Genomic DNA, 114,621 nt, shown 5'->3' with positions numbered 1-114,621 from the left:
TTAAGTGCAAGAAAACCTTTTTATTTTATAGGTGTTGTTGGTAAGAAGGATTACTTGTATTCTGAAATGATTAGGACAAAGAAAGTATTAAATAGATTAAAGTTTCCAAACCAGCTTATATTTCATGAAAAAGGTAGAGAATGGCCTCCTTTGGAAACAATTAAAAAGGCATTGGTGTATTTTGATTTAGCTGCTATGGCAAAAAACACGGAAAAAATAGATATTTCATATGTTCAAAAAAATTATAAAGATGGCATGGTTAAAGCGGCTAGTTTGTTAACTGAAAATAAACCCTTGTATTCAGAAAATGTATTAAGCCAAATGCTTGTAGCCTATAAACCCTTAATGACTATAGATTCTATAAAATATAATTTAAAAAGTTTAAAAAGGAGTAAGCTGTATAGGTCTAGTTATAATGAGGAAAGTGCCTTATTATTAAAAGAAGATTTTATAAAAGGGGAGTACAATTATTATTTAGAAGAAGATGTGCTTACATATAATTATAATAATTTAGGGTGGTGGAAATATCAAACAGAAGAGATTTCTAAATTTTTAAATAGCCCCAAAGCAGTTCACAAGCAGTTAGGGGTAAGGTTGCAATGCTATTTAGAAGCTCTGATAGAAGATAATATAGATATTGTGAATGCATCAACAGTAGTAGATGAGGAGGCACTTAACTTTTTGTATATGTTAAAGACAATTACATCTCCTTCTAAATATGAAAATTATTTAAAAGTTATTTCTTATAGTTCTAAAATTGAAGATTATGGCACAGCGTTGTTTTATTTAGAAGAGCTTCTTGCCGCAGGCTATACTAACAAAGAAGAATTATATAAATTAGAACATACTGCATTATTTAGGATTAGTCCAGAGTTTAATGAAACTGTTGCAAAGTACCTAAAAGAAGCACGTTACGATGTTATAGAAGAATAACTAGAATTATAGGTCTCTAGTTATTACTTCTATATTATAATATTGGTGTTAAAAGTTGGCATTATTTTTAGATGTTTTTTTAAGTAGGTGTGTAAGTAGTAAAATACCTAAAAGGCATATAAAAACAATTGCATACCATGTTTTTTCGTATCCAAAAGCGGCAATAGAATGCATTCCAGAGTTGTGTCCAAATATATGGGCAATAGAAAAAGACATACTGTAAAGAGCCATATATTCCCCTTGTTTTCCGCGTTTAGCTCTTTCCATTGCTATTGCGTTAGAAAATGGAAAAGCAATCATTTCTCCAAAAGTCATAAGTAGCATTCCAATAACTAAAATGCCTGTCCAATTAATAATGTTTAGAACTAAAAAACTAAGCATAATTAGTAGTAATCCTATTATAACATAGGTTGATTTATAATTCTTTTTGTTTTCTAAATATTTTATAAGAGGCATTTCTAAGGCGAATATAGCAAAGCCATTACATGCTAATATAATTCCTATTTGTGATTCATTTAATTTATAAGCTTCACTATAGTATATAGGTATTGTAGAAAAATATTGAACAAAAGCAAAAGCTAATAAAACCATTGCGGCTATAAAAGTAAGGTAGTAGAAATCCTTGTAAGCAGAAATAGGCGATTTGTTATAAATATTATTTAAAACTTTTGCTTTTTTAGGATTTAAGACAGCGACTAATAGCATACCTGCTAGTATGCAAGTGCTACCATCTACCCAAAATAATTTGTCATACCCAAGTGTGGCAATAATTAATCCGCCTAAAGCTGGTCCAGCAGAAAAACCTAAATTAATAGCAAGTCTAATTAATGTTACGCTTCTAGTTTTATTTTCGGGTTTGCTATATGCACTTAGAGCAACAAAAGCTGCAGGTCTAAAAGTGTCTGCAATAATCATTAGTATAAAAATCCCTATACATATTGGCCAAAAGGTATTTAGTTCTTGTAGTGCTATAAAAGATACACCTGTTAATAGTAAACTAGCAAACATAACTTTATAGTACCCAAAAATATCGGTTAGTTTTCCTCCTAACCAATTACCAGCTAGGGAGCCAATTCCAAAAGCTGTCATAATACTACCAACATTTTCTAAAGAAAATCCCAAGCTTTTTGTTAAATACAAAGAAAGAAAAGGAATTACCATAGTGCCAGCTCTATTTATTAAGGTGATAAAAGCTAACCACCAAACTTCTTTAGAGAGTCCTTTAAAAGATTCTATGTAATTTACTGCTAGTTGTTTCATTTTTATTTTTTTTGGAATAAAAAAAGCCTGACATTTTTGTCAGGCTTTTAGGTATATAAATATCTTTTGATTTTTAAATATAGCAGCGCCTGTTCAGTTTTACTGAATATGATTTTACTAGTTTATAAATCGTTAAAAATTTCATTCTTATTGAATTTGAATACTAAATTAATAAAAATAGGTATATGTTGTATTTTTACATAGCTAGATTAAAATTTATTTTTATATGAAGTATGTATTAGTGGTGTTATCTATTTTGGTGTTGTCTTGCAAACAAGAGAAAAAGTATCATGATATTACGCAAGAAAAAAAAGAAAAAGTAAAGGATACTTTATTAGCGGGTATTATAGAATGGCAAAAAGAGTTAAATGAAGAATATGAGGATCCAGAAACATCTCCGTTACCAGATAGATATAGGAAAGATTTTAAAACCTTAGACTTTTTTGAACCAGACACTACTTTTGTGGTTATTGCGGATTTTGAAAGAACACCAGAAGCTATTCCTTTTCTAATGCCAACTACTACAGATAGACAATCAGAAGAAGTTGTTTATGGTATTGCAACTTTTATTTTAAAAGGTAAAAAGCATAAATTAGAAATTTATCAGAATAGAAAATTAATGTTACAAGAAGAATATAAGGACTATTTGTTTTTGCCTTTTATAGATAAAACAAATGGAAAACAAACCTATGGCGGTGGGCGTTATATAGATTTGTCTATTCCGGAAGGGAATACCATTGTAATTAATTTTAATAAAGCATATAATCCGTATTGTGCTTATAATAAAAAATATTCTTGCCCAATAGTTCCTGGTATTAATAGTCTAGATATAGAAGTTTTGGCAGGTGTTAAAGCTTTTAAACCCACTAAAAAATAAAAAGCCCTGCATTTCTGCAAGGCTTTTAAATATTATAAATGTTGCTTTTTTTCTTCTCTTAGAAAGAGTAGATTGCAGCTAAAGCAAAAGTTGCTAAGCTATCAGAAGCAGCACCATCACTATCAGTAAAACCATCTTTTATGCTATCTAATCTAAATTCTGGCTTTAAGATTAAGTTGTCAACAGAATAGCTACCTGTAAGGGTAATAGCAGTTACATCGTCATAGTTGTCACCACCATCTATAGTAGAAGCGAAATATTCACCTCTTAAACCAATAGAGAAAGCATCAGATGTAGCTATTTGAGGGTAAAGAGCAACACCGTAGAAACCTGTATCTGCAGCATCATTAGTATCGTATGCTGCGTTTATTCCTAAGAAGAAAGCATCAGAGATATCAAATCCACCTGTGAAATCAATCTCAGTTCCTAAACCACCATTTTTACCACTATCATAGTAGAAGTTTAAATATTGACCGTAGAAACCTAACTGAGCTCCAAAAGAATACTCTCCAGTTCCTGAGATATCATTTGTGTCCCATGGGTTCATTACTCCAACCATTAAGCTAAAATCATCAGATAAAGCAAAATCAGCTTTAAGACCCATATGAGAAAAAGGTCCATTAGAGAATAAATAAGAAGTACTATAGTTAAAGTTTGCTTGTGGAGCAATTACTTCATATCCTAAGAACGTGTTAAAACGACCCATTGTTAAGGTAGTTTTATCAGAAACATTCCAGTAAACATATGCTTGGTTTACAATACCATCAACTATATCTGTATTAAAAGTTGCACCAGCACCTCTTGGTCCTACAACAATATCAAGTACGGCACCAACTTTACCAGCATCATAACTAGCAATTAAGTTACCCATACCTAAAGCAAAACCAGTTTGGTTTGCAAATGCAGTTCCTGGATCAGTAGAAGCTACGCCTGCATCATTAAAAGCAGTTCTATAGTATGCGTCAACACTACCGCTTATTTCTAATTTTGGTGCTTCTTCGGCTGCTTCTTCATCCTGAGCAAAAGTACTTGTTGTTGCAACTAACATTAATGCAGATGCAAATATATTTTTTACGTACTTTGTGTTTGTAATCTTTTTCATAATTCAAATAATTTGTTTGTCCGTGTTTGACTAATTTGGACGTTATAAATTTAGTTTCAGTTGTTTTGTGATATGATTATGTAACGGAGTGTTCTGCAAAACACTCCGTTTGTTTTTTTAGTGTTGGTTCATTCTAAAGTCAGAATAAGCATCCATTCCATGTTCGTGAATGTCTAACCCTTCTAATTCTTCTTCTTTAGAAACTCTTAATCCTAAAGTAGCTTTAAGTGCTCCAAGAATAATACCTGAAGTAACAATACAAAAACCACCAACTATAAGAACTCCGTAAAGTTGTGTTAAGAATTGGTCAAAACCAGCCATGCTTCCAAAAATACCTACAGCTAATGTTCCCCAGATACCACATATAAGGTGTACTGCAATAGCACCTACAGGATCATCTAATTTTAATTTATCTACTAAGGCAACTCCAAGTACAATTATGATACCTGCTAAGAAACCAATAACAACAGCTTCGTTAGGAGACATTAAATCTGCTCCAGCAGTAATACCTACTAGTCCACCTAGAATACCGTTTAAGAACATAGTTAAATCTAAGTTTTTGTATAATATTGTTGATGTAATGAATGCTCCAAAGCCACCAGCTGCTGCTGCTAAACTTGTAGTAACTAATACAAGAGATGTTAATTCAGGGTCTGCAGAAAGAACAGATCCACCGTTAAATCCAAACCATCCTAACCATAATATAAGAACACCAGCAGTTGCAAGTGGAATATTGTGACCTGGTATTGCTTTTGGTTTTCCGTCGCTTCCGAATTTTCCAATTCTAGAACCTAATAGTGCTACAGCAACTAAAGCTGCCCAACCACCTACAGAGTGTACTAATGTAGATCCAGCAAAATCATAGAATCCCCATGCATCTAAGAATCCTCCACCCCATTTCCAAGCTCCTACAATAGGGTAAACAAGACCTACGTATATAACTGTGAAAATCATGAAAGAACCAATTTTTATTCTCTCTGCAACAGCACCAGATACTATAGTTGCTGCTGTAGCTGCGAACATTCCTTGGAATAAGAAATCTGTCCACCATGTGTATCCTCCATCTGCATAAGCTGCTGTCATTCCTCCTTCAGGAGCTCCAATTCCAAAACCTGCAAATTTTAAAATTCCCATATCTCCATCTTCAAAACCTGGGTACATTAAGTTAAATCCCCATGCATAATAAAGAAGAAGACCCCCTGTGATAATAAATATATTTTTAAATAAAATGTTTATTGTATTTTTTTGTCTTGTTAAGCCAATTTCTAAAAAGGCAAAACCTGTATGCATAAAGAATACTAGCGCTGTTGCTAGCATCATCCATACGTTATTGGCTGTAAATAATCCTGCGTCCATATTTAATAAATTTTAGTTGTTTGGTTTTTTTTAGTTGATTCCTGCGTGACCGCTTTCTTTGGTTCTAATTCTGTATGCCTCTACTACGTCGGATACAAATATTTTACCATCACCTACATTACCTGAGTAAGCAGCTTCTAATAATGTTTCAACCGTTTTAGTTAAAAAATCATCAGATACTACTATAGATAAGTGTCTTCTTTGAATGTCTGTGGTGCTATAAGAAATTCCACGATAAACGTGTCCTTGTTTTTCGTTACCTACACCGGTTACGTCCCAGTAACTAAAAAAGTTTACCTCTATTTGATGTAATGCTTCTTTAACATCATCAAACTTTGATTTTCTGATAATTGCTTCGATTTTTTTCATAATTCGTTTGTTGTTTACGTTGCCAAATATATGTTAAAATGAACTACCCCCTAAAAAAATAGGGGGTAGTTTTATCATTTTTATGTTTATGATAATTATATCCCTATTATTTTGTGGGTATGATATTTATTATGTGTAAATATCTGAGATATAGTATTTGGTGTTTATGAAAAAGCGGATTTACGACAGTAATGATAGCTTTTTGTTAGTATTGTTGTCATATTCGTAATATAACAAGCTGTTAATCTATAATTAGTAACTTACTTAGTTATGTGTAATATACGTGAAGTACCGTATTTATAGTTTAGTTAACCATAAACCAAGAGCAATTGCCAATAAGCCAATTGCAAAACTTAATAAGGTGTATAAGGTAAAAAAGAGAAAGTCTCCACTTTTTATAATAGAATGACTTTCAAATGCAAATGTAGAAAAGGTTGTGAATCCGCCACAAAAACCAGTAGTTAATAATAAGGTATGATTTTGTGAAAGTAAATTGTTTTTAAAAGAAATTCCTAATACAATACCTATAAGTAAGCATCCTATTATATTAACTAAGAAAGTTCCTAAAAAAAAGTTTTGAAAATACGAGTTGAAAATTTTAGAGATAAAATATCTAAGAACACTGCCTATTCCACCTCCTAAAAATACAAGTAGCATATTATTCATACCGTAAAGGTATAAATTCTAGATTGCTTTTTTGTAATTTGAATTTGCTAAATCTATTGGATAAATTTTAGTTTTGGAAATGTCAGATATTTCCTTCCCTATAGATTTAGGTTTTTGGTTAATATTCTTAAGGCTAAAAAGCATTATTATTGCATTTAGTCCTACTAGTAATAAAAGAATTGTAAAAAATGTCATCACTTATTTTTTTGCCCCTGTTAAATGAATAACGCAAAATTACGTTGTTTGTTGTATTTTACGGGTTAAAATGCAAAAATGTTGTAAATAATGAGATTTTTGTGGTGTACGTAATGTTAGAGTTAAAATTTAAGCATAAACTTAATACAGAAAAGTATTACTAAGAATATGGCAAAGGTTATGGCTACCCATTTAACACCTTTGTAGTTTTTGGCGTGTAATTTTTTGTCTTTTATGTAGGAAAAAGCAATTATAGCAATAAAAGAGACTGCAAAAAGAGCTGCAAAAACAAGTTGCCCTGTACTAAACATATTTTTATATTTTTACACAAATCTAAGGGAAAACTATAATATAAGAATATGAAAAATAAAATAGCTGCAGTAGAATTATTTCACAAGTCTTTTGGTTTGGGTGTACTACATGAAAATAAGGCAGACCTAGGAGAGGCAAAAAATTTACTTCGTTTTAATTTAATGGATGAGGAAAATAAAGAATATTTAGAAGCCGCTAGTAATAATGATATGGTAGAAGTGGCTGACGCTTTAGGAGATATGCTATATATATTATGTGGTACTATTTTAGAGCATGGTATGCAATATAAGATTGAAGAGGTTTTTGAAGAAATTCAAAGAAGTAATATGAGTAAACTTGGTGCGGATGGTAAACCTATATATAGAGAAGATGGTAAAGTGCTTAAGGGGCCAAACTATTTTAAGCCTAATATTAAAGAAATTCTTGAAAATTAAAAAAGGGAGCTTAATAGCTCCCTTTTTATATATTATAGGTAATACTTACACTTTATAACGCCATCCAAAAGTATCTTCAGTTTTGTTGTATTGTATGTCTGTAATACGTTTTTTTAATTTAGTTGCCATGCTATCTTCATTTTCTGGCAAATCATAATCTACATCTCTATAACCAAAAGTGGCAATAGGAGAAATTACTGCAGCAGTACCAGCTCCAAACATTTCTTTAAGGGAGCCATCTTTGGCGGCAGCAATAACTTCTGCAACAGTTATTTTTCTAACTTCGGTAGTAATGCCTTCATCTTTTGCTATTTCTAGAATACTTTTTCTAGTAATACCATCCAAGATTCTATCACTTGTTGGTCCAGTAATAAGAGTATCATTAATACGAACAAAAATATTCATGGCACCAGCTTCTTCAATATACTCATGCGTGTTATCATCTGTCCAAATTACTTGATTGTAACCTTTGGCAACTGCTAATTGTGTTGGGTAAAATTGACCAGCGTAATTACCACCGGCTTTAGCATAACCAACACCTCCATTTGCAGATCTAGAATATTTTTCTTCAATAAGTACTTTCACTTTTCCAGAAAAATAAGCGCCAGAAGGAGCACAAGAAATAATAAACTTATATTCATCTGCAGGAGAAGCATGAAAACCTTGCCCTGTTGCAAAAATAAAAGGTCTAATATATAAGGAACTTCCTTCATTTTTAGGAATCCATTGTTCGTCTACTTTTAAAAGCGTTTTTAAGCCTTCCATAAAATAGTCTTCAGGTATTTCTGGGATAGCCATACGCTTGGCAGAAACATTAAGTCTTTTTTGGTTTTCTAAAGGTCTAAATAGCCAAGTATCGTTATTTACATCTTTATAAGCCTTCATACCTTCAAAAATAGATTGTCCATAATGGAATATTTTTGAAGAAGGGTCAAGAACAATAGGTTGGTAAGGAACTACCTTAGGAGCTTCCCATTTTCCGTCTTTGTAATCACAGACCAACATATGATCAGCGAATACACTCCCAAAGGATAAATTATCAAAATCTACTTGATTAATTTTGGATTGCTTTACTTTCTCAATCGAAATTTTTTGTTCTGTAATGTTCATTGGAATAAGAATTAAATAATAAAAATAGAAAATTTTACCATTTAGACTTCCTTTTTTATTTAAAATTAGTCAGTTTTGTAATATTAAAATTATATTTTAATAAATATGAAGAGAATTAACATATTGTTTGTCTTATTCTTAGTGTTTTTTTCTGCAACAGCACAAAAAGCAATTATAGATAAAAATAACACTAATGATTATGAATTTTTTGGGGATAAGATAAATTTTGAGAAAGTAGTATCAAGTTCTTATGCCTTAAAAGAATTTCAGAAAATGAATAATAAAGATACTTTAGAGCTAAAGTTTTCTGGCGTAGTTGCAGATGTTTGTAAAGCAAAAGGATGTTGGATGAAATTAGACCTTGGTAATAACAAAGAAGCTATGGTTCGTTTTAAAGAGTATAGCTTTTTTGTACCTAAAGATATTACAGGTAAAGAAGTAATTGTGAGTGGCGTAGCTTTTGTTAAGGAAACGAGTGTTAAAGAGCAACAGCATTATGCTTTAGATGCAGGGGCATCTAAAGAAGAAATTGCTAAAATTACTAAACCTAAAAAAATATATAGCCTTACTGCAGACGGAGTATTGTTAAAAAAATAGTTTGAAAAGAGAAATAATTATTACTGCAGACGGCTCTAAAACCATTCATATTCCGGATTGGAATGAGCAATACCATTCTAAACATGGTGCAATACAAGAGGCATATCATGTTTTTATTAAAAATGGTTTGTCTTTATTTTCTGAAAATGAAATAAGTATCTTGGAAATTGGTTTTGGTACAGGTCTAAATGCTTTAATTACGAGTATTGAATCTAAAAAAACGAATTTAAAAGTTAATTATACTGGGATAGAGGCGTATCCAGTTTCTTTAGAAGAACTTAATTCTTTAAATTACTTAGAAGAATTAAATGCAGAAAATCAAAAGCATATTTTTAATAAGATGCATTCTTCGGAATGGGGTGTTACAAATCAAATTTCTGATGATTTTAGTTTGTTAAAAGAACAAAAGAATTTTTTAGACATAAAAAATAAAGAAGATTTTAATTTAATTTATTTTGATGCCTTTGGTGCACGTGTGCAACCAGAGTTATGGACTGAAGAAATTTTTAAAATTATGTATGATTCTCTAAAAGAAGATGGGTATTTAGTAACCTATTCTGCTAAAGGAAGTGTTAGGAGGGCAATGCAATCTGTAGGCTTTGTGGTAGAAAGATTGCCTGGTCCGCCCGGAAAAAGAGAAATGTTAAGAGCGCAAAAGAAGCTTTAGAAACATTTTTTTCTTAATACTCTTTTATTTAGTGTTAAAACCTAATTAAAATTAACTGTGCAATCATTAAAACTAAATATCTTTGAGGTATGAAAGTTTTAATTACTGGAGCGACAGGATTAGTAGGTAGGGAGATTGTTAAGCAATGCCTCACAAATTCTATTGCGGTAAACTATCTAACAACTTCAAAACAAAAAATAGTTGCTAAAGAAGGCTATAATGGCTTTTACTGGAATCCGTCTCATAATGAAATAGATATTTCCTGTTTTAATGGAGTTACGGTAATTATAAATTTAGCGGGTAGTTCTATTGTAAAAAGATGGACAAGCAATAATAAAAAGGAAATTCTAGATAGTAGAATAAATTCTCTGAAAACGTTGCATTTAGGTTTAAGTAAAGTAGATACTAGTTTAATAACATCTTTTGTATCTGCATCTGCAATAGGTATTTACCCAAATTCTATAACAAATTATTACACAGAAAAAGAAAAAGCTATAGATGAAAGTTTTTTAGGTAAAGTTGTTGATCTATGGGAAAAAGAAGTAGATACATTTAAAGGGTATAATTTTAGTGTTGCTAAAGTTAGAATAGGTCTAGTAATGGCTAAAAATGGCGGAGCATTACCAATGTTAATTAAGCCAGTAAAGTATTATGTAGGTTCTGCATTGGGTACAGGTAAGCAATGGCAATCTTGGATTCATATTACCGATTTGGCAAGAATTTTTCTTTTTATTAGCAATAATAAATTAGAGGGAGTGTATAATGGGGTAGGGCCTAATCCTATTTCAAATGCTAAATTGGTACGTAAAATAGCAAGTGTATTAAAAAAACCAGTTTTTTTTCCAAATGTCCCAAAATTTATTATGTATTTGGTGCTAGGGAAAATGGCGTATTTGTTATTTGTTAGTCAGCGTGTTAGTAGTAAAAAAATAGAAAAAGAAGGTTTTGTTTTTAAATACTCTAATGTAGGTTTGGCATTAGAAAAAATCACTTCATAGAAATTTAAAACTTATAGGACATAACTTCTTGTTTTGGTATTCAATTATATATTTAGATAAAGTTGCGTGACATTTTGACATTTTTAAAGAATTGGCAGTACTTTTGCATTTTTAAAATCGGTATATAAAAAGTGACTTAAAATGAGTAACAAAAATAAAGAAGAAGAATTAGAGAATTCTGTTTCTGAAGCACAAGAAAATACAGTAGAACAGGAAGAGCAAGAAGTGGCGCAAGAAGAAATATCTGAAGAGGAGCAATTAAGAGAAGATTTAGCAAAGGAAAAAGATAAATTTTTACGTCTTTTTGCAGAGTTTGAAAACTATAAGAAAAGAACCTCTAAAGAACGTATGGATTTGTTTAAAACAGCTGGACAAGAAGTACTAGTTTCTTTATTGCCTGTTTTAGATGATTTTGATAGAGCTTTAAATGAGCTTTCTAAGTCTGACGATAAAGAAACTTTTAAAGGAGTAGAGCTAATTAGCGGAAAATTAAAAGAAACTTTAAAATCTAAAGGCTTAAATGCAATGGAGGTTAAAAAAGGCGATGCTTTTGATGCAGAAATGCACGAAGCAATTACCCAAATACCAGCTCCAGAGAAAAAGCTAAAAGGAAAAATTATTGATGTTATTGAAAAAGGGTTTACCCTTGGAGATAAAATTATACGTCACCCAAAAGTGGTTGTTGGTAACTAAATAAGGTATGAAAGAAGATTATTACGACATATTAGGGGTGAGTAAAAATGCTACTGCGGCAGAAATTAAAAAAGCCTACCGTAAAAAAGCAATACAGCATCACCCAGATAAAAATCCTGGTGACGCAAAGGCAGAGGAATTATTTAAGAAATCTGCAGAGGCTTATGAGGTATTAAGCGATGCAGATAAGAAAGCGAGATACGATCAATTTGGTCATGCTGCTTTTGAAGGTGGTGCCGGAGGCGGTGGCGGCTTCGGAGGAGGCATGAATATGGATGATATCTTTAGTCAATTTGGAGATATTTTTGGCGGCGGAGGCTTTGGTGGTTTTGGCGGTTTTGGCGGTGGTGGTGGCCAGCGTAGAGTTAAAGGTAGTAACTTAAGAATCCGTGTAAAACTTACTTTAGAAGAAGTTGCTAATGGTGTAGAGAAAAAAGTTAAAGTTCGTAGAAAAAAACAAGCAGAAGGGGTTACCTATAAAACTTGCGAAACTTGCGGAGGACGCGGACAAGTAACTAAAATTCAAAATACCATTTTAGGAAGAATGCAAACTTCTGCAGCTTGTAGTAGTTGTGGAGGTAGCGGACAAATAATAGATAAAAAACCAAACGGAGCAGATGCACAAGGTTTAATAGTAGAAGAGGAAACAGTTTCTATTGCTATTCCTGCAGGAGTAGAAGAAGGTATGCAGTTAAAAGTTACAGGAAAAGGAAATGATGCACCAGGAAATGGTGTGCCAGGAGACTTATTAGTAGCTATAGAAACTATAGACCATGATACTTTAAAAAGAGAAGGAGATAATTTGCATTATGATTTGTATATAAGTTTATCTGATGCTGTATTAGGAACCTCTAAAGAAATTGATGCTGTTGGTGGTCAAGTGCGTATTAAATTAGAACCAGGAATACAATCTGGTAAAATTTTACGCTTACGTGGTAAAGGTATATCTAGTATTAATGGGTATGGTAGTGGAGATTTGTTAGTGCATGTAAATGTATGGACTCCAAAAGAGTTAAATAAAGAACAGAAAGAGTTTTTTGAGCGCATGAGAAACAATGATAATTTTGAGCCTAAGCCAGAAAAATCGGATAAATCTTTTTTTGAAAAAGTAAAAGATATGTTCTCATAACTGCGTTTTATTACCTTAATTAAAAAAACGTATATTTGAGATATATTGATTTTATCAATATAAATTTTCTTTTTCATAGCAATTTTTTTCCCATCCTTGAATTTATTTTAAGGGTGGGTTTCTTTTTTTAACAAAAACTCTAAAACTTTTAACAAAAAATCATAAAAAAGAATACGGTTTAAAGCAATTATATATCTTTGGTAAAAAGGCTTACATGAATAATATTTTGGTTACTAAAGAGGTTACCAAACATTTTGGAAAACATATTGCTTTACATAATGTTTCCTTAGAAATTCCTAGAAATAGTATTTACGGACTTCTTGGTCCAAACGGAGCAGGAAAAACAACTCTTATTCGTATTGTAAATCAAATTACACACCCAGATAAAGGGAGTGTTTTTTTTGATGGTGAAAAACTAAAAGCAGAACATATTGCTCAAATAGGATATTTACCAGAAGAAAGAGGTTTGTATAAAAGCATGAAAGTTGGGGAGCAAGCATTGTACTTAGCACAATTAAAAGGCTTGTCTAAAGCAGAGGCTAAAAAGAAACTTAAATTCTGGTTTGAACGTTTAGAAATAGGGGATTGGTGGGATAAAAAAATACAAGAACTATCTAAAGGAATGGCACAAAAAATACAGTTTATTGTAACTGTACTGCATGCGCCAAAACTACTTATTTTTGATGAACCTTTTAGTGGATTTGATCCTATAAACGCCAACATCATAAAAGATGAAATTTTAAAGTTAAAAGAAAAAGGTACTTCTATTATTTTTTCTACACATAGAATGGAGTCTGTAGAGGAGTTGTGTGAATATATTGCCCTAATTCATAAATCACAGAAAATATTAGACGGCAAACTATCCGAAATTAAAAAAGCATATAAGAATAACATTTATAAAATAGGAATGCAGGTTCCTAAAGGAGAAGCTTTATTGGGAGAATTATCTGGTAAATTTAAAATTAGTACATCAGACTATAATATTGTTGAACAACAGTTAGATTTTACAATGCAGTTTCCAGGGAAAGAGACTGGAGAAATATTATCTTATTTATCCTCAAAAGGAAATATAAACAGTTTTGTAGAAACAATACCTTCTGCAAATGAAATTTTTATAAAAACTGTTCAAAGTAAAAATAATAATGAATAAATTATTTTTAATAATTAAGAGAGAATATATAGCAAAAGTGCGTAATAAATCTTTTGTTGTTATGACGTTTTTAAGCCCTGTACTCATGGTAGGAATGGGTGTTTTAATAGCCTATTTAACAAAGATTAATGATAATGAAAAAAGTATTGTAGCGCTATTAAATGAAAGTGATTATTTTTCTAATGAGTTTTTAACTACTGAAGGAACTTCTTTTATTCATTTTAACGAAATAAATTTAGAGACAGCTAAGGACTCTACTTTAAAAATGGGATATTCAGGTTTGTTGTATATACCTAAAGAATCTAATTTAGAGCAAGTAGTTGCTAGGTCTTTTTTTTATAGTAAAAAATCTCCAAATACAAGTTTAATTAGTCGTTTAGAGCTTGTTTTTCAAGATAGGTTAAGAGAAAAAAGATTGCAAAATTTGGGAGTATCTGCAAAAGATTTTTCTGCTTTAAAGGTAAATTATGCTATTAATACAGCTACTTTTAATGGTAAGCAAAATGTAAAAGGAATTAATGAGATTAAGGCTGTAATAGGTGGTGCTTTTGGGTACCTTATAATGATGTTTATTATAATCTATGGTGGTTTTGTAATGCGAAGTGTTATTGAAGAGAAAACAAGCAGGATAATAGAAATTATTATTTCATCTGTAAAGCCTTTTCAATTAATGCTAGGTAAAATTCTTGGAACATCTTTAGCAGGAATAACACAATTCCTAATATGGATACTGTTAGGGTCTCTGTTAATGGTAATAGCTTTTTCTTTTTTAGATATAGAACTCTCTGCTTTACAAAACGGAGCAGAGTTAACTGCAAGTATAAACACTACCATACCAACTATGGATCAAACTATGCAGGTGTATGCACAGGAACTTATAGATATTCCTTGGTTTACATTAATTTCGTTTTTTATAATTTATTTTCTTTTAGGATACCTAATTTACAGTTCTATTTATGCAGCTATTGGTGCTGCGGTAGATAATGAGACAGATACTCAGCAATTTATATTTCCAACTATTTTACCTTTAATGTTGGCTATTTATGTTGGTTTTTTCTCAGTATTTAGTAATCCTCACGGTCCTATTGCTGTTGGTTTTTCAATTTTTCCATTAACATCTCCAATAGTTATGCTAATGAGACTGCCAAGCGGTATTGGAGAAGGAGGTGTGCCGTTGTGGCAACTATTAACTTCAATACTATTGTTAGTAGTTACATTTATTGGGATTGTATGGCTGGCATCTAAAATATACAGAGTTGGTATTTTAATGTACGGTAAAAAACCTACCTACAAAGAAATATTTAAATGGTTAAAATATTAGAATGGATAAGTTAGTAGATTTTTTTAGCGTAATAAAAGATTTTTTGGCATTAGAAATTTATTCTAGTGATAGTGGGCACATTACAATAAGTACGTTATTAACTATTGTAATTGCAATAATTATTGTTACCTATTTGCTTAAATTAATTCACAAGTTAGTAACGGTAAAACTTCCAGAAGAAGATCAAAATAAGTTTCAGAGTATTTTTGGGTTCTTAAAGTATCTTTTTTATATAATGACTGTTCTTACCATATTACACTCTTCTGGTATTAACTTAACAGTATTATTAACGGCCTCTGCAGCACTTTTTGTTGGGTTGGGTTTTGCTTTGCAATATCTTTTCCAAGATATAATTTCTGGAATTTTAATCATTTTGGATCAATCTTTGCATGTAGGAGATATAATAGAAGTAGAAAATAAAGTTGGGCGGGTTTTTGAAATACGATTGCGTACAACAAGAGCCTTAACGCGAGATGATAAAGTAATTGTAATTCCCAATCATAAATTTTTAACAGATAGTATTTATAATTATACACAAAATCATAAAACTACTCGAGAAATGGTGAAAGTTGGAGTAGCTTATGGTAGTGATGTGGATTTGGTTACAAAACTTTTATTAGAAGTAGTAACAGAAGAAAAATCTTTATTAAACAGTCCTAAGCCTTTTGTACAATTTGAAGATTTTGGGGATAGTGCATTATTATTTTCTGTCCATTTTTACATTAAAGATAGTTTTAACGCACCAGGCTTAAAAAGTAAGGTTAGGTATGGAATAAATACTAAATTTAATGAGAATAATATAAGTATTCCTTTTCCGCAAAGAGATGTACATATTATAACAAAGAAATAGCGAAGCATAAAGAAGTTTAGTAGTATATGGGTAAAGTTTTTTTTTATTGTTTGTTTTTTATTTATTGCTTTTTTGGTTATTCGCAAACTCCAGATGTTTTTAGAGCAGAGTATATGCTTTTACCTAAGACTGATGTTGGTAATAGAACATCTAGAATTAAATTAGTTGCTAATGTTCCTATTAAAGTATTTAAAAAAGATGTGCTAGTTGTAGGGGCAGAATATAATCAATACGATTATGAAATTCCATCCACATTAACTGTAGAAGCTCAAGAAGCTTTAGCAAAATTTTATGTGGTAGACTTAAATTTCGGATACGTTCTTAAATGGAATGATGATTGGAGGTTTATAGGTCTAATAACCCCTAGATGGGCTTCAAATTTCTCCATAGAGTTTGATAAAAAGGATTTTAAAATAAACGCAACAGTAGGAGCTTTTAAAGAAAAAAAAGATGTGGAAAAACCTTTTAGATTAGTGTTGGGTTTGTCTTATAACAATACATCGTCAATACGAGTGCCGTTACCCTTTGTATATTATGAGAAAAGATTTCATAAAAACTGGTCGTACACATTAGGGGTCCCAAAAACGGGTTTAAAATATTTTCTAAAGAAGGATCATTTTTTTCAAACTGAATTAATTTTAGACGGGTATTATGTAAATATTCAGAATGATATTTTGTTAGATGATAATAGTACTTCAACTGATGTTTCGTCTACCTCTTTTTTAGCAACTATTGGGTATCAACATAAAATTACTAAAGATATTTCAGTATATCTTATGGGTGGGCATAGTATAATACAAAATGGAACGTTAAGAGATACAGATAGGAATAGTGTGTTTATTTTAAATAATAAACCAGGGTTTTATTTTAGAACAGGAATAAGAATAGGAATTTAAACAAAGCATATGTCAAGAATATTAGTTATTGAAGACGAGTCGTCTATAAGAAGAGTTCTAGTTAAGATATTATCAGAGGAAAATGATCAGTATGTAGTAGAAGAGGCAGAAGACGGTTTAAGAGGCATAGAGATTCTTAAAAATAAAGATTATGACCTTGTGCTTTGTGATATAAAAATGCCAAAAATGGATGGTGTTGAGGTTTTAGAGGCCGCAAAAAAGATAAAACCAGAAATTCCTTTTATCATGATATCTGGTCATGGAGATTTAGATACAGCAGTTAATACAATGCGTTTAGGGGCTTTTGATTATATTTCTAAACCACCAGATTTAAATAGGTTATTAACTACTGTTCGCAATGCTTTAGATCGTAAAGAATTAGTGGTAGAAAATAAAAAACTGAAGAAAAAAGTTAGTAAAAACTACCAAATGATTGGAGATAGTGATGAAATATCTGCAATAAAAGATATGATAGAAAAAGTGGCTCCTACAGATGCAAGAGTCTTAATCACCGGGTCTAATGGTACAGGTAAGGAGTTAGTTGCACATTGGTTACACGAAAAAAGCCCTAGGAGCGCTTCTCCTTTTATAGAAGTTAACTGTGCAGCAATACCATCAGAACTAATAGAAAGTGAGTTGTTTGGTCATGTAAAAGGCGCTTTTACTTCTGCAGTAAAAGATAGAGCAGGTAAATTTGAAGCAGCAAATAAGGGAACTATTTTTCTAGACGAAATAGGAGATATGAGCTTGTCTGCGCAGGCAAAAGTATTACGAGCTTTACAGGAAAATAAAATTTCTAGAGTTGGTACAGATAAAGATGTTAAAGTAGATGTAAGAGTATTAGCAGCTACAAATAAGGATTTAAAAAAAGAAATAGCTGAAGGTAATTTTAGAGAAGATTTATACCATAGATTGGCAGTAATTCTTATAAAAGTTCCTGCTTTAAATAATCGTAGGGAAGATATTCCATTATTAATAACTCATTTTGTAAAAAAAATAACTTCGGAACAAGGTATTGCAACCAAGACCTTTTCTGATAAAGCTATTAAATTATTGAAAAGTTACGATTGGACAGGGAATATTAGAGAGCTACGTAATGTTGTAGAACGTTTAATTATTCTTGGAGGAGCTGAGGTTACTGAAGAAGATGTAAAATTATTTGCTAGTAAATAAGCTTTGTTAATTACAATTATTTAATTGTTCAATAGCGTTTGCAGTAATTTCTTTAGTGCGTAAATTATAGTATTTTTTACCTTCAGATAAATTAGGTTTAAGTAATTGTTGTTCGCAATGTTCAAAAATTTGAGTTGCATAATGTAATGCTTTTTTACAGTCTACAGTTTCCACTATTTTTTGTAAAGATTTTTCGTAGGCAAATAAAGTAGAGTCAATTTTTTTCTCTAATAAAATGCCTTTAGGAGCAGCCAAAGACTTATTTTTTTTGCTAACACCTATGGTATTTACTGCTAAAACATCACTAGCATAATCACTATTATGTAATTCGTGTTTTTCTAATGCTTCTAGGCTTCCTATTGTTTTTTCTAAAGAACGGTTTAGTAATATTTTTGTACTTCTTAGTGTAGTTGCTCTAGTAGCTAAAACTAAATCTTTAAAGCTATCTTCTATACTAGTGGCAGCATAATCACAACCACAGTTATTTAATTGATCTTTTGTTTTTTCAATAGCTTTTATTGCTTTGTAGGCATGATAGCGTGCAACGTTAATATCATTTTTCTTAATTGCTTTTTGTGTTTCGGTTTTTACAAAACCTATATTAGAACCTGCATATTCACATGGTTTACTAGGCTTAAAAGAAGAAAATAAGCAAAGTATTATAGTAAGTAAAATAAAGTAAGAATACTTCATAGTAAAATTAGGTTAAATGTAAAATTTGGGTTATTACAATGTAAAAATACATATTGTTATCTCATTAGTAATAGATTTTCGATGATATACAAATTAATACCGATGAGCCTGCTAAAAGGAAAGTATTAACGGATAAAAGGATATTTATAACAACATTTTTTACCTTTAAAGAAAATAACAATTTACATTTTTAGAATATGCGCACTATAAATTCAGAAACCTATTTAGCAAAGAAGACCACTGTAATTAAGAATTTAAATACAAAAGAGGATTTTAAAGTTACAGACAAAGAGTTAAAAAAGGACTTAAGGTCTATTCGAAAAGATTTAGGAGATTTGCAAGATGTTTTTTATGCGCACGATAAGTATAGCGTATTAATTTGCCTGCAAGGAATGGATACTTCTGGTAAGGATAGTCTAATTAGAGAAGTATTTAAAGATTTTAATGTTAGTGGGGTAAAAGTACATAGTTTTAAGGTTCCTACAGATTTAGAACGAAGTCATAATTATTTATGGAGGCATTATATAGCATTACCAGCAAAAGGAACTTTTGGTGTGTTTAATAGAACGCATTATGAAAATGTGTTAGTAACAAGAGTGCACCCAGAGTATATTATGGGAGAACATATACCAGGAATACATAGCGTAGAGGATATAAATCAAGAGTTTTGGGATAGAAGATTTAGGCAGATTAATGATTTTGAGAAAAACTTAGCAGAAAATGGCACTATTATGTTTAAATTTTTTCTAAACCTTTCAAAAGAAGAGCAAAGACAAAGACTACTACGAAGATTAGCAATAAAAGAAAAGCATTGGAAGTTTTCGCCAGGAGACTTAAAAGAACGTAAATTATGGGAAAGCTACCAAGCTTGTTATGAAGAAGCAATTCTTAAAACAAGTAAAGAACATGCTCCATGGTACATAATACCTGCGGATAATAAAAAAGGTGCACGGGTAATTGTAGCAAGTATCTTATTACAAGAGTTAAAAAAATACAAAGATGTGGTAGAGCCGGCTTTAGATAGTAAAATAATGGCTAATTTAGAGGATTACGAAAACCAATTAAATAATGAAAAATAACATTCTTATACTTATACTATTTTCTGTATTTGTTATTAATGCGCAAACTGCAGATGAAAAACAATTAAAAAGTATTTATAACGCCTCATTAGTAAAGGGACAGGGTTATGATTGGCTTAATTATCTTTCTAACCAAATAGGAGGAAGGCTATCTGGATCTATACAAGCACAAAAAGCAGTAGAGTATACAAAAAAAGAATTAGACTCTTTAGGGTTAGATAGGGTATGGTTACAACCAGTAATGGTTCCAAAATGGGTGCGAGGCACACCTGAGTTTGCTTATTTTGAAACATCACCTGGAGAAACTACAAACATTCCAATATGTGCATTAGGAGGTTCTGTAGCAACACCACAAAAAGGTGTAAAAGCAAATATAATTGAAGTTAAAGGTATTGAAGATTTAAAAGCTTTAGGAAGAAAAAATATAGAAGGGAAAATAGTTTTTTATAATAGGCCAATGGAGCCAACTTTAATAAGTACATTTCATTCTTATTCTGGTTGTGTTGATCAGCGTTATTCAGGAGCAGAGGAAGCTGGGAAATACGGAGCTGTCGGGGTAATTGTAAGGTCGGTTAATTTACGTTTAGACGATTTTCCACATACTGGTTCCATGAGTTATGGGGAGACTCCTGTTGCAAATAGAGTGCCTGCAGCAGCAATAAGTACCAATGGAGCGGAATTGTTGAGTACAACTTTAAAACTTAATCCAGATATAAAATTCTATTTTAAACAAAATTGCAAGCAGTATAAAGATGTAGAATCTTTTAATGTTATAGGGGAAATAAAAGGTACCACTTATCCAAATGAAATTATGATAGTAGGCGGGCATTTAGATTCTTGGGATTTAGGGGATGGCTCTCATGATGATGGAGCTGGAGTGGTGCAAAGTATGGAGGTATTACGTTTACTAAAGGAAACAGGATACAAACCAAAACGTACTATAAGAGTAGTTTTATTTATGAATGAAGAAAACGGTTTACGTGGTGGTAATAAATATGCTGAGGTAGCAAAAAGTAAAAAGGAAAATCATGTTTTTGCATTAGAGAGTGATGCAGGCGGATTTACGCCAAGAGGTTTTTCTTTTGATTGTTCTGATGCAAATTTTAAACAAGTAGAAAGCTGGAAAAAACTATTTGAACCTTATTTAATTCACATGTTTGTAAGAGGAGGTAGTGGAGCAGATGTAGGTCCTTTAAAAAATGAAAACATAGTATTAGCAGGACTAAGACCAGATTCTCAAAGGTATTTTGACCACCATCATGCAGAGAATGATACTTTTGAACACGTAAATAAAAGAGAATTACAACTTGGAGCAGCAACAATGGCAAGCTTAGTGTATCTTTTTGATACTTACGGAGTAAAGTTACCTCCAAAAATTAAAGGGTAATATTATTAACTAAAATTTAGGAGATGATTCTAAGGTAAATGCTGTAATAGCGTGGTGAAAACTTTTAAAAATTAGTATCTTTGCCGCTCATATAAAAATAGCATTATGCAAGACGGCATTTACGCAAAATTCAATACAACTAAAGGTGAGATATTAGTAAAACTCACACATGATAAAACCCCAGGAACTGTAGGTAACTTTGTTGCTTTAGCAGAGGGTAAAATGGAAAATTCGGCAAAAGCAGCAGGAGAAGCTTATTATGATGGATTAAGTTTTCATAGAGTAATCCCAGATTTTATGATTCAAGGTGGTTGCCCACAAGGAACAGGAACAGGAGACGCCGGTTATAAATTTGATGATGAGTTTCATCCAGATTTAAATCATAGTGAACCAGGAGTTTTATCTATGGCAAATGCTGGTCCTGGTACTAATGGTAGTCAATTTTTTATAACGCATGTACCAACGCCATGGTTAGATAATAAACATACAGTATTTGGAAATGTAACATCTGGACAAGAAGTTGTTGATGCTGTAGCACAAGGAGATAAAATTGATAGTTTAGAGATTGTACGTGTTGGTGAGGAAGCTAACGCTTGGGATGCGTTACAAGCATTTAAAACTTTTGCAAGTTCTGGAGAAGAAAGAAAAGCAGCAGAAAAAGCAAGACAAGCAGCAGAATTAGATAAAGTAGCAGCTGGTTTTGACCAAACAGAAAGCGGTTTACGTTATAAAATGATTCAAAATGGTTCTGGAGCGCAAGCAGAAAGTGGAAAGAAAGTATCTGTACACTATGAAGGCTCTTTATTAAGTGGTCAAGTTTTTGATTCTTCTTATAAGCGTAATGAACCAATAGATTTTCAATTAGGAATAGGGCAAGTAATTCCAGGATGGGATGAAGGTATTGCTTTATTAAAAGTAGGAGATAAAGCCCGTTTTGTAATACCATCTAATTTAGCGTATGGTAGTGCAGGAGCAGGTGGCGTTATACCACCAGATGCTACTCTAATTTTTGATGTAGAATTAATGGGTGTAGGATAAATTACTTACTCTATAATACATAAAAGCCCTTTTCTGTAATAGAAATGGGCTTTTTTTTATATAATTTTTTTAGGTTTTTTCTGATTTTTAAAACTCAAAATAAAAAAAATACAGTTCAAAATTAAAAGGGAAAATACAATACTAAAGAAAGTTGCCATAAGTAAAATATTAAGAATACTAGATTTGTAGTTGTTTGTTTATAAAACAACAGGACTAGTAAATACCCTACCTGTAATAGTTATTTTTTAGCTTTTCCTAAGCTAAAAAAAAGTAATACAGCATTAATAAAAAGTAATACAAATAAAATTGAAAAAAAAGTTGTCATAAATATATGTTTAGTTCTTTGGGGAACTTAATACGTTTTACTATTTAGATAAAGAATTTATAAAAGGTTGCGTAATTATATTAATAAAACGCAAAAGTAGTTAATTTCTTACATTTTAAATATTAAAAAAGAAAAACCCAAACATATATGTTTGGGTTTTTACTATAAAAAAGTTAAAATCGTTACCTAGTCAACTACTTTCACATTAACGGCGTTTAATCCTTTTTTACCTTGTTGTAATTCAAATTCTACAACATCACCTTCACGAACTTCATCGATCAAGCCAGAAATGTGTACAAAGTGATCTTCGTTTGAACCATCTTCAGTGATGAAACCATAACCTTTGGAATCGTTGAAGAATTTTACTGTTCCTTTACTCATAATACAAATATTAAATAATTATTAAAGCGCAAATATACTGTTAAATTATTAAATGTAAGATTTTTAGTAAGTTATCTTTAGGTTATGAGCTTTTTATGTTATAATTATTTACATTTTTTTATTTAACAGTAACAAATTTAGTTAAATATCACTTTGTAAGATTCTTTTAGCTTTTTTTAAGTGCTGTAAATAACTTATGTTATACTAAATTTTTAGTAAGATTAAAGAATTAACCATTATTATTAAGTTGTTCTTCTATGAGTTGTTTACTATTTGTAGGATTTGTTCTGTTTATTTTTATAGAATCGCAATTATTAAAATCTTTAAATTTTTTGAGCTCTTTTGTAAGAGTTTTAGAAAATTCATCAATTTTTTTAAGCGAAGGTTCTAAAACTAAATTGTTTACGTGTAATATTTTATCTTTTCTATATGCTTTACAATCCATTCGCGCAGCAAATTTACCATCCCATAAAATTGGCAATGAAAAGTAACCATATTTTCGTTTAGCTTCAGGGACATAACATTCTATTAAGTAATCAAAATTAAATAAATCTTGCATTCGTTTACGCTGAATTAATAAATTATCAAAAGGAGATAATATTTTTAATTTACTACGGTATAGAGGTTTATTAAGTAAGTTTATAGTTTCAGGTAGTATGTAATATATTTTATTATTTACATTGCATTTTAGGACTTCATTACTTAGAAGCATTTCTTCTAAAGCTTTACTAATATTAGGTTTTATATTTTTTAGTAAATATGCTATTTCATTGCTTTGAGCAAGTCCGTTTGCATTTAAATATTTTTTAATTAAAAAGCGGGCATGCTCTTCTGGAGAAGGTAAACTGGTATTTGTATTTTCTGGTATAACCCTTTCTGTAATATCATAAACTTTATGAAAATTTTTACGAGAAGAAATCATTAATTCTCCTTGCATAAATAAATACTCTAAGGCTTGTTTGGTTGGTTTTGTAGTCCAATCCCCTTTCATTTTTCCAGTATTTTCAAAATCTTTAGCCATTAAAGGGCCTTCTTTTGTAATACGCTCTAGAACCTGTTGCATTAGTTTTTTATTGGGATTATACCAGTGCTTTTGGGTTCCAAGTACTAAATCATTTTTTCTAGGAAGGCTATATCTATACTCTTTTATTGGTAAGTAAGCAGCTGCATGAGACCAATATTCAAATACTTTTTTTTCTTTAATTAATTCTGATAAATGCGTGGTTTGGTAACGAGGGTTTCTAGTCCATAAGGTATGATGATGTGCACGTTGAACAACAGAAATAGTGTCAATTTGTATATACCCAAGATGTTCAATAGTATTTAATGTAGCAGATAAAGCACTTCCAGTAATTTTTGCAGTTAGTACTTTTTGAGATAGCAATATAATTTTTTGGGCTTCTTTACTAGAGAGTATTTCTACTTTTTTAGTCATTTTGTTTTATAGTATAAAAAGTTAAGATGTTTTAGCCCGCAAAATACTAAGGTACTATTTGTATATGTCTATTTATTATAAATAGACATAAGAAAAGGGTTAGCTAAAGACTTAGCTAACCCTTTAAATAAAGCTTTTATGTAACATTATTTGGTAGGGTCTGGCGTCATTCTTAAATAAGGTTTTATTTCGTTAACCCCTTTACTAAAAATTTCTTTTGCTTGTGGCGTAGGTATAGCCGGACTTACTACAACATCTTCTCCGTTTTTCCAATTTGCAGGTGTTGCAACTTTATGGTTTGCTGTAAGTTGTAAAGAATCTACAACTCTTAATAATTCATAAAAATTACGACCTGTGGATGCTGGGTACGTTAAAGTAAGTTTTACAGTTTTATCTGGAGCTATAATAAATACAGAACGTACTGTAAATGTACTGTTAACTCTAGGATGAATCATATCATATAAATGGGATACTTTTTTATCCTCATCCGCTATAATAGGGAAGTTTACTGTTGTTTCTTGTACTTCATTAATATCTTTTATCCATTCTCTATGAGAATCTGCACCATCTACACTTAGTGCTAACATTTTTACATTACGCTTGTCAAATTCTCCTTTAAAGTTTGAAGCTGTTCCTAATTCTGTAGTACATACAGGAGTGAAATCTGCAGGGTGCGAAAATAAAATTCCCCAAGAGTCTCCTAAGTATTCATATAAATTTATAGTTCCCATAGAACTATCTGCTGTAAAATCCGGGGCTGTATCACCTAATCTTAATGTTGCCATATGTTCTTTTTTTTTTAATTAAAAAATTATCCTACAAAATTACTAGATTAATAATTATAACCGTAAAAATGAAGTTAAAACTGTATTAAAGTTTGTGTTATTTTCTAATTTAACAATAATGAGGAAACTATTTTTCTTAATCACAGAACTTAGTATCTTTAAGGTATGGAGCAAAACATAGAGAAGTTAAAGTACCCAATAGGGAATATGAAATTTCCAGAAATAGTTTCTAAAGAATTATTAGAAGAATGGATTTTAGATTTAGAAAATTTACCAACTAATTTAATAGAGTTGGTAAAAGATTTATCTGCAGAACAGTTAGAGGAGCCTTACCGTCCTGGTGGTTGGACTGTTAGGCAATTAATACATCATATTGCAGATAGTCATCATCATAGTTATACGAGATTTAAATGGGCTTTGTCTGAAAACAAACCATTAATAAAAGCATATGAAGAAAAAGATTGGAGCGAACTTTTTGATGCTAAAACTGCACCTATTAATTTATCTCTAAATTATTTAAGTGCATTACATGCAAAGTTGGTATATCTTTTACGTGGATTATCTTCAGATGATTTAAAGAAAAGTTATATGCATCCAGAAGGTAATATAGAAGTTACCGTTTTAGAAAATATTTATAAATATGCATGGCATAGTAATCACCATTACGCACATATAAAAGGATTGTTAGATAGAAAAGGTTGGTAATTGTATTTTAGTTTTTCCATTTAATATTACAGCCTATACTTGGTTTTTGAGTAGAATTTATTTCTTTATTTTCTAATAGGTTGTCTATTGCAATTCTTAAGTCGATGCCAGAAATTGGTATGCCATTTCCAGGTCTAGAATCATCTAATTGGCCTCTATATACTAATTCTAGATTAGCATTAAATAAGAAAAAGTCAGGAGTGCAAGCGGCATCATAAGCCTTAGCTGTTTCTTGTGTTTCATCATATAAATATGGGAAGCTATATTTTTCTTTTAGGGCAACTTTTTTCATTAATTCAGGAGAATCTTGCGGGTAATTAATAACGTCATTACTAGAAATAGCAATAAATTGAATGCCTTTTTTCTGGTAGTTTTCTGCCATTTTTACAATTTCTGGGTTTACATGAATAACAAATGGGCAATGATTGCAAATAAACAGTATTAAAGTTCCTTTTTCTCCTTTCCATTGTGTAAGAGTTTCTTCTTTTAATGAAACAGTATTTAATAAATTAAAACCTGGAGCTATTGTACCTAAGGGTAACATGTTACTTGGTGTTCTTGCCATGACATTTTTTTATTTTAAATATAAAAGTATTTAAGGTAATCTTTGCAATATAAAAGGGCATTTTTTAACTTCAAAAAAATATTTAGTAAGACATGAAGGATTTAATTAGTTGGGAAGATTTTTCTAAAATAGATATTAGAGTAGGTACTATTATAGCTATTAATGATTTTCCTGAAGTGCGTAACCCTGCTTTTAAGCTAGAGGTAGATTTTGGTGAAGAAATAGGAATAAAAAAAACATCAGCACAAATAACAAAATTATATACTAAAGAAGATTTGCTAGGCAAACAGGTTACAGCAGTAGTAAATTTTCCTAAAAAACAAATAGCTAATTTTATGAGCGAATGTCTTATTTTAGGAGCTGTAGATGGGAAGAGTGTTACAATATTGCAACCTACTGCTATAGTTTCTAACGGACTTAAAATTTCATAATTACATGCAAATAGCCTCTTTAGATGCTCTTAAAATAAATTTTGATGCGCAAGCTTTATGGACTCTAAATTTTGCTTTGGCATGGATAATGTTTGGTATTGCATTAGAAATTTCTTTGTCAGATTTTAAAGAACTTTTAAAGAAACCAAAACCCATTTTGGTTGGCGTTTGTAGTCAATTTATTTTTTTACCAATTGTAACATTTTTATTAGTTTATATTGTAAAGCCAACCCCAAGTATTGCTTTAGGAATGTTTATGGTAGCGGCTTGTCCTGGTGGGAATGTATCAAATTTTATTACCCATTTAGCAAAGGGAAACTCTGCATTATCTGTAAGTTTAACAGCATTAGCAACGTTACTTGCAATTGTAATGACACCTTTGAATTTAAAGTTTTGGGGTAGTTTGTATTTGCCAACGGCAACGCTATTAGAAGAAATTGCAATTTCTCCATTAAAAATGATACAGCTTGTAGCTTTATTACTTGGAGTTCCATTAATTTTAGGGATGTTGGTAAAGTATAAGTTTCCTATTATAGCCCAAAAGGCTGCAAAAGTTCTTAAAATAGTTTCTTTACTATTTTTTATAGTATTAATTTTTATTGCACTTTTTAATAATCGAGATATATTTTTAGAGTATATTTTTTATGTTTTAGGAATTACAATTTTTCATAATCTATTAGCATTTTTTACTGGATTTTCATTTGCGAGTATTTTTCAATTATCTGCTAGGGATAAAAGGGCAGTAACTATAGAAACTGGAATACAAAATTCTGGTTTAGGACTGCTTTTAATTTTTACTTTTTTTGAAGGTTTAGGAGGTATGGCATTATTAGCGGCTTTCTGGGGAGTGTGGCATTTAGTTTCGGGTTTAATTTTGGCTACTTATTGGAATAAAAAACAAATAAAAAAATAGTTTTCATTGAATAATATAGGATATCAGCTAATTAGAAGTTGGGTAAAGTTTAGTTTACATTTTTACTTTAAAAAAATAAAAATTCATGGGGTAGAAAATGTACCCAAAAATAAAGCTGTTTTATTTTTGCCAAACCACCAAAATGCTCTTATAGATGCGCTTTTAATAGCAGTAAGTACTGGTAGGAAACCATATTTTTTAGTTAGGTCAGATGTTTTTGCAAAACCTTTTCTAAAAAAAATATTTAGCTTTCTAAGAATGCTTCCCATATATAGAATTAGAGATGGTAGAAGTTCTTTAAAAAATAACGAAGCAATCTTTAATACCTGTGCTAGTTTACTTTGTAATAAGGAAGATGTTCTGGCTTTTCCTGAAGCCAGTCATAGTCTTATAAGAAAGGTGAGACCTTTAAGTAAAGGGTTTACTAGAATACTATTTGCAGCATTGCATAAGAATCCTAATTTAGATATAGTAATTATTCCTGTAGGGGTTAATTATAAAGAGGCTGTTAGTTTTCCTGATAAGGCAGCACTTTTCTTTGGAAACCCTATTAAAATAACAGATTGGTATAACAGTGAAAATTTAAATGAATCTGTTACAAAAATTAAAGATTTAGTATCTAATCAGCTAAAAAAAATAACCACACATATTAAGGATGATGAGAATTATAATAATATTATTAAAAAAATAGAGGTAGATAATTTAAACTATTTAAATCCTGAAAAAGTAAATATAGCAATTAAAGCATATGATTTAAAAGAAGATATGGAGTTAATATCTACAAAAAATATAAGAAGGAAAGGTTTTTTTTATTATTTGTTTGTTCTTTTAAATTTTCCAATTGTTTTTTTGTGGAAAAAAGTACTAGTTTCAAAATTACCAGAAAAAGAGTTTACAGCAACTTTTAGGTTTGCTTTAGCTTTATTTATGTACCCAGTATTTTTTACACTACTATCTTTAGTACTCGGTTTTTCTTTTAGTTGGTCTTTAGGTTTTATAGTGGTAAGTGTTATAATTATGTATGATTACTTATATGTAAAGTTTGGATAAAAAAAATGCTCCTTAACAATAAAGAGCATTTTGGAAAAGTATATTTTATAGATTAAATATCATCAAAACTTACATCGGTAAAGTTTTCTGTAGAAGAGCTTGGTTCTTCTTCTTTCTTAACTTCTTCCTCTTTTTTAAAGTCTTTTTGGTGTCTTTCTGAAATAACTTCGGAACCTTTTTCGTCAATGATAAAATCCATCATCTCTTCTACATTTTCTTTAAAAGCAGTAAAATCTTCTTTATATAAATATATTTTATGCTTCTTGTAGTGGAAAGTACCATCATCATGTGTAAACTTTTTACTTTCAGTAATAGTTAAATAGTAATCTCCTGCTTTTGTGCTTCTAACATCAAAAAAATAAGTTCTTCTTCCTGCTCTTAATACTTTGGAGTGTATTTCTTCCTGATCCATTAAATCTCTATCGCTCATTTTAATCTAGTTTCTAAATTATTTAATATGATATTATTCTATCAAAAATGAAAAAAAAAAGCGTATCGAGCAACAATTTTTTAATTTTCTTTCTCTAAAAGCTGATTCTTGTACAATTCTTTGTAGTATCCATTTACGCTATTTAGTTGTTTATGAGTACCTTCTTGTATTAATTTTCCGTCTTCTAAAACTAGAATTTTTGAAGCGTTTTTAGCAGAAGAAACTCTATGACTTACAATAAGCGTAGTTCTGTTTTTTGATGCTGTTTTTAAATTATTTAAGATTTCTTCTTCGGTTTCTGTATCTACCGCAGAAAGGCAATCATCAAACAAATATATATTTGGGTTTTTTAAAAGAGCTCTAGCAATAGAAACTCGCTGCTTTTGTCCGCCACTAAGCGTAATTCCTCTTTCTCCTAAAACAGTATCATATCCTCCAGCAAAATCCGAAATATTTTTATGAACTACAGCCTTTTTAGCTACCGTAATAACTTCATCATCTGTAGCGTTCTCTTTTCCAAATTTAATATTGTTTTTAATAGAGTCCGAAAATAAAAATGCATCTTGTGGTACCGCTCCAATGCCTTCTCTTAAGTTAATTAAATTTAGGTGGTTTATAGGTTTATTGTCTATTAAAATTTCTCCAGAAGAAACATCATAAAGCCTAGAAATTAAATCTAAAATGGTAGATTTTCCAGAGCCAGTTTTGCCTATTATAGCAACAGTTTCTCCGTTTTCTATTGTAAAAGATATATTTTTTAAAGCTGTAATATTTGTGTCTTCATAAGTAAAGCTAACATTCTTAAATTCTATTTTTCCAAAAATTGGTGTTCTTTCTTCAACAGTATTTTTTATAGAGGGTTGTTCTTTTAAAAAAGCATTAATTCTTTTTTGAGACGCTTCTGCTCTTTGTATAATAGAAGTTAACCAACCAACAATTGCAACAGGCCAAGTAAGCATATTTACATAAAGAACAAATTCTGCAATTAAGCCAACTCCTATTTCTCCATTTATATATTGTTTGCCACCAATATATATTACAAATAAATTACTAATACCAATAAGTAAAATCATAAGAGGAAAAAACCAAGCATTTACCTTAGCTAGGTTCATACTCTTTTCTTTTCCTTCTAGAGCTAAAACACCTATATCTGTATTGGTTTGTGGTTCTAATGAATATGCTTTAATTACAGAAACACCAGAAAAAACTTCTTGGGTAAATGTAGATAGAGAGGATAAATATTCTTGTACAACAGTACTTCTTTTGTGTATTACTTTACTTATTTGATATATTAAAACCGATAAAATAGGTAACGGTAATAAAGTATACATTGCTAGGGTAGGAGCTTTAATAAACATTAAAGGAATAAGACATACAAAAAGAGTTAAGGTTTGCATACCATACATAATGGCGGGACCAGAATATAAACGTACTTGGTTTATATCTTCACTAATACGGTTCATTAAATCGCCAGTACGGTTTTGCTTATAAAAACTTAAACTAAGACGTTGGTAATGGTCAAAAACTTCATTTTTTAAATCAAACTCAATATGTCTAGATACATTTATTATAGTTTGACGCATTAAAAAAGTAAAAAAACCAGAAAGTAAAGCTGCAGCAATAATTATTAAAATATATTGTAATAATAAATCTTCTCCTTCTCCTTTTGTTAAAGTAGAACCAATAGTATTTTCTAAAACTGAAATAGATTTATTAACATAAGTAGGCAAGACTAACTGAAAAACACGTGCAATTATGGTTATAAGAATACCAATTACTAGTTTTTTCCAATATTTTTTAAAGTATTTATTTAGATGTTTTAATTCCTTCATGTGTTATAATAAGGGGAATATTGTGGTTTTATAGAACAATGTGGCAAAGATAACTTTTTGATGTTTAACCAAATGTTATAAAATACATAAGATAATTAGAAATGTTGTGTCTAGTTTTTAAAATAGATGCTTACTTTTACAGCCTCAAAGTTTAACCTATTTTTTTATTTTTAAGTTCTTAAAAACATGCTTACAAGAAGACACATTAGGGTAAAAGTAATGCAAAGCATTTATGCCTTGATACAATCTAAAGATGATTCTTTAGAAAAACAGAAAAAATTTTTAGATGTAAGTATAGAAAATATGTACAGCCTGTACCTATTGTTACTTAGCTTATTGATAGAGGTACACCAAATGGCCGATAATCAATTAAAATTATCTTCAAAAAAGTATATAGCTAGTACAGGAGACGACTTACCTTTTAAAGAAAAGTTTGTTGCTAATAAATTACTATTACAATTAGTAAACAATGAACAACTTAAAGAAGAGTTAGAGATACGTAAGTTAGATAACTGGTATTTAAATGAAGAATACGTAAAATTAATTTATAAAAGTATTCTAGAGAGCGATAGGTATTTAAAATATATGCATACCAAAGACATTTCTTACGACAAAGATAAAGAGTTGATTATAGATTTGTTTAAAGAAATAATTGCTCCAAATGAAAAGATTTACGATTATTTTGAAGACGATAAACTTACTTGGGTAGATGATATTCCTATTGTAAACACCTATTTACTAAAACATTTAAAGAAAGTAAAGGAAAACTCAAGAGATGCTTTCTTTTTGCCAAGTCTTATAAAAGATGAGGAAGATATGCAATATGCACAAAAATTATTATCTAAAACATTATTAACTAATAGTGAGTTAGAAAAAGAAATTGAAGGAAAAACTCCTAATTGGGATAAAGACCGTATTGCAGGTATAGATGCTATTTTAATGAAAATGGCAATTTGTGAATTGTTAAACTTCCCATCTATTCCAGAAAAAGTTACAATAAATGAATATTTAGAAATAGCAAAAGAGTATTCTACTCCAAAAAGTAGCATATTTATTAACGGTATTTTGGATAAATTGGTAAAAGAATATAAAAAAGAAGGAAAGCTTAACAAAATAGGTAGGGGGCTCTTATAAAAATATTTTTTAATTTTGTAATAAATAAAAAAACAACAATAATGAAAAGAATTCTTTTAATGACCGCTTTATTTTCTGCATTTACATTTGTGTCTTGCAAAGAAAAAGCATCTAGTAAAATAAAAACAGAAAATGTAGCTGTTGCTGCAGAAAGAGACGAAGCTTCAAAAGCTTTACCTGTAATGTCTTTTGATAAATCTGAACATGATTTTGGGACTATTACACAAGGAACACCGCAAGAGACAGTATTTACTTTTACAAATACAGGAACAGGGCCATTAATTTTAACAGATGCTAAAAGTAGTTGTGGTTGTACTATTCCAGAATACCCGAAGAATACGCCAATAGCTCCAGGAGAAACAGGAGAGTTATTAGTTAAATTTAATGGGTCAGGGCAAAACCAAATAACAAAAACAATTACGGTAACTGCTAACACGGCAAAAAAGTCTGAAACTTTACGTATTAAAGCATTTGTAAACCCTAAAGGAGCAACTCCTGTTGGACCAACAGCTAACTAAATAATTAATTTTAAATAAATAACATGGGTGATATTGGACAGTTTTTGCCAATGATTTTAATTTTTGTTGTCGCATATTTTTTTATGATACGACCACAAATGAAAAGGCAAAAAGATGAACGCAAATTTGGAGAAGAATTAAAAAGAGGGGATCGTATTGTTACTAAAAGTGGTTTGCACGGTAAAGTAATAGATTTAAATGATAAGGATGCTTCTTGCGTTATTGAAACCATGGCAGGAAAATTAAAATTTGACCGTTCTGCAATTTCAATGGAAATGAGCAAAAAGTTAAATGCTCCAGCTTCAGAGAAAAAGTAAGATTTTAGTTTTTATATAATTTAAAAGATCAGCATTATTGCTGGTCTTTTTTGTTTATAAAATATCTTTAGGTAGTATTTTACGTGTCCAAGTTTTTAAACGTTTGTAGTTGCTAACTTCACTATCCGGATTGTAATCTAATGTAATATGCCAAGAGTTTTCTGGTTTAAACTCTTCCTCCATGCCTTCTAAGACAAATTTTGTTATTTCTTTAGAGTTTATTATAGTTATACATTCTGTATTTAAGTTGGCACTCCTAGGGTCTAAATTAAAAGTGCCAATAATTGTTGTTTTGCCATCTATGACCATAGATTTTGCATGTAGTCCAAAAGTAGGCTTATAATCCAATTCCTCTTGGAGAGCACCTGTCATTATTTTGGTTTGCTCTGCAGCATCTGGTTTAAACTCATATATTTTTACTCCTGTTTCTAATAACGCTTCACGGTCTGTTTGGTAACTACTAAAGGCTTCTACATTATCTGTAGATGCTAAACTGTTAGTTAGGATTCTAACTTTAACACCGCGTTCTACAACTTCTTTAAAAAGATTTTTACCAAGCTCAGAAGTAATTAAATAAGGGGTTTGTATTTCTATACTTTTTTTTGCGCTTTTTACCAGTTTTAAAAGTTTACTGGTTGTAATGCCACCACCTCCTAAGCCGCTTTCGCCGTCATTTTTTCCTGGAAAATCAGAAACAAAAGAAACAGAATCTGTCCAAACTAGCTTATCCGATTCTTTTAAAGATTTAAATACCTGAGGTAAGTTTTGAATTTTTTCGCGTACTTGTGGCCAAAAATTTTCAGGATTACACGCATATTCATGTAATTTAGAAAATCGGTCTTTATCATTAAGTTCCTCGGGTAATGTATCCGTTAATTCTATAGCAGGCACACTTAAATCACTATCCCAAAATTGTTGAAAAGACGTATTTATCTGTTTTGTTTCTTTTCCTAATAATAAAACATCACGGTCTCTAAAATTATATTCATGGTCATAATCAAAATATTCATCAGCAATATTACGTCCGCCAGTAATAACAACCTGCTTGTCTACAACAAAAGTTTTGTTATGCATGCGTTGGTTGGCAGACCTAAAGTCTGTTGCAAATTTTCCTATTTTTTGAAAAATATTTTTACCAAGATTTACTCCAGGGTTATAAATTCTAATTTCTATATTTTCATGTGCATTAAGAGAAAGAATATCCTTAAAACCACCATCTACCATAATATCGTCTATTAATAAACGAACTTTTACACCTCTGTCTGCTGCACGTACAAGATAATCGCTAGCTATTAATCCTATATTGTCTGTAGAAAATATAAAGTACTGTATGTCAATGCTTTTTTCGGCATATTCGCACAGCCAAGCTCTAGTAACCATTGCAGTGCCACCATCTTCTAATACATAAACCCCTGTTTTATCTTGCATTAAAGGTTTAACTTCTTTTAAGGCAGCAGAAAGAGAAATGGTAGTATCTCTTTTTATATTTTGGCAATTAGTAGAGGTCTTTGTCATTATTTTTTCTTCTTTACAGCAGAGAATTAATAATAGTATTAAAAGTGAAAAAAAGGTTTTTTTTATCATAGTTATTTTTGAAAAAAACTTAATAGTTAGCAATTACGGTATTTATCGTTTAAGCCAATACCTTTTTCTATTAAAGGAATGATTTTTTGTAACCTTGAAATTTTTGTTTTTTCTTGTTTAGCTAAAACTATGTATTCTGTATATTCTTTTTGCTTATAAGCAGGTAGTTTCTTGAAGGCTTTTTTTGCGATACTATTTTCTTTCAAAACTTTAGATAATATGGATGGAATTTTTAAGGTACTAACTTTCTTTTTAACTGTAGAAATTTTTAAGCCCTTTCTTTCATTTTCTATGGCTTCGTTACAATATTCTAGTACTCTCTTGGTGTTTATTTTATCTTCAGCCGTAAACTTCCATTGGCGCATTGCTTTAGTTTTACCTTCTTGAGCATTTTTTAAAACCTTGATTGGGTCCGTTAAAAACACCCCATTAAAAAACCAGATGCCATAGTGGTTTTTAAATTTACCAAGCGATAAAACGTTTTTATTATTAATGGTATAGGTAGGTACACTCCATTTAAAATTTTCTGCTAAATCCGTAGATAAGAGAAGTTTTCGGAGTATTTCTATTTCTATTTTAAAAGTGTGTTCTTCAGAAAAATACTTTTCTAGCTTTTCAGAAGTTTCCATAATATTACGCTTTAGCAGCAGTAATTTCGGCAATTTTTACGATAACTCCAACTGCTTGTACCATGCTTTCTGCAGGAACATATTCATATTTACCATGAAAATTATGCCCGCCAGCAAAAATATTAGGACAAGGGAGTCCCATATAACTAAGTTGAGAACCATCTGTTCCTCCTCTAATAGGTTTTATAATAGGTTTAATTCCTATAGATTCCATTGCTCTTTTAGCAATTTCTACCACATACATTACGGGTTCAATTTTTTCGCGCATATTATAATATTGATCTTTAATATCTATAGTTATGCAATTTCCATGAATAGAATTTAATTTTTCGGTTATTTTTAAGAGTAGTTGTTTGCGTTCTTCAAACTTTTCTCGGTCGTGATCTCTAATAATTAATTCAAAAGTAGCTTGTTCTATTTCTCCTTGCATATGGTGAACATGAAAAAAACCTTCTCTGTCAGTGGTATGCTCTGGAGTTTCTTCCATAGGTAAAATAGACATAAATTCATTGGCAATGTTTATAGCATTTACCATTTTTCCTTTTGCGTAGCCAGGATGCACACTTTTACCGGCAACTGTTATTTTTGCTCCAGCGGCATTAAAATTTTCGTACTCTAACTCACCAATTTGACTACCGTCCATGGTGTAAGCCCATTTTGCTCCAAATTTTTCAACATCAAACTTATGAGCACCTCTACCTATCTCTTCGTCTGGTGTAAATGCAATTCTAATTTTGCCGTGTTTAATTTCTGGGTGTTTAATAAGATATTCCATAGCAGTTACAATTTCTGCAATTCCGGCTTTATCATCTGCTCCTAGAAGTGTAGTTCCATCGGTAGTAATTAATGTTTGTCCTTTGTATAAGAGCAAATCTTCAAAATAATTTGGAGATAGAATTATATTTTTTTCAGCATTTAATACAATGTCTTTCCCATCATAATTTTTTATAATTTGTGGGTTAACATTTGTCCCAGAAAAATCTGGGGTTGTGTCAAAATGAGAAATAAAACCAATAGTGGGTACTTCTTTGTCTATATTACTAGGCAAGGTTGCCATAATATACGCATGGTTGTCTATAGTAACATCTTCTAGACCAATGCTTTTTAGCTCATTTACTAATTCTAGAGCTAAGTTCCATTGTTTCTCAGTGCTAGGAGTGGTTTTAGATTCAGGATTGCTTTGGGTGTCAATTTTTACGTAACTTAAAAACCGATTAATAAGATGCTGCATTACTATAATTTTTATTCAAAAATAGGGTTTCTAATGTATAAATTATAATATTGTAGTGTGTTAAAAGTAAGTTTATTATCACTTTTGTTGGTACAGTTAAAAAAGTGCTTTTATTGTAAATTTTAATTACTTATTAGGAGAAGGTTTTAGTAAAAATGTAAATAAATGGAGTGTATTAAATATAGTAGTATTATAGTATTTGTTTTTTCTTGTTTTGTTAGTTTTTCGCAAGATTGTACTTTAAATGTAGGGGGTGGTAATGTAGAAACTATTGTTTCTGTTTTTCAGTTAAATACAAACCAGAAAAATAAACTGGAAGATTTAAAAGCTGCTTATGGTTTAGAGGCAAAAACTATAGAGGATGAAATAGAAAAGTTATTAGAAGAACACCCACAGAGTACGCCACAGGAACTAGAACTTTTGGGGAATAAATATTTAGTGCTTAAAAACAAATTAGCCGATAAAGCTGAAGAAACAGACCTTAAGTTGTTAGAAAGTTTTAACGAAAAACAATATAATCGTTATATAGAACTTTGTAAAGAAGCGTATAGAAAACCCTTTGTAATAACACCAGTAGTTTACAAAGATAGTATTGCTCCAAAATAATTTGAAAGTTCTTTTAAAAAACAGAGCTAGAAGAAGAAATTACTCAGGTTGAGTTTGTACTTTTGCCAAAATTTTCCCTTGAACCATGTATAAGATTTTAATACGTCCATTATTTTTTTTATTAGACCCAGAAAGAGTGCATCATATTAGTTTTAAACTAATAAAGTTTTCCTCTAAAATTGGGATGTCTGGACTATTTAGGTCTCTTTTTGTAGTAAAAGATAAACGATTAGAGCGAGAAGTGTTTGGGTTAAAGTTTGATAACCCGGTTGGACTTGCAGCTGGTTTTGATAAGAATGCTGTTTTGTATAATGAGCTAGCAAACTTTGGTTTTGGGTTTGTAGAAATAGGAACATTAACACCAAAACCTCAAGATGGCAATCCTAAAAAAAGACTTTTTAGATTAAAGGCAGATAAGGCTATTATTAACCGTATGGGGTTTAATAATAATGGTGTTTTTGAAGCTGTAGAAAAATTAAAAAAGAAGCATAATGTACTTATTGGTGGTAATATTGGAAAGAACAAAGTAACGCCAAACGAAGATGCAATTAAAGATTATTTAGTTTGTTTTGATGCACTTTTTGATCATGTAGATTATTTTGTAGTAAATGTAAGCTCCCCTAACACCCCTGGTTTAAGAGAGTTGCAAGACAAAGAACCACTTACTGCGTTGTTAAAAGAGTTAAAAGTGCAGAACCAGAAGTATACAGTAAAAAGGGATGGTGTTAATAAGCCTATTCTTTTAAAAATTGCCCCAGACCTTACAGATGCACAGTTGTTAGATATTATAGATATTGTAGCAGAAACTAAAATTGATGGGATAATAGCGACCAATACTACTATAGAAAGAAAAAACTTAAAATCTAGCTTAGTAGAAACCGAAGAAAAAGGAGGTTTAAGCGGGAAACCTCTTAAAGATAGAAGTACAGAGGTAATTCGATTTTTATCCGAAAAGAGTAATAAAGCTTTTCCTATAATTGGTGTTGGTGGTATAAACTCTGAAGATGATGCAATAGAAAAGCTGGAAGCTGGAGCGGATTTAATTCAAATTTGGACAGGTTTTGTTTATGAAGGTCCAGCTTTAGTTAAGAAAATTAATAAGGCTATTTTAGAGAGAAATATCTAATATTCCAGTGTTTTTTACATAAAATCCCTCAGAGGTTTCATGTACAATAGTGTTTTCTCTTATATACTTAAAAAAGTATAAACTCTAATATATCAAAAATTGAATGTAGAAATTTTGTTTGCTTTTGTGGCAGCAACTTCTGTTTTGGCTATTTCTCCAGGGCCAGATAATATTTATGTCCTAATGCAGAGTGTTACAAATGGAAGAAAATACGGTATGGCTACAGTTATGGGGCTTATTTCTGGCTGTATAATACATACTACACTACTAGCTTTTGGAGTGTCCGCAATTATTAAAAATAACGAGATTATTTTTTTTATCATAAAACTATGTGGAGCTAGTTATTTAATCTATTTAGCATACAAGGTATATACTAGTAAAGATGCAATTAATTTGTCTGGAGAAGAGGTGGTAAAGAGGAGTACTTGGCAACTGTTTAAACAAGGCTTTATAATGAATGTGTTAAACCCTAAAGTCACCATTTTTTTTCTAGCTTTTTTTCCAGGATTCTTGTTTAGTAAAGAGCTAAATACTGTAGCTCAGTTCTATGTTCTAGGGTTATTGTTTATGTTTGTCTCTTTTATTATTTTTAGCATAATCGTAATTTTATCTAGTTATATTTCTGATTATTTCAGAAAAAATGAAAGAATAGGAGTTTTTTTTAAATGGTTGCAAATTATTGTGTTTGTAGCAATTGGAATATTTCTATTTTTTTCGGATAAATAACAGTAAATTTATAGTCCTTAAATGTAAGAATGTCTACATCTGTTAAAATTATAGAATGCCCTAGAGATGCTATGCAGGGTATTAAAACTTTTATCCCAACGGAAAAAAAAGTAAAATATATACAATCTTTATTGGGTTGTGGTTTTGATACGCTAGATTTTGGAAGCTTTGTATCTCCAAGAGCAATACCTCAAATGATTGATACTGCTGAGGTGTTAGCTAATTTAGATTTATCCAAAACAAAAAGTAAATTATTATCTATTGTAGCAAATGTTCGTGGAGCACAAGATGCATCTAAGCATAAAGAAATACAGTATTTAGGGTATCCTTTTTCAATTTCAGAGAATTTTCAAATGCGTAATACGCATAAAACAATTTCACAGTCTGTAGAAATACTGCAAGAAATATTAAATATAGCAGATGCTTCTAACAAAGAAGTAGTAACCTATATATCTATGGGTTTTGGAAACCCTTATGGTGATCCTTGGAATGTAGATATAGTAGGGGAATGGACAGAGAAGCTAGCTAAAATGGGAGTTAAAATCTTATCGCTTTCAGATACGGTAGGAACCTCTAATGCAGAAACCATAGATTATTTATTTTCTAATCTAATTCCTAAATATCCAAAAATAGAATTTGGTGCACATTTACATACAACTCCTACTAAATGGCATGAGAAAGTTAATGCAGCTTACAAAGCAGGTTGCCGTAGGTTTGATGGTGCAATACAAGGTTTTGGAGGTTGCCCAATGGCAAAAGATGAACTTACCGGGAATATGCCTACAGAAAAAGTACTTTCTTATTTTACTTCAGAGAAAGTTGACTCTAATGTAAATTGGATGGTTTTTGAAGCGGCTTATAATAAAGCTTCAGAACTTTTTTCAGTTTATCATTAGATTTATGGTATTGATAATTAAGTTGTTAATTCCTGTTTTTAAATTTAACACTAAGTTTATTTAGATTTATTACAAATAAAGTTTGCGTATTCCATTTTTGGGATTATTTTTGCATCTCAAATTGCAGTCTATTTATAACAAGTCTAAATAAATATTAATAATGAGAAAAATTTTAATTGCCCTTACAGCATTTACAAGTGTATGTTTCACATCTTGTAGTTCCGATGATAATGGAGATGACATGAAACAAATTGTAATTGATAACCCTGCTAGTTACTCTTTTGAGAGAGATGGGAGTTCTACAGTGAGTTATAGTGGACAGACAACAAGAATACTAATGGGGCAAGAATTTTTAGATGCTTTAAAGGAAACTTCTAATACAAAGGCAGATTTAGAAAGTATGTTTGCACATGTAGAAGGGGGGGCAGATTTTAGTGATGCAGATTTAAATACTTCTAGTAAAAGTATACGTAGTAAAACTGCTGCTTCCACAGATTTTTTCTCAGCAAATACTACTGATGCAAATGCTATTAAAGTAGATTTTGATGGTTGGATTGCTGCACAAGTAGAGGAGGTTTTTCCTAATTGGGATACAGATGCAACTGCTGGTGTAGCAGGAAAAATACAAGAAGCTGGTGGAGGTTCTACTAGATATGTAAATGGTAATGGTTTAGAATATAACCAGGCAATTAATAAGGCTTTAATAGGTGCTTTAATGGCGGATCAAGCTTTAAATAATTATTTGAGTCCTGCAGTTTTAGATGCTGGAGATAATATTACAAATAATGATGCTGATGTTGCAGATAAAGATGGTGTAACCTATACAACAATGGAACATAAGTGGGATGAAGCTTATGGCTATGTATATGGTTTAAATGTTGATGAAGCAAACCCGAACGACGATTTAGGAGCAGATAACTTTTTAAATAAATATATAGGAAGAGTTGAAGGAGATGCTGATTTTGCAGGTATTGCAGATGAAATTTTCCAGGCTTTTAAATTAGGAAGAGCAGCAATTGTAGCTAAAGATTACACGGTAAGAGATGAGCAAGCTCAAATAATCAGAGAAAAAATATCTGAAGTTATAGCAATAAGAGCAGTATATTATTTGCAACAGGCTAAAGCTAATTTAGGTGCAGATTATGCTTCTGCTTTTCATGATTTATCGGAAGGTTTTGGTTTTGTTTATAGTTTACAGTTTACAAGAAAACCTAATACAGAGGAGCCATATTTTACTAAATCACAAGTAGATTCTTTTATAGCAACTTTATTAGAAGGTAATGGATTTTGGGATATTACAGAAGATACTTTAGATACAATGTCTGATACTATTTCTGCAGCATATAATTTTACTACAGCTGAGGCAGCAAATTAATTGCCTTCTACTGTAAAACAGTATAGTGTTTAACTACTTGTTACTAGAATTTAAGTAACAAGTAGTTTTACTATTTTTGCAAATTATTATAATTAGTAAGTTTTTTTATTATGATTAAGAAGTTTTTTTTGATAGCAGTTGTTTTTTTAGTGTACACCTGTTCAAGTTCCTCCGATGATTCTCCTGAACAAGAGAAAAAGGATAGTTTTGATAGAGAAGCTGTTCTTGTAAATATAGCCGACAATATTATTATACCTTCATTGGAAGATTTATCACAAAAATTAGTTTCTTTAAAAGTAGATAAAGATGCCTTTGTTGCAACGCCAGATCAAACAAATTTAGATGCTCTAAGAAATTCTTGGTTAAGCGCATATAAGGTATGGCAATATGTAGAAATGTTTAATATAGGTAAAGCAGAAGAAATTTTGTATTCTTTTCAGATGAATATTTATCCTGTATCTGTGGATGATGTTGAGGCTAATATAGATTCTGGTTCTTATGATTTAACACATGTTAATAATAATGATGCCGTTGGTTTCCCAACAGTAGATTATTTATTATATGGTATTGCTGCAGATGATGCAGCTATTTTAGTTAAATACGAAGATGTTAAATATTTAAACTATTTATCAGACGTTATAAATCAAATGGATTCTTTGACGGATGAGGTCTTAAACGATTGGAATACTTCTTATAGAGCTACTTTTATCAGCAGTACTTCTAATACAGCATCTAGCGCTTATAATAAGTTGGTAAATGATTTTATATTCTATTACGAAAAAGGTTTAAGAGCAAATAAAATAGGTACGCCAGCAGGTAATTTTTCAGCAGATCCGCTACCAGACAGGGTAGAGGCATTTTATAATAATGAGGTTTCTAAAACTTTAACTTTAGAGGCACTAACTGCAGCAGAGGACTTCTTTAACGGAAAGGCTTATGCTAGTTCTTCTACAGGGGAAAGTTATGCAACACATTTAAAAAGTTTGGATAACTCTGCTTTACAAGCCCTAATAAATAATCAGTTTAGTGGTGCGCGTCAAAAAATAAATGAGTTAGAAAATAGTTTTTCCAATCAAATAAATACGGACAACACAAAAATGACGCAAGCGTATGACGCTTTGCAGTTAAATGTAGTTTCTTTAAAAGTAGATATGTTACAAGCATTTAATGTAAGTGTAGATTATGTTGATGCAGATGGCGACTAGTTAAAAAAATAGTTAAAAATTTAAGGTTGTCTGGTTCAGATAACCTTTTTTGTTTTTTCGCAGAAAATATGAAATCATATTACAGCAAATATTTAGAAAAAAAGGCATCTAGTGCCTCTTTAGCTGTTTTTCGTATTGGTTTTGGTGTAATGATGTTTATAAGTATTATTCGTTTTTGGAGTAAAGGATGGATAGATACACTTTATGTTGCACCTACATTTCATTTTAAATATTTTGGTTTTTCATGGGTTACAGCGCTCGGAGAGTATACTTATGTTTTATTTTTTATTTGTGGGGTTTCTGCATTTTTAGTAGCGTTAGGTTATAAATATAGGATAGCAATTATTGTTTTTTTTCTGAGTTTTACCTATATAGAGTTACTAGATAAAGCTACATATTTAAACCATTACTATTTTGTTAGTATCGCCAGTTTTTTATTAATCTTTTTGCCAGCAAATGCATATTTTTCTTTAGATGCTGTAAAAAGAAAAAGAGAATATTTGTTTGTTCCTAAATGGACAGTGGATGCTATAAAATTGTTGTTAGGTATTGTATATTTTTATGCAGGTTTGGCTAAAATTAATTCTGATTGGCTTTTTAAAGCAATGCCCTTAAAAATATGGTTACCTTCTAAGTATGATATACCAGTTTTAGGAACCACTTTAATGCAAGAAAATTGGTTCCATTATGCCATGAGTTGGTCTGGCATGTTGTATGATTTGTGTATACCATTTTTATTACTCTATAAAAAAACAAGGAACGTAGCTTTTGTATTGGTTGTAGTTTTTCATCTTTTCACAAGAATATTATTTCCTATAGGAATGTTCCCTTATATAATGATAATAGGGTCTATTATATTTTTTGATGCTTCTTCGCATCAAAAATTAATTGACTTTGTATCTAAAACTTTTAATCCTTTTAAAGGAAAATGGGACTTAGTTGCAAGCAAACAAACGAGAGTAAAACCTGTTAATAAATTAGCTCTTTATGTCGTAGTTTCATTTTTTGCCTTTCAACTTGTATTTCCTTGGCGTTATTTGGTATATCCAGGAGAGTTATTTTGGACAGAGGAAGGGTATCGGTTTTCTTGGAGAGTTATGCTGATGGAGAAAATGGGGGTAGCAAATTTTAAAATTGTAGATGCTAAAACAAAGAAGTTTTTTTATGTAGATAATTCTGATTTTTTAACACCCTTGCAAGAAAAACAAATGAGTTTTCAGCCAGATTTTATTTTAGAATACGCACATTTTTTAGGAAATCATTTTACAAAAAAAGGACACAAAAATGTACAAGTTTTTGTGGATAGTTATGTTGCATTAAACGGAAGACTAAGTCAGCCATTTATAGATAAAAGCGTAGATTTGTATCAAGAAAAAGAATCTTTCAAACATAAAAAGTGGATAGTGCCATTCAATGATGAAATTAAGGGATTGTAAAGTATTAATTATATTTTTTATGTTGAGTGCATCTTTAACTGCACAATATAAAATATCAGGTATTGTATCAAATTCAGATAATACATCTGCCATAAACGAGGTAGAAGTGTATGATAAAGCAATTGGTAAACTTACTACTACAGATGAAAAAGGTTATTTTGAATTTACAACAGAAAAAGAAAGCATTACACTTGTCTTTTTTTCATTCAATTTTAAAGTAAAAGAAGCAGCAGTTTCTGTTGTTAAAAATGTTGTATTAAATGTTTCTCTTAATCCATTAGGAGAACAATTGTCAGAAGTAGAAGTAACTGCAAGAAAGGCTCAAGTTTTTGAGTTAAAACGATTAAAAGATGTAGAGGAAACGTCTATTTACGCTGGAAAAAAAACAGAGGTTGTTTTGGTAGAACAATCTATGGCAAATTTAGCATCTAATAATGCGAGACAAATTTACAGTCAGGTTGCAGGTTTAAATATATATCAGAATGATGATGCAGGGTTGCAACTTAATATAGGGGGTAGAGGATTAGATCCTAATAGAACAGCAAACTTTAACACCAGGCAAAATGGGTACGATATTAGCGCAGACGTTTTAGGATACCCGGAAAGTTATTATACACCTGCGGCAGAGGCTTTGCAAGAAGTGCAAATAATTAGAGGAGCTGCTTCTTTACAATATGGGACGCAATTTGGAGGCTTGGTTAATTTTGTAATGAAAAAACCAAACCCAGTAAAACCTTTTGAATTGGTTACTAGAAATACCATTGGTAGTAATGGTTTGTATACTAACTTTACAAGTATAGGTGGTACTAAAAATAAATTTAGTTACTACACTTTTTTTAACTACAAAAAAGGCGATGGATTTAGGGAAAATTCAGAATTTGAATCTAAAAACGCCTATCTTCATTTAGGGTATGAATTTACAGAAAAAACAAAGTTAGAAGGCGAGGTAACGTACCTAAATTATTTAACGCAACAAGCAGGAGGATTAAATGACCAAATGTTTGCAGAGGATCCGTACCAGAGCAATAGAGCTCGTAATTGGTTTCAGATAGATTGGCTTTTGTATAACCTTAAATTATCACATCAATTTTCAGAAAAGACAAACTTTACTTTTAACTTATTTGGTTTAAATGCTTCTAGAGATGCTTTGGGCTTTAGAACAAATAGAGTGGATCAGCTAGACCCAGGTACGGAAAGAGATTTAATTAAAGGGGATTTTAATAATTTTGGTTTTGAAGCTCGTTTGTTAAATGAGTATTCTCTTTTTAATAAAAAGGCTACGTTTTTAATTGGAACTAAGTTTTATAAAGCAGATAATACAGCATTACAAGGTCCAGGTTCTAATAGTAGTGATGCTAATTTTGATATGCAATTAGAAGATTATCCTAATTACCCTAACCAATCGGAATACGCCTACCCAAATTTAAATATGGCTCTTTTTGGAGAAAATATTGTTTACTTAAATGATAAATTGTCTATAACGCCAGGTTTTAGATTAGAACATATAAAAACAGAAAGTGATGGTTTTTTTAAAAGAATTAATACAGATGCTGCTGGAAATGTAATTTTAAATGAAACCATAGAAGATGCCGAAGAAAGAAAACGTTCTTTTGTTCTTTTAGGTTTAGGGGTTGGTTATAAACCAAATAAGGTATCAGAAGTTTACGGTAATATTTCTCAAAACTATAGGTCGGTCACCTTCACAGATATTAGTATTGTAAACCCAGCTTTTGTAATAAGCCCAGATATATCAGACGAAAAAGGATTTACTGTTGATATTGGTATCCGAGGAAATTATAGAAACATAGTATCCTATGATGCTGGTTTTTTTAGTTTATTTTATAAAGACAGAATTGGGTTTGTGCAAAAAGCTTTTTCAGATGGCAGTGTAAAAAGTGAACGTAATAATGTAGGAGATGCAGTAATGTATGGTATAGAATCGTTAATCGATGTTAATATAAATAAACTATTTATTAAGAATACAAACTATAGTTTTAATTACTTTATAAATACTTCTTTAATAGATTCAGAATACACAAGGTCTGGCCAGAATGGTATTAAAGGGAATAAGGTAGAATTTATTCCTAATTTAAATTTAAAAACAGGAATTAGATTTGGTTATAAAAATTTACTTTCCAATATTCAGTATACTTACTTATCTTCCCAATTTACTGATGCATCTAATGCTGTGGAAGGTAATTTAAGCGGTGTTATTGGAGAAATACCAGCTTATAATGTGTTAGATGTCTCGCTATCCTATAGTTATAAAAATTTTAAATTAGAAGCAGGAATAAATAATATTTTAGACGAAGCATATTTTACTAGAAGGGCAACAGGATATCCTGGGCCAGGAATAATCCCATCTGCTCCAAGAAATTTTTATACAACTTTACAATATAAATTATAATCTTTAAAAAACGGAATCATGAAAAAAGTAGTCAAAATAATTTTAGTTTGTTTAGTGATAGTATTAATTATTTTACAATTTTTTAGTGTAGACCAGAACAATGCAGAAATTAGAGACGTTACTGATTTTGAGGCAGAAACAAAACCATCTAAAGAAGTGGCTGCGATATTGGAAAAGCAATGTTATGATTGCCACACGAATAAGACAGTATATCCTTGGTATGGAAAAATAGCTCCAGTTTCAATGTGGATGGCAGATCATATTGAGGAAGGAAATGAGCATTTTAACCTTACAGAATGGAACAAGTATAACGATAAGAAAAAAGATCATAAATTAGATGAGTTAATTGAAGAGGTTGAAGAAAATAAAATGCCTTTAAAGGAGTATACATGGACACATGGTAATATTACTGAGGAAGAAAAGGAATCTTTAATTAAATGGGCAAAAGAAGCTCGCGCTAAATACAAGGTGCATTAAGTTTAATAGTAGTACTAAGCTTGTTGCTATCCTCTAATAAAGTCTATTGGTAAATTAAGAATAGATAATAATAAAAACTGTATATTTGCCTGCAATTAAATCTATAATTGCTATGCAAGCACACCTCAATAAAATTGTTGGAGAAGGTCTTACTTATGATGACGTACTCTTAGTTCCTGCTTATTCTGAAGTTCTTCCAAGGGAAGTAAGCATTAAAACAAAACTTACAAGAAATATAACTATTAATGTTCCTATTATTTCTGCGGCTATGGATACGGTTACAGAATCTAGAATGGCAATAGCAATGGCTCAAGAAGGGGGTATAGGTGTTTTGCATAAAAACATGACAATAGAGCAGCAAGCCATGAAAGTACGTAAAGTTAAGCGTGCAGAAAGCGGAATGATTATAGATCCAGTAACGCTACCATTAAATTCTTTTGTGAGTGATGCAAAAGCAAATATGAAAGAACATAGTATTGGTGGTATTCCAATAGTGGATGATGAAGGAAAATTAATTGGGATAGTTACCAATAGAGACTTAAGATTCGAAAAAAATAATGACAGACCAATAGCAGAGGTAATGACATCTACTAATTTGGTTACTGTTGCAGAAGGTACTTCTTTAGAGCAAGCAGAAGGTATTTTACAAGAGAAAAAAATTGAAAAGTTACCTGTAGTAGATAAAAATAATAAACTGGTAGGTTTAATTACTTTTAGAGATATAACTAAGTTAACCCAGAAGCCAATTGCTAATAAAGATAAATTTGGTAGACTAAGAGTAGCAGCGGCTTTGGGAGTAACAGCAGATGCTGTAGATAGGGCCGAAGCTCTGGTAAATGCGGGGGTAGATGCAGTTGTAATAGATACTGCTCATGGCCATACAAAAGGAGTGGTAGCTGTTTTAAAAGAAGTTAAAAATAAGTTTCCAGAGTTAGAAGTTATTGTTGGTAATATTGCTACGGCAGAAGCGGCAAAGTATTTAGCAGAAGCTGGTGCAGATGCTGTTAAAGTTGGTATTGGCCCTGGTTCTATATGTACAACAAGAGTGGTTGCTGGTGTTGGTTTCCCTCAATTTTCAGCAGTATTAGAAGTTGCTGCAGCATTAAAAGGTTCTGGAGTTCCAGTAATTGCAGATGGTGGTATTCGGTATACAGGAGACATTCCAAAAGCAATTGCAGCAGGAGCAGATACCGTAATGTTAGGTTCTCTTTTGGCAGGTACAAAAGAATCTCCTGGAGAGACTATAATATATGAAGGGCGTAAGTTTAAGTCTTACCGAGGAATGGGTTCTGTAGAAGCTATGAAACAAGGTTCTAAAGACCGTTATTTCCAAGATGTGGAAGATGATATTAAAAAATTAGTTCCAGAAGGTATAGTTGGCCGTGTACCATATAAAGGAGAATTGTATGAAAGTATACACCAGTTTGTTGGAGGTTTAAAAGCTGGTATGGGATATTGTGGTGCAAAGGATATAGAAACTCTTAAAGAGACTGGAAGATTTGTGAAAATAACTGCTAGCGGTATTAATGAGAGTCACCCGCATGATGTGACAATAACAAAAGAGTCTCCTAATTATAGTAGGTAAAACTAATTATTGGTATAAAAAAAGAGCTGTAATTTAACAGCTCTTTTTTTATGAAACTAAATTTCGATTTTATTTTCCTTCTTCCTCGTAGGCTTTCCAGTCTTTCTCTTTATGCGTGTCCTCTCCAAAATATTTAGCAATCTTTAAAAATGGTTCTGGTTTTTGATATCCAGGAACAGGAGAAAGCATATTCATTTTTTCATCTAAGAATATGGTAGTAGGGTAACTCATTTTTCCTTGCATTAGAGCTGCAGCAAATTCATGATAACCATTTCTTCCACTTGGAACAAATTTAAAAGTTTTCCCTTTAAACTCTATTGGTTCTTTACCTTCGCCATCTAATTTTACCATATAATAATTTTCGGTCATGTATGCAGCAACCTCGGCATTTTGGAAAGTATCTTTATCCATTTTTTTGCACCAGCCGCACCAATCTGTATAAATGTCAACAAATATTTTTTTAGGTTCTTTTTCTGTTTTAGCTAATTTAGCAGCCTCATTCCAAGTTAGCCATGTAACTTCTTGTGCAGAAAGTGTTGCGCTAAAAAGGGTGATAAAGGCAATAAGTATATACTTTAAGGGACTTTTTGTATTCATAATAGTTTTTATCTATTTGTCTTAATAATTGTGTAAAACTAACGAAATTCTATGTTTAATATTTTATTTTTCGTTTTTATGCCCCTATATATAACAGTTTTTAACATTTTAAGGATGTGTTAAAATAAAAAGGAGAGCAAATGGCTCTCCTTCTTAACTTTGGTTATGGTTGGGTGGTTAATTTCTTATCTTCTTTAGCGCTTGGAAATAAATCTGATGCGTCTACTTGGTTGCGTATTAAATCATCAAAAGTTTCTCTTTCTCTAATTAATATGGCTTTTCCTTTGTGCCATAATACTTCTGGTGGTCTAAATCTAGAATTATAATTACTCGCCATTGTAAAACAATAAGCGCCAGCATTCTTAAATTGCAAAATATCGCCTTCAGCAATTTCATTTATCCTTCTATTGCTAGCAAAAGTATCTGTTTCGCAAATGTACCCTACAACAGAATAGTAGCGTTCTCTTCCTTCTGGATTAGAAATGTTCTGTATTTTATGGTAAGAGCCATAAAGCATAGGGCGTATTAAATGGTTAAAACCAGAATCTATACTAGCAAAAACAGTAGAAGTTGTTTGTTTAACAACATTTACTTTAGCTAAAAAGGAACCTGCCTCACTCACTAAAAATTTACCAGGTTCAAAAGCAAGAGTTAATTCTTTGCCATATTCTTTACAAAACTCATTAAAGCGTGTGCTTAATTTTTTACCAAGCTCTTCAATATTAGTTTCAATATCTGCTTCTTTATAAGGCACTTTAAAACCACTACCAAAATCTATAAAGTCTAAATTCTTAAAGTTTTTAGCAGTTTCAAAAAGTATTTCAGAAGCGTAAAGAAAAACATCAATATCTAGAATATCACTTCCAGTGTGCATGTGTATACCATTAATATTCATTTTGGTAAGTTCTACAATACGCAATAAATGAGGTATTTGGTGAATGCTTATTCCAAATTTAGAATCTATATGGCCTACAGAGATATTAGAATTTCCGCCAGCCATAACATGTGGGTTTATACGAATACAAACGGGAATACTGGGGTGTTTACTTCCAAACTGTTCTAATATAGATAGATTGTCTATATTAATACGTACTCCTAGTTTTGCAGCCTCTTCAATCTCTTCTAAAGAAACGCCGTTAGGGGTAAATATAATAGACTCTGGTTTAAAACCAGCTAATAAACCTAATTGTACTTCTTGGATAGAAACCGTATCTAAACCACTACCTAAACTATTCATAAGTCTTAGGATTGTAATATTAGAAAGCGCCTTGGCAGCGTAGTTTAATTTTAGTTTCTTTACACTTTTAAAAGCGTTTGTTAATCTCTGAAATTGAGAAATTATCTTTTCAGAATCATAAACATATACAGGGTCGCCAAATTTTTCAGCGATTTTAAGCAAATCAGAATGCTTCATAATTAGTCATAATTTTAAACAAATTTAGAACACTAATTCTGCACTCACAAAAAAAGTAGTGTCTAATTTTAGAAATGCAACAATTTGTGATATTTGTAACATGATTTACATCTGTTAAATTTGTAAACAGCTTATTTTGGTCTTATCTTTAATTAAAAATGCACTATGATTTTACCTATGTTTCCTTTACAATCCATCTTTTTTCCTGGAGAAACCGTTCCTCTTCATGTGTTTGAGGATCGTTACAAAGAGCTAATACATGATTGTAGGAATGAAGCAATAACATTTGGTATTCCTGTTTTTTTTGATGGTCAAATTAATTATGGTATAGAAGCGCAATTGGTAGAGGTTGTTACTAGTTATGAGGGAGGTGAAATGGATGTTGCTTGTATTGCTAGGCAAGTTTTTGTAATAAAAGAATTTAATAGACAAACAAAAGGAAAGCTGTATCCTAGTGGTAAAGTTACTTTTTTAGAGATAGATTATGTTGCAGAGGAGAAGCTAAAAAAAGAAGTTTTGGAGGGAATAGAGGAGTTGTATTCTTTAATGGGGGCGGTATTTACGCCAATAGCAGTATCTAAGTTTAATAGTTATATGTTAGCGCATAAAATTGGTTTGTCATTTAAGCAGGAATATACCCTTTTGCAAATAATAAAAGAACAGGATAGATTACTCTTTCTTAAAAAGCATTTGTTGCAAACAATAACAGTTTTAGAAGAGGTGAATAGGACTAAGAAAACAATTGAATTAAATGGTCATTTTAGAAATTTTGATCCATTAGATTTTGATGGTTTTGAGGATTAATGGTTTAGTATGCTTTTTTCATTAGGGTAAATGCGTTTGGTTTATTATTTTTGCTTAGAAACATTAAGAAACTAGATACATGAATCTTCACGAATATCAAGGAAAAGAAATATTAGCAAGTTTTGGCGTACGCATACAAAGAGGTGTTGTTGCGCATAATGCAAAAGAAGCTGTAGATGCTGCCAAGCAGTTAACTGCGGAGACAGGTACTGGATGGCATGTTATTAAAGCTCAGGTCCATGCTGGTGGTCGTGGAAAAGGTGGCGGTGTTAAACTTGCTAAAAATTTAAAAGAAGTAGAAGAAATTGCAGGGAATATAATAGGAATGAACCTTATTACTCCACAAACCTCTGCAGAAGGAAAAAAAGTGCATCAGGTTTTAGTTGCCGAAGATGTGTATTATCCTGGAGATAGTGAAACAAGTGAATTTTATATGTCTGTTCTTTTAAATAGAGGAACAGGTAGAAACATGATTATGTATTCTACAGAAGGAGGAATGGATATTGAAGAGGTTGCAGAAAGTACGCCTCATTTAATATTTACAGAAGAAATTGACCCAGCAGCGGGATTGTTGCCATTCCAAGCAAGAAAAATAGCTTTTAATTTAGGGTTATCTGGTACGGCATTTAAAGAAATGACAAAGTTTGTAGCCTCTTTATATAAAGCGTATGTAGAGAGTGATTCTAGTATGTTTGAGATTAACCCAGTGTTAAAAACATCGGATGATAAAATTATGGCTGTAGATGCTAAAGTATCTATAGATGATAATGCTTTATATAGAAGAAAGCAATATGCAGAAATGCGTGATTTACGTGAAGAAAATGCTATTGAGGTAGAGGCAGGTGCTTTAGGACTTAACTATGTAGATTTAGATGGTAATGTTGGCTGTATGGTTAATGGTGCTGGTTTAGCAATGGCTACAATGGATTTAATTAAAATGGCAGGTGGGGAGCCAGCTAACTTCTTAGATGTTGGTGGTACTGCAGATGCAAAAAGAGTAGAGGAGGCTTTTAGAATTATTTTAAAAGACCCTGAAGTTAAAGCTATTTTAATTAATATTTTTGGCGGTATTGTGCGTTGTGATAGAGTAGCGCAAGGTATTGTTGATGCGTATACGAATATGGGAAATATTAAAGTTCCAATTATTGTTCGTTTACAAGGAACTAATGCAGAATTAGCTAAAGAAATTATTGATAATTCTGGTTTGGATGTGCAATCTGCGGTTCAATTTCAAGAGGCAGCAGATAAAGTAAAAGCGGTATTAAGCTAAAAACGTATATTTTTTATAGTAAAGGGGCAATGTTTTTAAACGTTGCCCCTTTTTTTGATTCATAAAATGAAAATATAGGTTATCTGGTTATTGGGTCAATTAATTTTCTGTTAATCATAGTGATTATAGAGGCTTAGCTCATATTTAAGTTTTCTTTTTAATGTGGTAAAACGTTTAAAAAGAATTAAAAAAATGTTAAAAATTAATTCTAGTGTAACATTTTGTAATCATTCGTCGTCTTTTAAGCATATCATCAATCATCAATCATTTAATAAAAACAAAAAGTCATGAGAAAAATTAGTTTAGTAGTAGTAGCTGCAATGTTACTTTCAGCGGGCAATCTTTTAGCAAACAACACTAATGATGAAGACAAGCCAAGTAAAACTTTGATAACGCAAATTTCAAAACTTTTATCCAAGAATACATTAACAGAGAGTGAAGTAGATGCTAAGGCTTATGTACGCTTTACTGTAAATGCAGAGAATGAAATTGTAGTATTATCTGTAAAAACTGAAAATGCTGTTGTAGAGAGCTTTGTAAAAGCTGGTTTAAATTATCAAAAAGTAGATGTAACTAAAATGATAGCGGGTAAAGTATATGTAATGCCTGTTAGGATTAAAGGTTAGGCTCTATTAAGAACAAAAAAATCCTGATATAATCAGGATTTTTTTTTGTTCTTATATTTAACTGGACTTAAATCATTATTCATTTTTTTTCGTTGTTGTGTCTTAAAGTCGGGTCTTTTGCTTTTTGGTGCGGGAGTTGTAGGTTTTGGTTTAAAGTTGCTAGCAAGGGCTTCTGCAGGAGTTGTTGGGTTTTCTTTAGTTCCTCTTAAATGTATTACTAATCCGTTTAAGAAGTTTCGTAATACTTGATCTCCGCATTCCATATATTTAGGATGGTCTTCATTTCTAAAAAAGGCGCCTAGCTCGCTCTTAGAGATATTAAAATCTACTAATTGTAGTATTTCCACAATATTATCATCACGTAGCATTAGGGCAACTCTAAGCTTTTTAAAAATATCATTATTTGTCATTTGCGTAGTCTTATTTTTTTTGCAAGGTATTATAAAATGTTTAATAACTACTTTTTGCTGTTTTTAATTTTTTGATGTTTTTGTCTAACTATGTAAAATTATTACTCAGACAAAATGTCATTAATTAAAATCAAACATAAGACAAAATGTCATCATTATTTAATTGGTATATATTTTGACTATTTAGAAAGTATAAATAAAAATTAATATTAAAAGATAATAGTTATGAGTATAGCAAGAAAAAACGAAGTGTTTTTACCTTCTTTATTAGATGAAATTTTTAAGCCAGATTGGTTTGGTGGAATTGAAAATCATGGAGCAAAAATACCTCCTGTTAATATCTTGGAAAGTGATGAATTTTTTGAAATAGAGTTGCTGATTCCGGGTAGAAAAAAAGAAGAATTTGTAATAGATATTGATAAGAATATTTTGTCCGTTTCTGTTTCTAATGAAGAAAAAAAGGAAGTGGAAAAAGAACAATCTAATCGTAAATATACTAAAAGAGAATTTAGAAAATTAGCTTTTAAAAGGGCTTTTAATTTACCAGATAGTATAGCAGAGGAGAAGGTAAGTGCTGCTTATGAAGATGGAATTTTAAAGTTTGTTTTACCTAAAAAAGAAGAAGCTTTGCCAAAAGAAAAAAGGCAGATAAGCTTGTAATAATTTTTCATTTATTTTTTTGAATTGTTTTTTAATTCAAATATTTAAATGATTTTTTTGGTTGGTTGATTTGTGAGCGTTTCAAGAAATTGAAACGCTCTTTTTTTATCTGAAATTGTTTTTTGTACGAATTTAGTCTTGTCTAAAAATAGTAATTAATGTATTTTAAACCAGAGCTTTATGTTTGTTTATGTGAAGTTTTTGTTTTCTTTTTTGTATTTTTCGAAGAATACCACCTTTTGGAGTTGAAATATACACTTATTTTTGTTCTTGGAGTACTTTTATTTCATCTCTTAGTTTTGCGGCTTGCATAAAATCTAATTCTTTTGCGGCAGTTTCCATTTGCTTTCTTTTGTTTTTTATAAGCTTTTCAATTTGCTCTTTTGTTAGATAGTCCATGTCTGGTTCCGCTGCTCTTAATTCTTCTTTTTGGAAGTGATATGTAGATACCGAATTTTTTGCAAGAGCACTATCTAAACTTTTATTTAATGCTTTTGGAGTCACATTGTTTTTTACATTATATGCAATTTGTTTTTCTCTTCGGTAAGTAGTTTCATCCATAGTTTTTTGCATGCTCTTTGTTATTTTATCTGCATACATAATTGCAAGTCCATTTAGATTTCTTGCGGCTCTTCCAATGGTCTGCGTAAGGGATCTGTGACTGCGTAAAAAACCCTCTTTATCTGCATCTAAAATTGCAACTAAAGATACCTCTGGAAGATCTAAACCTTCACGCAAAAGATTCACACCAATTAACACATCAAAAATACCTTTTCTAAGGTCTTGCATAATTTCAACTCTTTCCAATGTATCTACATCACTATGTATGTATCTACACCTAACATTTATCCGTGTAAGGTATTTTGCTAACTCTTCAGCCATTCTTTTGGTTAGAGTAGTAACTAATGTACGTTCATCTTTTTCTACTCTTTGTTGTATTTCTTCAATTAAATCATCTATTTGATTTTCACTTGGGCGTACTTCAATAATAGGGTCTAATAAACCTGTAGGTCTAATTACTTGTTCCACAACCACTCCTTGACTTAGTTCTAGTTCATAATCTGCAGGAGTAGCGCTTACATATAATACTTGTTTTTGGAGTATTTCAAATTCTTCAAACTTTAAGGGTCTATTATCCATGGCTGCGGGTAATCTAAAACCGTACTCTACTAAATTCTCTTTTCTAGAACGGTCTCCTCCGTACATAGCATGTACTTGAGGAATAGTAACGTGACTTTCATCTACCACCATTAAAAAATCATCTGGAAAATAGTCTAATAAACAGAAAGGGCGTGTTCCCGGGTTTCTTCCATCTAAATATCTAGAATAGTTTTCTATTCCTGAGCAATACCCAAGTTCACGTATCATTTCTAAATCAAACGTTGTACGTTCTTCTAAGCGTTTTGCTTCTAAGTGTTTTCCTATTTCTTTAAAGTAGACCACTTGCTTCACCATATCCTCTTGAATTTGATGAATAGCATTCTGCAACACATCTTGTGAGGTTACAAACATGTTAGCAGGGTAAATATTAAGATTTTCGTATAACTCTATTACATTGTTATTAAAAGGGTCAAATGCCTCTATTTCTTCAATCTCATCCCCAAAAAAATGAATTCTAAAGGCATGATCAGCATAGCTAGGAAAAACGTCTATAACATCTCCTTTTACCCTAAAATTACCATTTTTAAAATCTGTAGTAGTACGAGAATATAGACTTTGTACTAGTTGGTGCATGAACTTTGTTCTGGCAATAACTTGGTCTTTTTTTATAGAAATGACGTTTTTCTGAAACTCAATAGGGTTTCCAATACCATAAAGACAGGATACAGATGCAATTACGATAACATCTCTACGGCCAGATAATAAGGATGATGTGGTGCTTAGTCTTAATTTTTCAATGTCTTCATTAATAGAAAGGTCTTTTTCTATATAGGTTCCGCTTGTGGGAATATATGCTTCAGGTTGGTAATAATCATAATAAGATACAAAATATTCTACGGCATTTTCTGGGAAAAACTGCTTAAATTCCGAGTATAGTTGTGCTGCTAGGGTTTTATTGTGAGCAAGAATTAAGGTAGGTTTTTGAACTGTTTCTATAACATTTGCAACGGTAAATGTTTTTCCAGACCCTGTTACTCCTAAAAGGGTTTGGTATTGCTCTTTCTCATTAATACCATTTACTAGCTGTTTAATTGCTTGCGGTTGATCCCCTGTTGGTTTAAACTCTGATACTACCTTAAATTTCATGGTTTAAAAATACAAAAAGACTATAGATAAATAGTTTTGGTTTTTATTATCTTTTTAAAGCAAAATGACCTTTGTAGGTTCTGCCATCTTCTAAATTTACTTTAAACCAATAATCTGAAGCTGGCATTGGTTTTCCATTAAGAGTGCCGTCCCAACCATTTGAGTCTGGTGTTATTTGAATTAGTAATTGGCCATACCTATTAAATATATAAATTAAAGAGTTTGGTTGAAACTGGCTATTTATTCCTTTTATATTCCAAAATTCATTAAATCCATCCCCGTTCGGAGTAAAGAATTTTTGATGACCAACTACGGATATTTTTAGGTCTACGGTGCCACATCCATTTTTGTCTCTCAGGTATAATTTATAAATACCAGGAAAAACATCTTCAAAAATTGGAGAATCTTGATAGATGTAAAAATCTGAATTTTGTAAGGTAGATGTTTCTTCTTCTAAAGCATATTCATAAATACCAAGACCAAGGTTATTATTTTCATCGTTAATAGTTATGCTATTGACATTTGTGGCATCTTTGATTATAACATCTTCAGTGGTAATAGTTGCTATTTCGGAAGCATTAACAAAAACATCTCTGGTTCTAGAACAAACAGTGCCATCTGTTTTTATTAGTGTAACATGATAGGTTCCGGGTGTAGAAACGGTTAGTGTTGGCGTTGTTTCTGGTAATATTTCTTGTGTTACTAAACCATCTAAACTTGTCCATGCCCATTGGTAATTAAAATTTTCATTAGGATTATTTTCTAGAGGATCTAGTAGTACTGTAAAATTAGGGTCAGAGGTACATACAATGAAGGTGCTTTCTATAGAAAATTCTGGTAATGGATTTACAGTTAACACTATTGTAGTATTATCTAAACAGGTATTGTTTTCTGGATTTACAACTGTAACTTCTATAGTTTGTGAACTACTTAGTAATGGATTTGGTAAAGTATTACTATTATTTATAATGTTTCCTAGTTCATCTACATAGCTGTAAAGAATATTCATTCCTTGCTGAGTGCCTAAAATAGTAGTAGTAAATGTAGAGGTGTCTAAAGGGATTAGTCCATCATTATCTATGTCTCCAAAGTCACCATCACAATATATTTGGGGAGGAATAGGGTTTGCAATTGGAAGGCTATCTACAGTAAAATCTATGGTAGTTTCGTCGTAGCAGGCACCATTTGGGTCTAAAGTTACATTGTTTGTTACCCTTACGGTTATGGTTTGACTAGTTGTTAAAAAAGGATTTGGTAATGGGCTTGGTAAAACTGTGTTGTTTTCATCAAAATAGGTTATAGTAACATCTGCTAAACTTTGCCCATTAAGGATACTTGCTTGTATGGTGGAGGTGTCAAACGGAAAGAGCCCGTCTTGGTCATCATCACACTGTCGCATAATAGTAGTATTGTTAGCTATTGGTAGAGGTTCTACAGTTAAAGTGATATGAGAGCCTAATCCTAAACAATCATTAGAAAGACTGTTATCTATTCGGATATAAATTTCCTGACTATTAGGATATCCAATATTTCTATAATTGGTAGTATCTGTTATTTCGTTAATTTCAGCTAAGGCATCAGCTTCATTTCTATAGTAAAAAACAGATAAATTTGGTCTTGTTAAAACAGGAAAAAGATTAATTACATCATTGGTTACACTACTAAAATTAAAAGAAGAAATGCCATCTCTGTCATCGTTATTGGTAGTATTATTTCCATCAACATCTAAAAAATCATCACATACATTAAACATGCGTTGAAATGTAGCAGGTATTTGAGTGGCAGATACATTTAATTGTATTTCAGAAATAGAGGAGCACCCTAAAGAGGATGCAATATTGGCCCAAACTACGTCTGTAATTACTGTTGTATTTATATATGTAGTTGGATTGTTAATATAATTGGGACTTGTTGTATCTCCAATAGTAGCTGCAGCTTGGGAAGTGTAATATGTAAAAGTTTCGTTAGCAACATTGTTTGAAATTTTTGCGTTTACTTCGGTTAAATTAAAAGGGCTAAAGCCATCAATATCATCATCGCATTGTGTTAAAATAACATTTGCGTTTACAACAGGTAAAGGGTTTACGGTAAGTGTAATTTCATCTGAATAGGTTCCGCAGATGTAATCTACTCTGTTTAAAAAAGCCCGGTATAGATAATTGTTATAAGTTAATGGGGTAGTTGTAATAGTTAAGATATTAGTATCTACACCTGAGTATATTGCATCGTTTAGTATGTTATTCCAGTTAGTGCCATTATCTGTACTTACTTGCCATTGTATAGTACTTGTTGGGTTGTGCGCTAAAGTTAGTTGAGTGGTACCATTCTCGCATACTTCTGTATCTATAGGTTGCGTTGTAATTGCAATTGTGCCATCTGTTACATAATTAATACTTGGAGTTGTATAGCCATCTGTATAACCAGTTACAACACCTGTTGTAGTAGTTGTACCTGTTCCTTGTAAATGTCCTGGTGTTGTGGTACTTTCAGAGAAACCTGCTTCAATTACATCACTACAATTATCGCCGTCACTTTCTAAATCTATATAATTATAAATTCCATCTGAATCTAAATCCCCTATGGTATATCCTAAAGTATTGTCATCGGCATTGGTTTCTGCGTTGTTATCCCATCCATTATTTCCAATAGAAGTATTTACGTTATCAATAACACCATTAAAATCTGTATCTGGCAAACCACTGTTAGATTCTAGGACGTCATAAATACCATCGTTATCACTATCTAAATCTAAATAATCAGGAACACCATCGGTATCATTATCAATAGGAAGCATATTAATATCATATACATCATCTAAACCATTTTGGTCTGCATCTATATTAGATAGTGTAGGATTGTTTGGAGCAAAGGATTCTATAAAATCAGGAATACCATCATTATCGCTATCATAATCTATTTCATCTTTAATACCATCCGCGTCTGAATCTTTTTTATAACAACTTAGAGAAATATTAGCTGTATATGTTGATGAGCTTACTGTGTTAGCTAGTGTATGTGTTAAAGAAAAACCATTTACTTGGTTGGCATGAAAAGAATAAGGGCTATTGCCATTTGGAGACGGATTTATCTTAAAATGTATTTCGGAACCAGATATTTGTGTTACGCCAGTTTCAAAAGCGCCATCAAAATTAGAATCTACAAGTAAACGGTTATCTGGGTCTACAAGTGTTATGTTTTTGTTCGATGGTAAAATTTTAGCAATAAAAAACTCACCATCTGTTATATTGTGGCTTATTGTTGGGTCTTCTGTTAGTAAAACATTAATAGATTCAGAAAATACAATACTATAATCATTTTCTGCATTAGTATCTGGTTGTACTGTGCTGGTAAAGTTTCCGTTACTATCTCCTGAAAAAATATTTGTAGTATTCCCAGAGCTATTGTTTTGAGTGAATGTAGCAGAGTTAGCTAAAGTTGTATTGGTAGTGTTGTCTTGAAAAATAAATTGTGGTGTATTTATGTTAGATAAATCTACAGTTACATTTCCAAGAGATTCTGTGCAATTTTGGATACCATCGTTGTCATTATCAATATCTAAATTATCTATAATGCCATCGTTATCTATATCGTCTGGACAGATACTCACAGGTACTTCAGAAGATTCTAGTCTTTCTAAAGTACAAGTTATAATGCCTATTAATTTATATTTCCCCGGAATTGTTGGAGTTATAGATGTGTTGCTGTTATTTAAATTTATAAAACCAGAACCATCGTCAAACCACCATTCAAAACTATCAAAACTTTGTGTGTTAGCTGCGGAGAGTGTAACATTAGGAATACAGTTTCCTAATGTAGTAAATTGTGCATCAAAATTAATTTCGGGAGCAGACGGAAAACCAGAATAAAAACTCCCAGAGGTAGCAGCACCATTGTAATTAAAGTAAGCGCAATATAATTCATCGGAACTTTCTACAGATATATTCCCAGAAAGACCAGTTACTTTATAGGTTACATAATCTGTTTTTCCTATTACTGGTGAAGGGCCTATTGTAGAAAAGTTGGAAATTGGAGTGCCATTAATAGTTACTGTTGCGCCAGCTTTTGTAACCACGGATACTCCTCCAGTGTAAGAAGTATTACCTATATCTCCAATATTAGCAATATTATCTAGATTACCACGAGCTTCACAACTTAAGGGAGGAACAAAAAACATACCTTGATTAGCTTCGCTATTTGTTGCACCAACACCTTGGTATACAAAAACTGGTTCTGAAGTTTCTATATACATATTACCGCTGGCATTAAATTGATTGCCCTCTATTAGATAGTAATTACCTGCATTAATTGTAATTGCTGACGGATTACCATTAATGCTTATAGTAGTGTTGTTGCTATGTGCAACTACTAAAATATTTTCCCATTCATTACTGCCATCTCCTTTTACAAGAATATATTCTGAGCCAATTTTTGATAAACCGGCTATTTGGTCAATACCATAATCTCTACCACCTCCATTACTAAAGCTACCATTAGTAGAGCCGCAATTTACTACAATAGGTTTATCTGAGGTGACAAGGGAACCTATAAGTCCGTCTCTATTAATGGTACTGTCAAAACTATTTGTTGCAATAGTGTAGCTTTCCCCTTCATTTAAGTTTATGGTTACTGGGGTTGTGCCAGTATAATTTTTTATGATTAAACCAGTAGGGAGGTCATCAAAAATAACTTGCGTATTGTTTTCTGTAGCCATTACAGAAACAAAGTTTAAGTAATTGTCTTGTGGGTTTTGATTGGTGTAACTACCTATTCTAAATACATTTCCTAATGCAGATAAACCCTTGCTAACTAATGCTCCAGCTTGAGCACCGCCACCTGCATTCATTCTTACCGATACATAAACAGGGGCATCTGCTTCTATAATATAGCCTTTGTCATTGGTTATGGTACTTGTAGAGTTAGATGGCATGAAGAGTTGTCCGTTTCCATATCCAATAGTGACTTCATCTGGATTAGCATTTGAAACAGTTCCTGTAATATGGTTTGCTGTTGGTTGCCCAACAGGAATAATTGTGTACGTAATATCTAATCCACTAGGGGTAGAAATGTAAATATACTGGTCTTCAGGGTTAGCATTACCAAAGGCAGCATTAGTTAATGGTGGTATAAAGTGCTTTTTACTTAATTGAGAATGCCCAATTGTAGAGATAATAAGAAGGATTACAAATAGATAATTTTTCATACGGCAGTCTCAATTGCTAATACTATAAAAAGCATAAAAATGTAAAGTATACGCTTTTTACAGATATGCTAATATAGCATATCTGTAAAATTAGACTACCTAAAGTATGAAAAGTTTAATTTTTTATGATTTATAATAAAAAATAAATTATGTATATATCTTTTAGATGTATTTGTAATAATTATATAGGTTAGCTATTATTACAAATCTCTTTTTTTAAGTAAAATATAAGAAGAGTATATAAATATAGCTGTCCAAGCAAGAACAATAAGTATTTCATACCAATGAGTGTGGTAATTTACAGTTAATTTTTCGCCTACTTGGTTTGCTACTGTTTGTACAGCATCTAGTCGTGTAAAAGGTTCTTTTATTAGATTAAACATAGATTGTAAAGGAAAAAAACCCATTACTATTTCTGTTGTTTCCGCATCAAATAATTTCCAACGAATTAGACCTCTGAATATACCTTCAATAATTTGCCATAGAATTAAAAAACCTAAAGCAAATGCAGAACGCTTAATTAATATACCTAGAAAAAGGCAAAAGGAAAAGAAGCCTACTAGTTTTACAAAAAAGGCTAAAACAAATATTAAATCAGAAAAAATTATTGAGAATTCATTATAATTTGAATATGCCAATCCTAAAATTAAAGAAACTGAAAAAACAAAAATAGTAGAAATTATGGCAAAAGATAATACAGTTAAAAATTTGGATAGTACAAATTCCTTTTTAGATAAACCATCTATTAAATTTTGCTTTATAGTTTTATTACTAAACTCATTTGCCATCATAGACACAATTACTATAGCCAGGAATAATTTAAAGAAACCAGTAATAAAGGTATTGAAGTGCCATATATATGGGAAGTTAAAAATTCCAATATCTGCTAAATGAAATTTTATAGGACCAATATCAAACTTTATAGCAGCAATTAAAGCTATAGAGGTTAAAAGAAAAAAATAGGATAGTATAAGTACTTTACTAGCTCTATTGTTCCAAAGCTTTATGAATTCTATTTGTAGTAATCGGATCATTTGGATAGGTTGTTTTAGTAAAAAATTAATTGGATTGATTTTTTGTTAGAGTTAAAAATTGCTCTTCTAAACTTTCTTTTCTTTTAACTAAATGAGAAAGGGTTATTCCTTTATCAAAAATTAATTTATTTAGAAACTCAGCACTTAATTCTTCTTTTAAAAAAGCAGTAATTAATCCGTTTACTAGTTTTACCTCTCCAACACTAGAGTGGTTTTCTAAAATTTGTATAAGTTTTTCTGGTTCTTTAGATTTTAACTCAAAAAATCCATGACTAGCTAACATACCATCTACACTACCCGAATATAGTTTTTCTCCTTTTCTTAAAATTACAACATGACTGCAAACCTTTTCTACTTCATCTAATAAATGAGAAGCTAAAAGGATGGTTGTTCCTTGTGCAGCTATTTTTTTTATAATTTCTCTTATCTGGTGAATACCTTGAGGGTCTAATCCGTTTGTGGGTTCGTCTAGAATTAAAATTTCCGGATCATTTAATAGGGCAGAGGCTATTGCTAAACGTTGCTTCATACCTAAAGAATAGGTTCTGAATTTGCTATGTTTTCTATCTAATAAACCTACTAATTCTAATTTTTCTTCTATTTTATTTTCTGGAACATCTTTTATTTTACAGACGAGCTTTAAATTTTGTAATGCTGTCATGTATGGATAAAAATTAGGTCTTTCTATAATTGCGCCTACTTTTTTTAGAGCTTCGTGGGTAGATGTTGTTCCATTAAACCACGAAAATTCTCCTTTCGTTTTGTTTACGACATTTAGAACAATACCAAGGGTTGTAGATTTTCCGCTCCCATTGGGCCCAAGAATACCATAAACATTACCTTTTTCAATGGTAAAAGAAAGGTTTTTGACAGCTAAAAGGGAGCCGTATTTTTTTGAGAGATTGGTAACTGTTAAAATATTTTCCAATTTGATTACGATTTAGTTGGATTATGATAACAAGACGATTAAAGTGAAAATTTGTTACATTTTTAGGGAAAAACATAGGATAAAGGAAAAAGTAATAAAATATTAAAACTTTTTATTTATGTAAACTTATGTTTAACTTGGAGTTTCAGGTATATTAAAACAGAGAAACATGTCCGAGGAGAAATTAATGTCGAAAAAAAAACCAGCCTATCCAGTAAATGATAGGTTAGATGCTTATTTAGAAAACTATAACCGAAAAATAGAGATTCCAATTTTTTATGAGGATTTATTGCGTTTTTCTGGTTCTGTTACTGTGTATGATGTTAATGATGAAGATACCTTATGGATTAGAGTTTATTATTCTGAATTTGAAAGACAGGAGATAGATTTAAGTTTAAAAAAAGTATATTCTATTTTACATTCAGATGGTAGTGATTCTATTATTCAATATCTAAATATAGATGCGGTAGACTACTGTACATTCGGTAATTCTAAACCTTTTAGAATAAAAGTTAGGAATATTCTTAATGATAACTTTACTTATTTTTATGTGAAAAAGACAGATGCTTCTAGAGTCTATGGCTTGGAGTTAGAGCATATGTTATCTCCATATAATTTAAATTTTTTAGTATACAAAGACACGTTAATAGAAGAGCATATTGCAGGAATACCTGGAGATTTTTTTATAAAAGAAATGTTACCAAAATGTACCGAATCTGAGAAATCCCAACTTGCAAAAGAGTTTGTGAAGTTTAATGAACGTTGCATGATTCGTTTATTAGGAGATATGCGTTCTTATAACTATGTAATTGTACCAACACATGATTTTGATCATGTGGTGTATAAGATTAGAGCTATAGATTTTGACCAACAATGTTTTGAAGGAAAATTAAAAGTGTATCGTCCTCAATTTTTTAAGGAAAATTATTTAATGGTGGAGTTGGTTAGGAAAAAACTACAAAAAAAATCTGTAGATCAATATAAAGTAGAGGAGAGGTCTATAGTAGCTAAAAGAATAAAAAGTTCAGGAAATAGAATTAAAAAATTAATTGAAATTTGTAGGGAGGATGAAATTTCTACTCCAGAAAATATAGAAATGCTTAAAGAGCAAATTTATGAGTTAATTCTAGATATGGATTTTAGAAAGAGTAAAACCATGGGAGAGGTTTTAGATTTAGGGTTAGATTTTGTAAAAAGAAACTACGAAGATGTTAGCATGAAACAAATTATAGAAAGTAGATATTAAAAAAAAACGCTTTGTAGACATACAAAGCGTTTTTTAATATAAATTACCTCGGAGCATATAAAACCTCGATTATCTAGTAAAGTTTGTTATTTAGTTTTTCTCTTCCTTATTAAAGTATACTAAATAATAATACATTTGTTTTTCTTCGTCCCATCCTTTTTCTACAAATTTCTCTGCAGATTCTGGATTAATAAAATCCATTTTAATTTGAATGTGCGTGTCTAAATTAATAACATTTTTAATTTTCTTTCTAGCATCAGAAACTGCTTTGTTGGCAATATCAAAAGTAGAAACATCTTCAACACTATATTTAGGGCCTTTTTCTACTTTGTAGTTTTTAAACTCAGGTATTAATTCTGGGTTTTCCATAACTTCATTTAAGAAGTTGGTTTCTTCAAATTCGTCATTCTTAGCAAAATGGTTTACCGCTCTGTTCATAAAAAGAACTTCTTGTTGTTTGTCTTCTGCAGGTAATACAACGTCTTTTGCAAAGTCTTGGCATAATTTAATGTAATTCTTAGTGTAGAAATTTTCATCAGCAAGGGCTTCTACTCCTAAGAAATTTTCCAACCAATATTTAGTATCATATCTATTACTGTCTACAGATAAGACTTTAAACCCTTCTTCTTTAGCGGTATTAAATATTAAACAACCTTTATCTAGTTTATTAATGTTTATACCTTGTTGCACTAGAATATTTAAATTATCATCAGTCTCCTCAAACTGAAGAAAATCATGTTTAAGCTCACTCTTAAATATACCAACCGCTTCTACTTTTACATTATCTAGCATAATGTTAGATAAGTGTGCAACATAAACCTCTCCACTTTTAATATGGGGATGGTTAGATTGTTCAAATAAATGCGATGCAATTCTTTTAGAATTAGAATGTAGGCTAGAAGGGTTTATGAATATATCTGAAACTATTTTATAAATTTCATTAAACTCTACATCTACTTCATTAGAAAGTTTAAAGTAATTCTCTTCTTTTTCTCTAAAAGGTTTAAAAAAATATTCTTTTAATAATCCGGTTGTTTCATCATTTAAACCAAAAGCATCTGAAGAAAGGAAAAGACCTTCACCTTTATTTTTGTTTCCAACGCGGTGCAATGAAATACTTTCTATTTGAGTTGGGTATAAGTTAATCATACGTAATGGTAGTGTTCTTTGTTAGTTAGTGTAAAGCGTATTTTGTAATGTAATTTTAGTTTAGATTGGTGTTAGTTCCAATTTTCATCAAAATCTAAATCATCGTAATTGTCAATAGAATCGTCAAAATCAATTCCATCTTTATCTTTTTCTGCTTCAAATTTCTTTTCTGGTGGAGATTCTGGTAATTCGCCAAAACTAAAAAGAACATTAGGGTAAGCTCTCCCATCTTCTTTTTCAACAATGTCCGCCAGTTCAATAAGAAAAGTCCACATGCTTAAAAAATCATAAACATAAATAAGTTTAGGATTATTTTTGGTAATAATATCTTCTAAAAATGTTTCATTCATTAAACGAACGTCAGATCCACTTTCACTAAGATCAAAAAGAGCAATTTCTTCATCTTGGTTCCATTCCTGGTCACAAGTATAAAAGGAAGCCATTTCGTTACCTAAAAATCCAAAAGCTTGCGTAATTGCATTATGAAAGTCTTCCAAAGAAGTATGAGATTCAATTTCTAAATCTCTAAATATGTCTTCGGAGGCGTCTAAAATTATTCTAACCTTGTAAATCATCTACTGAAAATTTGTGAGTGGGCAAAGTTACAATAAATACTTATTATTTAGAGAATCTATGTAAAGTAAAGGTCATTGCACCTAGTAATAAAAATGCAACAATCTGATGTGCAATTCCCAACCATAACGGTACAGCTAAAACTAAAGTTAAAACTCCTAATCCAAATTGTAATATAACAAAACTCACTAAAATTTGAACTCCCTTTTTTTGTAAAGCCGAAGTTTTTATTTTTCTAGATTTATAACCAATGTAAATTATTATAGCTACAACAATATATGCTAGATACCTATGAATAAATTGAACACCGCTTTTTCCTTCTATAAAGTTTTTTGTAAAAGGAGTTTGTTCTATGTAAACAGTTTCATGAATTAACTTTCCTTCACTCATTAAAGGCCAGTGATTATGAATAAAACCAGCATCTAAACCTGCAACAAAAGCACCCCAAATTATTTGAGTAATTAATAAGAATAATGAAATTTGTAAAACTTTTTTTAGTTCAGGGACTGCAGGTTTTTTTTCTGGAAAAATTAAATCTAAAGCCACCCAAAAACTATATGCGCAAGTTATAAAAGCTGTAGTAAGGTGTGCCGCTAATCTAAAATGCGAAACATCGGGCCTGTTTATTAACCCACTTTTAACCATATACCAACCAAGAAAACCTTGAAAAGCTCCTAAGCCTAGTAAAATAAAACATTTTTTTAAAGTTGATTTATTTAATTTTTTTTTGATTAAAAAGTAGATAAATGGAATAATGAAAACCAGACCAATAAACCTACCAATAACACGATGTAACCACTCCCAAAAAAAGATAGATTTAAAATCTTCTATTGTAAAATGAGAGTTTAATTTTTGATACTCAGGATATTGCTTATACAAGTCAAAAGCTTCTTGCCACTCTTTTGCATTTAAAGGAGGTAAAGTGCCAGAAATAAGTTTGTAGTTGGAAATAGAAAGTCCCGAGTGTGTAAGTCTAGTAATACCACCAACAAGAACCATTATAAAAATTAAAATACATCCCGTAAGTAGCCAGTATATAACCGATTTATTATTTTTCATAGATGTATTTTGATATAAAAAAATATGAGTATAAAATTACTATTCTTTCCTTAAATTAAAAAGTATCTGCTCTTTGCTTTTTTAATCCTAAATAGTTAGTTATAAAATTGAAGAAAGCCCTAGTGTTTTTCCTTTTTGAAGCATAAATACTTTAGCTTCTTCATAACTATTAGCAATTTTTCCTTCTAAAATAGCTTCTTTAATAGCTTCTTTTATTATTCCTATTTCTTTAGAAGGTTGTAGTCCAAAAGTTGTCATTATTTCCTCACCGGAGATTGGCGGTTGAAAGTTTCTTATATGGTCTCTTTCTTCTACTTCAACAATTTTTTGTCGTACAATTTTAAAGTTGTTCTTGTACTTTTTTTGTTTTTTGGCATTTTTGGTAGTAATATCTGCCTCACACAAAGTCATTAAATCTTCTATATGATCACCGGCATCAAAAATTAACCTTCTAACAGCTGAATCGGTTACAAAGTCCTCAGAAATGACAATTGGACGAGAGCTCATAAGTACAATTTTTTGTACAAATTTCATCTTATCATTTAATGGCATTCGTAATCTTTTAAAAAGTTTGTAGACCATTTTAGAGCCAACAAATTCATGCCCATGAAACGTCCATCCAATCTTTTTATGAAATTTTTTGGTTGGGGCTTTACCTATATCATGTAACAATGCAGCCCAACGTAGCCATAAATTATCTGTGGTTTCGGCAATATTATCTACAACTTCTAAGGTATGCCAAAAGTTGTCTTTATGTTTTTGTCCTTCAATTTCTTCAATTCCTTGCAAGGCTACAAGTTCTGGTAAAATATAGGGTAAAAGTCCAGTCTTATGCAATAAAGCTAAGCCAATAGAAGGCTTACTACTCGCAAGTATTTTATGAAGTTCATCTACAATACGTTCTTTAGAAATAATTTTAATTCTTTCTTTATGACTTGTAATTGCGTCTAATGATTCTTTTTCAATTTTAAAATTTAATTGCGTTGCAAAGCGTATGGCTCGCATCATTCTTAAGGGGTCATCGGAATAGGTAATGCCTGGTTCTAATGGTGTTTGTATTCTATTTTCTTCTAGATGTTTAACGCCATTGAAAGGATCTACTAAATTTCCGAAAGATTTTTTATTTAAAGAAAGCGCTAGTGCATTTATAGTAAAATCTCTTCTTTTTTGGTCGTCTTCTAATGTTCCGTCTTCAACAACAGGTTTTCTACTATCTCTATGGTAACTTTCTTTTCTAGCACCTACAAACTCTAACTCTAAGTTTTTGTACTTAATCATGGCAGTGCCAAAATTCTTGAATATAGAAACTTGTGGGGTATTAGGAAGTAAAGTAGCCACTTTTTTTGCTAGTTCTATACCACTACCAACCGCAACAACATCAATATCTTTAGGAGTTCCTCTTTGTAATAGAAAGTCGCGTACAAAACCACCTATAACATAAACTTCTAGAGATAAAGACTCTGCTGCTTCCATTAATGTTTTAAAAATAGGATCTTGTAAAGCCTTAGTGTAGTTCTGCTGCATTTTTATTCACGAATCACTTTCACTTTTCCGTCATTACTTAATTTAATAATAGAAGAGGCTGATTCAAAATTTTGTTCTGGCTGCAAATTTACAATATAGTCTACACCTTTTAAAATAACAGTACTAATTTCGTTCTTGTTTCTTGGAGTTGGTTGTCCAGAAATATTGGCAGAAGTAGAAACAATAGGTTTTTTAAATTTATTTATTAAATATTGACAAAACTTATCGGAAGCAATTCTTACTGCAAGTGTGTTATCTTCCGCGATTAAATTTTTAGCAACACCTTTTGGGTTATCGTAGATTATGGTTGTTGGTTTAGTTGTTAAATCTATAATATCATAAGCTAAATCTGGTACTTTTTCTATATGACGTTCCAGCATAGCATCATTACCAACCAAACAAATTAGAGCTTTATTATCTTCTCTTTGCTTAAGCGTATATACTTTTTTTACTGCTTCTTCATTAGTAGCATCACATCCTATACCCCAAACAGTATCTGTAGGGTAAAGGATGAGACCACCGTTTTGTAATACATCAACAGCTTTTTTAAGTTCTTGACTAAAATCTTGTGACATTTTACTTTTTGTATTTCATTTTTTTTTATCTGCAAAAATATATACTTCATCAGGATTTGTAGAATTATTTGTACTAAAACCTATGTAAACACAAACTACTTATTTTTCTATGATAGAAAAAAATTTATGTGCCGTTTTGTTAATCTTTATTTACGTTGCCTGTCATTTGTTTTATTAATTCCTTAGTACCTCTGGCTGTAAATTTATCTAAATAATCTTTACCTAGAAAGAAACACTCTTTAACAATTTCTAAATTAGCAAGTGCAGTTGAAAAAAGAGTATACCCTTGTTTAAAATGAAACCCCTCTTTAAGTCCTAAAATTTCAATTGGAAAAAGTGCAGGAAGTATGGTGATGTCCGGAAAATATTTTTCATACTGTGTAGTTTCTCTAGGATGTATTTTTAGTACGATATTTAAATTAGGAGGTACTTTAGATATTACATCTTTATAAATTTCAATTTTAGTTTCTTCGTTTTTAATTACTTGGTCTTCAGAAATTGGCTGCGTAAGAATTAGTGCGTTATTATTCTTATTTAATTTAAAAGAAGTTTTTGGAAGAAAAAGATTAAAAAGTTCATCTTTTATATCTTGATTTAATTTTGCGACTTCCTTTTTAATATTTAATTCAATTGCTTTATTACGCAACCCTTTAGGTAATTTTTTAGGAAATTGAGCATATACTTTTTTGGTTTCTTTATCAAACCCACCACCAATTAAAGTTTTTGTTATATATGTTTTTGCAAATAACTCAAATTTGGTGCGCCTTTGCCTATACGTATTTGCTCCATCTTCAATCATAGAAATTTCTTTAGATCCATATGTGTATAAGAAATAACTTTTGGAGGAATCAACATCGCATAAGAATAGATTCGATATTTTAATGAAATCTTTTTCTTTAACTAATTCAGGATGTTTTTTCTCTAAATAAGGTACTAGTTTTTCTTTTCGTTTAAAGGTATAATTAAATTTTCCTAATTCATTTACATGCTCTTTTCTTTCAGAAATTATATAAACCTCTCTAAAAAATCTTTTTTTTAGACTAGGTATTAGCCTCTCTATGTTAGGAGTACTTTCAATTAGAAAAAGAATATTATCACCTGTGTTATTTATATTATATTCAGAGCTTCTAATAATATGTAAAATAGCGAGATAAATATGATAAATAGTAGAACCTACATAGGTATGCTTCATATAAAGAATGAAATTTTTGTTGGAAATGAACATCAAAAAAGTACATTTGTAAAAGTAGTAAAATTTAATTGTTTTTATGAGTGCTGTTAGTGTTATCGTGAGTACATATAATCAACCGGATTGGTTAGAAAAAGTTCTTTGGGGATTTAATTGTCAGACGTACAAGGACTTTCAAATAGTTATTGCTGATGACGGTTCTAAGAAGGAAACAAAAGAATTGATTGAAAAAATAAAAGAAGAAGTTGATTATGAAATTATTCACGTTTGGCAGGAAGACAACGGTTTCCAAAAATGTGAAATTCTTAATAAGGCTATAGTCGCAAGCACGTCGGATTATATAATTATGACAGATGGAGATTGTATTCCTAGAGAAGATTTTGTTCATGTGCACTATTTAAATAAAGAAGATGGTACTTTTATTTCTGGAGGATATTATATGCTACCAATGAATATTTCTAAAGCTATAACTAAAGAAGATATAACAAAACAGAATTGTTTTAATATTAATTGGTTAAAAGAGAAGGGATTACCAAAAACTTTTAAGAATAACAAGTTGACTGCTAAAGGGTTTATTTCTAGGCTTTTAAATACTTTTACGCCAACAAATGCAAGTTGGAATGGTCATAATTCCTCTGGTTGGAAAAAGGATATTTTAAACGTTAACGGTTTTGATGAACGTATGCAATACGGAGGTGAAGACCGAGAGTTTGGAGAGCGTTTATTTAATTTTGGATTAAAATCTAAACAGTTACGTTATAGTGCTGTTTGTGTGCATTTAGATCATAAGAGAGGGTATAAAACTCCTGAAGCAATAGCCAAAAATATGGTAATAAGAAAAGAGGTTAAGCAAAAAAAGAGTGTTTGGACACACTATGGCATTACTAAATAGTACGCCAATTCGTTCTTTTTTTCTAAACGTTTAAGTTCTTTACAATATTCTAAAACTCCTAGAGCGTTTAAATAACAAATAGTGATTCCTTTTTTGCCATCTAAAAAACCTAAACGTAAAAAATAGTGATTAAAAAATTTCCAAGAGGGTTTAAGCAAAAGTGCTAAATACGTAAATTTCTTTTCTCGATAAAAAGCTTCTTTGGCTTTTAGTTTGCCATATTTAAGCATTTTACCTTTGTAGTCCTTATAGTCTTTATAACAGTAATGTGTTAGTTTTTCTTTTAAAATCTCAGATGAACCATTAACTTCTAGGGTTTCATGTACAATCTTTTTGTCCGAAAATTGTGCTTTACTTTTTCTAAAAAGGCGGTAATTTTTATCGGTTTGCCAACCACTAAAGTTTAAAGGTTTATTTTGAAACATAAACTTTCTGTAAAACCAATACGCTTCTTTGGTGTTGTCTGAATTAATAGTAGATGTAATTTCTGTTTCTAATTTTTTAGAAACCACTTCATCTGCATCTAAAAATAAAACCCAGTCATTAGTTGCTTGTTTAAGTGTAAATGCTTTTTGAGAAGTAAAGTTAGAAAATGGGTGTTGAATTACCTTTACCTTAGGATGCTCAACTAAAAACTCGTAAGTGCCATCTGTACTGTAAGAATCTACCACAATAATCTCATCTGCAAAAGAAACAGATTCTATACATTTCTGTATATATCCTATCTCATTATAGGTGATTATTAAAGCGGATAGTTTTTCTATATTGTTAGGCATTATTCTTACAACGTATATTTATATTTTAGATTCAAACTTTTTAAAAGGTTGCGCTAAACTATTATTTAATTATTGTTATAACGAGAATCTTTTGTAAAAAGTGTGTTTGTAATTAAAAAAGAAAAAACTTACATTTTTAGTAAGCTTAAAATCTAAGTGCTTTTTATTTAAAAACAACTTTAATTAAAAAAACCCTACTTTTTAAAGTAGAGTTTTTTGCTTTTTTTTAGTTAAAAAGTTTTCTAAACAGCTACATCATACTCTCTCAATGCATCATTTAAAGAAGTCTTTTTGTTGGTACTTTCTTTACGTTTCCCTATAATCAGTGCACAAGGAACATTGTACTCACCAGCAGCAAACTTTTTAGTGTAACTTCCGGGTATTACTACAGAACGTGCAGGAACAACACCTTTAGTCTCTACAGGTTTGTCGCCAGTTACATCTATAATTTTTGTACTCATTGTTAAAACAACATTAGCTCCTAAAACTGCTTCTTTCTCTACTCGTACTCCTTCTACAACAATACAACGAGAGCCAACAAACACACCATCTTCAATAATTACTGGTGCAGCTTGTAGCGGTTCTAAAACACCACCAATACCAACACCACCACTTAGGTGAACATTTTTGCCAATTTGTGCGCAACTACCTACAGTTGCCCAAGTATCTACCATAGTACCTTCATCTACATAAGCACCTATGTTTACGTAACTAGGCATTAAAATAGTACCAGCAGAAAGGTAAGCACCTTGGCGAGCAGAAGCTCCAGGAACTACACGAACACCTTTTTCAGCGTAATCTGTTTTCAAAGGCATTTTATCGTGGTATTCAAAAATACCTGCTTCTAAAGTTTCCATTTTTTGTATAGGGAAATAAAGGACCACACCTTTTTTAACCCATTCATTAACCTGCCAACCATTAGCAGTAGGTTCTGCAACACGTAACTCTCCTTTGTCTAATAAATCGATAGCTTTTCTTATCGCATCTTGCGTAGCGTTTTCTTTTAATAGGTCTCTATTATCCCACGCCTTTTCTATAATATTTTGTAATTCTGTCATTTTGTGTCTAAAGTTTCAACAAATATAAGAGGAAGTAAGGGAATTCATCTTTCAAATTTATAGTTATAACAATTTATACTTTATTTTTGCCAAAAATTAATTTGGGAAGAGTTATAGCAATAGATTTTGGTAGAAAAAGAACTGGAATTGCAGTTACCGATGAATTACGGATAATCGCTTCTGGACTTACAACTGTGGCTACACATGATTTAGTTCCTTTTTTGCAAAAGTATGTAGCAGAAGAAAAGGTAGATGTTATCATTGTTGGTGAACCTAAACAAATGGATAATACACCATCAGAATCAGAAGCATATATAATTCCTTTTTTAAATAGATTAGCTAAAATTTTCCCTAATATGCCTGTTGAAAGACAGGATGAAAGATTTACCTCTAAAATGGCTTTCCAAACCATGATAGATAGCGGATTAAAAAAAAATCAAAGAAAAAATAAAGCTTTAGTAGACGAAATTAGTGCTACTATAATTTTACAAGCATATTTAAACAGAAAGTAATGATATTACCAATTATAGCCTACGGAGACCCAGTCTTAAGAAAAGTTGGAAAAGAAATAGATAAAGATTATCCTAATCTAGATACGTTGTTAGAAAATATGTGGGAAACCATGTATAATGCACATGGAGTAGGTTTGGCAGCACCGCAAATAGGTCTTCCTATTCGTTTGTTTTTAGTAGATGCATCTCCTTTTGCAGAAGATGATGATATGTCTGCCGAAGAAAAAAAACAATTAGCAGGCTTTAAAAAAGCATTTATTAATCCAAAAATTATTGAAGAAACAGGAGAGGAGTGGAGTTTTAATGAAGGGTGTCTAAGTATACCAGATGTTAGGGAAGATGTTTCTAGAAAAGATACTATACAAATATCTTATTTAGACGAGAATTTTAAAGAACATAAAGAATCTTACAATGGATTGTTAGCTAGAGTTATTCAGCATGAATATGATCATATAGAAGGTGTGCTTTTTACAGATAAGATATCTAGCTTAAAAAAACGTTTACTCAAAGGAAGATTAAGTAACATTTCTAAAGGAAAAATAAAGGCAGATTATAGAATGCGTTTTCCCGAAATGAAAAAACGTCGTTAAATAGCTTAATTAATTAAAGTAAAAGTAGCATATTTGCGGTCTTAAAATTTAATAGTAGTATGGGGTTAGATAAAATTTTATCCATTTCTGGTAAACCAGGATTATATAAGTTGTTAACACAAACAAGAACAGGTTTTGTAGCAGAGTCTTTATTAGACGGAAAAAAGATAAGCGTTAGTTTGCGTAGCAATGTAAGTGTATTATCTGAAATTGCCATTTATACGTTAGACGAAGAATTGCCTTTAAGAGAAGTTTTCTTAAAAATACAAGTAAAAGAAAAAGGCGGTAAAACTAGTGTTACTCATAAAGCAGATAAAATAAAATTAGAAGAATACTTTTTTGAAGTTTTACCTAATTATGATGAAGATAGAGTATATGCTAGTGATATTAAAAAAGTAGTACAATGGTATAATTTATTGCATGACCAAGGTATTACAGATTTTGATGAAAAAAAAGAGGGTGACGCTTCTGAGGAAGAATAAATCTATTTTATAAAAATAAAAAGCCTTCATTATAGTATAATGAAGGCTTTTTTTATGGAAAAGAAATTTTGTCCTTTTTCAATAATGTCATAGGAGTGTTTACTCGATAATCGAGATTTAAATTCTCCTAGGCTTGCCTCGATATCAAATTTAGTTTCCTAATAAATGCCTTTTGGGATTGTCCCGAGGTAGTTTGCCTTTCTTCCAATCTATTAATTTAGAAGGGTAGTATTTTACATCCATTTGGTCTAAGAATGGGGCTTGGTTTCCTAGGCGTACTTTATAATCTTTCCAATCTCTATTTTCTTTGGTACTCCAACCTAATTCAGAATATCCTATAATTCTTGGAAATGCCAAATATTCTAATTCATCTATGTTACTAATAGTCTCGGACCATAGAGGGGCTTCAATGCCTAAAATATTTTCTTTAGGAATGTCTCCAAAACTTTCAGGAGTCCAAGTATATGCAGTATCTACAGGTATATATGCAGCCCAGTGTAACCCATGCTTAGAAAGCGTGTCATATTCCATATCTAAATACGCTTTTTCTGCAGGAGACATAATTACTTTCATACCTTTTTTTATTGCTTTTTTTGCGTTTTTGGAGTGTTTCCAATATTGAGATATAGAAGTAGAGTCTAAATTAGCGTTTACAATTTCTTCCCATCCAATCATCCTTTTTCCATGTTTTTGGACAATTTTTTCTACTCTATTTATAAAATAGATATAATCTTTTTTCTTAGTTACATGGCTTTCGTCTCCTCCAATATGAAAATATGGCCCTGGAGTAATAGCTGAAATTTCTTTAACTACATCATTAATAAAGCTATATACAGTATCTTTTCTTGTGTTAAATGTGCTAAAACCAACACGCATACCTTCATAAAGTTTAAGCACTTTCCCATTACCATTTAAAATAGGGTAGGAGACAGACGCTGCATTAGTGTGACCGGGCATATCTATTTCAGGGATTATAGTAATGTATCTTTCTGCTGCGTAAGCAACAATCTCTTTGTAATCTTCTTGAGTATAGAACCCTCCAGATTCTCCGCCAACTTCTGTACTACCTCCAATTGTAGTAAGCTTGGGCCATGCTTTTATTTCTATACGCCAGCCTTGATCATCTGATAAATGAAGGTGTAAAGTGTTTATTTTATAGTAAGCTAAAATGTCAATATATTTTTTAACATCCTTTACTTTAAAAAAATGTCTAGCAACATCTAGCATAGAGGCTCTATATTCAAAATTTGGCGCATCTATTATTTTTCCAGAGGCAACAGGCCAAATTCTATGTTCCGCTAGAGTGTCGTTACTTACTTCAGGAATAATTTGTCTTAAGGTTTGTATACCTCTAAAAGCGCCTTCTGCAGTATTGGAATTTAGAATAATAGAATCTTTGTTGATATATAATTGATAAGCTTCTGGAGCATCTAACTCTAAACTGTCTGATTTGTTAATGTAAATAACGCGTTCTATAGTGTTTACTCCTTCAGAATTTACAGGAATTTCTAGATTAATTTTTGTCTTAATTTTTTTTGCTAAAAAAACACCAATGTTTTCAAAATCTGCAGCACCTTTTGTAGTATATATAGCTGTGTGTTTGTCTAAGCCAAAAGCATTATTTGTAGCGATTATTTTTAATGGTTTGGGAATTAGATTTTCCTTAGATAAATCTGTTGGCGGAAATTTAATTCTTATTTTTTGCTGTTTTTTACATCCTAATACTATTATTGTTAAGACTGCCATTACAGTTAGTTGGCAAAAGTTTTTGAACTTCATTTTTTTTACTTTACGTGTTTTTTAATAGCGGTATACCAAATGTTGTAACCTTCTTTATTCATATGTAAACCATCTGGGCCAAATAAAGATTTCTTTAATTTTTTGCCATTTAACATTGGTTTCCAAACATCAACAAAATGTATTAGGGGGTCTTTTTTAGTAATTCTATTTAGTTTTCTGTTTAGTTTTTTATATTTTTTTTTTAAATGCCATCTACTAATACTTGGCTTTGTAGATATAAGAACAATATAGGTGTCTGTTTTTTTTGATTTTATGTTTTTTATTATTGATTTTATGTTTTCTATTACTTCCTTAGGAGATTTATCATAAGCAATATCATTATCACCTTCATAAATAAATACTTTAGTTGGGTTATAGTTTGTAATTAGTTTATCTGAAAAGTGTAATAAATCTCCAGATAAAGAAGCTCCAAAGCCAGTGTTTATTATTTGCTTATTAGGGAAAAGGGAGTCTAAATTTTTCCATAGCCTAATACTAGAACTACCAGTAAAAAGAGTAGTTTCTTTGTTAGGGTTCCATTTTGTTTTATATTTTTTTTGAAGGTTTGCAACTTCATTATCAAATCTATTTTGTGCTTCTAAAAGGAAAATATTAAAAGCTAGAAAAAGAAGAATTACTAATTGTTTTAGCATCTATTTTTTAGGATTAAGAAGAATGTATTTTTTTTTGTTCCTTTTATAAAAATACAAACTAAATAGGTTTTTAAGAATTATTATTTTTTTAGAAAAAAGGATTTCGCTTTTTATGTGTTTTTTCCCTAATTTAATGCATCATAAATATTAACATAAAACCAATTTTATTATGAGTGAATTAGCAGAAAAATTAGCAAAATTAAAAGCAACAGCAGTTAGTCAATTAAATGACTGTGGTGTTACAAGTATTGACCATGATAAGCTAGATGGATATGTAAATAGCTTAAAATCTATGGTAAACAATAAAGATGCTACACTTGTTTCTGGACAAGATGCTTCTGAACTAGAAACAGTACGTAGAAATTTTGTTGAAAAGAAATTAGGTGTTGAAGATAAAGATAAAGCTATGGCGGCAATACAGAGTGTTGCTTCTAAAATGTCTAGTATTAGAATGAAAAGTAGACCTGCTTTTTATTATTTAGTACAAGAAGAATTAAGTTAAGAATTTAGTGCAACCAATTAGATTAAAAGCATAAGCCATTCATTAGAGTGGCTTTTTTTAGAATCTTACTCCTTTTACGTTCATTTTTATGGTGTAAATACTATTCATGGCTGTAATAAAAAGGATGTCTTTTTCTATACCTCCAAAGGTTACATTAGCTGTCCAATTTTGTTCAATATCTATATGATGAATTTTTTCTCCTTTTTTATTAAATATAGAAACTCCTTTTCCTGTTAAATAAACATTCCCTTTATTGTCAATAGTCATACCGTCTGAGCCCATATTAGTAAAAAGGGTTTTATTAGTTAAAGTGCCATCTTTGTTTATAGAGTAACTATAGGTTTTTTTATCTCCAATGTCAGCAATATAAAGAGTTTTTCCATCTGGTGTTCCAATAATACCATTTGGTTGCACTAAATCATTAGCAACTATATGTACTGTGTTATTTTCAGGATTAATAAAATAAACCTGTTCTTTTTCTATTTCTTTTTTTGTTCTTGTCCAATAGGGTCTTTGGTAATAAGGGTCTGTAAAATATATACCGCCACTTGGAGTAACCCATAAATCATTAGGGCCATTAAGTTTTAGATTTTCAAAATTAGAAACCAGTACGGTTTTGTTTTTTAAGGAGTCTATTTTCCATAGCTCAAAATTCTCATCGGCACAAGCCAATAAGTCACCATCATTATTAATATATAACCCATTAGAACGTCCTGCATTATCTAGAAATGTACTAATTGTATTATCTTTTGCAGACCATAAATGAATACGATTATTGGGCTGGTCTGTAAAGTAAATATCCCCTTTTTTATTTACAGCAGGACCTTCTGTAAATTTGAAAACATCAGATACTAATTCTAATTTTGCATTTTTAGCAACAATATTTTGTGCAGAAGTTTTAGCTGCTAAAATTATTAAAATACAGGGTATTATCTTTTTAATTATATTCATGTAAATACTAATTACTCTAAGATTAAATTAGGAAGTAAAAGTGATATTTCAGGAAATAAAGTAACTAAGATTAAAACTAATATACTTACCGCTAAAAATGGCAAACTAGCTTTACTTACTTTGCTTATAGAAACTTTACCAATACTAGATGCTACAAAAAGGCATATGCCTAATGGAGGGGTAGTTAACCCAATCATTAAATTTAAGAGCGCAATAATTGCAAAATGTATTGGGTCTACATCTACAGCTACAGCAACTTTTAGTAGAATAGGAAATAGAATAAGTAGCGCAGCAATAGTTTCCATAAAAGTGCCAATAAATATTAACAAAAGATTTATTAGTAATAACACTACATATTTGTTTGTAGAGAATCCTAAAATTTCTGTAGATATAATTTGCGGTAGTTGCTCTGTAATTAGTATCCATCCAAAAAGGTTGGCAAAACCAATAAGCACCATTAAAGACGCTGAGGTTTTCATAGAATCTAAAGTAATTACAGCTAAATTTTTAAGTGTAATTTTTTTATAAACAAAAGCACCTATACATAGCGCATAAATTACGGCCACTATTGAAGCTTCTGTTGGGGTAAAGACACCACCAATAATTCCAAATAATATTATAAAGGTCATCAGAAGTGACCAAAAAGTATCAACAAATCCTTTTGCAATTTGTTTTAAATTACTTTTTGGGTGTTTGGGATATTTTCTTTTACGAGCTAAATAGTAGGTTAGTATCATTAGACCTACTCCTAGTAAAAGACCTGGTATTGCTCCAGCCAAAAATAATTTACCAACAGATAGACCACTTAGTGTTGCAGCAATAATCATAGGTACACTTGGAGGTATAATAGGACCTACAGTAGAAGATGCAGCGGTTACAGCACAAGAGAAATCGGCGTCGTAACCTTCTTTTTTCATAGCAGGTATCATTACAGCTCCAATACTTGCAGTATCAGAAACTGCTGTTCCAGATATTCCTGCAAATAACATAGAAGCACCAATGTTTGCTAACGCTAAGCCACCACGGATATGACCTAGTAGATGATTGCAAAACCCAATGATTTTAGCAGTTAACCCTCCTTGATTCATTAAATTTCCGGCTAGTATAAAACCAGGGATGCTTAGTAATACAAAAACATCTATCCCGGAATATAATTTCATGGGAATTAATATTAGAGGTATTTTTTTTATTAATAAATACACTAAACAAGAAATACCTAAAGAAAAAGCGATAGGAAACCTTAGCACAAGGCAAATAGCAAATATTAAAATAACAATCCAAATCATTTTTTTCTATTAAGAAGTTTTAATAAATCTAAAAAAGCGTAATAACTAATACTAATCCCCATAACTAATATGCTGCTAAAAGCTACAGCCATTGGAAGGCCTATGCTTGGGGAGTTTTCTGGTATTCCTAGTAATAAAAAATGAACACTATAAAAGGCTATTATAATAAAAAGAATTAACGTTATAATGTTACTTACTATCTCTATTTTATGCTTAATAGCAGAATTTAATTTATTAAAGAGCCCATCAAAAAAAACATAACTTTTATCTTTCATTGCGAGCCCTGCTGCAAAACTAGTTGCGTAAATAAAGAAAAACCTAGAAGCTTCTTCTGTCCAAGAAGGTGGTTTTTCTATAAAAAAGCGCCCATAAATTTGAAAGATTGTAGTTATAACAAAACCTATAGTTCCTATAAGTGTGCCATATTTAAGGAGTCTAGTAATGTTCTTTTTCATAAGGTTAGTTTCTATCGGCTAATATTTGATGGTATACCTTTTGCATTTCTGGAGATAAACTATTGTATATGGCATCTTTACATTTTTCATTAAAAGCGTCTTTATCAACAGTAACAAAAGTCATCCCTTTGTCTTTAAGTTCTTGTTGTACTTTTTTCTCATTTTCAATAAATAACTCGTGCTCGTAAATTTGCATGTCTGCAGCACATTCTAAAAATATCTTTTTTAAATCATCAGGAAATTTTTGAAATTGTTTCTCTCCAATAACAGGATACGTCCAGCTTACAACATGAGAAGTTACATTAAGGTATTCTTGGACTTCAGAAAAACCTGCTGCTTTTATTAGTGCATATGGGTTTTCTTGCGCTTCTATAGTGCCCTGTTGTAAGGATGTAAAAACTTCTGAAAAAGCCATTGGCGTTGGTTTTGCACCTAGAGCACTCCAAGCTGTTACAAAAGAAGGCACATTTGGTACACGAACTATTAACCCTTTTAAGTCATCAGGATGTTTTATAGGTCTATTTGCTGTTAAATGTCTTGGTCCACGTTGAAAATAACCTAGTGTTCTTAATCCAGTTGTGTTTAGCATTTCAGCTTCCATACGTTTGCCAATGGGGCCATTAATAAGGTTTTTCATGTCTACAGAATCTCTAAGAAGAAAGGGTAGTTCACAAAAGGCCATTACATCTATCCAGTTATTTAAGATAGAACCAGTAACTGTCATGTCTATAACTTCAGTCTGAATCATTCGAATAGCTTCAATTTCTTTAGCTATTTGCTCAGAGGAGTAGTTTTCTAAAATTATCCTTCCTTTAGAGCGTTCTTCTAAAATTTCTGAAAAATATTCAAACGCTTTAAACCATGTATGTTGATCATTTACGAGATGGCTAGACCGTAATAAGAATTCAGGTTCCTTTTTAGAACTACATTGAGTTAGTAATAAACATAAGAGAGTATATTTAAAAATGTTAAAAAAGTAAAGGATAATTTTTTTCAAAACGTTTTTTTAAAGTGAATGCTAATAATTTGGTTAAAAATGTAAAGAATACACTTAATTGCTAAAAATAATAGATTTTTCTTGACATAGCAAGAAAATAGGACTTTGTATCTTAGCAAAATGAAAATGAACTCTAGAGAAACACAATTAAAAGCATTTGATAGGTTGTTAACTATAATGGACGAGCTTAGAGAGCAATGCCCATGGGATAAAAAACAAACTATGGAGACTCTAAGGCATCTTACTATAGAAGAAACTTATGAATTGGGAGATGCTATTCTAGAGAATAATTTAGTTGATGTAAAAAAAGAGCTTGGAGATTTACTTTTACATATAGTTTTTTATGCAAAGATTGGTTCTGAAACGAATACTTTTGACATTGGTGATGTAGCAAATGAGATTTGTGAAAAACTAATCCATAGGCACCCACATATTTATGGAGACGTAAAAGTGGAGAATGAAGAAGAAGTGAAACAAAACTGGGAGAAGTTAAAACTTAAAGAAGGTAAAAAAAGTGTTCTAGAAGGTGTTCCTAAAGGATTACCTGCATTAGTAAAAGCAAGTAGAATACAAGATAAAGTTGCGGGAGTTGGTTTTGATTGGGAAGAGCCACAACAGGTATTTGAAAAGGTTAAAGAAGAATTAGCAGAGTTGCAGGAAGAAATAGAGGCAGGCGATACAGATAAAATAGAAGCTGAGTTTGGAGATGTTTTGTTTTCTATGATTAACTATGCACGTTTTTTAAAAGTTAACCCAGAAAATGCATTAGAGAGAACCAATAAAAAGTTTATAGGACGCTTTCAGTATTTAGAGAAAAAGGCCAAAGTATTAGGGAAGTCTTTAGAAGATATGACTCTTGCCGAAATGGATATTTTTTGGGAAGAGGCAAAAGGGCTATAATTTTTAATTTAAAGGCATTTAACCCTATAGTAAATCTTATCTTTACAGCTTTAAATTAGTAAAGTTTTGTTTAAAGAGTACACCAAAGAATTCCGTTACAATATTAAGCTTTCTGTACCTGTAATTATGGGTATGTTGGGGCATACATTTGTACAATTAGCAGATAATATAATGGTAGGGCAATTAGGTACTGCAGAACTTGCAGCAGTGTCTTTAGGAAATAGTTTTGTTTTTATTGCAATGTCTCTTGGAATTGGTTTTTCTACAGCAATTACACCACTTGTTGCCGAAGCAGATGGGGCAGGAGAGAAGAAAAATGCTAAAAGTGCGCTTAAACACGGTTTGTTCTTATGCACAATTTTAGGAATTACTCTATTTGGAGTAGTTTTTTTGGCGAAACCTCTAATGTACTCCATGAAACAATCAGATGAGGTAGTAGCACTTGCTATGCCATATTTAAACTTGGTTGCTTTTTCTTTAATTCCGTTAGTTATTTTTCAGGCATTTAAACAGTTTTCCGACGGTTTGTCGCAAACAAAATACCCAATGTACGCAACTATAATTGGGAATGTTATTAATATTATTCTTAATTACCTTCTTATTTTTGGAACTTTTGGTTTTCCTAAAATGGGAATAGTAGGAGCGGCAATAGGAACTTTAGTTTCTAGAGTTATTATGATTGTTTATATATGGTTTTTACTAAAAAGTAAAGAAAAGTTTAGAGGATACGTTACGAACTTTAATTTTAGGGTTATAGAAAAGAAAGTTATTAAAAAAATGATATCTCTTGGCTTTCCTTCTGCGTTACAAATGTTTTTTGAAGTTGCCATATTTACAGCTGCAATATGGTTAAGTGGCGTTTTGGGTAAAAATGCACAAGCAGCTAACCAAATAGCATTAAATTTAAGTAGTATGACTTTTATGTTTGGAATGGGGTTAGGGGTTGCAGCAATGATACGTGTAGGAAATCAAAAAGGATTGCAAAATTTTAAAGAATTAAGAAGAATTGGGCAATCTATATTCTTTCTTACATTATTATTGGAAATTGTATTTGCTATTTTGTTTTTGGTATGCAGAAATTGGTTTCCAACTTTATATTTAGATTTAGATGATGCTTTTAATTTAGCGGATAATACAGAAGTTGTTGCTCTGGCGGCAAAACTATTATTAGTAGCAGCTTTTTTTCAAATATCAGACGGCGTACAAGTTGTAGTTTTAGGTGCCTTAAGAGGGTTGCAAGATGTAAAAATTCCAACCTTAATTACCTTTGTTGCTTATTGGATTATTGGTTTTCCTGTATCATTTTATCTAGGGTTATACACAAGCTTTAAAAGTACTGGAATATGGATAGGGTTACTTACAGGTTTAACTGCTTCTGGTATTATGTTGTATATTAGATTTAATTATTTAACCAAAAAATTAATAAGCACTTCAGAGGCTTAGAAAAGAATCAATTTTTATAAAATAGTTACCAATGGAGTTTCCAAAATTTTTATTAGGAGATAATACAGATTATCCTACAGCAATTTTTGTTGTGCATACAGAGTACCCTAGATTCATTATTAATTTAGAGGATGATGAGGTAGAATGGTTAGAAGAGTTTACACAAGAAGACCAAAAAGAACTGGAAGCAGAAGCTGAGTCTTTAATTGAGGAAGCTTCCAAGTTTTATGATAGAGAAGTTTCTAGATACGAAGAATAATAACTATGCTAGAGGAACTAGTACAATTAGATAAAACACTTTTTTTGCAACTAAATAATTTAGGAACTCCTATTTGGGATTCTTTTTGGCTATTTATTACTAATAAAGTTAATTCTATTCCTCTATATGTAATATTACTTTTTGTGTCTTATAAACAATTAGGACTTAAAAAAACACTTCTTTTATTAGTTACAGTAGGTATTATGATTGGTGTAACGGATCAGCTAGCCAATTTTTTTAAATATGGTGTGCAGCGCTTAAGACCTTGTCATGATACAGAAGTTAATTCACTTATGAGACTTGTAAAGAGTTATTGTGGCGGTAAATATGGTTACTTTTCTGCCCATGCTGCTAATTCATTTGCCGTAGCTATTTTTTTTACTAATTTATTGAGGTCTAAGATTAAGTATATAGCTGTTTTTCTTCTAATTTGGGCTGCTATGGTAGCTTATAGTAGAGTTTATATTGGAGTACATTTTCCATTAGATATACTAACAGGTACTGGTATAGGTTTATTTTTAGGTTGGTTATTTACAAAGTTATATATATTTGCACTTCAGAAATTTCCTATATGATATCTAACAAAAGATATTGGTTTTTTATGCTTCTAATTATTCTAGTATATGTTACTGGAATGTTTGTTACTCTCTTTGAGAACGATTCTGCTCAATTTGCTGTTATGGCAATGCGAATGGTGCAAGAGAACGATTTTCTTAACTTGTTTAAAGGCCCCAATGAGTATTTAGATAAACCTCATATGCACTATTGGTTAGCTGCTTTATCCTTTAAAATATTTGGTTTGCACGATTGGGCCTATAGAATTCCAGGAATACTTTCTTCTTTACTAGGAGCTTACAGTTGTTATGGTTTAGGAAAACTATTATATAATAAGTCTACAGGGAAATTGGCAGCATTAATTTTTATGACGGCGCAAACAATTTTCTTGTCTAATATAGATGTTAGGACTGATGCTGTTTTAACTGGGTTTACCATTTTTGCTATTTGGAAACTCACAGAATATATTGAAACAAAATCTATTTTGGCAATTTGTCTGGGATCAGTTGGAGCAGCTATTGCTTTTTCAACTAAGGGGCAAATAGCTATTTTGGTTTTAGGCTTACCGTTAGTATGCCATATGGCGTATTCTAAAAATTTTAAAGCACTTTTAAACTGGAGAGTGCTTATAGCCTTAGTTGTTTTTGGGATATGTATAGCACCAATGTTATATGCTTATTACCATCAGTTTGATTTGCATCCAGAAAAAGTAATTCGAGGTAAAGACCATAGAAGCGGTATCTTTTTTATTTTTTGGGAGCAAAGTTTTGAACGTTTAAGTGGCGATGGAATTGGAAAAAATAGTAGTGATTATTTTTTCTTTTTTCATACATTCTTATGGGTGTTTTTGCCTTGGACAGTTATAGGACTAGTTGCGTATTGGAATAAGGTAAAAGAGTTTGTTCGGAATAAATTTAATAGACAACCAAATCAGGAGTTTTTAACCTTAGGAGGAATTACTATAATCTTTTTAATTATAAGTTTTGCGCAATTTAAACTACCACATTATTTAAACGTAACCATGCCTTTATTTGCAGTTCTTACAGCTGCATATCTGGTGAATTTAAATAAATTGAAAAAAGCTAAGGCCATAAAAATAATTTTAGGAGTACAGTATTTTATATTAGGAATTGTTTTTATAGCATCTAGTTTATTTTGCTTTTTTGTTTTTAAAGATAAACCAATTTATGTGTGTATTGGATTACTAATTATAGCTGGTATTATTTTATACTATTGTTTAAAAAGAGAGGCGTATTATTATAGAATAATTAGTATTGCAGTTGGTAGTGCTTTGCTATTAAATTTTGTATTAAACACCCATTTTTATCCAAGCCTATTAGAATATCAAGGAGGTTCTTCTATGGCTCAAAAAATAGAAAAGCATAATATTCCTACGGATAATATTTATAAAATATCCTCTAAGTTTTCTTGGTCTTTAGATTTTTATAATCAAAAACCTGTAAACATAACGACAATTAAGGAATTAAAAAACAAGCATAATTATTGGGTGTATTGTACTGATGCTGATTTGATAAAAATAAAAGAATCTGGGTTAAGTTGGGGTAAGCAGTTAACAGTAGATCAATTTAGAATAACTAGACTTCAAGCTAAGTTTTTAAACCCTGCAACTCGTAAAAAAGTGCTTAATAAAATGCATCTAATTCATGTGTATTAATCTTTTTTTTCTAAGATTGGTTTTTTAAAATGATAAAATATTCCAAAAAGAGAAACAAAAGCGGTAACTAAGAAAAAGAGCATACTTACACTAATAGATACAGTTTCGTTTAAATTTAAAAGAGTTGCGCCGTAAAAAAAAGTAACCTCTCTACTTCCAATCCCGCCAATAGTAAGAGGAATAACTGAGACTATAGAAGAGATTAAAAAAATTAATAAATACCCTAGAATATCTGTATTAATACCTAGAGCTTTTAATAAAAGTAATATACTTGCTAGTTGCGCTATTTGTACCAATGCAGAAAACATAAAAGAGGTCCAGAAAATTGGTAAAGTATACCTAAAGAACTTTTTATTTAAAAACCAAAAGGTAATAATACTTAAAAAGATTGCTAAAATAAAAAGTAGTTTAAAATCCTGAAGCCAATCTATTTGTACAAAAAGGGCAAGTATACATGCGTAGATAAACAAAAGTAATAAACCACTTAAACGGTCTAATACTAAAACAGATACAACTTTTTTGGTTGCGACCTTAAACTTTTTCTTAATTACATAGCCTTTGTATGCATCGCCACCAATTCCTCCCGGTAAAAATAAATTATAAAACATGCCTAGTAGGTATAATTTTAAATTACTTTTTTCGGATAAACTTATATTTATTTGATGAAAATAAAGGTTAAGCCTAATAGAAGCTATTACTTTAGATAAAACAAATAAAAGCACAGCAACAGCAACATATAAAAGGTTTACTTTCTTTAATACAGTACCTATTTCTTTGCTATCTATTTTTGTGAAAATAAAATAGATTAGAATGGCACTTATACTAATTTTAAGCGCAGTAAGTAAGTGTTTAGGAGGCTTTGTCACCTACAAATATTTTTTTAATCCTATAAGGGCGTTTATTTTGAGATTCGTAATAGGTACGAATAAGAAGCTCCATAACAATACCAATAGTAAATAATTGTATACCAGCAAAAATAAACATCATACCAGCTGTTAGTAAAGGTCTACTACCAATATCTTCTCCAAGCCCAAATTTCACTATAAGTAAATAGGCGTTAATTCCTAATCCTGCAAATATTAAAAGAGCACCTATAATACCAAATAAGTGAATAGGTCTTTGAAAGTATTTACGTATAAAAAGTAGTAAAGCCATATCTGCAACCACCTTAAAAACACGTTCTAAACCATATTTAGAAACTCCAGCATTTCTGGCATGGTGTTTTACAGGAACTTGTTTTATTTGTGCACCTTCTAGGTAAGCTAATAAGGTAATAAATCGGTGCATTTCGCCGTATAAATTAAGTTCCTTAGCAATATCTTTGCTAAATACTTTTAGAGCACAACCATTATCCTTTATATCTAATTTGGTAACTCGTCTAACTAAAAAGTTAGCAATTTTAGAAGGTATTTTTTTTACTAAAGAATCTTTTCTTTTTTGTCTTATACCAGTAATAAGGTCAAACTCTCCAGAAACTGCATAACCTAACATTTGTGGAATATCGCTAGGATCATTTTGTAAATCGCCATCCATAGTAATAATAAATTCCCCTTCTGCATAATCTAAACCAGCTGCAAGTGCTAAACTTTGACCGTAATTCTTTTTTAATTCTATAAAATGAATCGTGTCATCTTGCATGTCTTTTACAACCTTTCTTGTTTTATCTGTAGAAAAATCATCTACATAAATAATTTGGTAGGTATAACCAACCAAGCTTTCATGTATTTTTTGAGTTAATAAAACAACATTATCTTCCTCATTATATAAGGGGACAACAATAGATAATAAAGAAGAAGTTACAGGCTCCATTTATTTAATTTAAAATCGGGGCAAAGTTATGTTTTTTATTGCAAGTGAGCTTAACAATTTTGTAATGAAAATTTAGTGTTAATTAATAGGAATATTTACTCTAGTAGTGTCCCAAGCAAGAAATAAGGCAAGTTCATTAGAATCATCAAAATCTATAGTAAATTTTTCAATTACTTTTGTAAGCTTTTCGGTGGGTACAGTTATGTTTACCACATCATTTTCTGGGTTTCGGGTGGTTTCTTTTCCGCCACTTAAAATGGTAACACCCCATTCTGGAACTTCACTATTAAAGATTATATTCCATTGTTCTTTATTTGGTATAGTCCATAAAGAATAAATACCAGCGGGTAAGTTTTTGTCTACAATTTTAATGTCTGTTTCTGTTATAAAAGAAGTTGGTTCATTTGCACCGGTACGCCATACGTGGTTATAAGGAATTAATTCTCCAAATAATATTCTTCCTTTTTTGGACGGACTTGAATATATGACTTTTAAGTCTTTATTATTTTTATGATAGTTGGCAGTCTGTTCTGGACTATGTTTTTTTGTTTGCTTTTGCATGTATGGCATTGCAACAAATTTCATAAGTAATATAATACCAATAAATACTATTAAAATCCATTTTAACTTTTTCATAATCAATATTTTAAAAGGTGTTCTAAAGTACTAAATCAAACTTAAAGATAGCAATGTTATGGTATTTTTCTCCTGGTTTTAAAACACTACTTGGGAAATGTTTTTGGTTTGGTGCATCAGGATAGTTTTGCGTTTCAAAACAAATAGCAGGAAAACCACCTGGTGTGTACACTACTACTGCTGGCTGGTTAGTGTATACTTTCATACCAATTCCTGTTTTTTTAGAGCTTACCTCTGCTGCTTTATCACTACTTAAATCTATCGCAAAAGGAGTATCTAACCTTGTGCTTCCAATTCTACGTTGTTTAACAAAATCATACTCACTTCCTCGAACAGATTTAGAAGCACCTGTTGGAATTAACTGCTCTGTAGTTTCTAGCATTTCAGGACAATTAAGTTGTAGTTCATAATCATCTATAAACGTTTCATTATCTAACCTAAAATAAGAATGATTAGTTAAGTTTACTACAGTTGTACGGTCTGTAGTTGCCTCATGAATAACATGTAATGCATTACCTACTAGTTTGTATGTTACTGTAGCTGTTAGGTTTCCTGGATAACCTTCTTCTAAATGTTTGCTATGGTATTGTAGTTTAACAAATGGGTCTTCTTTATAATTAACTTCAGTAATTTTCCAATGTTGTTTACTAAAATTATTTTTTCCCCCATGTAAGTGAACACCGTTATTAGAATGTAAATGAAATTGTTCTCTGTCTAACTCAAACCCTCCATTAGAAATTCTTCCAGCATATCTGCCAACACAAGCTCCAAGAAAAAACTCATCTTTTAAGTATTTACTAGGATAATCATAACCAACAACAACATTTGTAGACTCTCCATTTTTATCTTTTACTAATATTTTTTGTATAACTGCGCCATAGTCTAATACAATTAATGTGATAAAACTATTATTAATGGTAACTTGTTTCAAAAGGACAAAATTTTAAAAATCGATATAAAAATAATCGTTTTCTGCAACATCGATATAATTCTTTCGTCCTTAGTTTAACAATGCAACCAAAAAAGACAGAAACTGGCCAATGTTTCAAATAGATGTAGTAGAACAGTGTAAGCAGAATAACCGTAAAGCTCAGGTAAAATTGTATAGGCAATATTGCGATGGCATGTATTGTGTTGCTATGCGTTTTGTGAAAAATGAAGATGATGCAGAAGATGTTTTACAAGAATCGTTTATTAAAGCTTTTCAAAAAATAGAGCAATTTAAGGGAGAAGTAACGTTTGGTGCATGGTTAAAGAGAATAGTAATAAATAAGAGTATAGATTTTTTAAAAAAGAAACAAGAAAAATTAGTTGCTCTAGACGAAAGCTATATGCATATTGTAGAAGATGAAGATTGGAGTGTTGCTCCAGAATATACAATTAATGATGTATGCAAAGCAATAGATCAGTTGCCAGAAAATTATAAATATGTTGTAATGATGTTTTTGATAGAAGGTTATGATCATCTAGAAATATCAGAAGTTTTAAATATTACGCATAGTACCTGTAGAACAAGGTTGTTACGAGGGAAAGGATATTTAAAAGAAATTTTAAAAGGAAAAGATTATGAAACAGGATCTTAGAGAATTATTTAAAAAAGAACAACAAGCACATAAGCCCAAATTAAAAGATGGTCATGAAGAACGTTTTTTAAAGCGGTTAGATAATGACGTTTTTAAAGAGAAAAAGAAAAGTTATAGCCTGCTAAAAATTGCAGCTACAATTTTAATACTTATAACTGCAGGTGTTTTTGGGTATAAAGAATATAACCAACAGGAAACAATAGAGACAATTGTAGTTACTAAACCCCGAGTTAATAAAGAGCCAATTTCTTTGGGAGACCTTTCTCCGGATTTAAAAAAGGTTGAAGATTATTATACAGCAACAATAAACGTATCACTATCTAATTTACCTGTTTCTGATAAAAATAAAATACTTGTAGATAGTTATATGGAGCAGCTTACAAAGTTAAATTCTGAATATGAAATTTTAACTAAAGAATTAAATGAATCTGGACCTAATGACCATACTATTACTGCATTAATTAAAAATTTGCAACTAAGATTGCAGTTGTTGCAAAAGCTTAAAAAGAAATTAGATCAATTAAAAACGGAAGAAAATGACCAAATTATATAAAACAAAATTTTTATTATTCATTGTAGTATTGTTTGTATTTGTATGCAGTGGACAAAATAATAGTAAGGTGTATAAAGAGACATTTAAAGTTGCAGATAGTGCTATTTTAGAGATAAATACAAGTTATGCAGATATAGAGTTTGATACATGGGACAAGAATGAAGTTTCTATAGAAGCAACAGTTATTTTGGAAGGAGCTACAGAGGAAGATGCAGCTATCTATTTCAAGAATGATCCTATACAAATACTAGGAAGTAGTAAAAGAATAGTAATAACATCTAATAACAAAGGCCCTTCCACATTTAGTAATGGCCATTTTAATGTAGACGATTTTAGTTTTAATATGCCAGAGGTTAATGCTATGGAGCATATTGTTGTTGAGATCCCTGAACTACCCGAAATGCCCGAATTGCCAGAGCTTCCAGAGATGCCACCATTGCCTTCTGTTTCTGCGTTTAAATTTGATTACAAAGCATATGAAGAAGAAGGAGAAGCTTATTTAAAAAAATGGCAGAAAGATTTTGATAAAAATTTTGACAAGGATTATCAAAAAAAAATAGAAGCTTGGAGTGAAAAAATGGAAGCTAAGATGCAAAAAGCAGAAATTAAGAGAGAACAAGCGCACCAAGAAATGGAAATGGCACATAAGGAAAAAGAGCGTGCTCATAAACAAAGAGAATATGCAGAAATTGAAGCTCATAAGGTAGAAGAGGAACATAAAAATAACAGAGTTAAAAAAAGAACTGTATTTATATCTAGAGGTGGTAAGACAAAAAACTTTACAATTAAGAAGAAACTCAAGATTATGTTACCAAAATCTACTAAAATGAACCTAAATATTAGGCATGGTGAGGTTAAACTTGCCCAACAAACATTTAATTTAAAAGCAACTTTATCGCATTCTAATTTATCTGGGAACATTATAGAGGGAAATAATACAATGGTAAATGCATCATACTCTCCAGTGGCTATTCAAAAATGGAATTATGGAAGTTTAAAGGCAGATTATTCTGATTATATAACCTTAGACGAAGTGTTGTTTTTAAATCTTAACACAACTTCCTCAGATGTAACAATAAATAAAATATTAAAAAAAGTAGTTATTAATAATAAGTTTGGGCCGCTTAAAATTAATTATGTAGATAATGGTTTTAAAGATATAAGTATAACTATGCAAAATGCAGAGCTGGAGTGTAATTTACCAAATTCGGCATGTAATGTAGACGGTCTTATGTACGCTTCGGAACTTACTTATCCAGAAAGTGTACATGTAAAAAAAGACTGTAGTTCTAATACTACGATGATAACTGGCTATCATAAAAACAACTCCTCTAAAAAAAATATTTCTATAGATACTAAATTTAGCGAAGTTGTTTTAAAATAGTTTTAGCTTATTTTAGAAGGCCATTTTACAATACTTTCTGTATGCATAGCTTCTAATCCCATTTGTACTGCAATAGCGGTATTGGCTCCAGTAGTTATATTAGATATAGGAGAAGAGTTTAGGGTTATACTATCTTTAAAATCTTGTAAAGCTTGTTTGCTAGGATTTTGGTGTTCTACTTTTATTGGGTAGCCTTTGTTTTTATCAAAAGTTACTGTAGCTCCTGCAACACCATCTACCGTTCCAATTTTTTTATTTTTTGTCCCTTCAGGATAAAACCAAGCATTTCTAGTTCCCATTATAATGGTGCCTTTGTCACCTTTTACTATTATCTGGTAACCATCTTTGGCATTACTTGTTAAGCAAGTAAATTTGGCTTTTATGCCATTAGGATACTCGTACATTAAATTTACATTATCATAGGTTTCTCTACCATCTTTCCAATAGTCTATACCGCCAATACCCATTACTTTATTTGGAGTAGCATCTAATACCCAATTCACAAAATCTATTTGATGTGAGCATAATTCTGCAACTAAGCCACCAGAAAACTCTCTGTACATTCTCCAGTTTATAACTTTTTCTAGCTCAGGTTTTGGCACAGGTCTTCTCCAATTTCCGTTTCTATTCCATTGGCAATCAAAAGAAGTGATTTTCCCTACTTTACCATTTTTAATTAAATCTACAACATGTGTATAAAGTCTAGAACTGTGGTATTGGTGTCCTGTTTGAAAAATTTTATTAGAGTTTTTTGTTTTTTGTATTAGATGTTGAATACCATCTAAGCCTTTTGCCATAGTTTTTTCACAATACACATGTTTGCCTGCATCTAAAGCGTCTAAAGCAATTTTAGAGTGCGTGTTAAATGGGGTAGAAATTAAAACAGCATCAATATCTGGGTTGTCTAATAATTTTCTATAGTCAGCATATCCTTTTGCTTTTTTTGGAGCTTTACTTAACCCATTTTCTAACCTAAAAGGTAATGTATCACAACATGCTACAACCTTAAAATTATCAATTTCATTTATTAAAGGAATTAATCCGCTACCGCGATCTCCAGTACCTATAATTCCTATAGTAAGTTTGTTTGCGGCATTTGTAAAATTAAGTGTGTTAGCTAAAGCAGTTGTAGAAGAAGCTACAGCTACAGAGGCTATACTTCCTTTTATCACAAAATCTCTTCTTTTCATATATTATAGTTTAGGTTCCCAACCAGCAGCATATTCTCTTTTCCAGTTTTCCATAGCTTTAGCATTGTTGGTTACTTTTCCTGTTACGGTATCAATTTTCAAAGTTTCTCCTGCATCTTGTGCCATATTTCCTAAGTGACAGAGCATGGTAGAAATACTCGCATCTTTAATGTCAGAGTGCAGGCTTTTATCTTCTCGAATAGCATCAAAGAAATTACCAACATGAGAAACGTCTAAACTACCATCACCTCTAGTGTTGGTAGTTAAACTTTTATTTTCTTCCTTTTCCGTTTTTATAAGGGAACCATCTAAGGCAAATAAATTGTAGGCATTTCTACTTAAAGTAATAGATCCTTTACTACCATAAATTGTTGCACCTCTTCCTGGTTGTTTAGGTTGTATTTTACCTCTACTATGCCCTGTCCAGGTTAAAAATTTATCGTCTTTAAATTTATAGGTGACTTGTTGGTTATCTACAAATTCCCAATCATCTTTATACGTGTATTTCCCTCCAAAAGAAGTTACACTTTCTGGTAAATCTACTCCTAAAGCCCAACGGCAAATATCAATTTCATGGGTTCCGTTATTATGTATTTCTCCTGTTCCCCAGTTATGAAACCAATGCCAGTTATATGGGTGAATATTGTCTTTGTATTCTTTTCTCGGTGCTGGTCCTTGCCATAATTCCCAATCTAATGTTTTTGGAACATCTACAACGTTTCCAACACCAATAGAACCTCTGTTGTTAGAGTAATAGGCTTCTCCTTTATAAACATCACCAATAATACCTTCTCTTATTTCTTTTACCGCTAGTATAGAAGTCTTTGCAGAACGTTGTTGGTTGCCCATTTGCACTTTTTTGCCGTACTTTTTTTGTGCAGCTACCAGAAGGTCATTTTCATAAGGGTTATGGCTACATGGTTTTTCTACATAAACATGTTTTCCTGCTTGTAATGCCATTATTGCCATTGGTGCATGCCAGTGTTCTGGTGTAGCAATAAATACGGCATCAACCTTTTTGTCTTCTAGTACTTTTCTAAAATCCTTTTCTACTTTTGGTACATATCCAATGTTTTCTTTACACCATATATTATGTTCTTCTATAATAGTGTCATCTACATCACAATTATATAGGATTTTTGCATTTTTATCTTTGTTTATTGCTACAATATGAGATTTAGCTCTACTGCGTACACCAATTATTGCACAATTAACACGGTCATTTGCTCCAAGAATACCTCCATAACTAGAACTAGGTAAAACCAATCCACTTAAAGTTACTGCTGCTGTTCCTGCAGTAGTTTTTTTTATAAAATTTCTTCTAGAGTTCATCGTTTTATTTTTTTGGAGTTTTATTAACTTTTATATTTTTAAAGGAAACTTTGTTTCCATGGTCTTGTAGTAACAATTGTCCTTGGTCTAAAGCCCCAAAATTTGGCCATTTTTTATATTTACTTTCGGATACTAATTTTAAATACTCAGGACTTTTTCTTTCATATTCTAGAACTTTAACTCCATTTAACCAATGTTCAACATGGTTGTTTATAGAGGAAATATAAGCTGTGTTCCATTCTCCAATAGCATTTATTGGTTTTTTAGGGTCTGCTTTTATTAAATCATATAAAGAAGAAACTGTTCTGCTACCTTCATGATTTCCTTTTTTTGCATCTTCATGTAATTCATCATCTAGTATCTGATATTCTAATCCTATAGAAGAGCCGGCTCCCTTATTTAGTTCTGTATCTACATAATATTTTATACCACTATTAGCACCTGGAGTTAATTTAAAATCTACTGTCAATTCAAAATCACCAAATAATTCTTTTGTAACAATATCACCACCAGCAGCAGATTCTGCACCATCCGAAGCCAAAACAGTTAATTCTCCATTTTCTATTAGCCATCCATTTTTAGGAAATTCTTCTAGTTTTGCGCCTTTCCAACCTTTAGTAGATTCCCCATCCCATAACATTTTCCAACCTGCTTTTTCTTCATTTACGGTAAGCTTGTTTTTAGTGTAAATGGGAGCTAAAGGTGATTTTTTGGAATACTTATCTAAATTATCTGTAAGTATATTTATGTTCTTCCAAATAATTTCTGTGCCTTCTTTCTTTTTGCCTCCAATGCTATGTACTTGTAAAGCAATAAAACCACTTGCTGTTTTGTCATCTATTAAATACGCCGCAGGAACATTATTAATCCATGTTTTAAGAGTATCGCCAATTGCTTCAATTCTATAATGGTTCCAATCGTTTTGTTTAAATGCTTTTTGAGCTTCTGGGTTTTTGTCTAAAGGGTTTAACCAACCTCTACGGCTTTCGTCAAAAATACCAGCACTCCACGCTCTTGCAGATGGGTCTATCTCTATTTGATACCCATGAACTCTACCTTCTTTATAATAAGGAAAGCTATTACTTCGTATTTGTATACCAGAATTCATGCTAGAGTCTACCTTATAATCTAACTCTAAAATAAAATCTCCATACATTTTATCAGATGTTAAGAAAGAATTAGGGGTTTTTTTTACTGTAGTTCCTACTATAGCGCCATCTTTAACAGTGTATTTAGCAACACCTCCTTTTTGTGTCCATCCGTTTAAAGTTTCTCCATCAAAAATAGAAACCCAAGGAGTAGTATCTTTTTTTTGTTCTGTACAGCCAATAACTACTATTAGACATAATAGTAGATAAATTATGTTACTTGGTTTTAATACTGTTTTCATGCAATAGATAATTTGTTTGATTTTTTAACCTAATTATATTTCACCGTGTTCGTACACGGTAATGAGTCGAAGGTACAAATTATTAGTGTATATTTTACATTTTATCTATAAAATCCAGTAAGTAATTGTGTTAATCTTATTTCTAACTGTTAAAATAGGGTGTATTCTTACTTTATAGAGGTTTTAGTAAACTACATCAGGGCAAGCCCACTAGGCATTTATTAGGAAACTAATTTTGATTTTGAGGTAAGCCTCGGAGCATTTAAATCTCGATTATTGAGTAAAAAAACTCCTTTATTACGTTAGGTAATAAAGGAGCGCTTATAAAAACTTTTAAAATTCAATTTAATGTGGATTATCTTTTAAAAAATCTCCAAAATTCTTTTTAAATCTATTTAGTCTTGGGATAGACACATTCTTTATATAGGAATTATTTGGATTTCTTTTTTCATAATCTTGATGGTATTCTTCTGCTTTATAAAATTTTACGAATGGAGTAACCTCTGTTGTTATTGGTAGTCCATCATAAACTTTTTGGTCTTTAAGGGCAGCTATATATGCTGTAATAATTTCTTTTTCTTTTTCATTTTTATAAAAAGCTATAGACCTATATTGTGTTCCTTTATCTGGTCCTTGGCGGTTTAATGTTGTAGGATCATGAGAGCCAAAAAATACTTGAACAAGAGCAGTAAAAGAAATTACTTTTGGGTCATAAAAAACCTCAACTGTTTCTGCATGGGTTGTTCTTCCGTAGCCTACATCTTCATAGGTAGGATTTTTTTCTTTTCCCCCAGCGTATCCAGATACTACCTCTTTAACTCCTTTTACGCTTTCAAAAATAGCTTCTACACACCAAAAACATCCGCTAGCAAAATAGGCGGTTTCATAGTCACTTAGTTCTTGTGGTGTTAGTTTTACCTCTTCTACTTCTTGTATTTCTTGTGTAACAGGTATTTCTTTTTTTATTTTAGATTGGCATCCAAGAGTAAAAATAAATGAAGTTGATGCTAGTAGTAATTTTATTAAAAACATATTTTTTCTGTTTTAGTACTTAAAAGATAAAACACCTTACACTAGTATTGGGTTAAAAAGTTGTTAATTAAAATTAATGACGAATTTAATACGTATCTATTCTTATTTTAAGTTTACAGTATGACAGATTTAGAAAAGATATTAGCTACTATTCCTAAAAAGCCTATACATATTATTGACTCCCAATTTTCTATAGATGTATACACCCCTTTAGATTTATCTGTTTCAAACACTAGCCTTGAAAAATATAATATTACTACCCCAACAGGTTGTCAAGAATATATAGATACGGTCTTAACAAATGCGAAAGCAAAAGTTGCTTATGGTGGTTACTTGGAGCAAAGAAATTTGTATTCTAATACACCTAGTTTTAATAGTGCATCTGATTTTGTTAGAAATATTCATTTAGGTCTAGATGTATGGGCACCAATAGGTACACGTATACTAACTCCTATTGATGGTAAAGTACACAGTTTTAAAAATAATACTACTTCTGGGGATTATGGGCCAACTATAATTTTAGAGCATTCTATACATAATGTAATATTTTATACATTATACGGACACTTATCTATTTCCTCTATAAAAGAATTATATATAGGTAAAGAATTTAAACAGGGAGAAATTCTTGCAGAAATGGGAGCGCCAGAGATTAATGTTAACTATGCTCCGCATTTACATTTTCAAATTATTAAAGATTTACAAGAGAATTTTGGAGATTACCCAGGTGTATCTTCTAAGGTAGATATAGAATATTATTCTAAAAATTGTCCTAACCCTAATTTATTACTTTCTATAGAGGTTTAGAATCCGATTAAAAACACATTCTTTCGGTGAGGTGTTTTTAGGTGTGCGTACGTTTATCGAGCATTTTTTACACTTTATCTGTATTTATGTCAGTTACCGAAAAATAAGGGGTTTTCAGCGTTTTGTAACCTAGCTCCATACGGCTTTTGGCGTTTTAATTATATATAAAACGCAAGTCATGAAAACTATCTTAACTTTAATCTTTGTTCTTTTTATCGGAGTAGCTGCACAAGCACAAAACAACACTCAAGAAGTTAAAGTGGTTACTATAGAAAAAACAATTGTAACAGAAACTACAGTAGAGAGTAACACTGTTGCACGTTTATATAAGAGAACAAATTCTACAGTAAAGAAAGCTTTAAAATTTACTACTAAAAGAAACAAAGCAAAATTAGCTTAATCTTACTTTGCCATCTTGAAATTATTAATTGTTATAATACTTAAGATTGACTTAAAGATGACTTAGTTGCTTTTTTCATAATTTTTAATCGTACCCATTTTATAGTATATATTAAAATAACTATCCAAGAAAAAGTTGTTAGTAAGCTTTTTAAGACGGTAAATGTACTAGATAGTAAAACGAAGGATTTGGATATTTCTATAGACTTTGAAATCATTAAGATGATACATATGTTTTCAAAATAATCAAATGCCATAGCTAGTAAAGGCAAATATAAAAGTAAGCTTGTTATTTTATTATCTTTTCCAATAAGTTTACCAAGACGAAATAATAAACTACTTAAAAAAAGAGCTAATAAAAAAGGATAAAATACATCTAAAAGGGTTAATTGAGGAAATAGGTAAAGCTCAGTTGTCTGATTATTCAAGTTATTTACTATTTGATTTGCAGTAGATAATGAATACCCAAGGTTTTGGAGGTCGAATGCTCTAGTACCAATTTGGCTATTTATTATTGGGAAAGTATATAGCATCATTATAAGTAAGGTGAATTGACTCGCGAAAAATGAAATACATATTTTTTTTACTGAAGAAGTTTTTATAAGAAAAGAATTTAAAATAGACATACAGCTTGTTTTTTATTACAAAACAAAAGTGGTCAATTAAATAATTGTGTGCATTAACAAATGTTAAGAGTTACGATTGTGTTCTTAATCTACTCAAAGAAATAGTTGTTATACCTAAGTAAGAAGCTATATCTGAATGTGATACAAGGTTTTCTATATTCGGGAATTGTTTTCTTAGAAGTTCTAAACGCTCTTTTCCTTTAAGTGAAGCTAATCCTATTTCTTTTTGAACTTTTGTCATTAGTTCATTTCTTAATACGGTATTAGCAAAATTTCTTATTTCTAAATCTTCTATCATTAACCTTTCTAATACATCCGCATCAATAGTTGCTATTTCTATATCTGTTAATGCTCTAATATTAATAATAGACTTACCTTCTAAACTTCTTGTTGTATTTGGCGATAGGATAGAACCAGACATAAAGAAGGAAATTGTTATGTCTTCACCTTCTGGTGTATAAAGGAAACTCTTGCAAATACCTTTAATTAAAAAGTACTCTAAGTTATTTTTTTGACCAACGTTAGTTATTGATTCTCCTTTTTTTAGAAAAGCATAAGTAACTAATTTATTTATTTTATCTAAAGAAGAAATAGATAAGGGAGTTAAAGAATGAATAATTGGGTTAATCTTGTCTCTCATTTTTTTAAGTTAGTAATCTTTTCGTTTTTTACAAAAAGTAGAACATCTTATTTTCCGATTAAAAACACTTTTTTTCGGTAAGGTGTTTTTTGGTATGTGTACGTTTATCGAGCATTTTTTGCACTTTATCTATGTTTGTGTAAGTTGCCGAAAAATAAGGGGTTTTCAGCGTTTTGTGACCTAGCTAGATACGGCTTTGGGCGTTTTAATTATATATAAAACGCAAGTCATGAAAACTATCTTAACTTTAATCTTTGTTCTTTTTATCGGAGTAGCTGCACAAGCACAAAACAACACTCAAGAAGTTAAAGTGGATACTATAGAAAAAACAATTGTAACAGAAACTACAGTTAAGACTACAGAAGTAGCACGTTTATATAAGAGAACAAATTCTACAGTAAAGAAAGCTTTAAAATTTACTACAAAAAGAAACAAAGCAAAATTAGCTTAATACTTTATTCTTAATAGGAATCCAAACTTCTTCTTCGGATTCATCAGAATTGTTTTTATATTTTTCTCCTAATTTTTCAAAATGTGGTCTTTGGTCTAATAGATATTCTGACTGTGGTAACCATACACCAAAAATATATTGCATGGTTTTAGCAAAACCACTTGTGTCTCCTTTATGAATAAAAACGGCATACATGCCTCCTGGTAAAATAAAAGAATCCATCTCATTTGGTATAGTATTATAATCTGTTACTTCTGCAGCTGCCCATTTAGTAAATTCTGTCTGAGGGTTAAAATCTTTAAAATCTAATGAAGCATTATATACCTGGATGGAATATAAATCTATATTCACAGTATTGGTGATTTCTTTTCTTTGTTGCATAAAGGATTTCCAGAGAATAGGAGTTTTGTTATCTACTAAAGACATTTTTAATTGTTTGCCAATTAACTTTTTATCTTTAATAATTTCTATTCTAGGAGTCATACTTACTATTCTTAAAAATTAACAAAACTTATAATATTAAACTGGTCTCTGCTGGTAGTTTCAAAAAACTGATTCATATAACCAGCCTCTAGACGTATGTTTTTGTTTATTTTATACCCAAGACCTGCGTATAGTCTGTTTCTATCAAAAATAGAAGTTTTTGTATTTAAGAAAATCTCATTATAGGCAGAAAAGTAATATGTATCCTTTTCTTTACTTAACGGAACATTTATAGCTAAGAAATATCTAAATCGCATTTTAAAATCATTTGCAACAAAACGTTGTTCAAATCTGTATCTATGACTAACACCAACGATTCCAATTTGTTGTTTGGATGTAAATTGCTGAAATATTCTATGTTCGTTTACAGTAAACTTATCCTCTGTATTTGCAATATAATTTTCAGAGGTAATGTAGCCGTAACCTAATAAAATATTATTCTTGTTTTCATTAAATGAATACCCTAAACCAGTTCTTAGTAATAACTGTTCTAAATCACCTATAGCATTATAATTTCGTAGTTGCACTTCATTATGAAGATTCCATTTACTATTTAATTTTTTACTTCCAATATAAATAAGCCAATTTCCAAAATTACTATCCTGACTTTGCGCATAAGAAGGGAATGCTAAGGTTATTAAAAGGAGTAATACAGGTATTTTATTTTTTAAATATGAATAATTCATTGTATTGTTTTTTTTTTTGGCAAGCAAATATAGTAACATGATAATGAATATTAAATTTCTTTATTTTTATTTAATGCTATGCGCAAATAAAATTTAACCGATAAGTACCGATTAAAAACACATTCTTACGATAAGGTGTTTTTGGGTATGTGTACGTTTGTCGAGCATTTTTTGCACTTTATCTATGTTTGTGTAAGTTACCGAAAAATAAGGGGTTTTCAGCGTTTTGTAACCTAGCTCCATACGGCTTTGGGCGTTTTAATTATATATAAAACGCAAGTCATGAAAACTATCTTTACTTTAATCTTTGTTCTTTTTATCGGAGTAGCAGCACAAGCACAAAACAACACTAACGAAGTAAAGGTTGTTACTATAGAAAAAACAATTGTAACAGAAACTACAGTTAAGACTACAGAAGTAGCACGTTTATATAAGAGAACAAATTCTACAGTAAAGAAAGCTTTAAAATTTACTACTAAAAGAAATAAAGCAAAATTAGCATAGTCTTAATCTATTACCTTCTTTTTTAAAAATGTATCTATTTCTAAAAACTTACTAGGAATTAAAGATAAAGCAAAAGCTGCAGCAGATGCTGTTAATACGGAATAATCTAATGCGCCTTTTATACTACTGGTAAATGTCATAGCTAAAGCAAATAGTAAAAGTAGGTAACCACTAATTTTAGCATTGAATTCCGTTTTGTAACCTATTAAAAGTGAAAAACTTAAAAAGGTTTCCAAAATAGTTACAATATAGCCAAGAGGAGATATTACAAATTCAGGTAAATAGGGGGTAAGGGTATGTGTATAGTCTAGAAATTTTTTCCAATTACCCCAAGCGGAAATATCTCTAGGCCAAAGACCCAACCTGTCCGCGACGGCAGATAAAAAACTAAGGCTTAAGCTAGTTCTTAAAAAAACTTTTACTATACTCTTATTCATAATTTTGTGAATTTTAAACTTGCCTAAGCCTCAATTACAATTAGTTAGGAATTAACTTTATAATTACCAGGGGTAAATAAAAATGTTTTCATAAGTCTATTCCAAGTGTTTATTTGTGTTATAGCTAATGCTAGAAAAGAGATTTCTTTTTTCGAAAAATGAGTTTCTAAAGTATTATAGATTTTATTATTTATTGGAGTGTTACTTAATATGGTTAACTCTTCTGCAAAATTTAGAGCAGCCCTTTCTTTTTCTGAAAAATAGGGAGTTTCTCTCCATACCACTAAAGAAGATAAGCGGAGTTCTGTTTCGTTTATATGTTTTAATTCTTTATGATGCATATCTACACAATAAGCACATCCGTTTATTTGAGAAACGCGTAGTTTAATTAATTTTAATAAAGACTTTTCGAGTAATGATTGATTAATAAAATCTTCAAGATTATTTAGTTTTTGAAACATTCCGTCCGGAATATCTTGATAGGCAATTTTTTCCATTTTTAGTGTTATTATAATTTATAAAACAAAATTAGGATAGGGTACAGGTATAACTTCTTAGGATTTCTTAAGAAATATTTACTAATGCATAGTTTTTTTTAGTTCGCTAAGGTATTCTGGAGTAATATCTAAGTAGGAAGCCACCATATATTGCGGTACTCGTTGCATAAAGGTTGGATTTTTCTTTACAAAACCTAAATATCTTTCTTTACTATTAAGTTTCATGAAAATTTCATCTTTTCTTAAAATAGCAATTAGCATGTTTTCTGTAATTATTCTAAAACAACGTTCTAATTTTGGAACTTTGCTATACAGGCTATTTAAAGTGTTTTTATCTAAGCATAGGCTTGTAGTTTCTTCAATAGCTTGTATGGCATTAAAAGAAGGTTTTTCTTTAATAAAACTTTCCATACTAGTTACCCACCAATTTTCTATAGCAAATTGACTAGTTTTTTCTTCTCCATAAGAATTTGTTGTAAACGATCTAACTAATCCTTTGCAAATAAAAAAGTTCATAGTGCAAACCGAGTTTTGTTCTAATAAGAAGCTTTTTTTCTTATAAGTTTTAAGTGCCAGGTTTTTATAGATTAGATCTATTTCGTCGTCTGAAAATGGAACAAACCTATTTAAATAATTTTGTATTTGTAGCTTGTAGTTTTTCATGAAATTTACACCGCAGAATAATTTGTTTAAAGATATTATTTATTGTCCTTATGTAGGAATATTTTTTAATTAGTATAGATGAAATACATTAAAATCAGTTAAATACGTAGAGGTAATAAATACGTTCATCGGTACTATATATTACTTTGTCATGGACTAGTTTAAGTGACCGAAAATACTTGTTGTTCACCGTATTATCTCTTTTTTCTTTAAGGTGGGTTCTAATTTTACAGAACCAAATCTTAACTATGAAAGCAATAATTACTTTAGTATTAATCTTATTTATGAGTGTTTTAGGTTTTGCAAAAAACCAACCTCAGGAAGAAAAAGTTACTGTCCTAGAAAAAGGAGTAGTGTTAGAGCAAACAACATTAATCTCTTTTAAAAATGTAGAGATACAAAAAGATAAGCAACTAACGCGTTTGTATATGTACAAAAATTCTAGAATTTTAAAAGAATTAGCTTTTAGAACTAAAAGAAATAGAACAAGACAAGCTTAAGGTATTTTAACCGTTAGTTTTTTGTAATACATCTAAGAATTTATTGTTTAACTAATATACTTGTATTTCAGCGGTTTATTAAGTTTTTTAGATTTTAGCTACTTATCTTTAAAGAACTAAACTACAAGTGGTTAAAAGTAATTTTAATGCTAATTTAAATTATAGGGGCTATAGCACTTGCATAAAATAAATGCAAATGATTAAATGGGCTTTTCTTAAATGGGTATTATTCTGGATACTTGCAGTAGCGGTTTTAGCTTTAATTTTAAAGGTAAAACGTTGGAGTAAAAAAAAAAGTTTTAAAAATGCTAAATACATAAATTGGCATAGTAATTGAAAGTAAATATATAGCTACTACAAAAAGTAGCAAATTAATAAAAAAGATATGATAGCACTTCTAATAGTAATTTCGGTAGTATTTGTAGGGTCATTAATTTTTAATTACAAACAAAAAAGAGCAGCTTTACGACCTATAAAAGTTCCTGTAGAGAATAAAAAATAAGTTTATACAACTGGGTTTAGTTGGTGTCCTATTTCTTGGAATTTAATAATATAATTAGTTCCTTTTTTAGAAATATCTCTTATAACAGAACCTTTTAGTTGTCTGGTAAGGCTGTATATTAACTTTAACCCTAAAGATTTAGTATTTTTATGGTTTACAGTTTCTGGAAAACCAACCCCATTATCTCCTATTGTTAATACATATTCTTTATTAACTTCTTTCTTAATAGCTATATGTATTTCTCCCTCAGAATCGTCTACAATACCATATTTTAAGGCGTTTGTAATAGTTTCATTTATTAATAACCCTAAAGGTATAGCAGTATCTATCCCCAATTTTATATCTGGAATATCTATAGTAAGTTTTACTTTATTTTCTATTCCTTTTATAGATTTTATTAAATACTGACTTAGTTCTTGTACATAAGTTTTATACTCTATTTTAGAAAGGTCATTACGCATATAAAGCATTTCATGTATCATAGACATAGATATTACTCTATTTTGAGTGCCTTTAAGTAGTGTTTGTAGCTCTTTATCCTCCATGTTTCTAGATTGCATGCTTAGCAAGCTAGATACCGTTTGTAGGTTGTTTTTTACTCTATGGTGAATTTCTTTTAATAGGGTTTCTTTCTCTAATAATTTTTTAGATAAAGTATTATTACTATAAATAAAACTGCTGTTTGACAGTGCTATATTTTTTTTTATAAGAAAAGAATTTATAAAAATTAGTATCCCAAAAATTAAAAATGCTATAGCTACTAATAAGTTTATTTTAAAGACAAAGTAACATACTCCTGCAAATAGTATTGCAGCTAGTGAAGAAACATAATTAACTATTAAAAAAAGGTTAGTTTTTTTTATTTGTTTTTTATTATCTAGTATGTTGTTATGCATAAACTGGATTTTATAGCTTGGTTAGCGTAGTTATCCATTGTAAATCTAGTTATGTTTTTGGATTAAAACCAACATGTTTGTGAAAATTTAAAAAATACTAAGAGAAATTGCTAGTTATTTTGATTTTTAGTGCAAAAAAAAGCGGCAATCTTAAAAAGATTGCCGCTTTATATATTCGTATAGGTTTATTCTTCAATTAAAACCCACTCGCCTTTAGTAATTAAAGGTTCTGCCTGTTTATATTTAACTGTTTTACTTTCTCCAGACATTATGTTTTTAATAGTAACTCTATCGTTTCTACCAATTTTTGGTCTTTCTCTAGTAATAGTTTCAGTAACAGCAGGTCTTTGTCCTTGTGTTTGTCCTGCTGCTCTATTTTGTGCAGCAAGCTCATCGCTGTTAGGAATTTCTTCCTTACTGGTTTGTAAATTTTCTTTTGGTCTTCTTACGCTTCCAGCTTCTTGTATTGTAGAGCTTTCTGAAGGTAATTCCCCTTTAAATAAGAAAGAAACTATTTCTTTATTCACCTTATCAATCATACTCTTAAAAAGCTCAAAAGCCTCAAATTTATAAATTAATAATGGGTCTTTTTGTTCATGCACAGCAAGTTGTACAGACTGCTTAAGCTCATCCATTTTACGTAAATGGGTTTTCCAAGAATCATCTATAATTGCTAAAGATATATTCTTTTCAAAATCTGTAACCAACTGCTTTCCGTTACTATCATAAGCTTCTTGCAAGTTCGTAACTACATTTAAGCTCTTAATGCCATCTGTAAAGGGCACTACAATTCTTTCAAATTTATTAGCTTGGTCTTCGTAAACCTGTTTAATTACAGGAAAAGCGGTAGTAGCATTACGTTCCATTTTTTCTGTGTAATACTGGTAGGCCTCTTTGTAAATGGTATTCGCTATTTCTTGTATCCCTAATTTTTCAAAATCTGCTTCGGAAACAGGAGAAGTTATAGAGAAATATTTAATAAGCTCAAACTCAAAATTTTTGTAATCATTTGCTCCTTTATTTGTTTCTGTAATAACTTCGCAAGTGTCATAAATCATGTTTGCAATATCCACTTTAAGTCTTTCTCCTTGTATGGCATGCCTTCTACGCTTGTAAACAACTTCTCTTTGCGCATTCATAACATCATCATACTCTAAAAGACGTTTACGAACACCAAAGTTATTTTCTTCTACTTTTTTCTGCGCACGTTCTATAGATTTGGTCATCATACCATGCTGAATAACCTCACCATCTTCTAAGCCCATTTTATCCATCATTTTGGCTACTCTGTCCGAGCCAAATAAACGCATAAGATTATCCTCTAGAGAAACATAGAATTGTGAACTTCCTGGGTCTCCTTGACGACCAGAACGGCCTCTTAACTGTCTGTCTACCCTTCTAGAATCATGTCTTTCTGTACCTACAATTGCTAAACCTCCAGCAGCCTTTACAGCGTCTGATAATTTAATATCAGTACCACGACCGGCCATGTTGGTTGCAATAGTTACAATACCAGGATTACCAGCTTCTGCAACAACGTCTGCTTCTTTTTTGTGTAGCTTGGCATTTAATACATTATGCGGTACTTTACGTATTGCTAGCATACGGGATAGTAATTCAGAAATTTCTACCGATGTTGTACCTATTAATACTGGTCTGCCAGATTGTGATAGTTTGGTAACTTCATCAATAATGGCATTATATTTTTCTCTTTTTGTTTTGTAAATTAAATCATTACGGTCATCACGAGCAATTGGTCTGTTGGTAGGTATTTCCATAACATCCAATTTGTAAATCTCCCAAAATTCTCCAGCTTCTGTAATAGCAGTACCTGTCATACCAGAAAGCTTACTATACATTCTAAAGTAGTTTTGTAAAGTAACGGTTGCAAAAGTTTGTGTTAAAGCTTCAATCTTTACATTTTCTTTAGCTTCAATGGCTTGGTGTAAACCGTCTGAGTATCTACGGCCATCCATAATACGACCCGTTTGCTCATCTACAATCATTACTTTATTATCCATTACTACATACTCTACATCTTTCTCAAAAAGAGTGTAGGCTTTTAGTAATTGGCTCATGGTGTGTATACGCTCACTTTTTACAGTAAAGTCTTTAAATAGCTCCTCTTTAAGCTCCGCTTCTTTTTCTATTTCTAGATTTTGGTTTTCAATTTTAGCAATTTCTCCACCAATGTCTGGCATTACAAAGAAATCTTTGTCTTGGTCTCCAGAAATATAATCTACCCCTTTATCGGTAAGCTCTATTTGGTTATTCTTTTCATCAATAACAAACAACAGTTCTTCATCTACCTTAGGCATTTCTCTGTTGTTATCTTGCATGTAAAAGTTTTCAGTTTTTTGAAGCAATTGTTTTATTCCTTCTTCGCTTAAAAACTTAATTAATGCTTTATTTTTTGGTAAACCTCTATGTACTCTTAATAAAAGAAAACCACCTTCCTTAGTGTCTCCTTCTGCTATATGTTTTTTTGCTTCTGCAAAAACTCCAGTAAGGTATTGGCGTTGCTTTTGTACAATTTCTGAGACTCTTGGTTTAAGTTCATTAAACTCATGACGGTCCCCTTCTGGAACAGGACCAGAAATGATTAATGGCGTACGAGCATCATCTACCAAAACAGAATCTACCTCATCTACAATAGAAAAGTTATGTGGGCGTTGCACTAAATCTTTAGGAGTGTGCGCCATGTTATCTCTTAAATAATCAAAGCCAAATTCATTGTTAGTGCCATATGTAATATCTGCATTATAGGCAGCTCTACGGCCATCAGAATTTGGTTTATGATAATCTATACAGTCTACAGAAAGACCGTGGAATTGGAAAATAGGAGCCATCCATGCACTATCTCTTTTTGCTAAATAATCATTCACGGTAACTAAGTGTGCGCCATTTCCTGTTAGAGCATTTAAGTAGAGTGGAAGGGTAGCTACTAAGGTTTTACCTTCTCCTGTTTGCATCTCTGCAATTTTACCTTGGTGTAATGCAATACCACCTATTAATTGTACATCATAATGAATCATGTCCCAGGTAACTTCCTTACCCGCAGCATTCCAAGAGTTTTGCCATGTAGCATTGTCTCCTTCTAGGCTAACATATTCTTTTTCTCCAGATAATTCTCTATCGTATTCAGATGCAGAGACAGTTAATGTGGTATTATTTGCAAAACGTTTAGCAGTTTCTTTAACTACGGCAAATGCTTCTGGTAAAATATCATTTAAGGTTTCTTCAGATATTTTATATGCTTCTTCTTTAAGTTTATCTATTTCGGCATAAATATCCTCGTTCTTATCTATGTCTGTAGATGCATTTACTTCTTCTGTTAAGGCACTAATTTTAGAAGTAATCTCAGAACAATTTTCTTTTATTTTGTTTTTAAACTCTGTAGTCTTAGCTCTTAGTTCATCATGGCTAAGGTTTTCTATAGCAGCTTCAAAAGATTTTACTTGTTTAATTATGGGTTGTAGTTCCTTAACATCTTTTTCTGATTTATCTCCTACAAAAACCTTTAGTATTGAATTTAGAAAACTCATAATTTTATTCTATATTTTAGATTGAAAACCTTTATAACTACTATAGTTGCATATTGGTTTTTTCAATATTTTTTTAAGCCTAGTATATTTACCAACTGTATTCTTACATAACAAAAGCTATTCCAGTTTAGGTATTTGTAAATATAGCATTACACGGCTGACAAAATTACATAAAAAAAAAGCCTCCAAGGAGACTTTTTTATAGCAATTGTTATAATATTTTATTAATATTCATCCTCATTCCAGAGGTAATCTTCCTCGGTGGGGTAATCTGGCCATATTTCTTCTATGGACTCATAAATTTCTCCGCCCTCTTCTTCCATGGATTGTAAATTCTCTACAACCTCTAATGGTGCTCCTGTTCTAATAGAGTAATCTATTAATTCATCTTTGGTAGCAGGCCATGGTGCATCACTCAAATAAGATGCTAGTTCTAATGTCCAATACATATTAAAAGTATGTTTTAATTTTTTGCAAAAATAATTTTTAAATATAAATAGCCAAGTTTTTTTGCTAGTAATTCTGATATTTTATTAACAAAAATCTTTTTCTAATATTTTGATAACGAATAAATAACAAAATTATTAGCCTTTTTTTTCAGGTATCCATTTTATTTCTTCCGCTTTAAGGTCAAACGACAATTTTCGTGCCAATACAAATAGATAGTCGGACAATCTATTAATAAATGACAAAACATTACCATCTGTAGGTTCATTTTCATTTAAAAAAGAAATCATTCTTTCTCCTCTTCTACATACGGTACGTGCAATATGACAGTATGACACGGTTGTGTGGCCACCTGGTAAAATAAAATGAGTCATTTGCGGTAATTGCGTTTCCATGGCATCCATATTATCTTCTAAGAAGGTAATATCTATGTCCGATATTTTAGGTATAGCTAGGCGTTCTTTTCCATTTTTTAGTATAGCTTTTTCTGGGTCTGTAGCTAAAATTGCTCCTACAGTAAAAAGCTTATCTTGTATGGTTAGTAATGTTTGTTTAGATATAGTGTCTATTTTTTGGTCTCTAATTAAGCCAATCCATGAATTAAGCTCATCAATTGTGCCGTAAGAATCTAGTCTAATATGATGTTTAGGAACTCTTGTACCACCAAATAGGGCAGAGGTTCCTTTGTCTCCGGTTTTTGTATAAATTTTCATAAGTAAAGCTTTAGGATAAGAGAGAGAAGTAAAGAGATTTATTTTTTCTTTTTTCGGTTGTAATCGCTCATAAATTTTCTAGATTTTCTGTCCTTAGATTTTTGACGATTTCTTATTGAAACAATTAGATATAGCATTGCAACTCCGCCTAACACATAATACATAGTATTTCCTTCCATAATATTCCAATTTTACTCGATAATTGAGACTTAAGCCCTCAGAGTGTTATTTTGTATTAAAAATAGTCTTTTAGTATCTAATTTTAAAATGTTCTTTTTCTTGTTCTTTTCTAAAAAAGAGGATGCCACAATAAAACAAATCTACACTTACCTTTATCTCTTTTTGTTTTTTAATTTTTTCCCAAAAGGTATTTTCTTCTTTACTCTTGTGTATGTTGTTAATAAAAACCCAAGTAATGTTTTTTATTTCTTTTTCTATAATAGTGTTGTTCCAATCTTTGCAGTTTTCTAAATATATGCCTTCAAATTGGGAAGCTTTGGTTTCTAAATTAGGGAAATTTGGTTTAATATTATTTAGATAGAGGTTACTTTCAGAATTTATCTTTAAATTTTTAATATTAAAATAGCGTATGCTTTTTAGAAGTATATCTACACTTTTTGATGTAGCAAATTTCTTTTTAGTATAAAGTCCTTTTGTAATATAAGAATATACAAAAGGAGAATGCACCCCATGTTGGTTGGTAGCAGAGAATATAAATTTTATATGCGAAATAAAAGAATACATAATAAATTTAACCTTCTAACATGGCAGAAAGTGCAAACCAACGTTCTGTTTTTGTTTCAATTTCAGAAGTTATTTGTTGTAGTTTTTTTGAAAGCTCAGCAATATCATCTCCAGATAATTCTGGATTTGTAAATTCATTCTGTGCTTTTGTTTTTTTATTTTCAAGCTTTTGTATTTCTCTTTCTAGTTGGTTGTATTCCTTCTGCTCGGCATAGGATAATTTTGTGCCAGTTTTGCTCTCGGCTTTCCAAGAGTTTTTAGAATTAGTATTAGAATTTTCTTTTTGTTCTCTCTTTTCTAAAACCTGACTGTCTTCATAGGCTCTATAGTCAGAGTAGTTGCCTGGAAAATTCTCAATTTCTGCATTGCCTCTAAAAACAAATAAATGGTCTACAATTTTATCCATAAAATACCTGTCATGTGAAACTACCATAAGACATCCTGGGAAATCTAATAAGAAGCTTTCTAATACATTTAGGGTAACAATGTCTAAATCGTTAGTAGGTTCATCGAGTATTAAAAAATTTGGATTCTGAATTAATATGGTGCATAAGTATAGTCTTTTACGTTCGCCGCCACTTAATTTCTCTACAAAGTCATATTGTTTTTTTCTGTCAAAAAGAAAGCGTTCTAAAAGCTGTTGCGCAGATATTTGTCTTCCTTTACTTAGTGGAATGTAATCTCCAAAATCACGAATTACATCTATAACCTTTTGTCCTTCTTTTATTTCAATACCCTTTTGGGTGTAATAACCAAATTTAATAGTATCTCCAATTACTACCTTTCCACTATCTGGTTGCCCTTTTCCTGCAATTATATTTAAAAAAGTAGATTTTCCTGTTCCATTTTTTCCAATAATACCTACGCGTTCTCCTTTGGTAAAACTATAATCAAACTGGTCTAAAATAGGTTTTTCAGGAAAAGCTTTAGATATTTTATGAAGTTCTATTATTTTACTTCCCATACGGGTCATGTTAATCTCTAACTGAACCTCATGTTCTTTTCGTCTATTATTAGCCTTTTCCTTAATAGCATGAAAATCGTCTATCCTGGATTTAGATTTTGTAGTTCTTGCCTTTGGCTGTCTACGCATCCAATCTAATTCTTTTTTAAATAATAGTTTAGATTTATGGTGTTCTACAGCTTCTTGTTCTTGCCTAGCTTCTTTCTTTTCTAAATAGTAAGAATAATTTCCTTTATAAGGGTAAAGTTGTCCGCCATCTAATTCTATAATTTCATTACAAACACGTTCTAAAAAGTAACGATCATGCGTTACCATAAAAAGAGTCATGTTTTCTTTAGCAAAATATTGCTCTAGCCACTCTATCATTTCTAAATCTAAGTGGTTGGTTGGTTCATCTAAAATCAATAAATCAGGTTTATTAATTAAAGCATCTGCTAGAGCTAATCTCTTTTTTTGGCCGCCAGATAATAGACCAACTTTTAAATTTAAATCTTCTAGTTTAAGTTTAAATAATATTTGCTTGTATTGGGTTTCAAAATCCCATGCACTAAACCTATCCATAGCTTCAAAAGCTTTTTGGTATGCCTCTGCATCTTCTGGATTATTTAATGCTTTCTCATAAGTTCTGATGACTTTTAATACCTCATTGTCCGAAGCAAAGATAGTTTCCTCAATAGTAAGGTTAGGATCCATTTTTGGTTCTTGCTCTAGAAAAGATACTCTGGTTCCTTTACGATAATTTACTTGCCCACTATCTGGACTTTCTGCACCAGATAAAATATTTAAAATAGATGTTTTTCCGCTACCATTTTTAGCAATTAAAGCAATTTTCTGGTCTTTATTAATGCCAAAAGAGAGGTTGTCAAAAAGAACAAGTTCGCCAAAAGATTTAGCAATATTTTCTACAGTAAGTAAATTCATGTTTTAAAACTAGTATTAAGTATGGGAGTGTCTTAAATAAAAAAGTATGTAAAGGTATCTTATTATTAACGAAAGTAGTATAAAAATTAAGATAGGAGAGAATACTTGTATTTTTGCAACCCATAAAAACATGGTAACTAATATTAATGATAAAAGAATAATTACGTATAGTTTTATGTTTTCTGGAAGTTTATTTTTTCTCACTAAAAATGCAAAATATAAGTTTACAGGAAATGCCCATAAGAAATTAAAATTCCATGCAGTTGCAGTATGGTCCGTACCAAACCATAGAAAAAGTATTACTATACCAGCAAGGCCAGTTGCAGTGAAAAGAAAAACATCTAACCATTTTGTTCTTTTTTTAGAGAAGTAATCTTTAATAGTAATACTACTTGTTGCTATTAGAATTATCCCTAGCCAAAAAATAGGACTTAGAATAAATAAATTGTTTTTTTCTTCTGCTTTAGATTTTAAAATCATAGCAGTTTTAGAAACCAATGGAGTACCATCTTTTTTTGTAGTATGTTCTAGTTGATGATACACGTATAATGGTAAGAATTGATGTTCTAAAGAACTTGCTTTCTTATCAATTACAGATCCTAGAGCTAAATCTATCCCAAAAGTTGCCCATTCATTTATAACTAAAAACTCATGTATTAAATCTCTAAACGTTTTTTTCTTTTTTAAATGGGGGTAGCTATACAGTAAATTATTTTGGGTTACTTTATTTAAAACTTCAGGAATTTTAGTGGCACAATTATCAAACAAGAAATCATATTTATAATACTTGTTCTCTGGGAGTAAATTGTTTTCTAAAAAAGCTATTAAATTGTTTTTCTCTTTTAAATTTAAAGCTAAATGCTGCTCTTTTACCCATTTGTTTTCAATCTTATAGGTGTATATAAAATTATCAAATGAGTGTCTGCCAATTTTATAAGGTAATTTTCCCGTAGTAAATTTAAAATAGAAATAGGGGTCACTAAAATCAAACATCCCATAATTATAGGTAACATCTATTCCTAATGTAGGGTCTTGTATTCTAAAAGCACTATGTCCAAATTTAGAGCTAAGTTCTTCTTGAGGGCCTATAGTTAATAGGCTAACTTTAGATAAAGGAGATAATTCTATTTTGTTTTGAGCACTGTTAAAAGTGCTGTAAAGAACAACAAAACAAAATAATAATTTTTTAATAAACATGATTAGGGTATAGTTAATGTACTGCAAATATCTGAATAATTTAGGAACAAATACTATTCCTGAAAAAATGTATTACTTTTACGTAAAGTATACAAAAAGATGAAAAAACATATTCCTAATTTAATAACCTTAGGTAATTTATTTTGTGGTTGTGTAGCGGTAATTTTTGCTGTTTTAAATCAATTAGAGCTTGCTGCTTTATTTGTTTTTTTGGGTATATTTTTTGACTTTTTTGATGGTTTAGTGGCTCGTGTTCTAAACGTTCAAAGTGTTTTGGGGTTACAGTTAGATTCCCTTGCAGATATGGTTACTAGTGGTTTAGTTCCTGGTATTGTAATGTTTCAATTATTAGCAATGTCTATGTCTGGCGGGTGGAATGTAGATATGGCAACACAAGCGTCTGATGCTACTTTTTTGGTGGGATTAAAAGT

119 protein-coding genes (2 of these 119 cut by a window edge) are annotated in these 114,621 nt (G+C 30.9%); 57 read left to right on the top strand and 62 right to left on the bottom strand.

Annotated elements, in window-relative coordinates; translation table 11 throughout:
* Window positions 1-933, top strand: partial view of an alpha/beta hydrolase gene (locus CLV91_RS12160; protein ID WP_121068339.1) — the 3' portion only. It extends 480 nt beyond the left edge of the window; only the last 933 of its 1,413 coding nucleotides appear in the window; the start codon falls outside the window, past its left edge; it ends in the stop codon at window positions 931-933.
* 48 nt (window positions 934-981) lie between these two features.
* Here CLV91_RS12160 and CLV91_RS12155 read toward each other — a convergent pair whose 3' ends face one another.
* Complete coding sequence (locus tag CLV91_RS12155) at window positions 982-2,193, bottom strand: MFS transporter (protein ID WP_121068337.1); 1,212 nt, start codon at window positions 2,191-2,193, stop codon at window positions 982-984.
* Window positions 2,194-2,419: 226 nt separating this feature from the next.
* On the opposite strand from CLV91_RS12155, the gene CLV91_RS12150 reads away from it, so the two are divergent.
* Entirely contained in the window at window positions 2,420-3,070 is a 651-nt protein-coding gene (locus tag CLV91_RS12150; protein WP_121068335.1) for a DUF1684 domain-containing protein, read from the top strand.
* A gap of 58 nt (window positions 3,071-3,128) precedes the next feature.
* On the opposite strand, the gene CLV91_RS12145 is transcribed toward CLV91_RS12150, so the two are convergent.
* The 6 genes from CLV91_RS12145 to CLV91_RS12125 all read right to left on the bottom strand — a co-directional run bounded on the left by CLV91_RS12145 (window position 3,129) and on the right by CLV91_RS12125 (window position 7,069).
* Window positions 3,129-4,172, bottom strand: coding sequence for an outer membrane beta-barrel protein (locus tag CLV91_RS12145; protein ID WP_121068333.1), 1,044 nt, complete (start codon window positions 4,170-4,172; stop codon window positions 3,129-3,131).
* Window positions 4,173-4,289: 117 nt separating this feature from the next.
* Window positions 4,290-5,528, bottom strand: a complete 1,239-nt coding sequence (locus CLV91_RS12140; protein WP_121068331.1) for an ammonium transporter — start codon at window positions 5,526-5,528, stop codon at window positions 4,290-4,292.
* Between the two features lie 30 nt (window positions 5,529-5,558).
* Window positions 5,559-5,897, bottom strand: coding sequence for a P-II family nitrogen regulator (locus CLV91_RS12135; RefSeq protein ID WP_121068329.1), 339 nt, complete (start codon window positions 5,895-5,897; stop codon window positions 5,559-5,561).
* Window positions 5,898-6,194: 297 nt separating this feature from the next.
* Window positions 6,195-6,563 (bottom strand): fluoride efflux transporter CrcB, encoded by a 369-nt coding sequence (gene crcB / locus CLV91_RS12130; RefSeq protein WP_121068327.1) that lies wholly within the window; start codon window positions 6,561-6,563, stop codon window positions 6,195-6,197.
* Window positions 6,564-6,581: 18 nt separating this feature from the next.
* Window positions 6,582-6,758 carry a hypothetical protein gene (locus CLV91_RS16885; RefSeq protein WP_170146751.1) on the bottom strand — a complete coding sequence of 59 codons (177 nt, stop codon included), beginning with the start codon at window positions 6,756-6,758 and terminating at the stop codon, window positions 6,582-6,584.
* Between the two features lie 122 nt (window positions 6,759-6,880).
* Entirely contained in the window at window positions 6,881-7,069 is a 189-nt protein-coding gene (locus CLV91_RS12125; protein ID WP_121068325.1) for a hypothetical protein, read from the bottom strand.
* Window positions 7,070-7,117: 48 nt separating this feature from the next.
* Here CLV91_RS12125 and CLV91_RS12120 point away from each other — a divergent pair, with 48 nt between their 5' ends.
* Window positions 7,118-7,504, top strand: a complete 387-nt coding sequence (locus CLV91_RS12120; protein WP_121068323.1) for a pyrophosphohydrolase domain-containing protein — start codon at window positions 7,118-7,120, stop codon at window positions 7,502-7,504.
* A 45-nt stretch (window positions 7,505-7,549) separates the two neighbouring features.
* Here CLV91_RS12120 and CLV91_RS12115 read toward each other — a convergent pair whose 3' ends face one another.
* Window positions 7,550-8,614: a branched-chain amino acid aminotransferase gene (locus tag CLV91_RS12115; protein WP_121068321.1), complete on the bottom strand. Its 1,065-nt coding sequence runs from the start codon at window positions 8,612-8,614 to the stop codon at window positions 7,550-7,552.
* Window positions 8,615-8,719: 105 nt separating this feature from the next.
* On the opposite strand from CLV91_RS12115, the gene CLV91_RS12110 reads away from it, so the two are divergent.
* The 10 genes from CLV91_RS12110 (at window position 8,720) to CLV91_RS12065 (ending at window position 18,088) form a co-directional block, all read left to right on the top strand.
* Window positions 8,720-9,211 (top strand): DUF4920 domain-containing protein, encoded by a 492-nt coding sequence (locus tag CLV91_RS12110; RefSeq protein ID WP_121068319.1) that lies wholly within the window; start codon window positions 8,720-8,722, stop codon window positions 9,209-9,211.
* A 1-nt stretch (window position 9,212) separates the two neighbouring features.
* Window positions 9,213-9,878, top strand: a complete 666-nt coding sequence (gene mnmD / locus CLV91_RS12105) for a tRNA (5-methylaminomethyl-2-thiouridine)(34)-methyltransferase MnmD (protein ID WP_121068317.1) — start codon at window positions 9,213-9,215, stop codon at window positions 9,876-9,878.
* Window positions 9,879-9,967: 89 nt separating this feature from the next.
* Window positions 9,968-10,876, top strand: coding sequence for a TIGR01777 family oxidoreductase (locus CLV91_RS12100; protein WP_121068315.1), 909 nt, complete (start codon window positions 9,968-9,970; stop codon window positions 10,874-10,876).
* Window positions 10,877-11,017: 141 nt separating this feature from the next.
* Window positions 11,018-11,569, top strand: a complete 552-nt coding sequence (locus CLV91_RS12095) for a nucleotide exchange factor GrpE (RefSeq protein ID WP_121068313.1) — start codon at window positions 11,018-11,020, stop codon at window positions 11,567-11,569.
* Window positions 11,570-11,576: 7 nt separating this feature from the next.
* Window positions 11,577-12,698: a molecular chaperone DnaJ gene (gene dnaJ / locus CLV91_RS12090; protein ID WP_121068310.1), complete on the top strand. Its 1,122-nt coding sequence runs from the start codon at window positions 11,577-11,579 to the stop codon at window positions 12,696-12,698.
* A gap of 214 nt (window positions 12,699-12,912) precedes the next feature.
* Window positions 12,913-13,848 carry an ABC transporter ATP-binding protein gene (locus CLV91_RS12085; protein WP_121068309.1) on the top strand — a complete coding sequence of 312 codons (936 nt, stop codon included), beginning with the start codon at window positions 12,913-12,915 and terminating at the stop codon, window positions 13,846-13,848.
* The gene (locus tag CLV91_RS12080) at window positions 13,841-15,169 is read left to right on the top strand and encodes an ABC transporter permease (protein ID WP_121068307.1); all 1,329 of its coding nucleotides are present in this window, start codon (window positions 13,841-13,843) and stop codon (window positions 15,167-15,169) included. The genes CLV91_RS12085 and CLV91_RS12080 overlap by 8 nt, the downstream gene beginning before the upstream one ends.
* Before the next feature lies 1 nt (window position 15,170).
* The gene (locus CLV91_RS12075; RefSeq protein WP_121068305.1) at window positions 15,171-16,019 is read left to right on the top strand and encodes a mechanosensitive ion channel family protein; all 849 of its coding nucleotides are present in this window, start codon (window positions 15,171-15,173) and stop codon (window positions 16,017-16,019) included.
* A gap of 26 nt (window positions 16,020-16,045) precedes the next feature.
* Window positions 16,046-16,915, top strand: coding sequence for a DUF6268 family outer membrane beta-barrel protein (locus CLV91_RS12070; RefSeq protein WP_121068303.1), 870 nt, complete (start codon window positions 16,046-16,048; stop codon window positions 16,913-16,915).
* A gap of 9 nt (window positions 16,916-16,924) precedes the next feature.
* Window positions 16,925-18,088 carry a sigma-54-dependent transcriptional regulator gene (locus tag CLV91_RS12065; protein WP_121068301.1) on the top strand — a complete coding sequence of 388 codons (1,164 nt, stop codon included), beginning with the start codon at window positions 16,925-16,927 and terminating at the stop codon, window positions 18,086-18,088.
* Window positions 18,089-18,094: 6 nt separating this feature from the next.
* Here CLV91_RS12065 and CLV91_RS12060 read toward each other — a convergent pair whose 3' ends face one another.
* Window positions 18,095-18,781, bottom strand: a complete 687-nt coding sequence (locus CLV91_RS12060; protein WP_121068299.1) for a hypothetical protein — start codon at window positions 18,779-18,781, stop codon at window positions 18,095-18,097.
* Between the two features lie 197 nt (window positions 18,782-18,978).
* Here CLV91_RS12060 and CLV91_RS12055 point away from each other — a divergent pair, with 197 nt between their 5' ends.
* The 3 genes from CLV91_RS12055 (at window position 18,979) to CLV91_RS12045 (ending at window position 22,285) form a co-directional block, all read left to right on the top strand.
* Window positions 18,979-19,860 carry a PPK2 family polyphosphate kinase gene (locus tag CLV91_RS12055; protein ID WP_121068297.1) on the top strand — a complete coding sequence of 294 codons (882 nt, stop codon included), beginning with the start codon at window positions 18,979-18,981 and terminating at the stop codon, window positions 19,858-19,860.
* A complete protein-coding gene (locus tag CLV91_RS12050; protein WP_121068295.1) occupies window positions 19,850-21,247 on the top strand; it encodes a M20/M25/M40 family metallo-hydrolase in 1,398 nt (465 codons plus the stop codon). The genes CLV91_RS12055 and CLV91_RS12050 overlap by 11 nt, the downstream gene beginning before the upstream one ends.
* A 105-nt stretch (window positions 21,248-21,352) precedes the next feature.
* The gene (locus tag CLV91_RS12045) at window positions 21,353-22,285 is read left to right on the top strand and encodes a peptidylprolyl isomerase (RefSeq protein WP_121068293.1); all 933 of its coding nucleotides are present in this window, start codon (window positions 21,353-21,355) and stop codon (window positions 22,283-22,285) included.
* A 511-nt stretch (window positions 22,286-22,796) separates the two neighbouring features.
* On the opposite strand, the gene CLV91_RS12040 is transcribed toward CLV91_RS12045, so the two are convergent.
* The 3 genes from CLV91_RS12040 to CLV91_RS12030 form a co-directional block, all read right to left on the bottom strand.
* Window positions 22,797-22,991 (bottom strand): cold-shock protein, encoded by a 195-nt coding sequence (locus CLV91_RS12040; RefSeq protein ID WP_013304911.1) that lies wholly within the window; start codon window positions 22,989-22,991, stop codon window positions 22,797-22,799.
* A gap of 229 nt (window positions 22,992-23,220) precedes the next feature.
* Window positions 23,221-24,426 (bottom strand): winged helix-turn-helix domain-containing protein, encoded by a 1,206-nt coding sequence (locus CLV91_RS12035; RefSeq protein WP_121068291.1) that lies wholly within the window; start codon window positions 24,424-24,426, stop codon window positions 23,221-23,223.
* A gap of 146 nt (window positions 24,427-24,572) precedes the next feature.
* Window positions 24,573-25,211, bottom strand: coding sequence for a peroxiredoxin (locus tag CLV91_RS12030; protein ID WP_121068289.1), 639 nt, complete (start codon window positions 25,209-25,211; stop codon window positions 24,573-24,575).
* Between the two features lie 165 nt (window positions 25,212-25,376).
* Between CLV91_RS12030 and CLV91_RS12025 the strand changes: the two genes are divergently transcribed.
* Entirely contained in the window at window positions 25,377-25,916 is a 540-nt protein-coding gene (locus CLV91_RS12025) for a YfiT family bacillithiol transferase (RefSeq protein ID WP_121068287.1), read from the top strand.
* 7 nt (window positions 25,917-25,923) lie between these two features.
* On the opposite strand, the gene CLV91_RS12020 is transcribed toward CLV91_RS12025, so the two are convergent.
* Complete coding sequence (locus CLV91_RS12020; RefSeq protein ID WP_121068285.1) at window positions 25,924-26,481, bottom strand: thioredoxin family protein; 558 nt, start codon at window positions 26,479-26,481, stop codon at window positions 25,924-25,926.
* A 92-nt stretch (window positions 26,482-26,573) separates the two neighbouring features.
* Here CLV91_RS12020 and CLV91_RS12015 point away from each other — a divergent pair, with 92 nt between their 5' ends.
* Genes CLV91_RS12015 through CLV91_RS12005 form a run of 3 tightly spaced genes read left to right on the top strand, consistent with a single transcriptional unit; the run spans window position 26,574 to window position 28,875 of the window.
* A complete protein-coding gene (locus CLV91_RS12015; protein ID WP_121068283.1) occupies window positions 26,574-26,912 on the top strand; it encodes a tRNA-binding protein in 339 nt (112 codons plus the stop codon).
* 4 nt (window positions 26,913-26,916) lie between these two features.
* Entirely contained in the window at window positions 26,917-27,825 is a 909-nt protein-coding gene (locus CLV91_RS12010) for a bile acid:sodium symporter family protein (RefSeq protein ID WP_121068281.1), read from the top strand.
* A gap of 6 nt (window positions 27,826-27,831) precedes the next feature.
* Window positions 27,832-28,875 (top strand): lysophospholipid acyltransferase family protein, encoded by a 1,044-nt coding sequence (locus CLV91_RS12005; protein ID WP_121068280.1) that lies wholly within the window; start codon window positions 27,832-27,834, stop codon window positions 28,873-28,875.
* 52 nt (window positions 28,876-28,927) lie between these two features.
* Here the strand turns inward: CLV91_RS12005 and CLV91_RS12000 are convergent, their stop codons facing one another.
* Entirely contained in the window at window positions 28,928-29,305 is a 378-nt protein-coding gene (locus CLV91_RS12000) for a PUR family DNA/RNA-binding protein (RefSeq protein WP_121068278.1), read from the bottom strand.
* A gap of 80 nt (window positions 29,306-29,385) precedes the next feature.
* Complete coding sequence (locus CLV91_RS11995) at window positions 29,386-31,137, bottom strand: ABC transporter ATP-binding protein (RefSeq protein WP_121068276.1); 1,752 nt, start codon at window positions 31,135-31,137, stop codon at window positions 29,386-29,388.
* A 186-nt stretch (window positions 31,138-31,323) separates the two neighbouring features.
* Between CLV91_RS11995 and nusB the strand changes: the two genes are divergently transcribed.
* The 3 genes from nusB to yajC are packed head-to-tail and all read left to right on the top strand — an operon-like array spanning window position 31,324 to window position 33,106.
* The gene (gene nusB, locus CLV91_RS11990; RefSeq protein WP_121068274.1) at window positions 31,324-32,271 is read left to right on the top strand and encodes a transcription antitermination factor NusB; all 948 of its coding nucleotides are present in this window, start codon (window positions 31,324-31,326) and stop codon (window positions 32,269-32,271) included.
* A gap of 41 nt (window positions 32,272-32,312) precedes the next feature.
* The gene (locus tag CLV91_RS11985) at window positions 32,313-32,789 is read left to right on the top strand and encodes a DUF1573 domain-containing protein (protein ID WP_121068272.1); all 477 of its coding nucleotides are present in this window, start codon (window positions 32,313-32,315) and stop codon (window positions 32,787-32,789) included.
* A 23-nt stretch (window positions 32,790-32,812) separates the two neighbouring features.
* Window positions 32,813-33,106, top strand: a complete 294-nt coding sequence (gene yajC, locus CLV91_RS11980; RefSeq protein WP_121068270.1) for a preprotein translocase subunit YajC — start codon at window positions 32,813-32,815, stop codon at window positions 33,104-33,106.
* Between the two features lie 54 nt (window positions 33,107-33,160).
* On the opposite strand, the gene CLV91_RS11975 is transcribed toward yajC, so the two are convergent.
* The 3 genes from CLV91_RS11975 to pepT form a co-directional block, all read right to left on the bottom strand.
* Complete coding sequence (locus CLV91_RS11975) at window positions 33,161-34,621, bottom strand: phospholipase D family protein (RefSeq protein WP_245987185.1); 1,461 nt, start codon at window positions 34,619-34,621, stop codon at window positions 33,161-33,163.
* A 95-nt stretch (window positions 34,622-34,716) separates the two neighbouring features.
* Complete coding sequence (locus CLV91_RS11970) at window positions 34,717-35,319, bottom strand: YdeI/OmpD-associated family protein (protein WP_121068266.1); 603 nt, start codon at window positions 35,317-35,319, stop codon at window positions 34,717-34,719.
* A gap of 4 nt (window positions 35,320-35,323) precedes the next feature.
* Window positions 35,324-36,550 (bottom strand): peptidase T, encoded by a 1,227-nt coding sequence (pepT, locus tag CLV91_RS11965; RefSeq protein WP_121068263.1) that lies wholly within the window; start codon window positions 36,548-36,550, stop codon window positions 35,324-35,326.
* Between the two features lie 165 nt (window positions 36,551-36,715).
* Between pepT and CLV91_RS11960 the strand changes: the two genes are divergently transcribed.
* From CLV91_RS11960 to guaB, 10 genes are all read left to right on the top strand, one after another.
* Complete coding sequence (locus CLV91_RS11960) at window positions 36,716-37,156, top strand: hypothetical protein (RefSeq protein ID WP_121068262.1); 441 nt, start codon at window positions 36,716-36,718, stop codon at window positions 37,154-37,156.
* A gap of 85 nt (window positions 37,157-37,241) precedes the next feature.
* Window positions 37,242-38,282, top strand: coding sequence for a quinone-dependent dihydroorotate dehydrogenase (locus CLV91_RS11955; RefSeq protein ID WP_121068260.1), 1,041 nt, complete (start codon window positions 37,242-37,244; stop codon window positions 38,280-38,282).
* A 99-nt stretch (window positions 38,283-38,381) separates the two neighbouring features.
* Entirely contained in the window at window positions 38,382-39,008 is a 627-nt protein-coding gene (locus tag CLV91_RS11950) for a LysE family translocator (protein ID WP_121068259.1), read from the top strand.
* Window positions 39,009-39,037: 29 nt separating this feature from the next.
* Complete coding sequence (locus CLV91_RS11945; RefSeq protein WP_121068257.1) at window positions 39,038-39,904, top strand: hydroxymethylglutaryl-CoA lyase; 867 nt, start codon at window positions 39,038-39,040, stop codon at window positions 39,902-39,904.
* A gap of 160 nt (window positions 39,905-40,064) precedes the next feature.
* Window positions 40,065-41,279 carry a DUF4856 domain-containing protein gene (locus CLV91_RS11940; protein ID WP_121068255.1) on the top strand — a complete coding sequence of 405 codons (1,215 nt, stop codon included), beginning with the start codon at window positions 40,065-40,067 and terminating at the stop codon, window positions 41,277-41,279.
* Window positions 41,280-41,389: 110 nt separating this feature from the next.
* Window positions 41,390-42,484, top strand: a complete 1,095-nt coding sequence (locus CLV91_RS11935; protein ID WP_121068253.1) for an imelysin family protein — start codon at window positions 41,390-41,392, stop codon at window positions 42,482-42,484.
* A 68-nt stretch (window positions 42,485-42,552) separates the two neighbouring features.
* The gene (locus CLV91_RS11930) at window positions 42,553-43,920 is read left to right on the top strand and encodes an HTTM domain-containing protein (protein WP_121068251.1); all 1,368 of its coding nucleotides are present in this window, start codon (window positions 42,553-42,555) and stop codon (window positions 43,918-43,920) included.
* A 19-nt stretch (window positions 43,921-43,939) separates the two neighbouring features.
* Complete coding sequence (locus CLV91_RS11925; protein ID WP_394340493.1) at window positions 43,940-46,327, top strand: TonB-dependent receptor domain-containing protein; 2,388 nt, start codon at window positions 43,940-43,942, stop codon at window positions 46,325-46,327.
* Window positions 46,328-46,345: 18 nt separating this feature from the next.
* Window positions 46,346-46,804 carry a heme-binding domain-containing protein gene (locus CLV91_RS11920; RefSeq protein ID WP_121068247.1) on the top strand — a complete coding sequence of 153 codons (459 nt, stop codon included), beginning with the start codon at window positions 46,346-46,348 and terminating at the stop codon, window positions 46,802-46,804.
* Window positions 46,805-46,916: 112 nt separating this feature from the next.
* On the top strand, window positions 46,917-48,389 hold the full coding sequence (guaB, locus tag CLV91_RS11915; RefSeq protein ID WP_121068245.1) for an IMP dehydrogenase: 1,473 nt from the start codon (window positions 46,917-46,919) through the stop codon (window positions 48,387-48,389).
* Between the two features lie 69 nt (window positions 48,390-48,458).
* Here the strand turns inward: guaB and CLV91_RS11910 are convergent, their stop codons facing one another.
* Together CLV91_RS11910 and lysA are read right to left on the bottom strand one after the other, a co-directional pair.
* Complete coding sequence (locus CLV91_RS11910; RefSeq protein WP_121068243.1) at window positions 48,459-48,986, bottom strand: thioredoxin family protein; 528 nt, start codon at window positions 48,984-48,986, stop codon at window positions 48,459-48,461.
* A 163-nt stretch (window positions 48,987-49,149) separates the two neighbouring features.
* The gene (lysA, locus tag CLV91_RS11905; protein ID WP_121068241.1) at window positions 49,150-50,400 is read right to left on the bottom strand and encodes a diaminopimelate decarboxylase; all 1,251 of its coding nucleotides are present in this window, start codon (window positions 50,398-50,400) and stop codon (window positions 49,150-49,152) included.
* 165 nt (window positions 50,401-50,565) lie between these two features.
* On the opposite strand from lysA, the gene CLV91_RS11900 reads away from it, so the two are divergent.
* The 3 genes from CLV91_RS11900 (at window position 50,566) to CLV91_RS11890 (ending at window position 53,100) form a co-directional block, all read left to right on the top strand.
* Window positions 50,566-51,204 (top strand): LON peptidase substrate-binding domain-containing protein, encoded by a 639-nt coding sequence (locus CLV91_RS11900; RefSeq protein WP_121068239.1) that lies wholly within the window; start codon window positions 50,566-50,568, stop codon window positions 51,202-51,204.
* Window positions 51,205-51,283: 79 nt separating this feature from the next.
* Window positions 51,284-52,474, top strand: a complete 1,191-nt coding sequence (sucC, locus tag CLV91_RS11895; RefSeq protein WP_121068237.1) for an ADP-forming succinate--CoA ligase subunit beta — start codon at window positions 51,284-51,286, stop codon at window positions 52,472-52,474.
* Window positions 52,475-52,761: 287 nt separating this feature from the next.
* Window positions 52,762-53,100, top strand: coding sequence for a hypothetical protein (locus CLV91_RS11890; protein WP_121068235.1), 339 nt, complete (start codon window positions 52,762-52,764; stop codon window positions 53,098-53,100).
* Between the two features lie 32 nt (window positions 53,101-53,132).
* On the opposite strand, the gene CLV91_RS11885 is transcribed toward CLV91_RS11890, so the two are convergent.
* Window positions 53,133-53,510 carry a DUF1456 family protein gene (locus CLV91_RS11885; protein WP_121068233.1) on the bottom strand — a complete coding sequence of 126 codons (378 nt, stop codon included), beginning with the start codon at window positions 53,508-53,510 and terminating at the stop codon, window positions 53,133-53,135.
* Window positions 53,511-53,735: 225 nt separating this feature from the next.
* Between CLV91_RS11885 and CLV91_RS11880 the strand changes: the two genes are divergently transcribed.
* Complete coding sequence (locus CLV91_RS11880) at window positions 53,736-54,170, top strand: Hsp20/alpha crystallin family protein (protein WP_121068231.1); 435 nt, start codon at window positions 53,736-53,738, stop codon at window positions 54,168-54,170.
* Window positions 54,171-54,428: 258 nt separating this feature from the next.
* Here the strand turns inward: CLV91_RS11880 and uvrB are convergent, their stop codons facing one another.
* The 4 genes from uvrB to CLV91_RS11860 form a co-directional block, all read right to left on the bottom strand.
* Window positions 54,429-56,417, bottom strand: coding sequence for an excinuclease ABC subunit UvrB (gene uvrB, locus CLV91_RS11875; protein ID WP_121068229.1), 1,989 nt, complete (start codon window positions 56,415-56,417; stop codon window positions 54,429-54,431).
* A gap of 46 nt (window positions 56,418-56,463) precedes the next feature.
* A complete protein-coding gene (locus CLV91_RS11870; RefSeq protein WP_121068227.1) occupies window positions 56,464-61,617 on the bottom strand; it encodes a T9SS type B sorting domain-containing protein in 5,154 nt (1,717 codons plus the stop codon).
* Window positions 61,618-61,817: 200 nt separating this feature from the next.
* Entirely contained in the window at window positions 61,818-62,651 is an 834-nt protein-coding gene (locus CLV91_RS11865) for an ABC transporter permease (RefSeq protein ID WP_121068225.1), read from the bottom strand.
* Window positions 62,652-62,676: 25 nt separating this feature from the next.
* Window positions 62,677-63,579, bottom strand: coding sequence for an ABC transporter ATP-binding protein (locus CLV91_RS11860; RefSeq protein ID WP_121068224.1), 903 nt, complete (start codon window positions 63,577-63,579; stop codon window positions 62,677-62,679).
* Between the two features lie 169 nt (window positions 63,580-63,748).
* Here CLV91_RS11860 and CLV91_RS11855 point away from each other — a divergent pair, with 169 nt between their 5' ends.
* Window positions 63,749-64,825, top strand: a complete 1,077-nt coding sequence (locus CLV91_RS11855) for a hypothetical protein (RefSeq protein WP_121068222.1) — start codon at window positions 63,749-63,751, stop codon at window positions 64,823-64,825.
* Window positions 64,826-64,915: 90 nt separating this feature from the next.
* Here CLV91_RS11855 and CLV91_RS11850 read toward each other — a convergent pair whose 3' ends face one another.
* The 6 genes from CLV91_RS11850 to CLV91_RS11825 form a co-directional block, all read right to left on the bottom strand.
* Window positions 64,916-65,974: a nucleoid-associated protein gene (locus CLV91_RS11850; RefSeq protein WP_121068219.1), complete on the bottom strand. Its 1,059-nt coding sequence runs from the start codon at window positions 65,972-65,974 to the stop codon at window positions 64,916-64,918.
* Window positions 65,975-66,045: 71 nt separating this feature from the next.
* A complete protein-coding gene (locus tag CLV91_RS11845; protein WP_121068217.1) occupies window positions 66,046-66,549 on the bottom strand; it encodes an IS1096 element passenger TnpR family protein in 504 nt (167 codons plus the stop codon).
* 43 nt (window positions 66,550-66,592) lie between these two features.
* A complete protein-coding gene (locus CLV91_RS11840) occupies window positions 66,593-67,606 on the bottom strand; it encodes a COX15/CtaA family protein (protein WP_121068215.1) in 1,014 nt (337 codons plus the stop codon).
* Between the two features lie 99 nt (window positions 67,607-67,705).
* Window positions 67,706-69,130 carry a CCA tRNA nucleotidyltransferase gene (locus CLV91_RS11835; protein ID WP_121068213.1) on the bottom strand — a complete coding sequence of 475 codons (1,425 nt, stop codon included), beginning with the start codon at window positions 69,128-69,130 and terminating at the stop codon, window positions 67,706-67,708.
* A gap of 2 nt (window positions 69,131-69,132) precedes the next feature.
* On the bottom strand, window positions 69,133-69,705 hold the full coding sequence (locus tag CLV91_RS11830) for an L-threonylcarbamoyladenylate synthase (RefSeq protein WP_121068211.1): 573 nt from the start codon (window positions 69,703-69,705) through the stop codon (window positions 69,133-69,135).
* A 139-nt stretch (window positions 69,706-69,844) separates the two neighbouring features.
* Window positions 69,845-70,897, bottom strand: coding sequence for a glycosyltransferase family 52 (locus CLV91_RS11825; RefSeq protein WP_121068209.1), 1,053 nt, complete (start codon window positions 70,895-70,897; stop codon window positions 69,845-69,847).
* Between the two features lie 76 nt (window positions 70,898-70,973).
* Here CLV91_RS11825 and CLV91_RS11820 point away from each other — a divergent pair, with 76 nt between their 5' ends.
* Window positions 70,974-71,786 carry a glycosyltransferase family 2 protein gene (locus CLV91_RS11820; RefSeq protein WP_121068207.1) on the top strand — a complete coding sequence of 271 codons (813 nt, stop codon included), beginning with the start codon at window positions 70,974-70,976 and terminating at the stop codon, window positions 71,784-71,786.
* Here CLV91_RS11820 and CLV91_RS11815 read toward each other — a convergent pair.
* Both CLV91_RS11815 and CLV91_RS11810 read right to left on the bottom strand, forming a co-directional pair.
* Window positions 71,768-72,562 carry a glycosyltransferase family 2 protein gene (locus tag CLV91_RS11815; RefSeq protein WP_121068205.1) on the bottom strand — a complete coding sequence of 265 codons (795 nt, stop codon included), beginning with the start codon at window positions 72,560-72,562 and terminating at the stop codon, window positions 71,768-71,770. The genes CLV91_RS11820 and CLV91_RS11815 overlap by 19 nt on opposite strands.
* 242 nt (window positions 72,563-72,804) lie before the next feature.
* Window positions 72,805-73,620 (bottom strand): 2,3,4,5-tetrahydropyridine-2,6-dicarboxylate N-succinyltransferase, encoded by an 816-nt coding sequence (locus tag CLV91_RS11810; RefSeq protein ID WP_121068203.1) that lies wholly within the window; start codon window positions 73,618-73,620, stop codon window positions 72,805-72,807.
* A gap of 101 nt (window positions 73,621-73,721) precedes the next feature.
* Between CLV91_RS11810 and ruvX the strand changes: the two genes are divergently transcribed.
* From ruvX to CLV91_RS11795, 3 genes are read left to right on the top strand one after another with little or no spacing between them, the layout of a single operon-like run.
* Window positions 73,722-74,132, top strand: coding sequence for a Holliday junction resolvase RuvX (gene ruvX, locus CLV91_RS11805; RefSeq protein ID WP_121068617.1), 411 nt, complete (start codon window positions 73,722-73,724; stop codon window positions 74,130-74,132).
* Window positions 74,132-74,722: a peptide deformylase gene (gene def, locus CLV91_RS11800; protein ID WP_121068200.1), complete on the top strand. Its 591-nt coding sequence runs from the start codon at window positions 74,132-74,134 to the stop codon at window positions 74,720-74,722. Before ruvX ends, def begins: the two co-directional genes overlap by 1 nt.
* A gap of 59 nt (window positions 74,723-74,781) precedes the next feature.
* Window positions 74,782-75,204 carry a DUF5606 family protein gene (locus CLV91_RS11795; RefSeq protein ID WP_121068198.1) on the top strand — a complete coding sequence of 141 codons (423 nt, stop codon included), beginning with the start codon at window positions 74,782-74,784 and terminating at the stop codon, window positions 75,202-75,204.
* A gap of 150 nt (window positions 75,205-75,354) precedes the next feature.
* Here CLV91_RS11795 and CLV91_RS11790 read toward each other — a convergent pair whose 3' ends face one another.
* Both CLV91_RS11790 and CLV91_RS11785 read right to left on the bottom strand, forming a co-directional pair.
* Window positions 75,355-76,983, bottom strand: coding sequence for a family 20 glycosylhydrolase (locus CLV91_RS11790; RefSeq protein WP_121068196.1), 1,629 nt, complete (start codon window positions 76,981-76,983; stop codon window positions 75,355-75,357).
* A gap of 5 nt (window positions 76,984-76,988) precedes the next feature.
* Window positions 76,989-77,636, bottom strand: coding sequence for a GDSL-type esterase/lipase family protein (locus CLV91_RS11785; protein WP_121068194.1), 648 nt, complete (start codon window positions 77,634-77,636; stop codon window positions 76,989-76,991).
* A gap of 169 nt (window positions 77,637-77,805) precedes the next feature.
* Between CLV91_RS11785 and CLV91_RS11780 the strand changes: the two genes are divergently transcribed.
* Window positions 77,806-78,138, top strand: a complete 333-nt coding sequence (locus CLV91_RS11780; protein WP_121068192.1) for a DUF2853 family protein — start codon at window positions 77,806-77,808, stop codon at window positions 78,136-78,138.
* A 57-nt stretch (window positions 78,139-78,195) separates the two neighbouring features.
* On the opposite strand, the gene CLV91_RS11775 is transcribed toward CLV91_RS11780, so the two are convergent.
* Genes CLV91_RS11775 through CLV91_RS11760 form a run of 4 tightly spaced genes read right to left on the bottom strand, consistent with a single transcriptional unit; the run spans window position 78,196 to window position 81,827 of the window.
* A complete protein-coding gene (locus CLV91_RS11775) occupies window positions 78,196-79,089 on the bottom strand; it encodes an SMP-30/gluconolactonase/LRE family protein (protein WP_121068190.1) in 894 nt (297 codons plus the stop codon).
* Between the two features lie 11 nt (window positions 79,090-79,100).
* On the bottom strand, window positions 79,101-80,375 hold the full coding sequence (locus CLV91_RS11770) for a TRAP transporter large permease (RefSeq protein ID WP_121068188.1): 1,275 nt from the start codon (window positions 80,373-80,375) through the stop codon (window positions 79,101-79,103).
* Window positions 80,372-80,830, bottom strand: coding sequence for a TRAP transporter small permease (locus CLV91_RS11765; RefSeq protein ID WP_121068186.1), 459 nt, complete (start codon window positions 80,828-80,830; stop codon window positions 80,372-80,374). Before CLV91_RS11765 ends, CLV91_RS11770 begins: the two co-directional genes overlap by 4 nt.
* Before the next feature lie 4 nt (window positions 80,831-80,834).
* The gene (locus CLV91_RS11760; protein WP_211333220.1) at window positions 80,835-81,827 is read right to left on the bottom strand and encodes a TRAP transporter substrate-binding protein; all 993 of its coding nucleotides are present in this window, start codon (window positions 81,825-81,827) and stop codon (window positions 80,835-80,837) included.
* A gap of 126 nt (window positions 81,828-81,953) precedes the next feature.
* Here CLV91_RS11760 and mazG point away from each other — a divergent pair, with 126 nt between their 5' ends.
* The 5 genes from mazG to CLV91_RS11735 all read left to right on the top strand — a co-directional run bounded on the left by mazG (window position 81,954) and on the right by CLV91_RS11735 (window position 86,659).
* A complete protein-coding gene (gene mazG / locus CLV91_RS11755) occupies window positions 81,954-82,727 on the top strand; it encodes a nucleoside triphosphate pyrophosphohydrolase (protein WP_121068184.1) in 774 nt (257 codons plus the stop codon).
* A 66-nt stretch (window positions 82,728-82,793) separates the two neighbouring features.
* Window positions 82,794-84,170 carry an MATE family efflux transporter gene (locus CLV91_RS11750; protein ID WP_121068182.1) on the top strand — a complete coding sequence of 459 codons (1,377 nt, stop codon included), beginning with the start codon at window positions 82,794-82,796 and terminating at the stop codon, window positions 84,168-84,170.
* Window positions 84,171-84,201: 31 nt separating this feature from the next.
* The gene (locus tag CLV91_RS11745; RefSeq protein WP_121068180.1) at window positions 84,202-84,429 is read left to right on the top strand and encodes a hypothetical protein; all 228 of its coding nucleotides are present in this window, start codon (window positions 84,202-84,204) and stop codon (window positions 84,427-84,429) included.
* 5 nt (window positions 84,430-84,434) lie between these two features.
* Window positions 84,435-85,004: a phosphatase PAP2 family protein gene (locus CLV91_RS11740; protein WP_121068178.1), complete on the top strand. Its 570-nt coding sequence runs from the start codon at window positions 84,435-84,437 to the stop codon at window positions 85,002-85,004.
* Window positions 85,001-86,659, top strand: coding sequence for an ArnT family glycosyltransferase (locus tag CLV91_RS11735; protein WP_121068176.1), 1,659 nt, complete (start codon window positions 85,001-85,003; stop codon window positions 86,657-86,659). Before CLV91_RS11740 ends, CLV91_RS11735 begins: the two co-directional genes overlap by 4 nt.
* Here CLV91_RS11735 and CLV91_RS11730 read toward each other — a convergent pair.
* From CLV91_RS11730 to CLV91_RS11715, 4 genes are all read right to left on the bottom strand, one after another.
* Window positions 86,656-87,525: a lysylphosphatidylglycerol synthase transmembrane domain-containing protein gene (locus CLV91_RS11730; RefSeq protein ID WP_121068174.1), complete on the bottom strand. Its 870-nt coding sequence runs from the start codon at window positions 87,523-87,525 to the stop codon at window positions 86,656-86,658. The two genes, CLV91_RS11735 and CLV91_RS11730, sit on opposite strands and share 4 nt — an antisense overlap.
* Window positions 87,509-88,468: a glycosyltransferase family 2 protein gene (locus CLV91_RS11725; RefSeq protein ID WP_121068172.1), complete on the bottom strand. Its 960-nt coding sequence runs from the start codon at window positions 88,466-88,468 to the stop codon at window positions 87,509-87,511. Before CLV91_RS11725 ends, CLV91_RS11730 begins: the two co-directional genes overlap by 17 nt.
* A 78-nt stretch (window positions 88,469-88,546) precedes the next feature.
* On the bottom strand, window positions 88,547-89,104 hold the full coding sequence (locus tag CLV91_RS11720) for a DUF2911 domain-containing protein (RefSeq protein WP_121068170.1): 558 nt from the start codon (window positions 89,102-89,104) through the stop codon (window positions 88,547-88,549).
* A 22-nt stretch (window positions 89,105-89,126) separates the two neighbouring features.
* The gene (locus CLV91_RS11715; RefSeq protein WP_121068168.1) at window positions 89,127-90,035 is read right to left on the bottom strand and encodes an aldose epimerase family protein; all 909 of its coding nucleotides are present in this window, start codon (window positions 90,033-90,035) and stop codon (window positions 89,127-89,129) included.
* Window positions 90,036-90,144: 109 nt separating this feature from the next.
* On the opposite strand from CLV91_RS11715, the gene CLV91_RS11710 reads away from it, so the two are divergent.
* Genes CLV91_RS11710 through CLV91_RS11700 form a run of 3 tightly spaced genes read left to right on the top strand, consistent with a single transcriptional unit; the run spans window position 90,145 to window position 92,624 of the window.
* Window positions 90,145-90,687 (top strand): RNA polymerase sigma factor, encoded by a 543-nt coding sequence (locus tag CLV91_RS11710; RefSeq protein ID WP_121068166.1) that lies wholly within the window; start codon window positions 90,145-90,147, stop codon window positions 90,685-90,687.
* Entirely contained in the window at window positions 90,671-91,240 is a 570-nt protein-coding gene (locus tag CLV91_RS11705; RefSeq protein WP_121068164.1) for a hypothetical protein, read from the top strand. The genes CLV91_RS11710 and CLV91_RS11705 overlap by 17 nt, the downstream gene beginning before the upstream one ends.
* The gene (locus CLV91_RS11700) at window positions 91,224-92,624 is read left to right on the top strand and encodes a hypothetical protein (protein WP_121068161.1); all 1,401 of its coding nucleotides are present in this window, start codon (window positions 91,224-91,226) and stop codon (window positions 92,622-92,624) included. The genes CLV91_RS11705 and CLV91_RS11700 overlap by 17 nt, the downstream gene beginning before the upstream one ends.
* A gap of 2 nt (window positions 92,625-92,626) precedes the next feature.
* Here the strand turns inward: CLV91_RS11700 and CLV91_RS11695 are convergent, their stop codons facing one another.
* From CLV91_RS11695 to msrA, 4 genes are all read right to left on the bottom strand, one after another.
* Complete coding sequence (locus tag CLV91_RS11695) at window positions 92,627-93,814, bottom strand: Gfo/Idh/MocA family protein (RefSeq protein ID WP_121068159.1); 1,188 nt, start codon at window positions 93,812-93,814, stop codon at window positions 92,627-92,629.
* A gap of 3 nt (window positions 93,815-93,817) precedes the next feature.
* Window positions 93,818-95,146 carry a Gfo/Idh/MocA family oxidoreductase gene (locus CLV91_RS11690; RefSeq protein WP_121068157.1) on the bottom strand — a complete coding sequence of 443 codons (1,329 nt, stop codon included), beginning with the start codon at window positions 95,144-95,146 and terminating at the stop codon, window positions 93,818-93,820.
* Between the two features lie 4 nt (window positions 95,147-95,150).
* Complete coding sequence (locus CLV91_RS11685; RefSeq protein WP_121068155.1) at window positions 95,151-96,536, bottom strand: 3-keto-disaccharide hydrolase; 1,386 nt, start codon at window positions 96,534-96,536, stop codon at window positions 95,151-95,153.
* 345 nt (window positions 96,537-96,881) lie between these two features.
* Window positions 96,882-97,568 carry a peptide-methionine (S)-S-oxide reductase MsrA gene (gene msrA / locus CLV91_RS11680; RefSeq protein ID WP_121068153.1) on the bottom strand — a complete coding sequence of 229 codons (687 nt, stop codon included), beginning with the start codon at window positions 97,566-97,568 and terminating at the stop codon, window positions 96,882-96,884.
* 120 nt (window positions 97,569-97,688) lie between these two features.
* Between msrA and CLV91_RS11675 the strand changes: the two genes are divergently transcribed.
* Both CLV91_RS11675 and CLV91_RS11670 read left to right on the top strand, forming a co-directional pair.
* Window positions 97,689-98,375, top strand: a complete 687-nt coding sequence (locus CLV91_RS11675; protein ID WP_121068151.1) for a peptidoglycan DD-metalloendopeptidase family protein — start codon at window positions 97,689-97,691, stop codon at window positions 98,373-98,375.
* A gap of 178 nt (window positions 98,376-98,553) precedes the next feature.
* Window positions 98,554-98,775, top strand: coding sequence for a hypothetical protein (locus CLV91_RS11670; protein WP_121068149.1), 222 nt, complete (start codon window positions 98,554-98,556; stop codon window positions 98,773-98,775).
* Window positions 98,776-98,815: 40 nt separating this feature from the next.
* Here CLV91_RS11670 and CLV91_RS11665 read toward each other — a convergent pair whose 3' ends face one another.
* Together CLV91_RS11665 and CLV91_RS11660 are read right to left on the bottom strand one after the other, a co-directional pair.
* A complete protein-coding gene (locus CLV91_RS11665; protein WP_121068147.1) occupies window positions 98,816-99,400 on the bottom strand; it encodes a hypothetical protein in 585 nt (194 codons plus the stop codon).
* Between the two features lie 70 nt (window positions 99,401-99,470).
* Complete coding sequence (locus CLV91_RS11660; RefSeq protein WP_121068145.1) at window positions 99,471-100,040, bottom strand: Crp/Fnr family transcriptional regulator; 570 nt, start codon at window positions 100,038-100,040, stop codon at window positions 99,471-99,473.
* A gap of 229 nt (window positions 100,041-100,269) precedes the next feature.
* On the opposite strand from CLV91_RS11660, the gene CLV91_RS11655 reads away from it, so the two are divergent.
* On the top strand, window positions 100,270-100,491 hold the full coding sequence (locus tag CLV91_RS11655; RefSeq protein WP_121068143.1) for a hypothetical protein: 222 nt from the start codon (window positions 100,270-100,272) through the stop codon (window positions 100,489-100,491).
* On the opposite strand, the gene CLV91_RS11650 is transcribed toward CLV91_RS11655, so the two are convergent.
* Window positions 100,483-100,974 carry a GyrI-like domain-containing protein gene (locus tag CLV91_RS11650; protein ID WP_121068141.1) on the bottom strand — a complete coding sequence of 164 codons (492 nt, stop codon included), beginning with the start codon at window positions 100,972-100,974 and terminating at the stop codon, window positions 100,483-100,485. The two genes, CLV91_RS11655 and CLV91_RS11650, sit on opposite strands and share 9 nt — an antisense overlap.
* Window positions 100,975-100,985: 11 nt before the next feature.
* On the bottom strand, window positions 100,986-101,660 hold the full coding sequence (locus CLV91_RS11645) for a DUF2490 domain-containing protein (protein WP_121068139.1): 675 nt from the start codon (window positions 101,658-101,660) through the stop codon (window positions 100,986-100,988).
* A gap of 282 nt (window positions 101,661-101,942) precedes the next feature.
* Here CLV91_RS11645 and CLV91_RS11640 point away from each other — a divergent pair, with 282 nt between their 5' ends.
* Window positions 101,943-102,164: a hypothetical protein gene (locus CLV91_RS11640; protein ID WP_121068137.1), complete on the top strand. Its 222-nt coding sequence runs from the start codon at window positions 101,943-101,945 to the stop codon at window positions 102,162-102,164.
* 2 nt (window positions 102,165-102,166) lie between these two features.
* Here CLV91_RS11640 and CLV91_RS11635 read toward each other — a convergent pair whose 3' ends face one another.
* The 3 genes from CLV91_RS11635 to CLV91_RS11625 form a co-directional block, all read right to left on the bottom strand.
* On the bottom strand, window positions 102,167-102,601 hold the full coding sequence (locus CLV91_RS11635; RefSeq protein ID WP_121068135.1) for a DoxX family protein: 435 nt from the start codon (window positions 102,599-102,601) through the stop codon (window positions 102,167-102,169).
* Window positions 102,602-102,645: 44 nt separating this feature from the next.
* A complete protein-coding gene (locus tag CLV91_RS11630; protein WP_121068133.1) occupies window positions 102,646-103,098 on the bottom strand; it encodes a carboxymuconolactone decarboxylase family protein in 453 nt (150 codons plus the stop codon).
* Between the two features lie 81 nt (window positions 103,099-103,179).
* The gene (locus CLV91_RS11625) at window positions 103,180-103,761 is read right to left on the bottom strand and encodes a Crp/Fnr family transcriptional regulator (protein ID WP_121068131.1); all 582 of its coding nucleotides are present in this window, start codon (window positions 103,759-103,761) and stop codon (window positions 103,180-103,182) included.
* Window positions 103,762-104,009: 248 nt separating this feature from the next.
* On the opposite strand from CLV91_RS11625, the gene CLV91_RS11620 reads away from it, so the two are divergent.
* Window positions 104,010-104,261 carry a hypothetical protein gene (locus CLV91_RS11620; RefSeq protein WP_121068129.1) on the top strand — a complete coding sequence of 84 codons (252 nt, stop codon included), beginning with the start codon at window positions 104,010-104,012 and terminating at the stop codon, window positions 104,259-104,261.
* Window positions 104,262-104,765: 504 nt separating this feature from the next.
* On the opposite strand, the gene CLV91_RS11615 is transcribed toward CLV91_RS11620, so the two are convergent.
* The 8 genes from CLV91_RS11615 to CLV91_RS11585 form a co-directional block, all read right to left on the bottom strand.
* Window positions 104,766-105,659: a sensor histidine kinase gene (locus CLV91_RS11615; RefSeq protein ID WP_121068127.1), complete on the bottom strand. Its 894-nt coding sequence runs from the start codon at window positions 105,657-105,659 to the stop codon at window positions 104,766-104,768.
* Between the two features lie 185 nt (window positions 105,660-105,844).
* The gene (gene secA, locus CLV91_RS11610; protein WP_121068125.1) at window positions 105,845-109,204 is read right to left on the bottom strand and encodes a preprotein translocase subunit SecA; all 3,360 of its coding nucleotides are present in this window, start codon (window positions 109,202-109,204) and stop codon (window positions 105,845-105,847) included.
* Window positions 109,205-109,428: 224 nt separating this feature from the next.
* Entirely contained in the window at window positions 109,429-109,653 is a 225-nt protein-coding gene (locus CLV91_RS11605) for a DUF2795 domain-containing protein (protein WP_013994285.1), read from the bottom strand.
* A gap of 135 nt (window positions 109,654-109,788) precedes the next feature.
* Window positions 109,789-110,364, bottom strand: coding sequence for a cob(I)yrinic acid a,c-diamide adenosyltransferase (locus tag CLV91_RS11600; RefSeq protein WP_121068123.1), 576 nt, complete (start codon window positions 110,362-110,364; stop codon window positions 109,789-109,791).
* A gap of 38 nt (window positions 110,365-110,402) precedes the next feature.
* Entirely contained in the window at window positions 110,403-110,543 is a 141-nt protein-coding gene (locus CLV91_RS16880) for a hypothetical protein (protein ID WP_170146750.1), read from the bottom strand.
* A gap of 70 nt (window positions 110,544-110,613) precedes the next feature.
* Window positions 110,614-111,108, bottom strand: a complete 495-nt coding sequence (locus CLV91_RS11595) for a hypothetical protein (protein WP_121068120.1) — start codon at window positions 111,106-111,108, stop codon at window positions 110,614-110,616.
* A gap of 7 nt (window positions 111,109-111,115) precedes the next feature.
* On the bottom strand, window positions 111,116-112,993 hold the full coding sequence (locus CLV91_RS11590) for an ABC-F family ATP-binding cassette domain-containing protein (protein WP_121068119.1): 1,878 nt from the start codon (window positions 112,991-112,993) through the stop codon (window positions 111,116-111,118).
* A 15-nt stretch (window positions 112,994-113,008) separates the two neighbouring features.
* Window positions 113,009-114,190: a lipoprotein N-acyltransferase Lnb domain-containing protein gene (locus CLV91_RS11585; RefSeq protein ID WP_121068117.1), complete on the bottom strand. Its 1,182-nt coding sequence runs from the start codon at window positions 114,188-114,190 to the stop codon at window positions 113,009-113,011.
* 99 nt (window positions 114,191-114,289) lie between these two features.
* Between CLV91_RS11585 and CLV91_RS11580 the strand changes: the two genes are divergently transcribed.
* Window positions 114,290-114,621, top strand: partial view of a CDP-alcohol phosphatidyltransferase family protein gene (locus CLV91_RS11580; RefSeq protein WP_121068114.1) — the start only. Its footprint extends 424 nt past the window's final position; the window shows 332 of its 756 coding nt (coding positions 1-332); it begins with the start codon at window positions 114,290-114,292; its stop codon lies beyond the right edge, outside the window.

The sequence above is a fragment of the Maribacter vaceletii genome (assembly GCF_003634105.1).
GTDB lineage: Bacteria > Bacteroidota > Bacteroidia > Flavobacteriales > Flavobacteriaceae > Maribacter_B > Maribacter_B vaceletii.
Note: the sequence above shows the minus strand (reverse complement) of the source record. Positions and strands in the feature narration are given on the sequence as shown.

Bases quoted from the DNA above. Each gene is read 5' to 3' on its own strand.
- CLV91_RS12155 (WP_121068337.1), bottom strand. From the start codon at position 2,193: ATGAAACAACTAGCAGTAAATTACATAGAATCTTTTAAAGGACTCTCT.
- CLV91_RS12150 (WP_121068335.1), top strand. From the start codon at position 2,420: ATGAAGTATGTATTAGTGGTGTTATCTATTTTGGTGTTGTCTTGCAAA.
- CLV91_RS12145 (WP_121068333.1), bottom strand. From the start codon at position 4,172: ATGAAAAAGATTACAAACACAAAGTACGTAAAAAATATATTTGCATCT.
- CLV91_RS12140 (WP_121068331.1), bottom strand. From the start codon at position 5,528: ATGGACGCAGGATTATTTACAGCCAATAACGTATGGATGATGCTAGCA.
- CLV91_RS12135 (WP_121068329.1), bottom strand. From the start codon at position 5,897: ATGAAAAAAATCGAAGCAATTATCAGAAAATCAAAGTTTGATGATGTT.
- crcB (WP_121068327.1), bottom strand. From the start codon at position 6,563: ATGAATAATATGCTACTTGTATTTTTAGGAGGTGGAATAGGCAGTGTT.
- CLV91_RS16885 (WP_170146751.1), bottom strand. From the start codon at position 6,758: ATGACATTTTTTACAATTCTTTTATTACTAGTAGGACTAAATGCAATA.
- CLV91_RS12125 (WP_121068325.1), bottom strand. From the start codon at position 7,069: ATGTTTAGTACAGGGCAACTTGTTTTTGCAGCTCTTTTTGCAGTCTCT.
- CLV91_RS12120 (WP_121068323.1), top strand. From the start codon at position 7,118: ATGAAAAATAAAATAGCTGCAGTAGAATTATTTCACAAGTCTTTTGGT.
- CLV91_RS12115 (WP_121068321.1), bottom strand. From the start codon at position 8,614: ATGAACATTACAGAACAAAAAATTTCGATTGAGAAAGTAAAGCAATCC.
- CLV91_RS12110 (WP_121068319.1), top strand. From the start codon at position 8,720: ATGAAGAGAATTAACATATTGTTTGTCTTATTCTTAGTGTTTTTTTCT.
- CLV91_RS12100 (WP_121068315.1), top strand. From the start codon at position 9,968: ATGAAAGTTTTAATTACTGGAGCGACAGGATTAGTAGGTAGGGAGATT.
- CLV91_RS12095 (WP_121068313.1), top strand. From the start codon at position 11,018: ATGAGTAACAAAAATAAAGAAGAAGAATTAGAGAATTCTGTTTCTGAA.
- dnaJ (WP_121068310.1), top strand. From the start codon at position 11,577: ATGAAAGAAGATTATTACGACATATTAGGGGTGAGTAAAAATGCTACT.
- CLV91_RS12085 (WP_121068309.1), top strand. From the start codon at position 12,913: ATGAATAATATTTTGGTTACTAAAGAGGTTACCAAACATTTTGGAAAA.
- CLV91_RS12080 (WP_121068307.1), top strand. From the start codon at position 13,841: ATGAATAAATTATTTTTAATAATTAAGAGAGAATATATAGCAAAAGTG.
- CLV91_RS12075 (WP_121068305.1), top strand. From the start codon at position 15,171: ATGGATAAGTTAGTAGATTTTTTTAGCGTAATAAAAGATTTTTTGGCA.
- CLV91_RS12070 (WP_121068303.1), top strand. From the start codon at position 16,046: ATGGGTAAAGTTTTTTTTTATTGTTTGTTTTTTATTTATTGCTTTTTT.
- CLV91_RS12065 (WP_121068301.1), top strand. From the start codon at position 16,925: ATGTCAAGAATATTAGTTATTGAAGACGAGTCGTCTATAAGAAGAGTT.
- CLV91_RS12060 (WP_121068299.1), bottom strand. From the start codon at position 18,781: ATGAAGTATTCTTACTTTATTTTACTTACTATAATACTTTGCTTATTT.
- CLV91_RS12055 (WP_121068297.1), top strand. From the start codon at position 18,979: ATGCGCACTATAAATTCAGAAACCTATTTAGCAAAGAAGACCACTGTA.
- CLV91_RS12050 (WP_121068295.1), top strand. From the start codon at position 19,850: ATGAAAAATAACATTCTTATACTTATACTATTTTCTGTATTTGTTATT.
- CLV91_RS12045 (WP_121068293.1), top strand. From the start codon at position 21,353: ATGCAAGACGGCATTTACGCAAAATTCAATACAACTAAAGGTGAGATA.
- CLV91_RS12040 (WP_013304911.1), bottom strand. From the start codon at position 22,991: ATGAGTAAAGGAACAGTAAAATTCTTCAACGATTCCAAAGGTTATGGT.
- CLV91_RS12035 (WP_121068291.1), bottom strand. From the start codon at position 24,426: ATGACTAAAAAAGTAGAAATACTCTCTAGTAAAGAAGCCCAAAAAATT.
- CLV91_RS12030 (WP_121068289.1), bottom strand. From the start codon at position 25,211: ATGGCAACATTAAGATTAGGTGATACAGCCCCGGATTTTACAGCAGAT.
- CLV91_RS12025 (WP_121068287.1), top strand. From the start codon at position 25,377: ATGGAGCAAAACATAGAGAAGTTAAAGTACCCAATAGGGAATATGAAA.
- CLV91_RS12020 (WP_121068285.1), bottom strand. From the start codon at position 26,481: ATGGCAAGAACACCAAGTAACATGTTACCCTTAGGTACAATAGCTCCA.
- CLV91_RS12015 (WP_121068283.1), top strand. From the start codon at position 26,574: ATGAAGGATTTAATTAGTTGGGAAGATTTTTCTAAAATAGATATTAGA.
- CLV91_RS12010 (WP_121068281.1), top strand. From the start codon at position 26,917: ATGCAAATAGCCTCTTTAGATGCTCTTAAAATAAATTTTGATGCGCAA.
- CLV91_RS12000 (WP_121068278.1), bottom strand. From the start codon at position 29,305: ATGAGCGATAGAGATTTAATGGATCAGGAAGAAATACACTCCAAAGTA.
- CLV91_RS11995 (WP_121068276.1), bottom strand. From the start codon at position 31,137: ATGAAGGAATTAAAACATCTAAATAAATACTTTAAAAAATATTGGAAA.
- nusB (WP_121068274.1), top strand. From the start codon at position 31,324: ATGCTTACAAGAAGACACATTAGGGTAAAAGTAATGCAAAGCATTTAT.
- CLV91_RS11985 (WP_121068272.1), top strand. From the start codon at position 32,313: ATGAAAAGAATTCTTTTAATGACCGCTTTATTTTCTGCATTTACATTT.
- yajC (WP_121068270.1), top strand. From the start codon at position 32,813: ATGGGTGATATTGGACAGTTTTTGCCAATGATTTTAATTTTTGTTGTC.
- CLV91_RS11975 (WP_245987185.1), bottom strand. From the start codon at position 34,621: ATGACAAAGACCTCTACTAATTGCCAAAATATAAAAAGAGATACTACC.
- CLV91_RS11970 (WP_121068266.1), bottom strand. From the start codon at position 35,319: ATGGAAACTTCTGAAAAGCTAGAAAAGTATTTTTCTGAAGAACACACT.
- pepT (WP_121068263.1), bottom strand. From the start codon at position 36,550: ATGCAGCATCTTATTAATCGGTTTTTAAGTTACGTAAAAATTGACACC.
- CLV91_RS11960 (WP_121068262.1), top strand. From the start codon at position 36,716: ATGGAGTGTATTAAATATAGTAGTATTATAGTATTTGTTTTTTCTTGT.
- CLV91_RS11955 (WP_121068260.1), top strand. From the start codon at position 37,242: ATGTATAAGATTTTAATACGTCCATTATTTTTTTTATTAGACCCAGAA.
- CLV91_RS11945 (WP_121068257.1), top strand. From the start codon at position 39,038: ATGTCTACATCTGTTAAAATTATAGAATGCCCTAGAGATGCTATGCAG.
- CLV91_RS11940 (WP_121068255.1), top strand. From the start codon at position 40,065: ATGAGAAAAATTTTAATTGCCCTTACAGCATTTACAAGTGTATGTTTC.
- CLV91_RS11935 (WP_121068253.1), top strand. From the start codon at position 41,390: ATGATTAAGAAGTTTTTTTTGATAGCAGTTGTTTTTTTAGTGTACACC.
- CLV91_RS11930 (WP_121068251.1), top strand. From the start codon at position 42,553: ATGAAATCATATTACAGCAAATATTTAGAAAAAAAGGCATCTAGTGCC.
- CLV91_RS11925 (WP_394340493.1), top strand. From the start codon at position 43,940: ATGTTGAGTGCATCTTTAACTGCACAATATAAAATATCAGGTATTGTA.
- CLV91_RS11920 (WP_121068247.1), top strand. From the start codon at position 46,346: ATGAAAAAAGTAGTCAAAATAATTTTAGTTTGTTTAGTGATAGTATTA.
- guaB (WP_121068245.1), top strand. From the start codon at position 46,917: ATGCAAGCACACCTCAATAAAATTGTTGGAGAAGGTCTTACTTATGAT.
- CLV91_RS11910 (WP_121068243.1), bottom strand. From the start codon at position 48,986: ATGAATACAAAAAGTCCCTTAAAGTATATACTTATTGCCTTTATCACC.
- lysA (WP_121068241.1), bottom strand. From the start codon at position 50,400: ATGAAGCATTCTGATTTGCTTAAAATCGCTGAAAAATTTGGCGACCCT.
- CLV91_RS11900 (WP_121068239.1), top strand. From the start codon at position 50,566: ATGATTTTACCTATGTTTCCTTTACAATCCATCTTTTTTCCTGGAGAA.
- sucC (WP_121068237.1), top strand. From the start codon at position 51,284: ATGAATCTTCACGAATATCAAGGAAAAGAAATATTAGCAAGTTTTGGC.
- CLV91_RS11890 (WP_121068235.1), top strand. From the start codon at position 52,762: ATGAGAAAAATTAGTTTAGTAGTAGTAGCTGCAATGTTACTTTCAGCG.
- CLV91_RS11885 (WP_121068233.1), bottom strand. From the start codon at position 53,510: ATGACAAATAATGATATTTTTAAAAAGCTTAGAGTTGCCCTAATGCTA.
- CLV91_RS11880 (WP_121068231.1), top strand. From the start codon at position 53,736: ATGAGTATAGCAAGAAAAAACGAAGTGTTTTTACCTTCTTTATTAGAT.
- uvrB (WP_121068229.1), bottom strand. From the start codon at position 56,417: ATGAAATTTAAGGTAGTATCAGAGTTTAAACCAACAGGGGATCAACCG.
- CLV91_RS11870 (WP_121068227.1), bottom strand. From the start codon at position 61,617: ATGAAAAATTATCTATTTGTAATCCTTCTTATTATCTCTACAATTGGG.
- CLV91_RS11865 (WP_121068225.1), bottom strand. From the start codon at position 62,651: ATGATCCGATTACTACAAATAGAATTCATAAAGCTTTGGAACAATAGA.
- CLV91_RS11855 (WP_121068222.1), top strand. From the start codon at position 63,749: ATGTCCGAGGAGAAATTAATGTCGAAAAAAAAACCAGCCTATCCAGTA.
- CLV91_RS11850 (WP_121068219.1), bottom strand. From the start codon at position 65,974: ATGATTAACTTATACCCAACTCAAATAGAAAGTATTTCATTGCACCGC.
- CLV91_RS11845 (WP_121068217.1), bottom strand. From the start codon at position 66,549: ATGATTTACAAGGTTAGAATAATTTTAGACGCCTCCGAAGACATATTT.
- CLV91_RS11840 (WP_121068215.1), bottom strand. From the start codon at position 67,606: ATGAAAAATAATAAATCGGTTATATACTGGCTACTTACGGGATGTATT.
- CLV91_RS11835 (WP_121068213.1), bottom strand. From the start codon at position 69,130: ATGCAGCAGAACTACACTAAGGCTTTACAAGATCCTATTTTTAAAACA.
- CLV91_RS11830 (WP_121068211.1), bottom strand. From the start codon at position 69,705: ATGTCACAAGATTTTAGTCAAGAACTTAAAAAAGCTGTTGATGTATTA.
- CLV91_RS11825 (WP_121068209.1), bottom strand. From the start codon at position 70,897: ATGAAGCATACCTATGTAGGTTCTACTATTTATCATATTTATCTCGCT.
- CLV91_RS11820 (WP_121068207.1), top strand. From the start codon at position 70,974: ATGAGTGCTGTTAGTGTTATCGTGAGTACATATAATCAACCGGATTGG.
- CLV91_RS11815 (WP_121068205.1), bottom strand. From the start codon at position 72,562: ATGCCTAACAATATAGAAAAACTATCCGCTTTAATAATCACCTATAAT.
- CLV91_RS11810 (WP_121068203.1), bottom strand. From the start codon at position 73,620: ATGACAGAATTACAAAATATTATAGAAAAGGCGTGGGATAATAGAGAC.
- def (WP_121068200.1), top strand. From the start codon at position 74,132: ATGATATTACCAATTATAGCCTACGGAGACCCAGTCTTAAGAAAAGTT.
- CLV91_RS11795 (WP_121068198.1), top strand. From the start codon at position 74,782: ATGGGGTTAGATAAAATTTTATCCATTTCTGGTAAACCAGGATTATAT.
- CLV91_RS11790 (WP_121068196.1), bottom strand. From the start codon at position 76,983: ATGAAGTTCAAAAACTTTTGCCAACTAACTGTAATGGCAGTCTTAACA.
- CLV91_RS11785 (WP_121068194.1), bottom strand. From the start codon at position 77,636: ATGCTAAAACAATTAGTAATTCTTCTTTTTCTAGCTTTTAATATTTTC.
- CLV91_RS11780 (WP_121068192.1), top strand. From the start codon at position 77,806: ATGAGTGAATTAGCAGAAAAATTAGCAAAATTAAAAGCAACAGCAGTT.
- CLV91_RS11775 (WP_121068190.1), bottom strand. From the start codon at position 79,089: ATGAATATAATTAAAAAGATAATACCCTGTATTTTAATAATTTTAGCA.
- CLV91_RS11770 (WP_121068188.1), bottom strand. From the start codon at position 80,375: ATGATTTGGATTGTTATTTTAATATTTGCTATTTGCCTTGTGCTAAGG.
- CLV91_RS11765 (WP_121068186.1), bottom strand. From the start codon at position 80,830: ATGAAAAAGAACATTACTAGACTCCTTAAATATGGCACACTTATAGGA.
- mazG (WP_121068184.1), top strand. From the start codon at position 81,954: ATGAACTCTAGAGAAACACAATTAAAAGCATTTGATAGGTTGTTAACT.
- CLV91_RS11745 (WP_121068180.1), top strand. From the start codon at position 84,202: ATGGAGTTTCCAAAATTTTTATTAGGAGATAATACAGATTATCCTACA.
- CLV91_RS11740 (WP_121068178.1), top strand. From the start codon at position 84,435: ATGCTAGAGGAACTAGTACAATTAGATAAAACACTTTTTTTGCAACTA.
- CLV91_RS11735 (WP_121068176.1), top strand. From the start codon at position 85,001: ATGATATCTAACAAAAGATATTGGTTTTTTATGCTTCTAATTATTCTA.
- CLV91_RS11725 (WP_121068172.1), bottom strand. From the start codon at position 88,468: ATGGAGCCTGTAACTTCTTCTTTATTATCTATTGTTGTCCCCTTATAT.
- CLV91_RS11720 (WP_121068170.1), bottom strand. From the start codon at position 89,104: ATGAAAAAGTTAAAATGGATTTTAATAGTATTTATTGGTATTATATTA.
- CLV91_RS11710 (WP_121068166.1), top strand. From the start codon at position 90,145: ATGTTTCAAATAGATGTAGTAGAACAGTGTAAGCAGAATAACCGTAAA.
- CLV91_RS11705 (WP_121068164.1), top strand. From the start codon at position 90,671: ATGAAACAGGATCTTAGAGAATTATTTAAAAAAGAACAACAAGCACAT.
- CLV91_RS11700 (WP_121068161.1), top strand. From the start codon at position 91,224: ATGACCAAATTATATAAAACAAAATTTTTATTATTCATTGTAGTATTG.
- CLV91_RS11695 (WP_121068159.1), bottom strand. From the start codon at position 93,814: ATGAAAAGAAGAGATTTTGTGATAAAAGGAAGTATAGCCTCTGTAGCT.
- CLV91_RS11690 (WP_121068157.1), bottom strand. From the start codon at position 95,146: ATGAACTCTAGAAGAAATTTTATAAAAAAAACTACTGCAGGAACAGCA.
- CLV91_RS11685 (WP_121068155.1), bottom strand. From the start codon at position 96,536: ATGAAAACAGTATTAAAACCAAGTAACATAATTTATCTACTATTATGT.
- msrA (WP_121068153.1), bottom strand. From the start codon at position 97,568: ATGTTTTTAATAAAATTACTACTAGCATCAACTTCATTTATTTTTACT.
- CLV91_RS11675 (WP_121068151.1), top strand. From the start codon at position 97,689: ATGACAGATTTAGAAAAGATATTAGCTACTATTCCTAAAAAGCCTATA.
- CLV91_RS11670 (WP_121068149.1), top strand. From the start codon at position 98,554: ATGAAAACTATCTTAACTTTAATCTTTGTTCTTTTTATCGGAGTAGCT.
- CLV91_RS11665 (WP_121068147.1), bottom strand. From the start codon at position 99,400: ATGTCTATTTTAAATTCTTTTCTTATAAAAACTTCTTCAGTAAAAAAA.
- CLV91_RS11660 (WP_121068145.1), bottom strand. From the start codon at position 100,040: ATGAGAGACAAGATTAACCCAATTATTCATTCTTTAACTCCCTTATCT.
- CLV91_RS11655 (WP_121068143.1), top strand. From the start codon at position 100,270: ATGAAAACTATCTTAACTTTAATCTTTGTTCTTTTTATCGGAGTAGCT.
- CLV91_RS11650 (WP_121068141.1), bottom strand. From the start codon at position 100,974: ATGACTCCTAGAATAGAAATTATTAAAGATAAAAAGTTAATTGGCAAA.
- CLV91_RS11645 (WP_121068139.1), bottom strand. From the start codon at position 101,660: ATGAATTATTCATATTTAAAAAATAAAATACCTGTATTACTCCTTTTA.
- CLV91_RS11640 (WP_121068137.1), top strand. From the start codon at position 101,943: ATGAAAACTATCTTTACTTTAATCTTTGTTCTTTTTATCGGAGTAGCA.
- CLV91_RS11635 (WP_121068135.1), bottom strand. From the start codon at position 102,601: ATGAATAAGAGTATAGTAAAAGTTTTTTTAAGAACTAGCTTAAGCCTT.
- CLV91_RS11630 (WP_121068133.1), bottom strand. From the start codon at position 103,098: ATGGAAAAAATTGCCTATCAAGATATTCCGGACGGAATGTTTCAAAAA.
- CLV91_RS11625 (WP_121068131.1), bottom strand. From the start codon at position 103,761: ATGAAAAACTACAAGCTACAAATACAAAATTATTTAAATAGGTTTGTT.
- CLV91_RS11620 (WP_121068129.1), top strand. From the start codon at position 104,010: ATGAAAGCAATAATTACTTTAGTATTAATCTTATTTATGAGTGTTTTA.
- CLV91_RS11615 (WP_121068127.1), bottom strand. From the start codon at position 105,659: ATGCATAACAACATACTAGATAATAAAAAACAAATAAAAAAAACTAAC.
- secA (WP_121068125.1), bottom strand. From the start codon at position 109,204: ATGAGTTTTCTAAATTCAATACTAAAGGTTTTTGTAGGAGATAAATCA.
- CLV91_RS11605 (WP_013994285.1), bottom strand. From the start codon at position 109,653: ATGTATTGGACATTAGAACTAGCATCTTATTTGAGTGATGCACCATGG.
- CLV91_RS11600 (WP_121068123.1), bottom strand. From the start codon at position 110,364: ATGAAAATTTATACAAAAACCGGAGACAAAGGAACCTCTGCCCTATTT.
- CLV91_RS16880 (WP_170146750.1), bottom strand. From the start codon at position 110,543: ATGGAAGGAAATACTATGTATTATGTGTTAGGCGGAGTTGCAATGCTA.
- CLV91_RS11595 (WP_121068120.1), bottom strand. From the start codon at position 111,108: ATGTATTCTTTTATTTCGCATATAAAATTTATATTCTCTGCTACCAAC.
- CLV91_RS11590 (WP_121068119.1), bottom strand. From the start codon at position 112,993: ATGAATTTACTTACTGTAGAAAATATTGCTAAATCTTTTGGCGAACTT.
- CLV91_RS11585 (WP_121068117.1), bottom strand. From the start codon at position 114,190: ATGTTTATTAAAAAATTATTATTTTGTTTTGTTGTTCTTTACAGCACT.